This window comes from Mycobacterium sp. SMC-16 (assembly GCF_046250085.1).
Lineage (GTDB): Bacteria > Actinomycetota > Actinomycetes > Mycobacteriales > Mycobacteriaceae > Mycobacterium > Mycobacterium phocaicum.
Window position 1 is genome coordinate 5,494,475 of sequence record NZ_CP176427.1, and the last position, 115,343, is coordinate 5,609,817.

The 115,343-nt window shown below is 68.2% G+C and carries 81 protein-coding genes, 2 tRNA genes, 1 other RNA gene and 2 pseudogenes (2 of these 86 running past the window's edge); 27 read left to right on the plus strand and 59 right to left on the minus strand.

Going from position 1 to position 115,343, the window contains the following annotated elements:
• Positions 1 to 427, minus strand: partial view of an aspartate aminotransferase family protein gene (locus tag ACJEIK_RS26900; RefSeq protein WP_061000249.1) — the 5' portion only. 899 nt of this gene lie to the left of the window's left edge; the window shows 427 of its 1,326 coding nt (coding positions 1-427); the start codon lies at positions 425 to 427; its stop codon lies off the left edge, out of view.
• 51 nt (positions 428 to 478) lie between these two features.
• Positions 479 to 2,059, minus strand: coding sequence for an APC family permease (locus tag ACJEIK_RS26905; protein ID WP_409430618.1), 1,581 nt, complete (start codon positions 2,057 to 2,059; stop codon positions 479 to 481).
• 342 nt (positions 2,060 to 2,401) lie between these two features.
• On the opposite strand from ACJEIK_RS26905, the gene ACJEIK_RS26910 reads away from it, so the two are divergent.
• From ACJEIK_RS26910 to ACJEIK_RS26920, 3 genes are read left to right on the plus strand one after another with little or no spacing between them, the layout of a single operon-like run.
• Positions 2,402 to 3,418 (plus strand): phosphotransferase enzyme family protein, encoded by a 1,017-nt coding sequence (locus ACJEIK_RS26910; RefSeq protein ID WP_409430619.1) that lies wholly within the window; start codon positions 2,402 to 2,404, stop codon positions 3,416 to 3,418.
• A 15-nt stretch (positions 3,419 to 3,433) separates the two neighbouring features.
• Positions 3,434 to 4,210: a 3-oxoacyl-ACP reductase FabG gene (fabG, locus tag ACJEIK_RS26915; RefSeq protein ID WP_409430620.1), complete on the plus strand. Its 777-nt coding sequence runs from the start codon at positions 3,434 to 3,436 to the stop codon at positions 4,208 to 4,210.
• A gap of 24 nt (positions 4,211 to 4,234) precedes the next feature.
• Complete coding sequence (locus ACJEIK_RS26920; RefSeq protein ID WP_061000265.1) at positions 4,235 to 5,020, plus strand: GntR family transcriptional regulator; 786 nt, start codon at positions 4,235 to 4,237, stop codon at positions 5,018 to 5,020.
• Positions 5,021 to 5,071: 51 nt separating this feature from the next.
• Here the strand turns inward: ACJEIK_RS26920 and ACJEIK_RS26925 are convergent, their stop codons facing one another.
• From ACJEIK_RS26925 to ACJEIK_RS26970, 10 genes and pseudogenes are all read right to left on the minus strand, one after another.
• Complete coding sequence (locus ACJEIK_RS26925; protein WP_409430621.1) at positions 5,072 to 6,304, minus strand: hypothetical protein; 1,233 nt, start codon at positions 6,302 to 6,304, stop codon at positions 5,072 to 5,074.
• 125 nt (positions 6,305 to 6,429) lie between these two features.
• Complete coding sequence (locus ACJEIK_RS26930; protein WP_409430622.1) at positions 6,430 to 6,972, minus strand: hypothetical protein; 543 nt, start codon at positions 6,970 to 6,972, stop codon at positions 6,430 to 6,432.
• A 148-nt stretch (positions 6,973 to 7,120) separates the two neighbouring features.
• On the minus strand, positions 7,121 to 7,831 hold the full coding sequence (locus ACJEIK_RS26935) for an MBL fold metallo-hydrolase (protein WP_409430623.1): 711 nt from the start codon (positions 7,829 to 7,831) through the stop codon (positions 7,121 to 7,123).
• Positions 7,832 to 7,840: 9 nt separating this feature from the next.
• Positions 7,841 to 9,928 carry an MMPL family transporter gene (locus ACJEIK_RS26940; RefSeq protein ID WP_409430624.1) on the minus strand — a complete coding sequence of 696 codons (2,088 nt, stop codon included), beginning with the start codon at positions 9,926 to 9,928 and terminating at the stop codon, positions 7,841 to 7,843.
• A gap of 94 nt (positions 9,929 to 10,022) precedes the next feature.
• Positions 10,023 to 10,466, minus strand: a pseudogene (locus tag ACJEIK_RS26945) (MMPL family transporter); the annotation flags it as partial.
• Positions 10,467 to 10,600: 134 nt separating this feature from the next.
• A pseudogene (locus ACJEIK_RS26950) lies at positions 10,601 to 40,011 on the minus strand (amino acid adenylation domain-containing protein); the annotation flags it as partial.
• A 47-nt stretch (positions 40,012 to 40,058) separates the two neighbouring features.
• Entirely contained in the window at positions 40,059 to 40,283 is a 225-nt protein-coding gene (locus ACJEIK_RS26955; RefSeq protein ID WP_406774029.1) for an MbtH family protein, read from the minus strand.
• 326 nt (positions 40,284 to 40,609) lie between these two features.
• The gene (gene recR / locus ACJEIK_RS26960) at positions 40,610 to 41,221 is read right to left on the minus strand and encodes a recombination mediator RecR (protein ID WP_029105128.1); all 612 of its coding nucleotides are present in this window, start codon (positions 41,219 to 41,221) and stop codon (positions 40,610 to 40,612) included.
• Position 41,222: 1 nt separating this feature from the next.
• On the minus strand, positions 41,223 to 41,555 hold the full coding sequence (locus ACJEIK_RS26965) for a YbaB/EbfC family nucleoid-associated protein (protein WP_029105129.1): 333 nt from the start codon (positions 41,553 to 41,555) through the stop codon (positions 41,223 to 41,225).
• Between the two features lie 107 nt (positions 41,556 to 41,662).
• Complete coding sequence (locus ACJEIK_RS26970) at positions 41,663 to 42,100, minus strand: SRPBCC family protein (protein ID WP_020101051.1); 438 nt, start codon at positions 42,098 to 42,100, stop codon at positions 41,663 to 41,665.
• A 71-nt stretch (positions 42,101 to 42,171) separates the two neighbouring features.
• On the opposite strand from ACJEIK_RS26970, the gene ACJEIK_RS26975 reads away from it, so the two are divergent.
• Positions 42,172 to 43,563: an FAD-binding oxidoreductase gene (locus tag ACJEIK_RS26975; protein WP_409430625.1), complete on the plus strand. Its 1,392-nt coding sequence runs from the start codon at positions 42,172 to 42,174 to the stop codon at positions 43,561 to 43,563.
• On the plus strand, positions 43,560 to 44,864 hold the full coding sequence (locus tag ACJEIK_RS26980) for a class I SAM-dependent methyltransferase (protein WP_409430626.1): 1,305 nt from the start codon (positions 43,560 to 43,562) through the stop codon (positions 44,862 to 44,864). Before ACJEIK_RS26975 ends, ACJEIK_RS26980 begins: the two co-directional genes overlap by 4 nt.
• Here ACJEIK_RS26980 and ACJEIK_RS26985 read toward each other — a convergent pair whose 3' ends face one another.
• Complete coding sequence (locus ACJEIK_RS26985; RefSeq protein ID WP_409430627.1) at positions 44,865 to 46,856, minus strand: DNA polymerase III subunits gamma/tau; 1,992 nt, start codon at positions 46,854 to 46,856, stop codon at positions 44,865 to 44,867.
• 73 nt (positions 46,857 to 46,929) lie between these two features.
• On the opposite strand from ACJEIK_RS26985, the gene ACJEIK_RS26990 reads away from it, so the two are divergent.
• Entirely contained in the window at positions 46,930 to 47,208 is a 279-nt protein-coding gene (locus ACJEIK_RS26990) for a ribosomal protein L7/L12 (RefSeq protein ID WP_061005479.1), read from the plus strand.
• A 78-nt stretch (positions 47,209 to 47,286) separates the two neighbouring features.
• On the opposite strand, the gene ACJEIK_RS26995 is transcribed toward ACJEIK_RS26990, so the two are convergent.
• Positions 47,287 to 48,570 carry an aminotransferase class I/II-fold pyridoxal phosphate-dependent enzyme gene (locus ACJEIK_RS26995; protein ID WP_133426107.1) on the minus strand — a complete coding sequence of 428 codons (1,284 nt, stop codon included), beginning with the start codon at positions 48,568 to 48,570 and terminating at the stop codon, positions 47,287 to 47,289.
• A 28-nt stretch (positions 48,571 to 48,598) separates the two neighbouring features.
• An RNA gene (ffs, locus tag ACJEIK_RS27000) (signal recognition particle sRNA small type) lies at positions 48,599 to 48,695 on the minus strand.
• Positions 48,696 to 48,763: 68 nt separating this feature from the next.
• Between ffs and ACJEIK_RS27005 the strand changes: the two genes are divergently transcribed.
• The 4 genes from ACJEIK_RS27005 to ACJEIK_RS27020 all read left to right on the plus strand — a co-directional run bounded on the left by ACJEIK_RS27005 (position 48,764) and on the right by ACJEIK_RS27020 (position 51,280).
• Positions 48,764 to 48,849 (plus strand) — tRNA-Ser (locus tag ACJEIK_RS27005).
• A gap of 81 nt (positions 48,850 to 48,930) precedes the next feature.
• Entirely contained in the window at positions 48,931 to 49,713 is a 783-nt protein-coding gene (locus tag ACJEIK_RS27010) for a hypothetical protein (RefSeq protein WP_135355622.1), read from the plus strand.
• A gap of 45 nt (positions 49,714 to 49,758) precedes the next feature.
• Entirely contained in the window at positions 49,759 to 50,772 is a 1,014-nt protein-coding gene (locus tag ACJEIK_RS27015) for a S1C family serine protease (protein WP_409430628.1), read from the plus strand.
• A gap of 364 nt (positions 50,773 to 51,136) precedes the next feature.
• Positions 51,137 to 51,280 carry a hypothetical protein gene (locus tag ACJEIK_RS27020; protein WP_409430629.1) on the plus strand — a complete coding sequence of 48 codons (144 nt, stop codon included), beginning with the start codon at positions 51,137 to 51,139 and terminating at the stop codon, positions 51,278 to 51,280.
• Between the two features lie 3 nt (positions 51,281 to 51,283).
• On the opposite strand, the gene ACJEIK_RS27025 is transcribed toward ACJEIK_RS27020, so the two are convergent.
• A complete protein-coding gene (locus ACJEIK_RS27025) occupies positions 51,284 to 52,504 on the minus strand; it encodes an oxygenase MpaB family protein (protein WP_409430630.1) in 1,221 nt (406 codons plus the stop codon).
• A 146-nt stretch (positions 52,505 to 52,650) separates the two neighbouring features.
• Between ACJEIK_RS27025 and ACJEIK_RS27030 the strand changes: the two genes are divergently transcribed.
• Complete coding sequence (locus ACJEIK_RS27030; RefSeq protein WP_409430631.1) at positions 52,651 to 53,040, plus strand: DUF3887 domain-containing protein; 390 nt, start codon at positions 52,651 to 52,653, stop codon at positions 53,038 to 53,040.
• Between the two features lie 3 nt (positions 53,041 to 53,043).
• Here the strand turns inward: ACJEIK_RS27030 and ACJEIK_RS27035 are convergent, their stop codons facing one another.
• Genes ACJEIK_RS27035 through ACJEIK_RS27055 form a run of 5 tightly spaced genes read right to left on the minus strand, consistent with a single transcriptional unit; the run spans position 53,044 to position 58,970 of the window.
• Positions 53,044 to 54,087: a zinc-binding dehydrogenase gene (locus ACJEIK_RS27035; RefSeq protein WP_409430632.1), complete on the minus strand. Its 1,044-nt coding sequence runs from the start codon at positions 54,085 to 54,087 to the stop codon at positions 53,044 to 53,046.
• Positions 54,087 to 55,673 (minus strand): ABC transporter ATP-binding protein, encoded by a 1,587-nt coding sequence (locus ACJEIK_RS27040; RefSeq protein WP_061005492.1) that lies wholly within the window; start codon positions 55,671 to 55,673, stop codon positions 54,087 to 54,089. The genes ACJEIK_RS27035 and ACJEIK_RS27040 overlap by 1 nt, the downstream gene beginning before the upstream one ends.
• Complete coding sequence (locus ACJEIK_RS27045) at positions 55,670 to 56,509, minus strand: ABC transporter permease (RefSeq protein ID WP_061005493.1); 840 nt, start codon at positions 56,507 to 56,509, stop codon at positions 55,670 to 55,672. Before ACJEIK_RS27045 ends, ACJEIK_RS27040 begins: the two co-directional genes overlap by 4 nt.
• Positions 56,506 to 57,456, minus strand: coding sequence for an ABC transporter permease (locus tag ACJEIK_RS27050; protein WP_061005495.1), 951 nt, complete (start codon positions 57,454 to 57,456; stop codon positions 56,506 to 56,508). The genes ACJEIK_RS27045 and ACJEIK_RS27050 overlap by 4 nt, the downstream gene beginning before the upstream one ends.
• Complete coding sequence (locus ACJEIK_RS27055) at positions 57,453 to 58,970, minus strand: ABC transporter substrate-binding protein (protein ID WP_061005501.1); 1,518 nt, start codon at positions 58,968 to 58,970, stop codon at positions 57,453 to 57,455. The genes ACJEIK_RS27050 and ACJEIK_RS27055 overlap by 4 nt, the downstream gene beginning before the upstream one ends.
• Positions 58,971 to 59,164: 194 nt before the next feature.
• Between ACJEIK_RS27055 and ACJEIK_RS27060 the strand changes: the two genes are divergently transcribed.
• Complete coding sequence (locus tag ACJEIK_RS27060) at positions 59,165 to 59,368, plus strand: cold-shock protein (protein ID WP_043402873.1); 204 nt, start codon at positions 59,165 to 59,167, stop codon at positions 59,366 to 59,368.
• Between the two features lie 160 nt (positions 59,369 to 59,528).
• Here ACJEIK_RS27060 and ACJEIK_RS27065 read toward each other — a convergent pair whose 3' ends face one another.
• Positions 59,529 to 60,218: a GAP family protein gene (locus ACJEIK_RS27065; RefSeq protein WP_061005497.1), complete on the minus strand. Its 690-nt coding sequence runs from the start codon at positions 60,216 to 60,218 to the stop codon at positions 59,529 to 59,531.
• Between the two features lie 216 nt (positions 60,219 to 60,434).
• Here ACJEIK_RS27065 and ACJEIK_RS27070 point away from each other — a divergent pair, with 216 nt between their 5' ends.
• The gene (locus tag ACJEIK_RS27070) at positions 60,435 to 60,581 is read left to right on the plus strand and encodes a hypothetical protein (protein WP_204158339.1); all 147 of its coding nucleotides are present in this window, start codon (positions 60,435 to 60,437) and stop codon (positions 60,579 to 60,581) included.
• 10 nt (positions 60,582 to 60,591) lie between these two features.
• On the opposite strand, the gene ligD is transcribed toward ACJEIK_RS27070, so the two are convergent.
• Complete coding sequence (ligD, locus tag ACJEIK_RS27075) at positions 60,592 to 61,617, minus strand: non-homologous end-joining DNA ligase (RefSeq protein WP_061002662.1); 1,026 nt, start codon at positions 61,615 to 61,617, stop codon at positions 60,592 to 60,594.
• Positions 61,617 to 62,669, minus strand: coding sequence for an ATP-dependent DNA ligase (locus ACJEIK_RS27080; RefSeq protein WP_061002664.1), 1,053 nt, complete (start codon positions 62,667 to 62,669; stop codon positions 61,617 to 61,619). The genes ligD and ACJEIK_RS27080 overlap by 1 nt, the downstream gene beginning before the upstream one ends.
• Before the next feature lie 58 nt (positions 62,670 to 62,727).
• Between ACJEIK_RS27080 and gluQRS the strand changes: the two genes are divergently transcribed.
• A complete protein-coding gene (gene gluQRS / locus ACJEIK_RS27085) occupies positions 62,728 to 63,606 on the plus strand; it encodes a tRNA glutamyl-Q(34) synthetase GluQRS (protein ID WP_061002667.1) in 879 nt (292 codons plus the stop codon).
• A gap of 4 nt (positions 63,607 to 63,610) precedes the next feature.
• Here the strand turns inward: gluQRS and ACJEIK_RS27090 are convergent, their stop codons facing one another.
• From ACJEIK_RS27090 to ACJEIK_RS27105, 4 genes are all read right to left on the minus strand, one after another.
• Positions 63,611 to 64,882 carry an HNH endonuclease signature motif containing protein gene (locus ACJEIK_RS27090; RefSeq protein ID WP_409430633.1) on the minus strand — a complete coding sequence of 424 codons (1,272 nt, stop codon included), beginning with the start codon at positions 64,880 to 64,882 and terminating at the stop codon, positions 63,611 to 63,613.
• Positions 64,883 to 64,953: 71 nt separating this feature from the next.
• The gene (locus tag ACJEIK_RS27095; protein ID WP_267325909.1) at positions 64,954 to 65,793 is read right to left on the minus strand and encodes an SDR family NAD(P)-dependent oxidoreductase; all 840 of its coding nucleotides are present in this window, start codon (positions 65,791 to 65,793) and stop codon (positions 64,954 to 64,956) included.
• Positions 65,794 to 65,813: 20 nt separating this feature from the next.
• Positions 65,814 to 67,043: a cytochrome P450 gene (locus ACJEIK_RS27100; RefSeq protein ID WP_133426121.1), complete on the minus strand. Its 1,230-nt coding sequence runs from the start codon at positions 67,041 to 67,043 to the stop codon at positions 65,814 to 65,816.
• A 38-nt stretch (positions 67,044 to 67,081) separates the two neighbouring features.
• Positions 67,082 to 68,269, minus strand: a complete 1,188-nt coding sequence (locus ACJEIK_RS27105; RefSeq protein ID WP_138251014.1) for an FAD-binding domain — start codon at positions 68,267 to 68,269, stop codon at positions 67,082 to 67,084.
• 111 nt (positions 68,270 to 68,380) lie between these two features.
• On the opposite strand from ACJEIK_RS27105, the gene ACJEIK_RS27110 reads away from it, so the two are divergent.
• On the plus strand, positions 68,381 to 68,908 hold the full coding sequence (locus ACJEIK_RS27110; protein ID WP_234880811.1) for a TetR/AcrR family transcriptional regulator: 528 nt from the start codon (positions 68,381 to 68,383) through the stop codon (positions 68,906 to 68,908).
• Here ACJEIK_RS27110 and tgt read toward each other — a convergent pair.
• A complete protein-coding gene (gene tgt / locus ACJEIK_RS27115; RefSeq protein ID WP_138251016.1) occupies positions 68,905 to 70,128 on the minus strand; it encodes a tRNA guanosine(34) transglycosylase Tgt in 1,224 nt (407 codons plus the stop codon). The two genes, ACJEIK_RS27110 and tgt, sit on opposite strands and share 4 nt — an antisense overlap.
• A 180-nt stretch (positions 70,129 to 70,308) precedes the next feature.
• Here tgt and ACJEIK_RS27120 point away from each other — a divergent pair, with 180 nt between their 5' ends.
• Together ACJEIK_RS27120 and ACJEIK_RS27125 are read left to right on the plus strand one after the other, a co-directional pair.
• A complete protein-coding gene (locus ACJEIK_RS27120; RefSeq protein ID WP_133426124.1) occupies positions 70,309 to 70,800 on the plus strand; it encodes a lipoprotein LpqH in 492 nt (163 codons plus the stop codon).
• Between the two features lie 142 nt (positions 70,801 to 70,942).
• Entirely contained in the window at positions 70,943 to 72,493 is a 1,551-nt protein-coding gene (locus ACJEIK_RS27125) for a PE-PPE domain-containing protein (RefSeq protein WP_267325910.1), read from the plus strand.
• An 18-nt stretch (positions 72,494 to 72,511) separates the two neighbouring features.
• Here ACJEIK_RS27125 and ACJEIK_RS27130 read toward each other — a convergent pair whose 3' ends face one another.
• The 6 genes from ACJEIK_RS27130 to ACJEIK_RS27155 form a co-directional block, all read right to left on the minus strand.
• Positions 72,512 to 72,925: a helix-turn-helix transcriptional regulator gene (locus tag ACJEIK_RS27130; protein ID WP_323848730.1), complete on the minus strand. Its 414-nt coding sequence runs from the start codon at positions 72,923 to 72,925 to the stop codon at positions 72,512 to 72,514.
• Positions 72,907 to 75,270, minus strand: coding sequence for an AAA family ATPase (locus ACJEIK_RS27135; RefSeq protein WP_409430634.1), 2,364 nt, complete (start codon positions 75,268 to 75,270; stop codon positions 72,907 to 72,909). Before ACJEIK_RS27135 ends, ACJEIK_RS27130 begins: the two co-directional genes overlap by 19 nt.
• A complete protein-coding gene (locus ACJEIK_RS27140) occupies positions 75,267 to 78,035 on the minus strand; it encodes a LuxR C-terminal-related transcriptional regulator (RefSeq protein WP_409430635.1) in 2,769 nt (922 codons plus the stop codon). The genes ACJEIK_RS27135 and ACJEIK_RS27140 overlap by 4 nt, the downstream gene beginning before the upstream one ends.
• Before the next feature lie 62 nt (positions 78,036 to 78,097).
• Positions 78,098 to 78,385 carry a hypothetical protein gene (locus ACJEIK_RS27145; RefSeq protein ID WP_135357628.1) on the minus strand — a complete coding sequence of 96 codons (288 nt, stop codon included), beginning with the start codon at positions 78,383 to 78,385 and terminating at the stop codon, positions 78,098 to 78,100.
• A 69-nt stretch (positions 78,386 to 78,454) separates the two neighbouring features.
• On the minus strand, positions 78,455 to 79,288 hold the full coding sequence (locus ACJEIK_RS27150) for a helix-turn-helix transcriptional regulator (RefSeq protein ID WP_267325912.1): 834 nt from the start codon (positions 79,286 to 79,288) through the stop codon (positions 78,455 to 78,457).
• Between the two features lie 131 nt (positions 79,289 to 79,419).
• The gene (locus ACJEIK_RS27155) at positions 79,420 to 81,210 is read right to left on the minus strand and encodes an AAA family ATPase (RefSeq protein WP_267325913.1); all 1,791 of its coding nucleotides are present in this window, start codon (positions 81,208 to 81,210) and stop codon (positions 79,420 to 79,422) included.
• Between the two features lie 355 nt (positions 81,211 to 81,565).
• On the opposite strand from ACJEIK_RS27155, the gene ACJEIK_RS27160 reads away from it, so the two are divergent.
• Both ACJEIK_RS27160 and ACJEIK_RS27165 read left to right on the plus strand, forming a co-directional pair.
• Positions 81,566 to 82,666: a helix-turn-helix transcriptional regulator gene (locus ACJEIK_RS27160; protein ID WP_162563500.1), complete on the plus strand. Its 1,101-nt coding sequence runs from the start codon at positions 81,566 to 81,568 to the stop codon at positions 82,664 to 82,666.
• A gap of 108 nt (positions 82,667 to 82,774) precedes the next feature.
• Positions 82,775 to 84,247 carry an NAD(P)-binding protein gene (locus ACJEIK_RS27165; RefSeq protein WP_409430636.1) on the plus strand — a complete coding sequence of 491 codons (1,473 nt, stop codon included), beginning with the start codon at positions 82,775 to 82,777 and terminating at the stop codon, positions 84,245 to 84,247.
• On the opposite strand, the gene ACJEIK_RS27170 is transcribed toward ACJEIK_RS27165, so the two are convergent.
• From ACJEIK_RS27170 to ACJEIK_RS27180, 3 genes are all read right to left on the minus strand, one after another.
• Positions 84,233 to 85,579: an APC family permease gene (locus ACJEIK_RS27170; RefSeq protein ID WP_409430637.1), complete on the minus strand. Its 1,347-nt coding sequence runs from the start codon at positions 85,577 to 85,579 to the stop codon at positions 84,233 to 84,235. The genes ACJEIK_RS27165 and ACJEIK_RS27170 overlap by 15 nt on opposite strands.
• Positions 85,576 to 86,466, minus strand: a complete 891-nt coding sequence (locus tag ACJEIK_RS27175; RefSeq protein ID WP_409430638.1) for a carbon-nitrogen hydrolase family protein — start codon at positions 86,464 to 86,466, stop codon at positions 85,576 to 85,578. Before ACJEIK_RS27175 ends, ACJEIK_RS27170 begins: the two co-directional genes overlap by 4 nt.
• A 116-nt stretch (positions 86,467 to 86,582) precedes the next feature.
• Positions 86,583 to 87,524 (minus strand): alpha/beta hydrolase family esterase, encoded by a 942-nt coding sequence (locus ACJEIK_RS27180; RefSeq protein ID WP_409430639.1) that lies wholly within the window; start codon positions 87,522 to 87,524, stop codon positions 86,583 to 86,585.
• A gap of 34 nt (positions 87,525 to 87,558) precedes the next feature.
• Here ACJEIK_RS27180 and ACJEIK_RS27185 point away from each other — a divergent pair, with 34 nt between their 5' ends.
• Positions 87,559 to 88,317: a pirin family protein gene (locus ACJEIK_RS27185; RefSeq protein ID WP_409430640.1), complete on the plus strand. Its 759-nt coding sequence runs from the start codon at positions 87,559 to 87,561 to the stop codon at positions 88,315 to 88,317.
• On the opposite strand, the gene ACJEIK_RS27190 is transcribed toward ACJEIK_RS27185, so the two are convergent.
• Genes ACJEIK_RS27190 through ACJEIK_RS27200 form a run of 3 tightly spaced genes read right to left on the minus strand, consistent with a single transcriptional unit; the run spans position 88,318 to position 93,022 of the window.
• Complete coding sequence (locus ACJEIK_RS27190; RefSeq protein WP_409430641.1) at positions 88,318 to 89,733, minus strand: phytoene desaturase family protein; 1,416 nt, start codon at positions 89,731 to 89,733, stop codon at positions 88,318 to 88,320. It abuts the gene before it with no gap.
• 34 nt (positions 89,734 to 89,767) lie between these two features.
• Positions 89,768 to 91,534 (minus strand): DUF3556 domain-containing protein, encoded by a 1,767-nt coding sequence (locus ACJEIK_RS27195; protein ID WP_409430642.1) that lies wholly within the window; start codon positions 91,532 to 91,534, stop codon positions 89,768 to 89,770.
• 27 nt (positions 91,535 to 91,561) lie between these two features.
• Positions 91,562 to 93,022: a class I adenylate-forming enzyme family protein gene (locus tag ACJEIK_RS27200; protein WP_409430643.1), complete on the minus strand. Its 1,461-nt coding sequence runs from the start codon at positions 93,020 to 93,022 to the stop codon at positions 91,562 to 91,564.
• 105 nt (positions 93,023 to 93,127) lie between these two features.
• Between ACJEIK_RS27200 and ACJEIK_RS27205 the strand changes: the two genes are divergently transcribed.
• The gene (locus ACJEIK_RS27205) at positions 93,128 to 94,393 is read left to right on the plus strand and encodes a PucR family transcriptional regulator (protein WP_064857892.1); all 1,266 of its coding nucleotides are present in this window, start codon (positions 93,128 to 93,130) and stop codon (positions 94,391 to 94,393) included.
• Between the two features lie 245 nt (positions 94,394 to 94,638).
• Positions 94,639 to 95,346 (plus strand): hypothetical protein, encoded by a 708-nt coding sequence (locus ACJEIK_RS27210; protein ID WP_409430644.1) that lies wholly within the window; start codon positions 94,639 to 94,641, stop codon positions 95,344 to 95,346.
• 67 nt (positions 95,347 to 95,413) lie between these two features.
• Here the strand turns inward: ACJEIK_RS27210 and ACJEIK_RS27215 are convergent, their stop codons facing one another.
• From ACJEIK_RS27215 to ACJEIK_RS27230, 4 genes are all read right to left on the minus strand, one after another.
• Entirely contained in the window at positions 95,414 to 96,532 is a 1,119-nt protein-coding gene (locus ACJEIK_RS27215; RefSeq protein WP_409430645.1) for an agmatine/peptidylarginine deiminase, read from the minus strand.
• Between the two features lie 66 nt (positions 96,533 to 96,598).
• Positions 96,599 to 96,689 (minus strand) — tRNA-Ser (locus ACJEIK_RS27220).
• Positions 96,690 to 96,994: 305 nt separating this feature from the next.
• Positions 96,995 to 97,450, minus strand: coding sequence for a nucleoside deaminase (locus ACJEIK_RS27225; RefSeq protein ID WP_409430646.1), 456 nt, complete (start codon positions 97,448 to 97,450; stop codon positions 96,995 to 96,997).
• Positions 97,447 to 97,965, minus strand: coding sequence for a tRNA adenosine deaminase-associated protein (locus ACJEIK_RS27230; protein WP_064857896.1), 519 nt, complete (start codon positions 97,963 to 97,965; stop codon positions 97,447 to 97,449). The genes ACJEIK_RS27225 and ACJEIK_RS27230 overlap by 4 nt, the downstream gene beginning before the upstream one ends.
• Positions 97,966 to 98,059: 94 nt before the next feature.
• On the opposite strand from ACJEIK_RS27230, the gene ACJEIK_RS27235 reads away from it, so the two are divergent.
• A complete protein-coding gene (locus tag ACJEIK_RS27235; protein WP_409431768.1) occupies positions 98,060 to 99,004 on the plus strand; it encodes a prephenate dehydrogenase in 945 nt (314 codons plus the stop codon).
• On the opposite strand, the gene ACJEIK_RS27240 is transcribed toward ACJEIK_RS27235, so the two are convergent.
• The 5 genes from ACJEIK_RS27240 to ACJEIK_RS27260 are packed head-to-tail and all read right to left on the minus strand — an operon-like array spanning position 98,967 to position 102,948.
• Positions 98,967 to 99,581 (minus strand): putative glycolipid-binding domain-containing protein, encoded by a 615-nt coding sequence (locus ACJEIK_RS27240; protein WP_061004974.1) that lies wholly within the window; start codon positions 99,579 to 99,581, stop codon positions 98,967 to 98,969. The two genes, ACJEIK_RS27235 and ACJEIK_RS27240, sit on opposite strands and share 38 nt — an antisense overlap.
• A 4-nt stretch (positions 99,582 to 99,585) precedes the next feature.
• The gene (locus ACJEIK_RS27245) at positions 99,586 to 100,287 is read right to left on the minus strand and encodes an ABC transporter permease (RefSeq protein ID WP_135357493.1); all 702 of its coding nucleotides are present in this window, start codon (positions 100,285 to 100,287) and stop codon (positions 99,586 to 99,588) included.
• Complete coding sequence (locus ACJEIK_RS27250; protein ID WP_135357492.1) at positions 100,284 to 100,928, minus strand: ABC transporter permease; 645 nt, start codon at positions 100,926 to 100,928, stop codon at positions 100,284 to 100,286. Before ACJEIK_RS27250 ends, ACJEIK_RS27245 begins: the two co-directional genes overlap by 4 nt.
• Positions 100,913 to 102,022 carry an ABC transporter ATP-binding protein gene (locus ACJEIK_RS27255; RefSeq protein WP_135357491.1) on the minus strand — a complete coding sequence of 370 codons (1,110 nt, stop codon included), beginning with the start codon at positions 102,020 to 102,022 and terminating at the stop codon, positions 100,913 to 100,915. The genes ACJEIK_RS27250 and ACJEIK_RS27255 overlap by 16 nt, the downstream gene beginning before the upstream one ends.
• Positions 102,019 to 102,948: an ABC transporter substrate-binding protein gene (locus tag ACJEIK_RS27260; protein ID WP_135357490.1), complete on the minus strand. Its 930-nt coding sequence runs from the start codon at positions 102,946 to 102,948 to the stop codon at positions 102,019 to 102,021. Before ACJEIK_RS27260 ends, ACJEIK_RS27255 begins: the two co-directional genes overlap by 4 nt.
• Positions 102,949 to 103,054: 106 nt before the next feature.
• Here ACJEIK_RS27260 and ACJEIK_RS27265 point away from each other — a divergent pair, with 106 nt between their 5' ends.
• Positions 103,055 to 103,456, plus strand: a complete 402-nt coding sequence (locus tag ACJEIK_RS27265; protein WP_135357489.1) for a lipopolysaccharide assembly protein LapA domain-containing protein — start codon at positions 103,055 to 103,057, stop codon at positions 103,454 to 103,456.
• Positions 103,457 to 103,484: 28 nt separating this feature from the next.
• On the opposite strand, the gene ACJEIK_RS27270 is transcribed toward ACJEIK_RS27265, so the two are convergent.
• Together ACJEIK_RS27270 and ACJEIK_RS27275 are read right to left on the minus strand one after the other, a co-directional pair.
• Positions 103,485 to 104,507 (minus strand): phosphotransferase family protein, encoded by a 1,023-nt coding sequence (locus ACJEIK_RS27270; RefSeq protein WP_135357488.1) that lies wholly within the window; start codon positions 104,505 to 104,507, stop codon positions 103,485 to 103,487.
• 9 nt (positions 104,508 to 104,516) lie between these two features.
• Positions 104,517 to 105,125, minus strand: a complete 609-nt coding sequence (locus ACJEIK_RS27275; protein WP_133426143.1) for a histidine phosphatase family protein — start codon at positions 105,123 to 105,125, stop codon at positions 104,517 to 104,519.
• 88 nt (positions 105,126 to 105,213) lie between these two features.
• Here ACJEIK_RS27275 and ACJEIK_RS27280 point away from each other — a divergent pair, with 88 nt between their 5' ends.
• A complete protein-coding gene (locus tag ACJEIK_RS27280; RefSeq protein ID WP_133426144.1) occupies positions 105,214 to 105,945 on the plus strand; it encodes a GntR family transcriptional regulator in 732 nt (243 codons plus the stop codon).
• Between the two features lie 9 nt (positions 105,946 to 105,954).
• Here ACJEIK_RS27280 and ACJEIK_RS27285 read toward each other — a convergent pair whose 3' ends face one another.
• From ACJEIK_RS27285 to ACJEIK_RS27295, 3 genes are all read right to left on the minus strand, one after another.
• The gene (locus ACJEIK_RS27285) at positions 105,955 to 107,289 is read right to left on the minus strand and encodes an MFS transporter (RefSeq protein WP_133426145.1); all 1,335 of its coding nucleotides are present in this window, start codon (positions 107,287 to 107,289) and stop codon (positions 105,955 to 105,957) included.
• A gap of 195 nt (positions 107,290 to 107,484) precedes the next feature.
• The gene (locus ACJEIK_RS27290; RefSeq protein ID WP_409431769.1) at positions 107,485 to 108,138 is read right to left on the minus strand and encodes a phosphonatase-like hydrolase; all 654 of its coding nucleotides are present in this window, start codon (positions 108,136 to 108,138) and stop codon (positions 107,485 to 107,487) included.
• 88 nt (positions 108,139 to 108,226) lie between these two features.
• Positions 108,227 to 109,372, minus strand: coding sequence for a TIGR03364 family FAD-dependent oxidoreductase (locus tag ACJEIK_RS27295; protein ID WP_409430647.1), 1,146 nt, complete (start codon positions 109,370 to 109,372; stop codon positions 108,227 to 108,229).
• Between the two features lie 187 nt (positions 109,373 to 109,559).
• On the opposite strand from ACJEIK_RS27295, the gene ACJEIK_RS27300 reads away from it, so the two are divergent.
• Positions 109,560 to 110,318, plus strand: a complete 759-nt coding sequence (locus tag ACJEIK_RS27300; RefSeq protein WP_409430648.1) for an SDR family NAD(P)-dependent oxidoreductase — start codon at positions 109,560 to 109,562, stop codon at positions 110,316 to 110,318.
• 1 nt (position 110,319) lies between these two features.
• Here the strand turns inward: ACJEIK_RS27300 and ACJEIK_RS27305 are convergent, their stop codons facing one another.
• Positions 110,320 to 110,982: a TetR/AcrR family transcriptional regulator gene (locus ACJEIK_RS27305; RefSeq protein WP_409430649.1), complete on the minus strand. Its 663-nt coding sequence runs from the start codon at positions 110,980 to 110,982 to the stop codon at positions 110,320 to 110,322.
• A gap of 70 nt (positions 110,983 to 111,052) precedes the next feature.
• Between ACJEIK_RS27305 and ACJEIK_RS27310 the strand changes: the two genes are divergently transcribed.
• Positions 111,053 to 112,492: a carotenoid oxygenase family protein gene (locus tag ACJEIK_RS27310; RefSeq protein ID WP_406783996.1), complete on the plus strand. Its 1,440-nt coding sequence runs from the start codon at positions 111,053 to 111,055 to the stop codon at positions 112,490 to 112,492.
• Positions 112,493 to 112,508: 16 nt separating this feature from the next.
• On the opposite strand, the gene ACJEIK_RS27315 is transcribed toward ACJEIK_RS27310, so the two are convergent.
• The 3 genes in view from ACJEIK_RS27315 to ACJEIK_RS27325 are tightly spaced (at most 31 nt apart) and all read right to left on the minus strand, a layout consistent with a single transcriptional unit that may run on beyond the window.
• On the minus strand, positions 112,509 to 114,386 hold the full coding sequence (locus tag ACJEIK_RS27315; protein WP_406783995.1) for an alkyl/aryl-sulfatase: 1,878 nt from the start codon (positions 114,384 to 114,386) through the stop codon (positions 112,509 to 112,511).
• 31 nt (positions 114,387 to 114,417) lie between these two features.
• Complete coding sequence (locus tag ACJEIK_RS27320; RefSeq protein WP_409430650.1) at positions 114,418 to 114,909, minus strand: metallophosphoesterase family protein; 492 nt, start codon at positions 114,907 to 114,909, stop codon at positions 114,418 to 114,420.
• On the minus strand, positions 114,909 to 115,343 hold the final stretch of the coding sequence (locus ACJEIK_RS27325; protein ID WP_061005075.1) for a phosphotriesterase. 534 nt of this gene lie beyond the right edge of the window; 435 of the gene's 969 nt are visible here — the last part of the coding sequence; the start codon falls outside the window, past its right edge; the stop codon is at positions 114,909 to 114,911. The genes ACJEIK_RS27320 and ACJEIK_RS27325 overlap by 1 nt, the downstream gene beginning before the upstream one ends.

Here is a 115,343-nt window from a genome sequence, read left to right on the forward strand (position 1 = left end):
CGCCGCTGTACTGCTCGGCGACCCGGACGGCCAGGTCGTTGGCCTCGGATCCCGTGCAGGTGTACATGATCGAGGAGATCTCCGACGGGAACGTCGCCAGCAGTTGCTCGGAGTAGTCGAGGATGCCGCCGTGCAGATAGCGGGTGTGGGTGTTGAGCTCCGACATCTGCCGGGTGACGGCCTCGATGACCCGTGGGTTGCAGTGCCCCACACTGGCGACGTTGTTGTAGGCGTCGAGGTACTTGTTGCCATCGGCGTCGTAGAGGTGCGCTCCGGAACCTTTGACCAGGTGGACGGGCCGGTTGTAGAAGAGCCGGTACGACGGACCCAGCGTCGATCGCCGCTTCTCGACCATGGCATCGGTGGTGGGGTCGAGTTCTTCCCCGCCGGTGTAGCTGTTGGAGTCCATGATTGTTGAGAAAGCCATGTTCGTTGTCCTTGCGGTAGAAAGCGATCGGCGCTGGGTCGGGTCGTTACGTCAGCGTTCTTCGTCGAGTACGACGCGCCCCAATCGGTCGTAGCGCTGCGGGGACTTGGCCCGGAGCACCAGGGCGACCACGATTCCTGCGATGGCGGTGCCGCCGACAACCCAGGGAATCGACGCGAAGACGATGTCGTCCTTGGCCGTACCGGCCGCGAACGAGGCGTTCTTGATCAGCAGGTAGATGACGTACAGCATGCCGATGCCGCCGAGCCCGGGAGCCACCAAGGTGCGGAACCAGTGCGCAGTCTCCGGATGTTGCTTGCGCACATGGAAGTACGAGACGACCGAGAACGCCGCCATCGCCTGCACGATGAGAATGGCGGAGGTACCCAGCAGCGCGGCAAGGCCGTAGAGCCCGCTGTAGGGATCGCGACCGGACACCGCGAACCACAGCACGATCACCAGGGTGATGGCCGTCTGCACGAAGCCCGCGATGTGCGGGGATCCGTGGCTGTGGTGGGTACGGCCAATGGTTTTCGCGGTTCTGGGCAGGATGTCTTCGCGGCCGAGCGCGTAGATGTAGCGGGCAGCGCAGTTGTGGAAGGCCATGCCGCACGCGTACGAGCCGGTGGTGAGCAGGATCTGGAACATGGTCACGGCCCAGCCGCCGAGGTGCTCGCGCACCGGAGTGAAGAATATTTCCCCGGCGGTGTTCGTATCCTGCGCCAGCGCAATGGATTTGCTGGGTCGGGTGCCCACGATCGCCAGCCACGACACCACGATGTAGAACGCTCCGATGCCGAGCACCGACGACATGATCGCGACGGGGATGATCTTCTTGGGATTCTTGGACTCTTCGCCGTACATGGCACTGGACTCGAATCCGACCCAGGACCAGAAGGCGAAGAACAGGCCGATTCCGGCGGAGCCGACAACGGCCATGGTGCCCGCGCCGTTGACGTTCGGGACGACGGCGTCGAGCCCCTTCAGCCCGTTGAGCGGGTTCAGTGATGACAGCGACCAGCCTTCCGGGCCACCGCCGCTGACGACGACGGAGCCGGCCATCAGCGTCAACATCACGATCTCGGTGATCAGCAGTCCGCCAAGCACTTTCGCGGCCAAGTTGACATCGAAGTAGGTGAGCACCGCATTGGCGACGATCATCACAACGGCGAACAGCAGCCACGGCAGGTGCACGTTGAACAGTGATGCGAACAGATCCCGCGAGAAGAACGAGAAGATGCCGACCAGGGACGCCTCGAAAACCACGTACGCCAGGACCGTCAGGAAGCCGGCCGACAGACCGAGCACCCGCCCGAGTCCGTGCGAGATGTAGCCGTAGAACGCCCCCGTCGCGGTGATGTGCTTCGACATCGCCGCATATCCGACCGCGAAGAGGCCGAGCACGATCGTCGCAATCAGGTACCCGGCGGGGGCTGCCGCACCGTTACCGGACCCGACGGCGATCGGGACGTTACCGACCATCGCGGTGATCGGGGCGGCGGTGGCCACCGCCATGAACAGCACGCCGATCAAGCCGACGGCGTTGGGTTTGAGGCGCTGCACGCCGGGGTCGCTGTCGGGCGGCGCCGATGCCAGCGGGGCAGTTCGTGGGTGGTCGTCGATTTCACTCATGGGTGCTAACCGATCCGATCTGATGGGAGATGAGTCCGGGCCACGCTGGCCGGTTTTGGGTTTATTTGGTCTGCTCCGTCGAGCGGCACTTCAGCTATCCGATGGACCAATGAACCCCCACGCCATCGGCACACGGCTATTGGTACCAGACCACTCCAGCGCGGTCAATACCCGTGCTACCTGCACACTTCCTGTGGGCAGGGTTGAAAGGGCGCCATATTTCCGGCCCGTAAAACCGTCGTTACCAATTTTCAGTTTTGGTTCACTTTCGACCCGAAGTGCGGTAGAACTGACCAGACCAAATAGTGACCGTGCCCACACCGCCAGTTCAGGAGAGCCACAATGAGCGACATGGCCGCCACCGACTACGAACGCTTCGCGCATGCCGCGCTCCCGCACTATGGACTCGATTCGGCGACTGTGACGCTGCTGAGCTACTCGGAGAACGGCACGTTCCTGGTGGAATCGGAGACCGGGCGCCAGGTCCTGCGCGTGCACCGGCCGGGCTACCACTCGCTGGCCGCCATCGAATCCGAACTCGACTGGATGGAAAGCCTCCGCCGCGACTCCGCCATCACGACGCCGCAGGTGATACCCGCTCCCGACGGCCGGCGCGTCGTGGAGGCCCGCATCGGCGATGAGACCTACCTCGTCGACCTGTTCACTTTCGTGGAAGGCACCATCGCCGAGGATGACGCCTCCGACATCAGCTTCAGCGAACTGGGCGCCATCACCGCGACGCTGCACGAGCACGTCCAGAACTGGCAGCGACCCGAGGCCTTCACGCGGTTCCGGTGGGACCTCGACACCATGCTCGGCACGGCCGGGCGCTGGGGTGACTGGCGGGACGCGCCGGCCCTCTCGGCCGCGGACGCCGCCGTCATCGAAGAGGCCGAACGCAAGGTCATCGAACGCCTCACCGACTACGGCATGGGCCCCGAGCGCTTCGGGCTCGTCCACGCCGACCTGCGGATGTCGAACCTGATGGTGCACAACGGCAAGATCACCGTCATCGACTTCGACGACTGCGGCTGGTCGTGGTACCTCGCCGACCTCGGTGCCGTGGTGTCGTTCGTCGAGGACACCCCCGACGCCGCCCGCATCATCGACGAATGGCTCGCGGGCTACCGCAGCGTCCGCGGCATCCCCGCCGCCGACCTCGCCGAAATCCCGACGTTCGTCATGCTGCGTCGCCTGATGCTCACGGCCTGGATCGGCAGCCATCCCGAATCGGGCCCGGCACAGACGCTCGGACCCCGATACGCCTCGGGCACTGCACAATTGGCACAGGCCTACCTCACCGACCCGTCGTGGTTCCGCGTCGATGTTTTCGCGGCCGCGCCCACCCTCGCCCACTGACAGGACACACACATCATGTTCGATCTCGCCAACAAGAACGTCATCGTCACCGGCGCCACCAAGGGCATCGGCTACGGCATCGCCGCGGTGTTCGCCACCGCGGGCGCCAACGTCGCCGTCGCGGCGCGCTCACTGCATGACCTCGACACCGCCGTCGCCGGCCTCGACGGGCTGGGTTCCGGCAAGATCATCGGCGTCGCGGTCGACGTGGCCGATCCCGGGTCGTGTCAGGCCATGGCCCAAGCCGCGGTCGACGCCTTCGGCGGCATCGACGTGCTGTGCGCCAACGCCGGCATCTTCCCCGAGGCACCGCTGGCCACCATGACGCCCGACGATCTCGCCACCGTGCTCGACGTCAACGTCAAGGGCACCGTCTACAGCGTGCAGGCCTGTCTCGACGCGCTGACCCGCAGCGGCGCCGGCCGCGTCATCCTGACCTCGTCGATCACCGGTCCAGTGACGGGTTTCCCCGGCTGGTCGCACTACGGCGCGTCGAAGGCCGCGCAGCTCGGCTTCATGCGCACCGCCGCAATCGAACTCGCACCCAAGCGCATCACCGTCAACGCCATCCTGCCCGGCAACATCCTCACCGAGGGACTGCAGGAGATGGGCGAGGACTACATCGCCGGCATGGCCCGCTCCATCCCCGCCGGAACGCTGGGCACGCCGGAAGACATCGGCCACCTCGCCGCGTTCCTGGCAAGCGACGAGGCGCGCTACCTCACCGGCCAGTCCATCGTCGTCGACGGCGGGCAAATCCTGCCGGAATCGCTGGACGCCGTCGCCGGCTGACAGTAGGTCGGTACGGTGAACGGCATGGACGAGTCCGAGGGTGGCCCGGTAGCCGAGGATGTGCGGCGCCGCATCGTCGCGATGCTCGACGCCGGCACTCTGCGACCGGGTGACCGTCTGGGCTCCGAACGCGAGATGGCCGAGCAGTTCTCCGTCTCCCGCGCGACGCTGCGCAGCGCCCTCGTACCGCTGAGCCGCGCCGGGATCCTGGAGCGGCGCAGTGGCCGCGCGGGCGGCACGTTCATCAAGACGGTGCTCGTGGAACGCAACGTCGCCGAACTTTCGGGCCTGCCGAACCGGCTGAAGCAGGGCGGTCATTCCACGACCCGCAGCCGGGTGTTGTCGACGGCCCTGCGCGGCGCCACGGCCATCGAGGCGCAACGCCTGGGCATCGAACCCGATACCGAACTCGTTGTCGTGCAACGCCTGCGCTACGCCGACGGTTTCCCGCTGTCGGTCGACTGCGCGCACTTCCCCGCCGACCTCGTGCCGGACCTGCTGGAGCAACCGCTCGGCGGGTCGCTCTACGACATCCTGGCCGTCCGCTACGACCTGCGGCCGGTGACGTCGGTCGAGAGCATCGAGGTCGTCAGCGCCAACCCGCGCGAAGCGTCCTGGCTCGAAATCCCCACGCGCACTCCCCTGCTGGCGATGACGCGCGTCGCCTCCGATGCCGGCGGCCGGCCGTTCGAGTACTCCGAAGACCTGTTCCGCGCGGACCGGGTGCGGCTCGTCGCCAAGACCTCCGCGCTCGCCGAGCGCGAGACCCTCGGCACCGACGGCCGCGTCGAGCTCACCGTCACAGCGTAGCTTTCCCACCGAGCGCGCCGAGAATGCCCAGGGATTCCCACTAGCTCCAGCTCATTTGGGCTGCGGCACAAGTGAAAACAAGTCGTCCGCACCGCGGCCCAGCAGCGTGGTGTTGACCCTCCATACTTCCCGCACAGTCACGTCTGGGGAGCTTGTGCCTGGCATGGCCCACGCGGTTTCACATGTCGCCATATCCATGCCATAGGCGACCGGTGACGGCTCGCCCGTCAGGATGGCGATCGCGCCATCAGAGCCGATGTAGCTGGTGGACAGGCCTTCAGCATCACAGGCCTTTCCCTTGGCGCCTGTTCGCAGGTCGAATTGCTGCCAACTTCGAAGCCGCTTGTCGGAGGCGACGTACAGGGTCGTACCGATGAGCCGTGCGTAGAGCCGTAACGTGGGCTTGGGGATTTCGAGCAGTTGCCGCCCACTCATCGTGACGACTCGAAGCTGCGACTCGTCCTCCACGATCGGCACGTCGGGCGAGGTATTCACAAGGCCCCCGGCCATCTGCGCCGATAACCGGCCGTATTCATCAAGCAGCGCAACGCGTTCCGTGCCGTCTTGATCGTGATAGCTGAACCCGAACCCACCGGCGTAGACGATGGCACTTCCGACTGATGCGTCACGCCCCGCTGAAGGCTTCACCGAGACGCCGTCGGCAACCGAGAAAACGATGTCCGGCGCCTTGAAAACACCTTGCGATGCAAACTTCATCGGCTGAAGGTCCGAATTGGGTCCCGCAGAATCCCCGAGCAGACCATCGCCCGGGACAAACCATGTGAGCTCGGCATGCGGGCCAACCCCATGAACACCACTGTCCGGCACCGCGGCAACCACGTAGTCACCTACCTGGCTCAAGCGTGGTTCGGGACCTGATCCGTACGCTCGCAATTCAGTCGGGCCGTCGAACATCACGGCCCCAGTCTCGGTGTTGACGACCCACGCCCGCCGCGGCTGTCCCGAAGCGTCCCATACGCACAACAACATCGCCGGCCCATTCACGAAACAGCGAGTACTGGCCGCGCGTGCGTTGGGGCCTAGCCGAACCGGAGCGAACAGCCGGTGACCATCCGCCACGTTGACCCCGACAACTCGCCACCCATCGCCCGAGGCACCTAGAAAGAATCCACGGTCCCCCACATTGCCGGCCGGATGGATCATCGAATCTGCCGGCAGCCCCAGCTCGGCTGCCGTCACATGCCAGCCGAACACCGGTTGCTTCCGCATCGACTGAGATAGCAACAACTGTTTGGGCAACCCCAACTGCTCTGCGGTAGCCATCGGTGGCGCAGACTGTGGCCTGCCGTCGACCGGTCGCTGGACGACGATCACGGCAGCCACCACCGCAGCAACCAAAGCCAGCGCACCACCCACCAGCCACCACTTGCGAAGCCCGCCTCGACGGATCATTCGACCTCGAAGTCCTGCGCCCGCAGCCGTTCGATCGCCCGGCCATTGGCCAGCTCACCGCGGTTCTCCGGATACAGCCAGTAATGCCGGATAGCCCAGTAGAGCGCAGCTCCATTCGCCTGGTAGGTAGGCAAGCTGTTGATGGTCTGCGCTTCACCATCTGTCATCACCATCACCGCCGGACAGCTCACGGCCTTGCCCTTAGGCGCCTGGTCAATGACATCCATCACGTCGTCCCACGCTCCACTGGCGGTCGTGGTTACGGAGTTTGAGACCTCAAACCCTTCCGGGGACAGTTTCAGATATCCCCAACCGTTCGACCTGCCTCGCAGGAGAAGGTAGGACAACCAACACACCAGTCCGGCAACAATAATGGGGTAATAGATTTGCCTGGCCCCACCGATTCCGATTGCGAGCCGCCCGCTAGGAACGTAGCAAACAAAAGAAATTCCACTAACTATTGCACTGACAATCGATAGCTCCAGGAACCGCGTCTTTTGATCTGCGAACGCCCGCAAAATCTCAGGGTCAACCAGCATTCGAGTCCTCCCCCACCCTCGCGTTCAAAGATAGCGCGCAGATAGCAGGCGAACCGTCAGCAATATCAGAATTGACCGATCTCGACCGAATGCCGCGACTTGACCGATCCGTGGCGCCCGTTGAGTAGATTGCCTGCTAGCCGGGGATTCACCCGAACAGGTCGACGGCCGCGGCGATGTGGGCCGCGGCATCGCCGATGATCGCTTCACCGTGGCCGAATCCCGCGATGCGTGCACCCGTCGCGGCGAGCGTGGTGACCGCCCGGACGGCGGCGGGCCGGTCGGTGTTGAAGACGCCCACCGCCACTTGACCATTCACCTCGGCAACGGCGTCGCCGGTCAGGACGGCATCATCGTCCGGGAGATACAGCGCGATGCTGCCCGGGGTGTGTCCCGGGACGGCGATGACGCGGGCGCCGCCACCGAGGTCGAGGACGTCGCCGTCGGTCACGGTGCGGTCGACGCGACAGGCCGGACCGTGCGGTGCGGCGTCGAAATCCGGCCGCAGCGTTCGCTCGGCGTCGGTCAGCACCGGTATCGGACCGGCGTCGTCACCCGTGATGTACGACGAATCAGGCTCTCCGGCAATGACTTCAGCGCCTGACCAGCCGGCGATCTCGGCGGCGGCTCCGCAGTGGTCCTCGTGAAAGTGCGTCAGCACAATACGTTTCACGTCGGCGGGCCGGCGCTGCAGCGCGGCGAGGGCATCGGCGATCAGCGCGGCACTGTCGGGCCAGCCGGTGTCGATGAGCGTCACGCCGTCGGCGTCGAGGCGCAGGTAGCAGTTGAGCAGATGTGCCCGCTCGCCTGGGATCCGCAGTCGGTACAACGTGGGCGTCAGCGCGAGCAGATCGGCCATGCCCCCACGCTAGCTCAGGGCGGGCGCCGGGTTCCGCTTGGCTCGCGACGGCCACCAGTTGTACTTGCCGACCAGCACGGCCAGCGCCGGCACGGTGACGGTGCGGACGATCAGGGTGTCGATCAGCAGGCCCACGCCGATGATGAAGCCGCCCTGCACCATTGAGCCGATGCTGCTGAACAGCATGGCGAACATGGGCGCGGCGAAGATCATTCCGGCCGAGGTGATCACGCTGCCGGTGCTGCGCACGGTGCGGATGACGCCCGAGCGGATGCCGTTGGGGGATTCGTCGCGGATCCGGGAGATCAGCAGCATGTTGTAGTCGGCGCCAACTGCCACCAGCACGATGAATGCCATGCCCGGGGTGCTCGCCGCCATCGGCTGGCCGCCGAGGATCTGCAGCACGATGACGCCGATGCCGAGCGATGACAGGCACGAGAGGATCACGGTGCCAACGAGATACAGCGGCGCGACGACGGCCCGCAGCAACAGCACCAGGATCAGGAAGACCACGATGACGGTCATGAGCACGATGTACCGCAGGTCCTTGTTGAAGTAGTCGCGCAGTTCCGCGTAGTACGGCGTCATGCCCGACATCGCGATCTTGGCGTCGGCCAGCGACGTATTGGCTTGTGCGCCTTGCGCGGCGGCGAGAATCGCCTTGACCTGGTCCATGGCTTTGGTGTCGTACGGGTTGAGCTTGGACTCGACGAGGTACCGCGCCGAATGTCCGTCGGGCGACATGAAAACCCGCGCCAGGTCCTTGAATTTGTCGTTGCCCAGGATTTCCGGCGAGATGTAGAAGCCCGCGGCGCCCGGCTCGGACGCGTGCAGTTTCATCGCCAGCAGGAATGCCGACGCGTGCGAGAGGCCTTCGCCGAGTTGCTTGGTCTGGTCGTCGAGGACACGCAGTCCCTCGGCGATCTTGCGGCTGCCCTCGGCCAGGGCGTTGGCGCCCTCCTGCAGGGCGGCCATGTTCTGCTTCATGCCGCCCGAACCACCGGCCGCACCACTGCCCCCGGCACCGCCAAGGGAGCGAAGGGCTTTGGCCGCCGAGTCCAGCGAAGGCTGCATCTTGTGCAGCCCGTCCGAGAGCCGCTGCAGCTGGTCACGCTGTCCTGTGCAATCCGGGTCCGCATCACAGCCGGGGTTGTCCTTGCGCTGCTGCAGCAGCGCATCGGCCATGGCGACCATGTCCTGGAAGTTCTGGGTGCCCGACCGCGGCGGGATGTTCGGCACGTCGCCGGAATTGCGTACGGCATCCATCTGCCGCTGTGCGTCCTGGAACTCCTGCGAGCTTTCCAGCTGGTCCTTGATGCTGGCCATGCTCTTGTTCAGGTTGTCGAGCACGCCCATGGTCTTGGTCAGCTGGGTACGTACGGTCGCCAGGCTGTCGGCGAGCTTGCCGGCCCCGCCGACCAGCGCCTGCCGCTGGTCGACGCTGCCATTGATCTTGTTGGTGGCCTCGGCGAGCTTGTCGCCGATCTCGCCGGCCTGGTAACTCAGCGTCGCCTGCTCCAGCGGAGCACCGGTGGGGCGGGTGACGCCGCGGACGGCGGCGATGTCGGGCAGCTGCGCGACGCGCTGCGCCATCTGTTCGAGGTCGGCGAGCCCCTTGGTCGTCCGCAGGTCGTGCGGCGACTGGACGAAAAGGTATTGCGGCGCCGTCACACTCGCCGGGAAGTGCCGTTCGATGGCGGCCATGCCGATGTTGCTCTCGGCCGTCGCGGGCAGTGCGGTGCGGGCGTCGTAGCTGGTGTGCAGCCAGCCGACGCCGGCCGCCAGCGCGATCAGCACGACGAGACTGCCGACCAGGTGGACCACGGGGCGCCGCACGATGTTGATGCCGGACCGGTGCCAGAAGCGGCTGGTCAGTTCCTTGCGGGGCCGGGCCCAGCCGCGCCGCCCGACGAGCGTGAGGATCGCCGGCAACAACGTGATCGACGACAGGAACGCCACCGCGATCGTGACCGCCAGCGCCGGACCCGTCGTCGAGAAGACCTTGAGGCTGGTGAAACTCATGCCCAGGAACGTCACCGCGACGGTGGCCGCCGACGCCGCGATGACCTTGCCGATGGCGGTCAGCGCCCGCGCCACGGCCTCGTCGGAATCGAGTCCCTGCCTGAGGTATTCGCAGCACCATGGCGACCGTGGCGGTCTCGATGACCCGCAGGTCACGCAACCCGAGCTGTTCGCGTTCGGCGACGGTGGCCGTCAGGCCCGTCATGTGATAGTTGAGCGACGAGCCGGCAGTGCCTTGATTCAAGGTGTGGTCGACGATGCCGACAACACGTTTATAGGCCTCGCTGGATTCCGGTGAGCCGAGCTCGCCCCGGATACCGACCGGGATGAACCACGCCTTGTTGTCCTTGCTGGCCAACACCTCTCGCATCGGCGGCTGCGAGATGAAGTCCTGCACCATCACCACGTCGGCGGTGTCGCGGTGCAAGCTGTCGACGAGAGTGCGGTAGACGTCCTCGTCGGCCTTGGTCAGGCCCTTCTCGTCGGTGAGGACCACCAGCGCGATGTTCTGGATCCCGGGTTCGTGGAACGCCGTCGTCATGTCCCGCGTCGCCGCCATCACCGCGGAGTTGGCGGGCAGCAGCTCCTGGTTCCGGTCGCTCGCCAGCTTCATCAGCGGCGGCACGGCCACCGACAGCGCCACGACGAGCAGCAGCCAGGCGCCGATCACCGCCCATGGCCGGCGTAGCAACAATCGCGCCAGCAGCTCGAAAGCCCCGGCGAACACACCCTTGCCCGACCGAGCCTTCACGTTGCCTCACCGCCCAGATACCTGCCGTACTCGGCAAGCGCTTCGACGGCCAGCATCTCATGGTGCCCGCGCCGCACCTCGTGCACCGTGACAGTGCCGGCGACGTGCGGGCGCCAGCTCTGCGCGAGGAACGCGCCGCGACCGTCGTCATCCGCGGCCGCCGCGACCACTACGACGTCACCGTCGAACCGGCCGGCTTCGTGTTCCCGGTACAGCGCGACGTTGGTGTCGAAGTTGCGGACCAGCAGGTCCAGCAGGCCGTCGTCGACGATGCCGGCCAGCTGGTCCCGGTCGACCGCCTGGTTCGTGACGCGCAGGCTCGGCTCGGCGTCGAGCAGCACCAGCCGGGCGACGGCAGCGCCGCGCCGCTGCAGCTCGACCGCGACGGCATGCGCGACGACACCGCCGAACGACCAGCCCAGCAGGTGGTACGGGCCCGACGGCTGCTCGGCCTGAATCCGGCCGGCGTACGTCGCCGCCATCTCGCGCAGCGATCCCGGTGCGTCCGTGGCCGGTTGCTGGATGCCGATGATCGGACCGTCGACGTAGCCGCCGAGCACCTGGTACGGCCAGCTGATACCGCTGACGGCGGGCAGGCAGAACAGTGGGACGCCCGTACCGGTCTTGAGCACCTGGACCGGCGCGATGTCCGGTGTGGCCGCGCCCTCCGCCGTCAGCCGCTCGCCGAGCGCCTGCACCGTCGGCGCCTCGAACACGGTGGCCACCGACAGCTCGATGCCGAGGTCGGCACGAACAGCCGCGACGAGGCGCATCGCCGAGATGCTGTCGCCGCCGAGATCGAAGAACGACTCGTCCACGCCGACGCGTTCGACGCCGAGGACGCGGCCGTAGACGGCGGCCAGCGCCGCCTCGGTGGCGTTACGCGGCGCCAGGTAGGCGCCCGCGCGGTATTCGGGTGCCGGCAGCGCGCGGACGTCGAGCTTGCCGTTGACCGTGACCGGCAGTGCCGGCAGCACGACGATGGCGGCCGGGACCGCGTGGGCCGGCAGCAGGTCGGCGAGCTGTGTACGCACTGTCGCGGGATCGGCGGTGCCGGTGAGGTAGCCGACCAGACGCTTGTCGCCGGTGCGGTCCTCGCGGGCGACCACGGCCGCCTGGTCCACACCGTCGAGGCGCGCCAAAACCGTTTGCACTTCGCCCAGTTCGATGCGGAAGCCACGAATCTTGACCTGCTCGTCGGCCCGGCCGACGTAGTGCAGCCGCCCATCGGCATCCCAGCGCACCAGGTCCCCGGTGCGGTACATACGTTGTCCGGGTGCGCCGAAGGGGCAGGCCACGAACCGGCCGGCGGTCAGCCCCGGGCGACCGGCGTAGCCGACGCTCACGCCGTCACCTGCGACGTACAGCTCACCGACGACACCCGCGGGAACGGGACGCAACCAGCCGTCCAGCACGAACACCGCCGTGCCGGGCACCGGTGTGCCGATCGGCACCGGACCCGTTGCCGCCGTGAGCGGTTCGGTCATGGCGTCGTACACCGTGGTCTCGGTGGGGCCGTAGGCGTTGATCATGGTGTGCCCGCACGACGTCCAGCGGTCGACCAGCTCGGCGGGGCACGCCTCGCCGCCGACCAGCAGGGCCAGCGGCGCCAGCGCATCGGGCGCCAACGCGCCTGCCGCGGAGGGGGTTTGGGTGAGGATGTTGACCTGCTCGGCCGCGAGCAGGCGCTGGAACTCGTCCGGGTTCGCAGTCACCGACTCGGGCACGATCACCAGGCGGTCGCCGTGCAGCAGTGCGGCCCAGATCTCCCACACCGAGAAGTCGAACGCGCACGAATGGCACTGTGTCCAGACCGCGTCGGCGGGCAGGCCCGCGAGTCGTACCCCGAACTGCCGGGCCACGTTCCTGTGCGCCACCGCCACACCCTTGGGCGTTCCGGTGGTGCCGGAGGTGTAGATCAAGTAGGCGACGCTGTCGGCGTCGGGGTTCGGAAGCCTTGTGGCAGGCCAGTTTTCGGTGACGGTGTCGACGATGACCGGGCCGTCGAACGCGCCGAGCCGGCCGGCCAGGTCTGCGGTCGTGACCGCGACGCCCGGTGCCGCGTCCGACAGCAGGAACGCGAGCCGCTCCGCCGGCAACGCCGGATCGATCGGCAGGTACGCCGCCCCGGCCTTGAGGACCGCGAGGATCGCCACCACCGCGTCGATCGACCGGGGGAACAGCAGTGCCACGGTCCGCCCCGGACCGGTGCCGGCGTCGATCAGTTGGTGCGCCAACCGATTCGCGGCCTCATCGAGGTCGCGGTAGGTCAGCGCGCGGTCCGGTCCGGTGAGCGCGACAGCCTCCGGGTTGCGGTCGACCTGCGCGGCGAAGAGTTCCGGAATCGATGCCGGCACCTCGGCTGTGGCGGCCCGGTTGCCGATCCGGTCCAGTTGCGAGCGCTCCTCGGCGGCAAGCAGATTCACCGACGCGAGCCGCCCGGTGGGGGCGGTGGTCATCGCGACGAGCACGCGTTCGAACCGTTCGACCAGCCGGTCGATGTCGGCCGCGCCGAACACCGCGGTGTCGAACTCGAGACGCAGACCGAGTTCTTCGCCCGGCATGGCCTGCACCGTCAACGGATAGTGGTTCTGCTCATGGCTGCTGAACTCGGTGATGGTCAGGTCCCCGGCGCCGCCCGACGAGGCGGGGCCCAGCGGGTAGTTCTCATACGCGAACAGCGTGTCGAAAAGCCGGTCCTGACCGGTGATCCGGTGCATCTCGGCGAGTGACAGGTGCTGGTGGTCGAGTGTCCGGTTGTGCGCATCCTGCATCTGGTCGAGCAGTTCGGCCGCGGTGGTGGCCGCGGTCGCGGTGACCCGCACCGGGACGGTGTTGATCATCAGGCCGACCATCTCGTCCGCGCCGGCCACGTCGGTCGGGCGGCCCGACACCGCGGTTCCGAACACCACGTCGTGGCGGCCGGTCAGCTGCATGAGCAGCTGCGCATAGGCCGCCTGCAGGACGACGTTCACGGTGGTGTGACGGGCCCGCGCCAGCTCACCGACGGCATGCGTGGTTTCGGCCGACAGCGCAACAGATTTCACGCCTCGGGTACCGGAGACGGCCCGTGGTGTGACCAGTGTCGGGGTGTCGACGCCGGCCAGCACCTCGGCCCAGGCGGTACGTGCGGCATCGAGGTCCCGCTCGGCGAGCCACGTGACGAAGCGGCGGTAGGGCACCGCGGCGGGCAGCCGGTAGCCGTGATAGCCGGCGAAGATCTCGCGCAGCAGGACCGGTAGTGACCAGCCGTCCATCACGACGTGGTGGTTGGTGAGCACCAGCCGGTGCCGGTGTTCGCCGGTGCGGATCAGGGCCACCCGGAACGCCGGCCGGTCGCTGAGGTCGCACACCGCAGCACGTTCGGCGGCGCAGATGTGCGCGACCTCGTCGTCGGTTGCCTCCAACACCCGCCACGCGACGTCGGGCGCCGCCGGGATGACCTGCACCTCGAGGCCGGTGTAGAAGCGGGCCGCGATGTTCGGGTGCCGCTGCACCACCACCTGCACGGCGTCCCGCAGCCGCTCCGCGTCGAGCGGACCGGCCAGACTCAGATCCAGTTGCACCGCATACAGATCGGCGTCGGCGCCGGACTGCGCGGCGTGGAAGAGCAGGCCCTGTTGCAGCGGTGTCAGCGGCAGGATGTCGGCGACGGGGTGTGCGCGTTCCAGCTCGTCGATCTGCTGCTGATCCAGGCGCGCCGGTGCGATGTCCGACGGCGTCAGACCGCCGCCGCCGGCGCGGACCAGGGCGCAGATGCCGGTCAGCGCGTCGAACCACAGGCGGCTCAGGCGGGTCACCTGTTCCTGGTCGAGCGCGGACGGTGCCCACATCCAATTGGCGTGCAGCTGCGGGCCGGCGTCGGTGTCGACGGTGCCGGCGTTGAGCTCGACGGTGTGCATCAGCGGCATCGGTACCGCGGTGGCCAGACCGGTGACCTCTGCGGAGCCATCCCGGCCGACCTGCCACAGTTCGTCGGACAGTTCGGAGCCGCCGCCGAGGCGGCCCAGGTAGTTGAATCCGATTGCCGGATCGTCGGTTTCGAGGTCGACGTCGTCGTTCAGGTAGCGCAGCAGGCCGTACGTCAGGCCGTCCGGCAGTGCCCGCAGTTGCTCCTTGGCGTCCTTGAGCACGGCGCCCAGCGCGGCGTCACCGGACGTCACCTGTGTCCAGGAGAGGTCGCCGACCGTGACAGCCACCGGGTACTTGGTGGTGAACCAGCCGACGGTGCGCGACAGATCGAGGTGGTCGGCCAGCTCGTCGTGGCGGCCGTGACCTTCCACGTCGATGCCGATGGTGCGATCACAGTTCGCGAATTCGGCTAGCGCCAAGGCGAATCCGATCAGCAGGACATCGTTGATGCCGGCATGGAATGCCGCCGGCGCCTCGCGCAGCAGTGTCGGCACGGTGTCGACATCGTCCAGCGTGACCGACAGCCGCCCAGCGGCGGCGAAGGTGTCGCGCGCCGGCTGCACGGCGGGCAGCAGTGCCGGCGTCGCCGCCACCTGCTGCCAGGCCGCCGCCTGCGCGACCACCTCGGGCGCCGTAGAGCGTTCGGTGAGGACCTGCGCCCAGCGCTGGAACGACGTACCGCTCGCCGGTAGCTCGACCGGCTGCCCCGCGCGGGACTGCAGCCACGCGACGTTCAAGTCCTCCAACAGGATTCGCCACGACACCCCGTCGACCGCGAGGTGGTGGATGATCAGCACCAGCTGACACGCGGGCGCCACCCACAGCGCGCTCAGCATCACGCCGGCCGCCGGATCCAACCGCGACCGGGCCGCGACCACCGCGTCTTCCGTCAGCTCGTCGACCGTGTGCAGGCAATCCCCGGCGGTCGTGCCGGAGTCGGGCACCTGCAGTGACCAACCCGCATCGACCTGCACGCCCGCGCCACCACCTGCATCGACATGATGCTGTCGCCGCCCAGCTCGAAGAACGAATCGTCGACGCCGACCCGTTCCACGCCGAGGACGTCGGCGTAGACCGCGGCCAGTGTCTCCTCGACCGGGGTGCGCGGCGCCCGATACTCATCGGCGTTGCCGTACGTCGGCGCCGGGAGCGCGCGGCGGTCCAGCTTGCCGTTCGGGGTCAGCGGCAGCGTCGCGAGCGCGACGACGGCGGCCGGAACCATGTACGGCGGAAGGTGTTTGGCCACGGCGTTCCGCGCCTCGGCCGGGTCGGCCGTGCCGGTGATGTAGCCGACGAGTCGCTTGTCGCCGGGGCGGTCCTCGCGCACGATCACCGCGGCCTGCCGGACCCCGTCGAGGCCGGCCAATGCCGTTTGCACGTCGCCCAATTCGATGCGGTAGCCGCGAATCTTGACCTGTTCGTCGGCACGGCCCAGGTACTGCAGCTGGCCATCGGCGCCCCACCGGACGAGGTCACCGGTGCGGTACATGCGTTGCCCCGGCGCGCCGAACGGGCACGCCACGAAGCGTGACGCCGTCAGCGCGCCGCGGCGCACATATCCGGCCGCGACACCCGAGCCCGCGACGTACAGCTCGCCCACCACGCCGACCGGCACAGGGCGCAACCACTCGTCCAGGACGAAGGACGCCGCGCCCGTCACCGGCATGCCGATCGGCACGGCAGGTGAACCCGCGGTGAGCGGTGCGCTGACCGCGGCGTAGATGGTGGCCTCGGTGGGGCCGTACGCGTTGAGCATGACGCGGCCCGCGCCGGTGCTGTCGGTCGCCCAGCGGTCGACGAGCTCGGGCGGGCAGGCCTCGCCCGCCACCACCAGCGACGTCGACTCCAGGCCCTGCGGGGACAACATCATTGCGGCGGAGGGGGTTTGGGTCAGCATCGTGACGCCCTCGGCGACCAGCAGCTCGTGCAGTTCCTCCGGCGCGCGGGCCGCCGTCTCGGACACCACGACCAGGCGCCCGCCGTGCAGCAGGGCCCCGAAGATCTCCCACACCGAGACGTCGAAGGCCAGCGAGTGCCACTGACTCCAGACGCGGGCGGCCGGCAGCTGATCGTCCAGCCGCCCCAGCAGGCCGACGACGTTGCGGTGCGTGATGGCAACCCCCTTGGGCACACCGGTGGTGCCCGAGGTGTAGATCAGGTACGCGACATCACCCTCAGCCGGCACGGGAGGCGTTGTGACGGGCTGGTTTTCGATGTCGGCATCGGCCGCATCGAGGACCGGGCCGCCGAACCCGGCGAGGCGCTCGGCCAGGTCGCCGGTCGTGACCGCCGCGACCGGCGCGGCGTCGCCGAGCATGAACTCGATGCGCGTCGCCGGCAGTGCGGGATCGATCGGCAGGTACGCCGCCCCCGCCTTGAGCACCGCGAGGATCGAGACAATCGCCTCGGCCGAGCGGTGGAACAGCAATGCCACCGTCTGTCCCGGGCCCGCGCCGTGGCCGATCAACCTGGCCTCGAGCGCGTCGTGCAGCCGGCTCGCCGACCACTGCGTCGCATCGACGACGTCCCAGCCGAAATCGGCACGCGCTGCGGGGATCACGACCTGCTGCGGGGTGCCGTCTGGTGCGGTGAGCAACGTGCGCAGGCTCTCGTGCCGGCCGACGACGTCGGCCAGCGCGGCGCCCAGCGCATCGACGTTCAGGGTTCCGGTGATCCGCAGGGCCGTCGCCATGTTGTAGACCGGCGAGGGTCCCTGCACCTGGTCGACGAGCCACAGCCGGTTCTGTGCGAACGACAGCGGCACCACGTCGGGCCGCTCGGCCACGGTCAGCGGTTGCAGGCCGCGCTCGCCCGCGGCGATGCGCGGCGCCAGCTGGGCGACGGTGGGCGCCTCGAAGACCACACGGACCGGGAGGTCGACATCCAGTGCGGAGTTGATCGCGGCGACCAGCCGCATGGTCGACAGCGAGTCGCCGCCGAGATCGAAGAACGAGTCATCGACACCGATGCGCTCGATGCCGAGCACCTGCGCGTAGACACCCGCCAGAATCTCCTCGGTGAGGCTGCCCGGTGCCCGGTACACGCCCGCAACGTATTCCGGCTCCGGTAGCGCGCGGGTGTCGAGCTTGCCGTTGACCGTGACGGGCAGTTCGGGCAGGCCGACGACCGCAGCCGGGACCATGTAGCCGGGCAACTGCTGCGCCAGCGTCGCACGCACCTCAGCCGGATTCACCGCCCCCACGACGTAGCCGACAAGGCGCTTGCCGCCCGCCTCGTCCTCGCGGATGACCACCACCGCCTGCTCGACACCGGCCACGGCGGCCAGCGCAGACCGCACTTCACCCAGTTCGATGCGATGGCCGCGGATCTTGACCTGTTCGTCGGCGCGGCCGAGGTAACGCAGCTGCCCGTCGGGACCCCAACTCGCGAGATCGCCGGTCCGGTACATCCGTGTTCCCGGCGCGCCGAGCGGGCACGCCATGAAACGTGTTGCGGTCAAGGCGGATCGGCCCCAGTAGCCAACTCCGACGCCGCGGCCCGCCACGTAGAGCTCGCCGATCGCACCCGGGCGCACCGGCCGCAGCCAGGCGTCGAGCACGAACAGCGCCGCACCCGGGACCGGCGAACCGATCGGCGGCGCACCGGAACCCGCCACCAGCGGCGTGCTCTTGGACACCCACATGGTCGTCTCGGTCGGGCCGTACACGTTGCGCATCACGCGTCCCGGCGCCCACCGGTCCACCAACTCCGGCGGGCAGGCCTCGGCGCCGATCAGCAGGGCCATCGACTCCAGGCCCTGCGGCGACAGCACACTCACCGCGGACGGGGTCTGCGCGAGCACCGTGACGCCCTCGCGAACGAGCAAGGCGTGGAACTCATCTGGCGAGCGGACTACCGCGTCGGGTACCACCACCAGTCGCCCGCCGTGCAGGAGGGCGGCCCAGATCTCCCACACCGAGAAGTCGAACGAATACGAGTGGAACTGCGCCCAAACGGGAGGCGGACCGAGCACCGGGCTCAATTCGATACCCAGCTCCAGCCCGTCGAACAGCTGCGTGACGTTGCGGTGTGTGACGGCGACGCCCTTGGGCTGCCCGGTGGTTCCGGAGGTGTAGATGACGTGCGCGACGTCGTCGGCACGCGGTCCCGACATCGTTGTCGCATGGCCGTTTTTCTGTTCCGCGACTGTCACCAAATCCAGCACCGGCACGCCCAGCCCCGACATCTCTGCAACGAGTTCCGGGGTCGTGAGCAGCAGCACCGGCGCCGTGTCGGCGACCATGAACGCCACGCGTTCCGCGGGCAGTGCGGGATCGATCGGCAGGTACGCCGCGCCCGACTTGAGCACCGCCAGGATCGCGATCACCGCGTCGGCCGAGCGCGGGAACATCAGCGCCACGGTCCGCCCCGGGCCCGCGCCGCGGGCCGCCAGCGCGCCCGCCAGCCGGGTGGCCGCCGCATCCAGCTCCCGGTAGGTCCAGGCCGAATCCCGGTAGGTCAGCGCCACCGCGTCGGGGGTCCGCGCCACCTGTGCGGCGAACAGTGTCGGAACCGTCTGTCCGGCAACAGGTTCAGCCAGGACGGCGCGCCCACTCCAGCGATCCACCGTGGTCTGCTCGTCCGGACCGAGGGCATCGATCGCCGACAGCGGCCGGTCCGGATCGGTCGCCATGGCCGCCAGTACGGTCTGCAGCCGCTCGATCAGCGCCGCGATATCGGCGGCGCCGAACACCGTCGTGTCGTACTCGACGCGGATGGTCAGCTCGCGGCCGGGCTGCGCCTGCACGGTCAGCGGGTAGTGCGTGGATTCGTGGGTGGCGACGTCGGTGACGGCCAGTTGGGCATCGCTCGACAACGCCGCGGTGTCGACGGGGTAGTTCTCGAACGCGAACAGCGTGTCGAACAGCTGGTCCTGCCCGGTGATGCGGTGAATCTCATTGAGCGCCAGGTATTGATGCTCCAGCGTGTCGTTGTATCCGCCCTGCAGTTGATCGAGCAGTTCCGCCGCCGTCGTGGTGGCGGTGAGGTTGGCGCGGACCGGCACGGTGTTGATGAACAGTCCGACCATGGCTTCGACACCGGAGACCTCTGCGGGCCGGCCAGACACCGTGGTGCCGAACACCACGTCGTGGCTGCCGGTCAGCCAGCACAGCAGCTGGGCGTACGCGGCCTGCAGCACGGTGTTGACGGTGGTGTGCCGGGATCGCGCCAATTCTCCTGCTGCCGTGGCGATTTCCGCGGGCAGCGTGACGGTCTCGACGCGCCGCTGGCCCGATTCGGTGCGGCCGGCGGGGCCGACCAACGTGGGCGTATCGAGGCCGCGGAGCAGTTCGCCCCACGCAGCGGAGGCCGCGTCGCGGTCCCGCTCCGCCAGCCAGCTGACGTAGTTGCGGTACGGCGTGGCCGGAGGCAGCCGGTGTCCGTGGTAGCCGGCGAAGATCTCCGCCAGCAGGATCGGCATCGACCAGCCGTCGAGCACGATGTGGTGGTTCGTCAGCACGAACCGGTACCGGTCGGGCGCGACCCGGATCAGCGCGGCGCGGAAGACCGCCCCGGCACTGAGGTCGCACACCGCGCCGCGCTCGGTCGCGCGGAAGTCAGCCAGCTGCGCGTCGCTGTCGAGTTCCAGGTACTGCCAGGCGATCTCGGGATCGGCCGGGATGACCTGCACGGGTTGGCCGAACCTCGAGTGGAAGCTCGCCACCAGATGCGGATGCCGGGCGACCGCGGCGCGCACGGCGGCGTGCAGCCGGTCGACGTCGAGCTGCCCGCTGACGCCGATGTCGAGCTGTCCGGCGTAGAGGTCGCCACCGCCCGCGGTGGTGGCGTGGAAGAGCAGACCCTCCTGCACCGGGGTCAGCGGTAGCACGTCGGCGACGCCACCGTGCCGTTCCAGGTCGTCGAGCTGCTGCTGGCTGAGGCGAGCCGGCGCAATGTCGGACGGGGTCAGTCCGCCGCCACCGTCGGACACGTGGGCGCAGATACCGGCCAGCGCCTCGAACCACAGTCGGCTCAGGTGGGTCACCTGGTCCGCGTCGAGCGCCGACGGCGCCCACGTCCAATTGGCGTGCAGCCGTGGGCCGTCCGGTGTCTCGACGGCGCCGGCGCCCAGTTCCAGGGTGTGCATCAGCGGCATGGGGATCGCCATGGCCGCGGCGGGTGTGTGGTCACCGATGCGCCAGAGGTCCTCGGACAGTTCGGCGGTACCACCCTGGCGCCCGAGGTAGTTGAAGCCGACGGCCGGCTCGGGTCCGCTCACATCCGCGTCATCATTGAGGTAGCGCAGCAGCCCGTAGTTCAGCGGGTCCGGCAGCGCGCGCAGCTGCTCCTTGGCGTCCTTGATGACGGCACCCAGTGCCGCATCACCCGCGATCACCTGTGCCCAGCTGATGTCCCCGAGCGTGATCGCCACGGGGGACTTCGTGGTGAACCAGCCGACGGTGCGGGTCAGGTCGATGTCGGGGCCGAGGTCTTCATGACGCCCGTGGCCCTCGACATCGATGCCGATCGTCCGGCCGTGCTTGCCGGCGAATTCGGCCAGCGCCAAGGCGAATCCGATGACCAGGATGTCGTTGATCCCGGCGTGGAACGCCGCGGGGACGGCGCTCAGCAGCGCCGCGGTGGTCGCGGTGTCCAGTTCGGCCGCCAGGTTACCAGCGGCGGCGAAGGTGTCGACTGCGGGCTGTACGGCGGGCAACACGGCGGGCGCCTGCGCAACCCGCTGCCAGGCCGCGGCATGACCGGCGACGTCGGCGTCCCGGGCGTGCTCGGTGAGCAGTTCCGCCCACCGCCGGAACGACGTGCCGCCCACCGGCAGTGCCACGGGCTGTCCGTCCCGGTGCTGCATCCATGCGATGTTCAGGTCTTCCAACAGGATTCGCCAGGACACCGCGTCGACAGCCAGGTGGTGGATGATGATCGCGAGTTGCCGGGTGTCCGCCACCCACAGCGCGCTGAGCATGACCCCGGCAGCGGGGTTCAGCTGCGCACGCGCCGCGGCCAGCGCGTCGTCGGACCACGTGTCCACCGTATGGAGGCAGCCGCGCGCATCCACAGCGCCGGGCTCGGCGGTGCTCAACTCACCGTCCGCCGCGACGCGCATGCGCAGCGTGGCGTGGTGATCCAGCAAGGCCTGCAACAGGATTACCGCGTCGGCCGCAGTGGCGTCCGCCGGGGCCTGCACCAGGACCGTCTGGTTGAACTGGTCGGTGGGACCGTCGACGCTGCGCAGCCAGTCGATGATCGGCGTGGCCGGCAGCGGCCCGATACCCGAATCCGCTGCCCCGCCCGGATTCTCGTTCATTTCGACCACGCGGGCCAGCCGGGCGACGGTCTGCTCGACGAACAGGTCCTTGGTCCGGCAGGTCAGGCCTGCCGCCCGCGCCCGGGTCACGACCTGCATCGACGAAATGCTGTCGCCACCGAGGTCGAAGAACGAGTCGTCCACGCCGACGCGCTCGACACCGAGCACCGCGGCGTAGATGCCGGCGAGGATTTCCTCGATCGCGTTCGCGGGTGCGCGGTAGTCGCCCGCGGCGTACTCGGGCGCCGGCAGCGCGCGGATGTCGAGTTTGCCGTTGGCGGTCAGCGGCAGCTCCGGCACCATGATCACCGCGGCCGGAATCATATACGCCGGCAACCGATCTGCCAGTGCGAGACGGACCACAGCCGGGTCGGCGGTCCCGGTGAGGTAGCCGACCAGGCGTTTGTCCCCGGGCCGGTCTTCGCGGGCCACCACCGCGGCCTGCTCCACGCCGTCGAGGTCCGCCAACGCAGCTTGGATGTCGCCGAGTTCGATGCGGTAGCCGCGGATCTTGACCTGATCATCGACGCGGCCGAGGTAATCCAATTGGCCGTCGGCGCGCCACCGCACCAGATCACCGGTGCGGTACATGCGAGCGCCCGGTCCGCCGAAGGGGCAGGCCACGAAGCGCGAGGCAGTCAGCCCGCCGCGGCGCAGATAGCCTGCCGCCACACCCGCGCCGGCCAGGTACAGCTCACCGACGACACCGATCGGAACCGGCCGTAACCGGCTGTCCAGCACGAACGTCGCGCCGTTCGGCACCGCTGAGCCGATCGGCACGGTCGGGTCGCCGGGGGTCAGCGGCGCGCTGATCGCGGCGTAGATGGTGGCTTCTGTCGGGCCGTACGCGTTGATCATGACGCGGCCTGCCCAGCGCTCGACCAGATCGGTGGGGCATGCCTCGCCCGCGACGACCAGCGTGACGCCGTCCAGGCCGGCGGGCGAAAGTGCGCCTGCCGCAGACGGAGTCAGGCTCAGCACCGTGACGCGCTCGGCGACCACGAGGGCGTGGAGGTCCTCCGGCGCCCGCGCCACCGACTCGGGCACGACGACCAGCCGCCCGCCGTTCAGCAACGCACCGAAGATTTCCCACACCGAGACGTCGAAAGCCAACGAGTGCCACTGGCTCCAGACGCCCGCGGTGGGTAGTCCGGAATCCGGGGCGGCGATGAGCTGGGTGACGTTGCGGTGCATGACCGCAACGCCTTTGGGCACACCGGTGGTGCCGGAGGTGTAGATCAGGTAGGCGATGTCATCGGCCGCGGGGCCGGCCGGCGACGCGTCGGGCTGTGCGGCCACGGTCGGGTCGTCGACGTCGATCACCGGGAACTCGAGTCCGCTGACGCGGTCCGCCAGCTCACCCGACGTGATCACCGCGACCGGTGCGGCGTCGGCGAGCACGAATTCGACGCGGGACACCGGCAGCGCCGGATCGAGCGGCAGGTACGCCGCCCCGGTCTTGAGCACCGCCAGGATCGCCACGATGGCTTCCGCGGACCGTGGCAGCAGCAGTGCCACAGTCCGTCCCGGAGCGGCGCCGTGCGTGGCGAGCAGATGCGCGAACTGGGTGGCCCGCCGATCGAGTTCGCGGTAGGTCAGGGTGTCGCCTGCGCAGCTGAGTGCCGGCGCGTCCGGAGTACGCGTGACCACCGCGGCGAACAGTTCCGGGATCGACACGTCCGGCGCGGGCCGGTCCAGCGCCGCGCGGTTGGCAATGTCGTCGAGGCGCGTGTGCTCGGCGTCGTCGAGCAACTCGATGCCGGACACCGGCGCGGTGGGATCGGCACTGACCGCGGCGAGGACGCGCCGCATCCGTTCGATCAGTGTCTCGATGGTCGCGGCGTCGAAGACGTCGGTGCGATATTCGACGGTGCCCGCGATGCCGGCAGGTGCGCCGTCCTCGCTCCAGCGCTCGCCGAGCGAGAACGTCAGATCCATGCGGGCGGTCTGGGTGTCGACGGGGACGGGCGTCACCTCGAGGTCGCCGAGCGTCAGCCCGGCAGCGCCCTGCCCCTGTTGTCCGGGAAGGTTCTGCCACGCCAGCAGCACCTGCACCAGCGGGTGGTGCGTCAAGCTGCGGGTGGGGTTGAGCCGCTCGACCAGCACCTCGAACGGCACGTCCTGGTTCTCGTAGGCCGCGAGACTGCGCTGCTGCACCTGGGCCAGCAGGTCGGTGAACGTGGGATCGCCGGCCAGGTCGACGCGCAGCACCAGCGTGTTGACGAAGAAGCCCACCAGCTCGTCGAGCGCCGGGTCGGTGCGGCCCGCAATCGGGAAGCCCACGGCGACATCGGAACTCGCGCTGAGCGCGGACAGCAACACGGCCAGGGCGGCCTGCACCACCATGAATCCGGTGGCGTGGTGTTCGCGGGCCACCTGCGCGATCTGCTGCTGCAGTTCGGCCGGCCAGTCGATGGTGACGGTGGCGCCGTGCTGATCCGCCACGAGCGGGTACGGCCGATCGGTCGGCAGTTGCAGCCGTTCGGGCAGCCCCGCCAACGCGTCCTGCCAGTAGTCGAGCTGTGCCGCGATCGGGCTGTCGCCGTCGTGCAGATCACCGAATTGCGCCCGCTGCCACAGCGTGTAGTCGACGTACTGCACCGGCAGCTCGGGCCATTGCGGTGGCTGTCCGGCGCACCGGCTCGCATAGGCCACACTCAGGTCTCGCGCCAAAGGTGTGATGGACCAGCCGTCGGCCGCGATGTGATGCACGGCGGCGACCAGGATGTGCTCGTTGTCGGCAACCCGGAACAGGCTGGCCCGCAACGGAATATCGGTGGAGATGTCGAAGGCGTACCGCGCCGCGCTGTCCACGGCGGCGGCCAGCCGGTCCGTGGTCCAGCCGGTCGCATCGGTGCTCTCCCAACCGATGTCGGCGGCCGCGGCCGGCAGCACCACCTGCTGCGGTACGCCGTCCGGCGCGACGAAGACCGTGCGCAGCGCCTCGTGGCGTCCCACGACATCGACCAGTGCGGCCTGCAGGGCGGCAGCATCGAGGTCGCCGGTCAGACGCAGCACCGTGGAGAGGTTGTAGGTCGCGGACGGGCCCTGCAGTTGCTCCAGGAACCACAGGCGATTCTGCGCGAACGACAAGGGGAGCACGGTCGGCCGCGCCGAATCCGGGATCGCCACGAGCGGGTCCCGGCGCGCCGTGGACGCCCCGATCCGCGGTGCCAGTTCCGCGATGGTCGGCGCCTCGAACACCGTCCGCACCGCCAGGTCGGTGCCGAGTGCGGCGTTGATCGCGGCGATCAGGCGCATCGCGGCGATGCTGTCGCCGCCGAGATCGAAGAACGAATCATCCACGCCGACGCGGCTGTGTCCCAACAGGTTCGCGAAGATACCGGCCAGGATTTCCTCGACCGCGGTCGCCGGCGCCCGGTAGTCGCCCACCGCGTAGTCGGGCGCGGGCAGCGCGCGCGTGTCCAGCTTGCCGTTGGCGGTCAACGGCAAGCGGTCCAGCGTCACGATCGCCGCGGGCACCATGTACCCGGGAATCCGTCCGGCCAGTTCGGCCCGGGCCGCCGCCGGGTCGACCGGGCCGGTCACGTACCCGACCAGACGCTTGTCACCCGGCCGGTCTTCACGGGCGATCACCACGGCCTGCTCGACACCGCCCAGCGCGGCCAAAGCTGTTTGCACGTCACCGAGTTCGATGCGGTAGCCGCGAATCTTGACCTGTTCGTCGGCGCGGCCCAGGTACGTCAGCTGTCCGTCGGCACCCCACCGCACCAGGTCTCCGGTGCGATACATCCGCTGCCCCGGCGCCCCGAACGGGCAGGCCACGAAACGCGATGCGCTCAGTCCGGCGCGGCCCAGATAGCCGACGCCCACACCCGCACCGGCGACATAGAGCTCACCGATCACCCCGGGCGGCACCGGCCGCAACGCACTATCGAGCACGAACAGCGCCGCGCCGCCCACCGGCGAACCGATCGGCACCACAGCGGATTCCGCCACCGACTGGGCCGTCAGCGGTGCACTGATCGCGACACACATCGTCGTCTCGGTCGGTCCGTAGGCATTGACCATGACGCGGCCGTCGGTCGCCCAACGCCGCACCACCTCGGGCGGGCAGGCCTCACCCACCGCGACGAGCGCGGCGTGCTCCAGTCCGGCGGGCGACAATACCGCTGCCGCCGTTGGAGTCTGGGTCAGGACCGTGACGCCTTCTGCCACCAGCGTCTGATGCAGGTCCGCCGATGACCGGGCGACATCGTCACCGATCACCACGACGCAGCCGCCGCGCAGCAGTGGCCCGAAGATCTCCCACACCGACACGTCGAATGCCAGCGAGTGAGCGTGGCTCCATACCCCGGCTGCGGGCAGGCCCGCGTCGAGAGTGCCGAGCAGCTGGGTCACATTGGCGTGCGTGAGCCCGACGCCTTTGGGCACACCGGTGGTGCCCGAGGTGTAGATCAGGTAGGCCGGCACATCGGCATCCGGCAGCGGCAGCGCTGAATCAGCTTGTCCGGCAGCATCGCTGACCGTGAGCACGGCACCGCTGAAGCCGGCGACCAGCTCCGGGTCGGCAGTGATCGCCGCCGCCGGCGCCGCGTCACCCAGGACGAACTCGATGCGCGACGACGGCCATGTGATGTCGACCGGCAGGTAGGCCGCCCCGGCCTTGAGCACGCCGAGCATCGCGACGATGGCGTCGGCCGAGCGGGAAAGCAGCAGTGCGACAACCGAACCCGGCCCGACGCCGTGAGCGGTCAGCAGGTGGGCGACCCGGTTCGACGCCGCGTCAAGTTCCGCGTATGTCAGCGCTGCGCCGGCGTCGCTGATCGCCACCGCATCGGGAACGGTACGGACGTGGGTGCCGAACAGTTCGGGGATCGACGGCTGGGCCGATGGCCGCGTCAGGACGTCCCGATGGCCGATCGCCTCGATCCGTTCGCGCTCGTCGGCCGTCAGCAGATCGATGGTGGACAGTGTTCGACCGGTCTCGGCGGTCATGGCCGCCAGTACGCCTTGCATCCGGCGCACGAGCGCCTCGACGCTCGCCGCGTCGAACACGTCGGTGCGGAACTCGACGATGCCGCCGATGCCGGCGGGTTCCCCTGCGGCAGTCCAGCGTTCGGACAGCGAGAACGCGAGATCCATGCGTGCGGCCTGGGTCTCCACGGGCAGCGGCGTGACCGTCAGGTCACCGAGCGCCAATCCGCTCTCGACGTCGATGTGCTGCCATGGCAGGTTCTGCCAGCCCAGCAGCACCTGCACCAGCGGATGGTGCGACAGCGAACGCGCCGGGTTCAGTCGCTCGACCAGCACCTCGAACGGCACGTCCTGGTGCTCGTAGGCCGCCAGGCTGCGGGCCCGCACCTGCGCCAGAAGCTCTTCGACAGTGGGGTTTCCGGCCAGATCGACACGCAGCACCAGGGTGTTGACGAAGAAGCCCACCAGATCGTCGAGGGCGGGGTCCCGCCGCCCGGCGATCGGAAAGCCGATGGCGACATCGGAACTGGCGCTGAGCTTGGCCAGCATGACGGCCAGCGCGGCCTGCACGACCATGAAGCTGGTCGCATTGTGCTCGCGTGCCACCCGGGCGATCTGCTGTTGCAACTCGGCGGGCCAGTCCACTTCGATCGTGGCGCCCTGCAGATCGGCGACGGCCGGGTACGGCCGGTCGGTCGGCAGGTCGATGCGGTCGGGGAGGCCGGCCAGGGCCTCGGTCCAGTAGGTCAGCTGGGCCGAGACCTCGCTGTCGGGCGCATCGAGTTCGCCGAGTTGCTCGCGCTGCCACAGCGTGTAGTCGACGTACTGCACGGCCAGCGGCGCCCAGCCCGGCGCGTGACCGGCACAGCGGCTGACGTATGCCGTGCCCAGATCGGTGACCAGCGGCTGCAACGACCAGCCGTCGGCGGCGATGTGATGCACCACTGCCACCAGCAGGTGCTCGTCAGCGGAGAGCCGGAACAGGCTGGCGCGCACCGGGATTTCGGTGGCCAGGTCGAAAACGTACCGTGCGGCCGCGCGTACCGCGTCGGTGCGCTGCTCGTCGGTCCAGGCAGCGGCATCGACGACATCCCAGCCGAGCTCCACCTGGTCGGCGGGAAGGATCACCTGCCGGGGCGTGCCGCCCGTCGCCGCGAACACGGTGCGCAGGCTCTCGTGCCGGCCGACCACGTCGGCCAGCGCCGCACGCAGCGCCTCGGCATCGAGACGCCCCTGCAGCCGCAGCAGCACCGGCATGTTGTAAAGCGCTGACGCGCCCTGCAATTGGTCGACGAACCACAACCGGTTCTGGGCGAAGGACAGCGGGATGCGGTCGGGACGCTCGACGGCCGCGATGGCCGCCAGGGGCTCGCGTCGCGTCGCTCCGTCGCCGATCCGCGCCGCGAGCTGAGCCACGGTGGGCGCCTCGAAGACCGTGCGCACCGGCAGCTCGACGTCCAGCGCCGCATTGATGCCGGCGATCAACCGCATGGTGGACAACGAATCTCCACCGAGGTCGAAGAACGAATCGTCCACGCCGACGCGCGCGACACCGAGAAGTTCGGCGTAGATGGCCGTCAGGGCCTCCTCGACCGGGCCCGACGGCGCCCGGTACCGCGCGGTGTCCTGGTAGTCCGGCACCGGCAGGGCCCGCGTGTCCAGCTTGCCGTTGACGGTGACCGGAAGGGCCGGCACCGCGATGACGGCGGCCGGAACCATGTAGCCCGGCAGCCGGTGCGCCAGCGCGGTGCGCGCCTCGACCGGGTCCGCCGGGCCGACGATGTAGCCGACCAGTCGCTTGTCGCCGGGACGGTCTTCGCGCGCGATCACCGCCGCGTGTTCCACGCCCGGCAGTTCGGCCAAAGCCGAACGGACATCGCCCAATTCGATGCGGTAGCCGCGCACCTTGACCTGCTCGTCAGCGCGGCCGAAGTAGTCCAGCTGCCCGTCGGGCCGCCACGACACCAGGTCGCCGGTGCGGTACATGCGGGTGCCCGGTTCACCGAACGGGCAGGCCATGAAACGTGTTGCCGTCAGGCCGGATCGGCGCCAGTAGCCGATGCCGACGCCGCGGCCCGCGAGGTACAACTCACCGACCACGCCCGGCGGCACGGGCCGCAGCGACTCGTCGAGGACGAAGAACGCCGCACCCGCCGTGGGCGAGCCGATCGGCGGCGCCCCGGAGCCCGCGGTCAGCGGCAGGCTCTTGCACAGCCACATGGTCGTCTCGGTCGGGCCGTAGACGTTGACCATGGTCCGGCCGGGTGCCCAGCGGTCGACCATTTCGGGCGGGCAGGCCTCGGCGCCGATCACCAGGGCGGCCGCGTCCAGCCCTGTGGTGGACAACACCGCTGCGGCCGAGGGAGTTTGGGTGAGCACGGTGACGCGCTCGCGCACCAGCAGGCCGTGGAAATCGTCGGCGGAGCGGGCCACCGCGTCGGGCACGACCACCAGGCGGCCGCCGTGCAGCAGCGCGCCCCAGATCTCCCACACCGAGAAGTCGAACGCGTAGGAGTGGAACTGCGTCCACACCTGTTCGGGCGACAGCTCGATGCCGATCTCCAGGCCCTGGAAGAGCTGGACGACGTTGTACTGCGTGACCGCAACGCCTTTGGGCATCCCGGTGGTGCCCGAGGTGTAGATCAGGTGCGCCACGTCGTCGGGCGCCGGTCCCGGTGGCGCGGTGTTCGGCTGCGTCGCCAACCGCGGGTCGGCCACGTCGATGACCGTGCCGCCGAATCCGACGAACCGGTCGCCCAGCTCCGCGGTGGTGACGACGGCGATCGGTGCGGCGTCGCCGAGCATGAATTCGATGCGGGCCGCCGGCAGCGCCGGGTCGAACGGCAGGTATGCCGCGCCCGACTTCTGCACCGCGAGGATCGCCACGATCGCCTCGGCCGAGCGCGAGAACAGCAGCGCGACAATCTGTCCCGGGCCGGCACCCTGCTCGATCAGCAGGTTCGCCAGCCGGTTCGACGCCTCATCGAGTTCCCGGTATGTCAGGGATCGGTCGCCGCAGACCACCGCAATCGCGTCGGGGGTGCGGGCCACCTGGGCGGCGAACACCGCCGGCACCGTCGTCACCGCCGACGGCCGGCCGAGCACGGCGCGGTTGCCCCAGCGGTCCAGCCGGGCCTGCTCGACCTCGTCGAGCAGATCGACCGACGACAACCGCTGCTCGGGATCGGTGCTGAACGCCGACACCATGCGCTCGAACCGGCCGACCAGCGCCTGGATGCTCTCCGCGTCGAAGATGTCCGTGCGGAACTCGACCATCACGTCGAGTCCGTCGGGCTCACCGTCGCCGTCCCAGCGCTCGCCCAGCGAGAACGCCAGATCCATGCGGGCGGTCTGAGTGTCGACCGTCAGCGGGGTCACCTGCAGATCGCCGAGGGCCAACCCGGCCGCGTCGCCGGCCTGCCACGAGAAGTTCTGCCAGCCCAGCAGCACCTGGACCACCGGGTGATGGGTGAGGCTGCGGGTGGGATTCAGCCGCTCGACGAGCATCTCGAACGGCACATCCTGGTGCTCGTACGCCGCCAGGCTCCGCCGGCGGACCTGCGCGAGGAGATCCACGAACGTGGGGTCGCCGCCGGGGAACTCACCCAGGTCGACGCGCAGCACCAGGGTGTTGACGAAGAAGCCGACCAGATCGTCGAGTGCGGCGTCGCGCCGGCCGGCAATCGGAAAGCCGACAGCCACATCGGAAGTCGAGCTGATCCGGGCCAGCAGCGCGGCGAACGCCGCCTGGATCACCATGAAGCTGGTCGCGTTGTGCTCACGGGCGACGCGGCGGATCTGCTGCTGCAGCGCGACCGGCCACTGCACGGTGACCCGGGCACCGTGGTGGTCGGCCGTCGGCGGATACGGGCGATCGGTGGGCAGGTCGAGGCGCTCCGGCAGCCCAGCCAGCGTGTCCTGCCAGAAATCGAGCTGTGCGGCGATGGGCCCGTCGGCGTCCTCGATGTCGCCGAATTGCGCACGCTGCCACAGCGTGTAGTCGACGTACTGCACCGGCAGCGGCGACCAGTCGGGAGCCCGGCCCGCGCACCGACTGGCATAGGCCAGCCCGAGATCACGCACCAGCGGCGTGACCGACGAACCGTCGGCCGCGATGTGGTGCACCACGACGACCAGGATGTGGTTGTCGTCGGTGACACGGAAGAGCTTGGCGTGGAACGGAATCTGCGCCGACAGGTCGAACGTGTGCCGGGCTGCCGCACCCACGGCGTCATCGACCCGGTGCGCGGGCCAGCCGGCGGCGTCGATGGTCTCCCACCCGATGTCGGCGCGGTCCGCGGGAATGATGACCTGCTGGGGTGCGCCCTCGGGCGCCACGAACAAGGTCCGCAGGCTTTCGTGGCGGGCCACCACGTCGGCCAGCGCCCGGCCGAGTGCGTCGGTGTCGAGGCGGCCGCGCAGCCGCAGCGCCACCGCCAGGTTGTAGATGGCCGACGGCCCCTGCAACTGGTCGAAGAACCACAACCGGTTCTGGGCGAACGACAGCGGGAGGACCTCGGGCCGCTCCCCCGCCACCAACGGAGCCAGGCGCGTCGCGTCGCCGCCGACTCGCGGCGCCAGCTGCGCCACGGTCGGCGCCTCGAAGAGCGCGCGCACCGAAAGATCCACGGCCAGGCTCGAATTGACCGCGCCGATCAGCCGCATCGCGGACAGCGAATCGCCGCCCAGGTCGAAGAACGAATCATCCACACCGACGCGCTGCACACCCAGCACCTGGGCGTAGATGTCCGCGAGGATCTCTTCCACCACACCGGCCGGGGCGCGGTAGCCGTCGGTGTCGGTGTACTCGGGTGCCGGCAATGCCTTGCGGTCGAGCTTGCCCGACGTGGTCAACGGCATCTCGTCGAGCACCACGATGTGCTGCGGCACCATGTAATCGGGCAGCCACGCGCTCAGCCGGTTCCGGACGGCACTGATCTTCGTGCTGCTGTGCGGTTCGTTGGCGTGAATGCCGTTTTGCGCGACCGGCCGGTACAGGTCGGCCAGTGGCACCTCCGCCGCGCCGGCCTCTCCCGGGATGACGAAGACGGCATCGACACTGCCGGGTGCCGTACCCCACGTGACGGCGACCTGGTATCCCGCCTCTTCACCGACGCGGTGCAGCTCTTCCGTTGTGGTCTCGGCAGTTTCGGTGTCCGCGGCGAGCCCGGCGAGTTCCCGCTCCAGCCGGACGTCGATGCCCACACCCGCGCGGGGAATGTCGGTGATGCGGATCGCCTTGGGCCGCACGTCGGCCAGCCGGCCCTGCAGTCCGGCCAGGTCGGCACAGTCGGCCCACGTCCAGGTCGGGATGTCGGCCACCGACCGGACGGCCGCGGGTGCCTTATGGATGGTGACGTCGTACCGGTAGCGGTTGAGTTCGTTGTCCGCGGTGCCGCGCTTGATCCGAATGGCAAGTCCGACAGCCGATTCCCGCCGCGCGGCCCACGTCGTGAAGTACTCGGGCGCCAGCAGCAGCTCGGCCTCGCCGAGCACGGCATGCTCGACGCGCTGCCGGAGCACCGCGGCGTCGGTTCCGGCCTCCGCACTGCGGGCCAGCACGATGGCGGTCTGGAAGGTGTTCTGCAGACTGTGGTTTCGGATGTCGCCGAGGAACAGGGTGCCACCGGGCGCCAGCAGCTCCACCGCTTTGTCGATGACCTCGGTCAGGTACGCCGCATTGGGGAAGTACTGGACCACCGAGTTCACGATGATGGTGTCGAAGTGCCCACGGGGCAGTCCGGCGGTGACGTGGGCTGCCCGCGCCATGAACTCGACCCGGTCGCGCCACGGAATCTGCAACTCCCGCAACGACCGCGCCAGCTTGTCGACCGCCGCCGATGACACGTCGGTCGCGACGTACTGCTCGCAGTGCGGTGCGATCTGGGACAGGATCAGGCCCGAGCCGGCGCCGATCTCGAGGACCCGCCGCGGGCGCAGCGCCATGATGCGGTCGATCGTGGCAGCCCGCCACTGCTCCATCTCGGCCAGCGGAATCGGCTCGCCGGTGTAGCTGCTGTTCCAGCCCCGGAAGTCCGAACCGAACTCGGGTGCTTGACCGTCCGCGTCGTCGGCGGCGTACAGCTCGTCGTAGATGTCCTGCCACTCCCCGACGATCTCCGCGTCGTGTTCGGCGTCGCGGGTGCCGTCGGTGGCGTGTTCGAACGTGATGTAGCCGACCAGTTGGGCGCCACCGGTGCCGTGATGCACGGTCGCGGCTGCCTGGCTGACCTGCGGGCAGGCCAGCAGCGCGCTCTCGATCTCGCCCAGTTCGATGCGCTGGCCGCGCAGCTTGATCTGGGTGTCGGCCCGCCCCAGGTAGTCGAGTGTGCCGTCGGCGTTCCAGCGCGCCAGGTCGCCCGTCCGGTACATGCGGCTGCCGGAATCACCTTCGCCACCATACGGATTCGCGACGAACCGCTCGGCGCTCAGTGTGGGCCGGCCGACGTATCCCAGCGCCACCGCCGGGCCTGCCAGGTACAGCTCGCCCGTCACGCCCGGTGGCACGGGGTTGAGCTGGGCGTCGAGCACGAGGGTCCGGGTGCCCGCGATGGGCCTACCGATGTTCACCGGCCGGCCCGGCGTCAGCGGGGTACCGGTGGCCCAGATCGTGGATTCGCTGGGGCCATACGCGTTGAACATGCGGCGCCCGGGCGCCCAGGCCTGCACCAGTTCCTCAGGGCAGGCCTCACCGCCGGTGATCAGAGTGGTCAGCCCGTCGAGCCGCGCCCGGTCCAGTGATGCCACGACTGTCGGGGTCAGCAGCGTCGCGCTCACGCGGTGGTGTTGCATCAGATCGACGAGCGCCTCGCCGGCGTACACGTCCCGCGGTGCCACCACCAATGCAGCGGCCGCGCCGGTCGCCGTCAGCATCTCGAACAGCGACGCGTCGAACGTCGGGGCGGCGACCATCAGCACGCGCGCGTCGGAGGTCAGCTCGTACGATTCCCTTTGTGCCGCAGCGGCACCCAGCAACCCGGCGTGGCTGACCGCCACACCCTTGGGCTCACCCGTCGAGCCCGACGTGAAGATGACGTAGGCGGTGTTGTCGACCGCCAATGGCGCCGAACGCTCGCCGTCGGCGATCGGTTCGGCGCGGTAGCCGGACAGATCGACGTCCGCCCGCAACACCGGACGGGAGCCGGCACCGCCCACCTGGTCCGCGTCCCGCGTGAGCACACACGTGGCGGCGACCGAATCCAGCACCGTGGCAATACGTTCGACGGGGTGGGTGCGGTCCACCGGCACGTACACGCCGCCGGCCTTCAGCACGGCCCACCACGCCACCACGAGTTCGGCGCACCGGTCCATCGCGACACCCACGGCGCGTTCGGGACCGACCCCGTTCTCGATCAGCAGGCGCGCCAGCCGGTTCGAGGTTTCGTCGAGCTCGCGATACGTCAGGCTGCGCGCCCCGTCGATGACGGCGACGGCACCGGGATCGGCAGCGACGGCCGCGGCCAGCAGCTCGGGCCCGAGTCCGATCGGCGCCTGCACGGCGGCACCTGACCACCGCCGCAATTCGTCCTGCTCGGCCTCGCCGAGGAGGTTGATGGACAACAGCTTCCGTGCCGGGTCCTCGGTCATCGCCGCCAGCAGCCGGCTCAGCCTGCCGATCAGCGACGTGATCGCGGCTTCGGTGAACACCTCGGTGTCGTATTCGATGTGCAGCCCGAGCTCGTCGCCCGGGAACGCCTCGACCGTCAGCGGGTAGTGGTTGAACTCGCGGTTCGCGAACTCGGCGATGGCAAGATCGTCGACCCCGACGGACATCCCCGCTTCGACCGGATAGTTCTCGTACACGAACAGCGTGTCGAAGAGTTGGTCATGGCCGGCGACGCGGTGAATCTCGCCCAGCGCCAGGTGCTGATGGTCGAGAGTGTCGTTGTGCGCGGCCTGCAGCTGGTCGAGCAGGCCGGTGACGGTGGTGCCCGCCGTCAGGTTGGCGCGGACCGGCACGGTGTTGATCAGCAGGCCGACCATCGATTCGGTGTCGCCGACATCGAGCTGCCCGAGCCGGGACCGCGCGGTACCGAACGCCACGTCGTGCCTGCCCGTCAAGGACGAGAGCAGCGCTGCCCACGCGCCTTGCAGCACGGTGCTGACGGTGGTCTGGCACGAGCGGGCCAGGTCCGACAGGGCGCGCGTGGTCTCCGCCGGAACCTGGAACGCCGCAAAGCCGCGTTGCCCCCGCCCCAACCGGTCCTGGAGCCGGTCCTGCGGGCCCACGAGCGTCGGCGTATCGAAGTCCGCGAGCACCTCACCCCAAGCCGCGCGCGCCGCATCGAGATCGCGTTCGGCGAGCCAGGTGATGAACTTCCGGTACGACGCCGCGGGCGGCAACCTGTGCCCGGCATAGCCGGCGAAGATCTCACGCAGCAGGATCGGCAGCGACCAGCCGTCGAGCACGATGTGGTGATTGGTCAGCACAAACCGGTGCCGGCCCTCGGCGATTCGGATCAGCAGGGCCCGGAACGGCGGCTCACCGGCGAGGTCGCCGACCGCGACGCGTTCGGCGGCGCACAGTCGCTGAATCTCGTCTTCGTCGAGCACACCGGTCGCGCCGAAATCGAGGAATTGCCAGGCGATTTCCGGCTCCGCCAGGATCACCTGCACCGGTTCGTCGAACTGCTGGCTGAACGTGGCCGCGAGGTGCGGATGCCGGTTGACGGTGCGTTGCACGGCATCGCGGAGTCGCTGCGGGTCCAGCGCGCCGGTCAGCGTGAAATCCAGCTGCACCGAGTACATCTCGGCCGCGACGTCGGCCCGCTCGTGCGCGGTGCTGCTGTGGAACAGCAGGCCCTGCTGCAATGGCGTCAGCGGCAGGATGTCGGCAACTCGGTATTGCTGCTGTAACTGGTCGATCTGCTGCTGCCCCAGGCGGGCCGGGGCGATGTCCGATGGCGTCAGGCCGCCGCCGCCCGTCCGCACGTGTGCGCAGATGCCGGCCAGCGCCTCGAACCACAACCGGCTCAACCGGTTCAGCTGGGCGTCGTCGAGAACCGAAGTCGCCCAGGTCCAGTCGGCCTGCAGCTGCGGCCCGGCTTCGGTGTCGACAGTGCCGGCGTTGAGTTCCACAGTGTGGAACAACGGCAGCGGCGCCGCGGCGCCGGCCAGGGACAGCTCTTCGCGGCCCAACCGCCACAGCTCTTCGACGCCGGCGATCTGCGGAAAACCGAGGCGCCCAAGGTAGTTGAACCCGATGCTCGGGTCCGCGCCGTCCAGATCGACGGTGTCGTCGAGGTACCGCAGCAACCCGTAGGTCAGGCCTGCGGGCTGTGCACGCAGCTGTTCCTTGGCCGCCTTGACGACTGCGCCGAGCGCCTCGTCGCCCGACGTGATCTGCGCCCAGGACAGCTCGCGTAGCGCCAGCGAAACCGGGTATTTCGCGGTGAACCAGCCGACGGTCCGCGACAGGTCGACATCACCGGCAATGTCCTCGTCGCGCCCGTGACCTTCGACGTCGATGCCGACGGGCGACCCACCGGTGCCCAGGAACTCGGTGACGGCAAGGGCGAAACCGATCAGCAGGATGTCCTGCACGCCGGCGTGGAACGCCGCAGGCACCTCGCCGAGGAGGGCCCTGGTGTGCTCGGCGTCGAGCGTCACCGACAGCCGGCCCGCGGTGGCGTAGGTGTCCACATCGGGGTCCGCGGCCGGCAGTGCTGCCGGTACCGAGGCCGCCCGTTGCCAGGCTGCCGCCTGCGCCCGCACGTCCGGATGGTGCGCATACTCGCTGAGCAGCGTGGCCCACCGCTGGAACGACGTGCCTGTCGTCGTCAGCTCCACCGGCTGGCCGGCGCGATGCTGCGCCCACGCAATGTTGATGTCTTCCAACAGGATTCGCCACGAAACCCCGTCAACCGCGAGGTGATGGACGATCAGGACCAACTGCCGGCTCGCGCCGACCCACAACGCACTGACCAGCACTCCGGCGCCCGGGTTCAGCCGTCGCCGCGCCGCGGCCACCGTGGCTTCAGACAGCTCGCCGACATCGACGACGCAGTCGCGGGCATCGACCGAGCCGGCCTCGGGTACCGACAGCGCTCCGTCGGCGCCGACCCGCAGCCGCAGCATGGCGTGCCGATTCATCAACGCCTGCAACAACATCACCGCGTCGTCCCCGGTGACGCCGTGCGGCGCCTGCAACACCAGGGTCTGGTTGAACTCGTCGACCGGCCCTTCGATCCCGGCGAACCACCGGATGATCGGGGTGGCCGGCACCGATCCCATGCCCTCGTCGACGACATCTTCCGCGTCGTCGGTCACAGTCACCGTCTGCGCCAGGCGCGCCACCGTCTGTTCGACGAACACGTCACGCGGGCGGCATGCCAGGCCGGCGGCCCGGGCGCGCGCCGCCACCTGCATCGCGAGAATGCTGTCGCCGCCCAGCTCGAAGAACGAGTCGTCGACGCTGACGGCCGCCGGCTCCAGGCCGAGGATCTCGGCATAGATGGCGGCCAGAATCTCTTCGACCGGGCTGTCCGGCGCGCGGTAGTCGTCGCCCGTGTACTCCGGAGCAGGCAGGCCGCGGGTGTCGAGCTTGCCGCTGGTGGTGAGCGGCAGCTCGGCCAGCGCCACGACCGCGGCCGGAACCAAATACGCCGGCAGGCGCTCGACGAGGGCGGCCCGCACCTCGACCGGATCGACGGCGCCGGTGACGTAACCGACGAGGCGCTTGTCGCCGGGACGGTCTTCCCGGACGATCACCGCCGCCTGCGCGACGCCGTCGACTGCGGCCAAAGCTGTTTGGACTTCACCCAATTCGATGCGGTAGCCACGGATCTTGACCTGGGCGTCAGCGCGCCCGACGTACCGCAGTTGTCCGTCCTCGCCCCAGTACACCAGGTCTCCGGTGCGGTACATCCGCTCGCCGGGCCTGCCGAACGGGCATGGCACGAAACGTGATCCGGTCAGGGCAGTCCGGTGCAGATACCCGACACCCACCCCGGCACCGGCCACATACAGTTCGCCGACCACGCCGGGCTGCACCGGCCGCATCCAGCCGTCCAGCACAAACAATGCCGTGCCGCGCGGTGGCGCGCCGATCGGCGCCGCGCCGGCGTCGGCCGTCAGCGGCGCACTGATCGCGGCGTAGATCGTCGTCTCGGTCGGACCGTAGCCGTTGACCATCGTACGGTTCGGCGCCCACTGTTCGACCACCTCGGCCGGGCACGCCTCGCCGCCCATCACCAGCGCGCACGACTCCAGCCCTGCCATGTCCAACATCCCGATGGCAGAGGGCGTTTGGGTGAGAACGGTGACTTTCTCCGCGATCAGGAAGTCATGGAACTCGGCCGGATCGGCGGACACCGACTCGGGCACCACCACCAGCCGGCCGCCGCGCAGCAGCGCCGAGAAGATCTCCCACACCGAGAAATCGAAGGCGTACGAATGCCAATGCGACCAGGCCTGCTCGGACGGCAGGCCGGCATCCTGCGAAGCAATCAGCTGCGTCAGGTTCTGATGGGCGATCGCAACGCCTTTCGGCGTCCCGGTCGTGCCCGAGGTGTAGATGACGTAGGCGACATCGTCGGGCTCCGGGCCGGCTGCGGCCGGCCAGTCGTCGGGCCCGTCGAACGGCTCCCGCACATCGATGACGACGCCGTCGAAGCCGTCGAACCGGTCAGCCAGGGCCGTGGTGGTGACGGCCGCGAACGGTGTGGAATCGTCGAGCATGAAGGCGATTCGGGACGCCGGCAGTGCCGGGTCGATCGGCAGGTAGGCCGCGCCGGTCTTGAGCACGCCCAGGATGGTCACGATGGCCTCGGCGGAACGCGGCAGCATCACCGCGACGCGGCGCCCCGGCCCCGCGCCGCGGTCGACGAGAAGCTGGGCCATCCGGTTCGACGCGCGGTCCAGCTCCCGGTAGGTCAGGGGCCGACCGTCACCGCTGAGCGCCACAGCCTCCGGCACGCGAGCCACCTGAGCGGCGAAAAGCGCCGGGATCGACAGCGGCACGGCCGTTTCGGCGGCGAGCGTCGCCCAGTTTCCGAGCTCCGCCAGCCGGTCCTCGGCCGGTGCACCGAGCACCGGCAACGCCGACAGGCGCTGCGCCGGGTCCGCCGTCATGGCGGTCAGCACGCGGTGCAGCTGGTCCGCCAGTTCCACGACGTCGAGCTGCCGGGTACCGAACGTCGTGACGGCGAGTTCGTCGCCCGTACCCGAGAACGCCAGTCCGGAGCCGCGTCCGAGCCCGGAGATCAGCTGAGCTGCCGCGGTGGCCTCGCCCAGCGGCACGGTGAATCCCGACGGCAGGAAGTCCACCACGATCCGGTCCGCACCCGGCCCGTGAATCTTGCGCTCCAGGGCCTGGACGGGAAATCGCTGATGGCGCACCGCTTCTCGGGTTCGGGTGTGCACATGCGCGCAGAATTCGGCGACGGTGGCGTCGGGGGAAACCTGCAGCACCAGCGGGACCACCCCGGCGACCATGCCGGGCAACGTCTTCGACACCTGCAGCACGCGCCGCGTCACCGGCAGGTCGAGCACGACCTCGTGGCCCTCGGCCGCCCGGCCACGCAGGACCAGTGCGCACGCCGCGATGAGCACCGTGGACCGGCGCACGTCCCAGTCCGCACACAGTCGTTCAACCTGGGACAGCAGCGCGGGGGCGAGCGGGATCGGCTCCGACGAGCCGTCGGCGCCAGCGACGTCATCCGGCGGCAGGTTGCGAGTCGACTGCGCCGGCAGGTTCGCGGTCCAGTAGGCCTCGTCCTCGGCGTAGTCCGCGGAGGCTTCGTACGCGTCTTCGGAGTCGAGCAGATCCCGCAGCGAACTGAAGTAGGACGGCTGAATTGCCACGCCCGCAACAGATTCCGAGTAGACCGCGGCGATGCGCTGCAGGACCAGCGCCAGTCCGATGCCGTCGGCGACGATGTGGTGGCAGCAGGCGAAGAAGTAGGACTCGTCGGCGCCGGCCCGGAAGTAGGCGAACCGCAGCAGCGGGCCGTCGAACGGCATGGGGGTGCGCTGCAGTGCCGAGGCCATCGCGCGCGCCTCGACCATCGGCTGGTCGGCATGGGTCAGATCGTGGAAAGCCACCTCGAAATCGGCGACATCGAGCAACCGCTGGCGCACCTGGCCGCCGGACTCCGAGAACGTCGCCCGGACCGGATCGGCTTCGCCGACGACGTGGCGGATCGACCGCTCGAAGACCTCGAAGTCAACCGGCCCGTCGATCTTCACGAAGATGCCGAGCTGCCACTCCGCAGCCGATTGACCGGTTTCCTGCGCGAGCCAGATGTCCAACTGCCCACGCGTGACAGGCAACGACGAATCGCCGAGATCCATCCCAAACACTGAAATGCCGAACTACCTCTGACTTACCGAGCGAGCGATCAGAGCTGCTGACCCACCGCCAGTCGGTCCCGCAAACTCTTCGGCCGGATGTCCGTCCACTCCCGTTCGATGTACTCCAGGCACGAGGCGCGGTCGGCCTCACCGAAGACCACCCGCCAGCCGGCCGGCACATCAGCAAATGTCGGCCACAGGCTGTGCTGTTCCTCGTCGTTGATCAGCACGAGGAAAGATCCATTGTCGTCATCGAACGGGTTGGTGCTCATGGTGCTCCCAAAAGAATTGACGCTCAAGATAATTGGGCTTTGCGATTTCACTCGACCCGTGGGCGAATGCTACATGCTCTGACTACGTCCACAAATGGGCGTCAATAAACCCGCCCCGGCGCGGCGCGATCGAGCAACCCGTCCGAAAACACCGGTACCGTAACGACTTTCGCAACATTCTTTGCCCAATGCCGACAGCAGTACCGACTTCCCTGGGAACACCGCCAGGTGGCTGTTTCCGATAGTTAGCTGAAGTTGCCGCTAGGTGTTCAGACGGAAAGTCGCGAGTAGCGGCCGGACCGGAGGCGATTTCGGCGAGCCGGGGATCAGACCATGGCGCGGCGGCCGGCCAGGGCCCGGCCCAGCGTCAGCTCGTCGGCGAACTCGAGGTCGCCACCCATCGGCAGACCCGACGCGATGCGCGTCACCGTCAGCCCCGGGATGTCCCGCAGCATGCGCACCAGGTAGGTGGCAGTGGCCTCGCCCTCGGTGTTGGGGTCGGTCGCAATGATCACCTCGACGATGTCCACACCGTCGACCCGCTGCCCAATCCTGTTGAGCAGCTCGCGAATTCGCAGCTGTTCCGGCCCGACGCCGGACAGCGGATCCAGCGCGCCGCCCAGGACGTGATAGCGCCCGCGGAATTCGCGGGTGCGCTCCACCGCCTGGACGTCCTTCGGCTCCTCGACGACGCACACCAGGGAACCGTCGCGGCGCGGGTCACTGCAGATGCGGCAGCGGTCGTCATCGGACACGTTGCCGCACACCGCACAGAACTTGACGCCGTCGCGCACCCGGTTCAGCACCGCGGTCAGCCGGTCGATGTCCGGCGGCTCCACCGACAGCAGGTGGAACGCGATGCGCTGGGCACTCTTCGGCCCGATACCCGGCAGCTTGCCGAGCTCGTCGATCAAATCCTGTACGGGTCCTTCAAACACATCAGAACCCGGGCAGGCCCATGCCCTGCATACCGCCGGCCAGCGGGCCGAGGCGCTGCTGCGCCATCAGCGTCACCTGCTCGGAGGCGTCACCCAAGGCACCCACGATGAGGTCCTGCAGAGTCTCGATGTCATCGGGATCGACGACCTTCGGGTCGATGGTGAGCGCGGTGATCTCACCACTGCCCATCATGGTGACCTTGACCAGACCGCCACCGGCCTGACCGGTCACCGACGAGGTGGCCAGGGACTCCTGCGCCGCCATGAGCTGCTGCTGCATCTGCTGCGCCTGAGCGAGCAGCGCGGACATATCGGGCTGGCCACCGGGTTGCATGACGATCCCCTCAAGGTTCGATGATTGGGTGTGCGCGCCAGCCTAGTCGCCCGACGGATCACCGGGCGACCGACTGGCCGCGAAAAGAATCTCCGTGCGCCGAAGGGCTAGCCTTCGACAACCTTCTTCAGGTTCCCCAGCACCTCGTCCTGGATCTTGCGCAGACCCAGCGGCGCGAAGGTCTTCTCGAAGAAGCCGCCGATACCGCCGGCGCCCTGCCACGCGGTCTTGACGGTGACGGTCGAGCCGGTGCCCGCCGGGGCGACGGTCCACGTGGTCACCATCGACGAGTTGGCGTCCTTCTCGATGACGCTCTTGCCGGCGACGTCGACCGTGGCCTTGACCTCACGCGAGCGCTTCTTGGTGGCCTGCAGCTTCCAGGTGGCGACGGTGCCGGCGCCCTGTCCGCCTTCGAGCACCTGGTAGCCGCTGTAGTTCGACGAGAGGATCTTCGGGCGCACCGTCTGGTAGTCGGCGACTGCTGCCAGCACCTTCTCCGGCTCGGCGAGAATCAACACGGTGCTGGACGCACTGACCTGTCCCATCAGGTAAAACTCCTGTTCATATGGCTTCCCTTGCGGTCGCGAGGACCGCTGTCTCGGTTTAGCGTATATGTGTGACTGCTGTCACGACCGATGCGACGGCCGCCCACGAGGTGGCCGTTCAGCGACTCCTGGACAGCTATCGCGCCATCCCGCAGGGTGCGACGGTGCGGCTGGCGAAACCGACGTCGAACTTGTTCCGGGCGCGCACACGCACCAAGACCAAGGGGCTCGACGTCTCGGGGCTGGACGGCGTGCTGGCCGTCGACACCGAGTCCCGCACCGCGGACGTCCAGGGCATGTGCACCTACGAGACGCTCGTCGCGGCGACACTGCCGTTCGGGTTGGCGCCGCTCGTCGTACCGCAGCTCAAGACCATCACCCTCGGGGGCGCGGTCACCGGACTGGGCATCGAGTCGACGTCGTTCCGCAACGGCCTGCCGCATGAGTCCGTGCTGGAGCTCGACATCCTCACCGGCGCAGGCGAGCTGGTCACCGCCAGCCGCGACCGGCACCCCGACCTGTTCCATGCTTTCCCGAATTCCTATGGCACGCTGGGTTATTCGGTACGGCTGCGCATCGAGCTGGAACCGGTGCGCCCTTTCGTCAAGCTGCGGCACCTGCGTTTTCACCGGCTGACCGACCTGGTCGACGAGCTGCAGCGCATCCTCGACACCGGCGGCCACGACGGCGTGCCGGTGGACTACCTCGACGGCGTCGTGTTCGGGCCCGACGAAAGCTATCTGTGCCTCGGCATGAAGACCGGGACCGACGGCCCGGTCAGCGATTACACCGGTCGGCACATCTTCTACCGCTCCATCCAGCACGACTCCGGCGAGCGCCACGACCGGCTCACCACGCAGGACTATCTCTGGCGCTGGGACACCGACTGGTTCTGGTGTTCGGCGGCCTTCGGGGCGCAGCGCCCGCTGATCCGGCGGTTGTGGCCCCGCCGGTACCGCCGCAGCAGCGTCTACTGGAAGCTCGTCGGCCTCGACCAGCGCTTCCACATCGCCGACCGGATCGAGCGGCGCAGCCTGCTGGCCCCGCGCCAGCCGCTGCGCGAGCGCGTGGTGCAGGACGTCGAGGTGCCGGTCGAGCGCGTCGTCGACTTTCTCGAGTGGTTCCTGACCCGCGTGCCGATCACCCCGATCTGGTTGTGCCCGTTGCGGTTACGCGGCGACACCCGCTGGCCGCTGTATCCGATCCAGCCCCACCGCAACTACGTCAACCTCGGGTTCTGGTCATCGGTCCCGGCCGGACGGGTCCCCGGCGAGACGAACCGGCTGATCGAGCAGAAGGTCGACGAGTGCGGCGGCCACAAATCGCTGTACTCCGAGTCGTTCTACTCGCGCGCGGATTTCGACCGGCGCTACGGCGGTCCGGAGTATCAGAAGGTCAAAGACGTTTACGACCCCGAATCGCGGCTACTAGGTCTCTATGCGAAGGCGGTACAGCGGCAATGACGACAACTGACGACCGGGGCACGGCCGACGGCAAGCTCACCTTGGCCGAGGTCCTGGAGAGCTTCTCGAGTGGTCGGCTCCCCCTGAAATTCGAGGCGTACGACGGCAGTTCGGCCGGCCCCGAAGACGCCGAACTGGGGCTGAGCCTGCTGACTCCGCGCGGCACCACCTACCTGGCGACCGCACCCGGTGACCTGGGCCTCGCGCGCGCTTACGTCGCAGGCGATCTCGCGGCGCTCGGAGTGCATCCGGGCGACCCGTACGAGCTGCTCAAGGCGCTCGCCGACAAGGTGGAGTTCAAGCGTCCGCCGCTCCGGGTGCTGGCGAACATCGTGCGGTCCATCGGATTCGAGCATCTGCTGCCCATCGCCCCACCACCGCAGGAGGCCCTGCCGAAATGGCGCCGAATGGCAGAAGGGTTGCGGCACAGCCGAATCCGGGACGCCGAGGCCATCCACCACCACTACGACGTGTCGAACGCCTTCTACGAACTGGTGCTCGGCCCGTCGATGACCTACACCTGCGCCTGCTATCCACGGCCGGATGCGACGCTCGAGGAGGCCCAGGACAACAAGTACCGGCTGGTGTTCGACAAGCTGCGGTTGCAGCCCGGCGATCGGCTGCTCGACGTCGGCTGCGGCTGGGGCGGCATGGTCCGGTACGCCGCCCGCCGCGGTGTCCGGGCCACCGGTGTGACGCTGTCGGCGGAGCAGGCCGGCTGGGCGCAGCGTGCGATCGCCGACGAGGGCCTGACCGACGTCGCGCGCGTCGTGCACGGCGACTACCGCGATGTGCGGGACGGGCAGTTCGACGCGGTGTCCTCGATCGGCCTGACCGAGCACATCGGCGTCGCCAACTACCCGGCGTACTTCCGGTTCCTGCGCGACCGGCTGCGCCCCGGCGGGCTGCTGCTCAACCACTGCATCACCCGGCCGCACAACCATGCCGGAAACATCGGCGGGTTCATCGACCGCTACGTCTTCCCGGACGGGGAACTGACCGGCTCGGGGCGGATCATCGCCACCGCCCAGGATGTCGGGCTGGAGGTGCTGCACGAGGAGAACCTGCGGCCGCACTACGCCCTGACACTGCGCGACTGGTGCGCCAACCTGGTGCGGAACTGGGACGACGCGGTCGCCGAGGTCGGCGTGGCCACAGCCAAGGTGTGGGGCATGTACATGGCCGGTTCCCGGGTGGGATTCGAGACCAATGTGGTTCAGCTGCACCAGGTTCTGGCCGTCAAACTCGACGAGCACGGGGCCGACGGCGGGCTGCCGCTGCGGCCGTGGTGGACGCCCTGACTACTCCCCGATGGGTCGGGCGCCCAGCTCACTCTTGAGCAGTTCGAGCGCCACCTCTTCCGGGTCGCGCCGGGGGACGTCGGTGCCCCGGTCGTTGGCGGCGTCGGCCAGCATGTCCTCTTCTTCGGCGCGCTCCACGGCGGCCTGCTGCTCGGGCGTCGGCGCCGCCGGGCGCGGGGCGGCCGGCGGCGCACTGGCCGCACCCGCGGGCGCCGCACCGGCGTCGCAGCGCACCCGCCAGTTCACGCCCAGCGCGTCCTTGAGCGCCTCGCGGATGACGTCCGCGTTGTGCTGCTCGGACAGCCGTTTCGCCAACGGCGGCGCGGGGTGAGCCAGGATGAGGGTGTCGCCCTCGATGCCGCGGACCGTCGCCTCCATGAGCATGGCTTCCAGGGAGCGGCTGCGCATGCGGACCTTCTCGCGCACCGTCGTCCACATGGCCCGCACCGCGGCGGCATCGGGCTCACCGGGTGTCGCGGCGGCCGGCTGCACGGGCGCCGGGGCGTCCGGTGCGGGAGCCGGCGGGGCGACTGGTTCAGGTGATGTTTCACGTTGAACCGGCGCAGATTCGGGGGCCGGGCGGGGCTCGGGCCGTGACACCGGGGGTGCGGGCTGCGCGGGTGGCGGCTCGGCCGACGTGGCCGAACCCGACTGCGGCGCTTGACTTCTCCGCGTGAACTGCCGGTTGCCCGCCGCCGACGACGGGGCCGCAGGAGCCGGGGGTGTCTCCGCGTACGACTCGGCGACCGGTGCCGATGAGGCTGCGACCGGGGCCGCCACCGGAGCCGGACGCGGTGCGCTGACGGCACTCACGGCGCTCTCGGAGGCCGGAATCGAGACGTTCATCCGGGTCTCGATGCGCTCGATGCGTTGCAGCAGAGCGGCTTCGGTGTCACTGGCCGACGGCAGCAGTAGCCGGGCACACACCACTTCGAGCAACAGTCGCGGTGCGGTCGCGCCGCGCATCTCCCCCAGCCCGGCGTGCATCACCTCGGCGTAGCGGGTCAGCGTCGCGGTGCCGATCTGGGCGGCCTGGTCCCGCATGCGCTCCATGACGTCGTCCGGCGCGTCGACCACACCACGGGCCGCGGCGTCCGGAACCACTTGCAGGACAATCAGATCCCGGAACCGCTCCAGCAGGTCGGTGCCGAAGCGGCGCGGGTCGTGCCCGGCGTCGATCACCGACTCCACGGCGCCGAAGAGCGCCGCGCCGTCGCCGGCGGCCAGCGCGTCGACGGCCCGGTCGATCAGTGCGAGGTCGGTGGCGCCCAGCAGCGACAGCGCCCGCTGGTAGACGACGCGGTTCTGCTCGGCGCCGGCCAGCAGCTGGTCGAGCACCGACAACGTGTCACGTGGCGAACCACCGCCGGCGCGGATGACCAAGGGGTACACCGCGTCGTCGACGCCGACGTCCTCCTGGGCGCAGATCTTCTCCAGCAGGCCACGCATGGTCTTCGGCGGCAGCAGCCGGAACGGGTAGTGGTGGGTACGCGACCGGATGGTCGGCAGCACCTTCTCGGGCTCGGTGGTGGCGAACACGAAGATCAGGTGCTCCGGCGGCTCCTCGACGATCTTGAGCAACGCGTTGAAACCGGCATTGGTCACCATGTGCGCTTCGTCGATGATGAAGATGCGGTACCGCGACTGTGCCGGTGCGTAGAACGCGCGGTCCCGGAGCTCACGGGTGTCGTCGACACCACCATGGCTGGCGGCGTCGAGTTCGACGACGTCGATGTTGCCCGGCCCGTTCGGCGCCAGCGCCACGCACGAATGGCACTCGCCGCACGGATTGGCCGTCGGCCCCTGCTCACAGTTCAGCGAGCGGGCCAGGATGCGCGCCGACGACGTCTTGCCACAACCGCGCGGCCCGGAGAACAGGTAGGCGTGGTTGATGCGGCCCGATTCCAGCGCGTTGCACAGCGGCTCGGTGACATGCTCCTGCCCGACAACCTCAGCGAAACTTGCCGGTCGGTACTTGCGGTAGAGAGCCACGGGAGAAGGCTACCGAGCGGGTCCGACTCGTGCTCTGGTGCCCGTTGACTGCGAATCCACCACACTGGCACGCATGGCACTGTTCGGACGCTCAGGCGACCTCTCGTACGACGATCTGCTGAACCGGCTCACCGAACTGGAACGCCGCGTGGCAGTTCTGGAACGGGCGGCCTACAGCGACAACGCCGCGTCGGCGCCCCAGCCGCAACGGCAGTCGTACGGCGGCACCGGCGTCAGCCCCGAAGTCATGCGACTGGCGGCGGCCGGCCAGAAGATCCAGGCCATCAAGCGGCTGCGCGAGGAAACGGGCCTTGGCCTGAAAGAAGCGAAGGACGTCGTCGACCGGCTGTAACCCGTTGATCCTGACGCCACGGCGCACCGCACTCGCACAACTGCGCCCTGGGTACAGGGTCAACGCACAGACCCCGGCTCAGTCCTCGAGCAGCACCTCGGTCGCGGCCAGCAGCGCGCACGTCGCCAGGCCGTCGATGGCCAGGCGGAGGTCCGGCAGCGGCGGGAAGGAAGGCGCGATCCTGATGTTCTTGTCGTCCGGGTCCTTCTTGTACGGGAAGGACGCGCCGGCCGCGGTCACCGCGATGCCGGCATCCTTGGCCAGCGCAACGGTCCGCTTCGCGGTGCCCGGCCACACATCCAGGCTGACGAAGTAGCCGCCCTTGGGGTCGGTCCACGACGCGATCTTCGACTCGCTGAGCCGGTCGTCGAGAATCTCCGCGACGGCCGCGAACTTGGGCGCCATCAGCGCCTGGTGCCGCTGCATGTGCAGCCGCACGCCGTCGGCGTCACCGAAGAACCGCAGGTGCCGCAGCTGGTTGACCTTGTCCGGGCCGATGGTCTTCTTCTCGGCATGCTGCAGGTACCACGCGATGTTGCCCAGCGAGCCGCCGAAGAAGCTGACCCCGGCCCCCGCGAACGTGATCTTGGACGTCGACGCGAACACGTACGGCCGGTTCGGGTTGCCCGCGGTGGCGGCCAGGCCGACGACGTCGACGTTCTGCACCGACTCGTGCGTCAGCGTGTGCACGGCGTAGGCGTTGTCCCAGAACAGCCGGAAATCCGGTGCGGCCGTTCGCATCTGCACCAGCCGCCGGGTGGCCTCCCACGAGTAGGTGACGCCGGTCGGGTTACCGAAGACCGGCACGCACCACATGCCCTTGATCGCCGGGTCGGCGGCGACGAGTTCCTCGATGAGGTCGACGTCGGGGCCGTCCTCGAGCATCGGGACCGGGATCATCTCGATGCCGAAGCTCTCGGTGATCGCGAAGTGCCGGTCGTAGCCGGGCGACGGGCACAGGAATTTCAGGACGGGTTCCTGCACCCAGGGGCGCGGCGAATCGACGCCGCCGTGCAGCAGTGAGAACACGACGACGTCGTGCATCAACTCCAGGCTGGCGTTGTTGCCGGCGATCAGGTTCTGCACGGGCAGGCCGAGCAGTTCACCGAAGATGGCCCGCAGCTCGGGCAGACCGTGCAGGCCGCCATAGTTGCGGGTGTCGGTGCCGTTGCCGTCCAGGTACGAGCCCGGGGTGTCGCCCGGCAGGCCCAGCATGGCGTTCGACAGGTCGAGCTGCTCTGCCGACGGCTTGCCGCGGGTCAGGTCGAGCGTCAGGTTGCGGGCCTGCAGTTCGGCGTAATTGCGCTGTTGCAGATCGTGCTGGGCCTGCAATTCGTCACGGCCGAGGGACAGAAACGACACGGCGCGCCTTTCGCATCAGATAGCGAAAACATAGGGGACCCCGCGCACCCGCCAGAGCCCGTTGACCCTTGCTGCCTTCCGGCCCTGGGGGAGTTCACAGGATGGACGCCGCGCGGGGTCCGGCCATGAGTGTAGTACCCACCCAGTGGCACACGAGTAGGGCGTCGGATCCGGGTCGGGTACCCTTGTCGACGGAGGATTCGCCTAGTGGCCTATGGCGCTCGCCTGGAACGCGGGTTGGGTTAACAGCCCTCAGGGGTTCAAATCCCCTATCCTCCGCACTCGGTCCGGGGTGCGACCAGCTGATCAGCCGGTCGCACCCCGGAACCACATCGAAGCCAAAAACCCTCGAGGAGCAGTATGCGGCGGCCGGTAGCGATCCTTTGGCACGCGTCGTTCCTGGTGGTCGCAGCCCTGCTGTACTTCTTCTTCACGCTGCCGCGCTGGAATGAGCTGACCGGCGACTGGTCGCACACCCTCGGCACCGCGATGCGCATCGTCTGCGGCCTGGTCATCGCATTGTCGGCGCTGCCGGTGCTGTTCACCCGCCAGCGCACCGCGCTGCCGGAGTACGGCACCCCGCAGCTGGCGCTGACCCTGCGCACCTGGTCGATCGTTCTCCACATCGTGGCCGGCGTCCTGATCATCGGCGCCGCGATCAGCGAGATCTGGCTGACCCTGGATCAGGCCGGCACCTGGCTGTTCGGCATCTACGGCGGCGCGGCCGGCCTGGCCCTGCTCGCCGCCCTGGCGTTCTACCTGGCCTTCGTGGCCGAACTGCCGCCCCCGCCGCCGGCGCCGCTGAAGGTCAAGGACGGCAAGAGCCGTGGCCGCCGCAAGGGCGCCGAGGCCGACGCGGAGTCCGCAGCGGTCACCGCTGAAGCCGACGACGAGAGCGCGCCCGAGGCCGAAGAAACGGCCGAAGAAGAGGCCGGCGACGACGCGGCCGAGACCACCGAGGCCGACGACGCCGGTAACGCTGACGCCGCCGACACCGATGAAGCGGCCAAGACGTCCGGCGAAGAGACCGCCGACACCAACGAGGACGAGGCTGAAGAAACGGCCACTGACGACGCCCCCGCCGGTAAGCTGCGCAACCGCCGCTCCGGCAAAGGTTCCGGCTTGTTCGGGCGCGGAGCCTAAGGGCCTACTCGCAGGGCCATCACCTCGCAGTCCGGAGGACAGCACATGGGCGGGTTCCGCTTCTGCCGTCGGCTCGGCACCGCGGTCACCGCGGCAGCCGTTGTCGTGGCCACCGTCAGCGTCGCCCCGATCGCCCACGCTGACCCGTCCACGGCCGCAGCCGCTGTCGAACCCGCGACCGCGCGCGTCGACACCGTCATCAACTACCAGCACGCCATCGGCGCCGGCACCGGCTTCGTCCTGGACGCCGGCGGCGCGCTGCTGACGAACTTCCACGTCGTGCAGGGCGCCGACAAGGTCACCGCGACCGTCTCTGGCCGGCCGTATCGCGCGGACCTGGTCGGCTATGACCGACACCGCGACATCGCCGTACTGCAGCTGCGCGGCGCGGCCGATCTGCCGGTCGCCCCGCTGGGCGACTCGGCGGCGCTGGCCGTCGGCGACGAGGTCGTGGCACTGGGCAACGCCGACGGCAGTGTCAACTCACTGACCCACGAGGCCGGCAACGTCATCGGGCTGAACCGCACCATCACCGCCAAGGACGAGTTGACGGGCAGTTCCGAGCAGGTGACGGGCCTGATCCAGTTCGCGGCTCCGGTCCGCGCCGGTGATTCGGGCGGCCCGCTGGTCTCGTCGGACGGCCGGGTGGTCGGGATGACGGTCGCGGCGACACTGAACTTCCACATGGGTCCGGGCGGCGAGGGCTTCGCGATCCCGATCAACGAGGCGCTGGCGACGGCCGCACAGATCCGGGCCGGTGCGGCGTCGAACAACATCCACATCGGGCAGCCCACGCTGCTCGGCGTCGGTGTCGGCGGCACCGACGAGCACTCGCAGCTGCCCGGCGTGCTGATCCGCGACGTGATCAGCGGCGGCCCCGCGCAAATCGCCGGGATGGTCCCGGGCGACGTCCTGGTGAGCATCGACGCCGTCACCGTGAGCTCGGCGAGTGCGCTCACCAGCGTGCTGGACCGGCACTACCCCGGCGACGTCGTGGAGCTGTTCTGGATCGACCGCGCGGGCCAGCAGCACACCGCCAAGACCGCGCTGACGTCCTGACACGTCGCTTTCTGGCAAAAAAATCTACTAGCCCGTCAAAGTAGCTGGCCACCGGCACTAACCGGGTACCGGGCGTTATGACAATTTGCCACCGCACTCCGACGTGCCGTAATGGGGTTTTGCTGGGTGCCGAAGGCCTTGGCGGGGGCATTTTCCCGAGTTAGATTGACGACACATTCAGTTGCAAATGAGCCTTCGGTCACAGCTGTTCACGCGGCGGTTACCCGGTCAAAGGGAGTAGCCCAGTGGTCCACCTCTACGTGGAGGCGTACACAGCGATCTGGGCTGTGGTGACCCTGGCGACCTATCTCCTCGGCCGCAGGTTCAGTGACGACGAGCAACCCGACCACCAGGTCTCACCAGCGTGCTGGCCGGAGCCATGTGGCCCGTCGTCGTGGTCGGGCTGCTGGAGGCTTTCACCGTCGCGCTGATGTCCGGCAGTCACGCGTGGCGCGACCCGGCGCCGGTGGAACCGGCCTGCGTCGCCCCCGTCGCGCCGTTGCCGTAAAACTCAGGCCACGCCACGCAAGTGGGACGCCGACGCCCCGATGGTGGCCCGGTCCTCCCCGATCATGGTGTGCAGCAGGGCTTTCTGCTCGCGCAGCCCACGGTCTGCGGCGCGGTCCGAACCGCCCGGAAGCACCAGCGCCGCGATGCTGCGGACACCGTTGACGGGGATGCGGAGCACCGGATACCACGGCGGCATGTAGGCCGGCAGCCCCAGCGTGCGCATCACCCGCGGGCCCAGGAACGCCGTCGTGACCGACAGGTGCTGCGCCCACGCCAGCCGCCGGCGAAGGCCTGCCGCGCCGCGGTAGTGCCAGCTCAGCGGATCACGCGCCATCGGCACGGAAAGCTGCCTGGTGGTCTCGTCGGAGACCGCCAGCGCGGTGGACGTGTGATAGAGGATGCGGACGCTGTCCCGGAAGGACCGCGGCAGCCATTCGTCCTGCACGCCCATCAACCAGCCCACGTAGCGCGTGAGGTGCGCGATGCCGCTCAACTCGGTGGGGGTGGCCACGATGCCCATGGCCAGGCCACCGAGAACCGGCGCGATCAGGGCGCCGACCAGCGTGGCCGCCATGTCCGTCTGATTGACCGGCACACCCCACTGCTCGGTTCGCCAGTCCGGCATCGCCTGCACGTGTCTGCGCACCATCGCGTGCACGAAGCGGACCCGGACCGTGGACCGGTAGCCGGAACCGAACTTGTCGAGCCCGCCGGCCTCGATCACGTCGAGCGCCCACTGCATGGTCTCGGCGAACCGCTGGTTGGACCCCTTTTCCAGGGCTCCGGTGCGCAGCAGGGTCTGGTTGAACCCGGAGAACTGGTAGCCGCCCAGCAGGGCCACGTCCCTGGCGATGTACATGCCGTCGGCCCCGCCGCGTCGCAGGGTCCGCGCGCCGATCCGCAGCGCCTCGGGGTCGACCCAGTCGGGCGTGGCCTCGACGGATTCGAAAAACCTGCGCAGTGGCTCCGGCGCCTCCGGAACGGCGGCGATGCCGTCGGCGAGCGCGCGGTCGAACAGCGGCCGCAGCTGCTTGGTTCCCGTCTCCGACATCCAGCCGACCAGGGCGTCCATGGGCTCGTCCCCGACGCCGAGACGCTCGCCGAGCCGCTGCCACTGCGCCGCATCGGGCTTCCCGATGGCCAGCATGGTGGCGAACGAACCGATCGCCGCGGGCACCGGTTGCGGCCGGTCGGGATGACGTGCCGGGATCGGCAGGGACATCGTGCGCACTCCTTGTCACCGTTGACAACGTATGTAGTCAAAACTAGGCGGTACCCGGGGTCTCGTCAATGGCAATCGGGACGCGAGCGCATAGGCTGGCCCTCATGTGGCGGGGACAACATTCCAGGCATCAGCGTCGGAGCACAGTGGCGGCCGCGATCGCGGCACTCGGGATCGGCGTCGCACTCGGCGCGGCACCAGCCGCGACGGCGGCCGACGCCCCCGACCAGGTCGCGATGACGACCATCGACGACATCGCGGCGGGCAACTACGCCGCCGTCACCGCCCGGTTCGATCCGGAGTTGCAGAAGCGGTTGTCCCCCAAGGCATTACAGCAGGTATGGGACGGCTACCAGCGCACGTTCGGGGCGTACCAGTCGCACGGCGGCCCCGAGGACACCCTGCGCGGCGACCTCACCGTGCTGAACGTCCCGCTGCAGATGGACCGCATGCCAGGCCAGTTCCGGGTGAAGATTCACCCCGATGGCACCATCGCGGGCGTGTATTTCCTGCGCGAAGGCGTGCCGGTCCCCTGACCGTCACGCCAGGCGGGGGTCGATCAGCGTGACCCCCACCGGGCTGGCGACACCGAACTCCGGCAGCAGCCGCGCCCCTTCGGCCAACCCCACCACCCGCTCGACGAGCGCCTGCGGACGCAGCTCGCCCGCCGCGACCTGGTCCAGCATCTCGGGGTAGTCCGCGCTGGCCATGCCGTGCGAGCCCAAAACGTCCAATTCCCAGGCGATTACGCGATCCATGGGCACCTGCGGATGCCCGTCGACGTTGGGCAGCAAGCCCACCTGCACGTGCCGCCCCTGCCTGCGGAGGCTGTGGATCGCGTCGGCGCACGTCCCGGCGGTGCCCACCGCGTCGACCGCGACATGGCTTCCGCCACCGGTGATCTCGTGCACCGCGGCCGCCACACCGCCGCCGTTGGCGAGGACGGTCTCGGTGGCGCCGAGGCTGTGTGCGAGTTCCAGTGCCGCCGGTGTGCGGTCGACGGCGATGACGTTGGCGCCGGCAGCCGCCGCCACCTGGACGGCGCTCAGGCCCACGCCCCCGACGCCGATCACCGTGACCCACTCGCCGGGTTTGACGTCGGCACGGGCCCGCAGCGCGCGGTAGGCGGTGGCGAACCGGCAGCCCAGCGCGGCCGCCGCGGCGTCGTCGATATCTTCCACCACCGCAACGAGATTCGTGTCCGCCGCGTGCAGCGCCACGTACTCACCGAACGAGCCCCAGTGGGTGAACCCCGGCTGGGTCTGGTCCGGGCACACCTGCGCCTGGCCATTGGCACACCATTCGCAGGCGCCGCAGCCACACACGAACGGTGTGGTCACCCGGTCACCGACATGCCAGCGCCGGACGTCGGCGCCGACCGCGACCACTTCCCCCACCAGTTCATGCCCGGGCACGTGCGGGAGGGCGACGCCGTCGTCGTGCCCGGCCCAGGCGTGCCAGTCGCTGCGGCACAACCCGGTCGCGTGCACCTGCACCACGACCCCGCCGGGCGACGGCGTCGGGTCCGCGACCGACCGAACATCCACCGGCCCACCGAACTGCTCGAAGATCACCGCGCGCATCAGGTCATCGTTGCACGCCCCGGACGGGCCGGAGGTACAGCTGCGAGCAACGCGCGCGTGTACTCATGCTCCGGGTGCGCGAACAGCTCGGCGGCAGAGCGGTATTCCACCGATTCGCCGCCGCGCAGCACCAGGACGTCGTGGCTCATCCGCTCGATCACGGCCAGGTCGTGGCCGATGAAGAGATAGGTCAGGCCGCGTTCCTGCTGCAGCCGGGTCAGCAGGTCGAGCACCTTGGCCTGCACCGAGACATCGAGTGACGCCGTGGCTTCGTCGAGGATCAACAGCTCGGGCTCCACGGCCAGCGCCCGCGCGATGTTGACGCGCTGCCGCTCGCCACCCGACAGTTCGTGCGGATACCGTGCCGCGTAGTCCGCCGGCAGCTCGACGGAGTCCAACAGCTCGCGTACCCGTGCCCGCCGGTCCCTGGCGTTGGCCGTCAGGGGCTCGGCGATCGAAAGCCCCACCGGGATACGGGGATTCAGCGAGGAGAACGAATCCTGGAACACCAGACCGATCCGGCGGCGTACGGCCTTGCGGTCGCGGCGTTTGACCGTCAGTACGTCGGTGCCGTCCAGCAGCGCGCGACCGCCGTCGGGTGCGACCAGACCGGTCAGCGCGGCCGCCACGGTTGATTTACCCGAGCCCGACTCCCCCACGAGCCCGAGCGTCGTCCCCCGACGGATGCGGAACGACACGTTCTTCACCGCGTGGACCTCCATCCGGCCCGTCGGCGTGCTCACGGGAAACCTGACATCCAGACCGGACACGTCCAGCAGGGTCGGGGTGTCGGGGACGTCGCGGGCGGGGTGCCCCAAAACCGGCCTGGCATCGAGCAATTCGCGGGTGTAGGCCTGCTGCGGTGCGTCGAAGATCGCGTCGACCGGCGCCTGTTCGACGGCCTCGCCGCCGCGCAGCACGGTTACGGTGTCGGCGACCTCGCCGATGACCCCGAGGTCGTGACTGATCCACACCACTGCGGTGCCGAACCCGCGCTGCAATTCCCGCACCAGGGCGATGATCTGGGCCTGGGTCGTGACGTCGAGGGCCGTCGTCGGCTCATCGGCGATCAGCAGCTCGGGGTCACAGGCGAGGGCGATCGCGATCATCACGCGCTGGCGCTGCCCTCCGGAGAGCTGATGCGGATAGCTGCGCAGCCGCCGTTGCGGATCGGGCAGGCCCACGGCCTCGAGGAGTTCCAGCGCCCGCACGGCGGCGTGCCGCCGGGTCAGATGCTTGTGCGTCTCAAGCGATTCGGTGATCTGCCGTTCGATGGTCAGCAGCGGATTCAGCGAGGTCCCCGGATCCTGGAAGACGAAGCCGATCCGGCCGCCGTGCACGCGCCGCAACGTCCGCGCCGGGGCGCCGACGAGTTCCTGTTGTCCGCCAAGGAGACTCGATCCGGTCACGATCGCACCGGGCGCGTCGAGCAGTCCGGTCGCGGCGAGCACCGTCGTCGACTTCCCCGAGCCGGACTCGCCGACGATGCCGAGCGTCTGCTCGGGCTCGACGGCCAATGACACACCGCGCACGATGTCGCGGCGCCCGATCCGGACGGTGAGATCGTCGACCGACAGCACGCTCATGACTGCCGCCGCGCTTCGATCATGGTGCGCTGCTTGGGATCCAGAACATCACGCAGACCGTCACCGAGCAGGTTGCAGGCCAGCACGATGACGACGATCGCCGCGCCGGGGAACACCGCCATCCACCAGGCCAGTGTGACGAAGCCCTGCGAATCGAAGATCATCCGGCCCAGCGACGGCTGCGGCGGCTGGATGCCCAGCCCCAGGAAGGACAGCGCGGCCTCGGACAGGATGGCGAACGCCAGTGACAGCGACGTCTGGACGATGAGCGGCCCGGTGATGTTCGGCAGGACGTGCCGGGCCAGGATGTAGGCCGTCCCGGTGCCCATGGTGCGCGACACCGCCACGTACGGCTCCTCCCGCACCGCCAGGGTGCTGGCCCGGGCCACGCGCGCGAAGATCGGCACGTAGACGACGCTGATCGCGGCGATCGTCGTCGCCAGCCCGGGCCCGAGCACCGCGACGATCGCCATGGCCAACAGCAGCACCGGGAACGCGAACATCACGTCGACGACCCGCATCACCACGGTGTCCAGCCAGCCGCCGCGGTACCCGGCCATGACACCCAGCGCGGTGCCGACCACCGCGGCGCACGCCACGCTGACCACCGCCACCGTCATCGACGCCTGCAGCCCCGTCAGCACGCGGGACAACACATCGCGGCCGAGCTCGTCGGTGCCGAACCAGTGCGCACCGCTGGGCGGCCGCAGTGCCTGCGGTACGTCGACGTCGTTGATGCCGTACGGCGCCAGCCACCCGGCGCCCACGGCAATGACCACAGCGGCCGCGACGACGGCGGCGCTGAGCACCGTGACGGGGTTCGTGCGCAGTCTCATGACAGCCGGATCCGCGGGTCGACAAGGGCGTACAGCACATCCACCACCAGGTTGACCGTCAGGAACAGGACCGCGATGAGCAGCACCGCGCCCTGGATCACGGGGTAGTCGCGCGCGGCCACCGAGAGGTAGACCAGCCGGCCCAGGCCCGGCCAGGCGAACACCACCTCGACCACGATGACACCGCCGAGAATCGTCGCCAGCTGGATACCGGTGATGGTGAGGATGGGCACCAGGGCGTTGCGCACGACGTGTCGCAGCGTGATCACCCGTGGCGGTAGGCCTTTCGAGCGTGCGGTCCGGACGTACCCCATCGCGGACACCTCGAGCACCGCGGCGCGGACGTAGCGCGTCATGATCGCCGCGGCCACCAGGCCCACGGTCAGGCCCGGCAGGATCACGTGGCGCAGCCAGCCCGCCGGATCGTCGAGCAGCGGCCGGTAGCCCGATGTCGGCAACCAGCCCAGCACCGTGGAGAACAGCGAGATGAGCAGGATGCCCAGCCAGAAGTCCGGGACGGATACCCCGAATTGGCTTGTGACGCGGACGATCACGTCGCTGAGCCGGCCCTCGTGCGCGGCCGCGTAGATACCGGCCGGCAGCGCGATCACGAGCGCCAGGACGATGCCGACCACGGCCAGGGAGACGGTGGCGGGCAACCGTTCGGCCAGCACCTGGGCCACCGGGTCACCGCTGCGAAAGCTGACGCCGAGATTCCCCGTCGCGGCATGGCCGAGGTAGCTGACGAACTGGGCGGCCAATGGCCGGTCCAGACCGCTCGCGTGCCGCAGGGCGTCGTACGCCTCGGGCGTGTACCGCGTGCCCAGGGCGATGCGCACCGGATCACCGGGCACCAGATGGACCAACGCGAACACCACGATGAGAACACCCACCAGAACCACCAGCGAGTAGACGAGCCGGCGGGCCAGGAATCGCAGGATGGTCATGGCCGGTCACCCCCGAGTACCGCGCTCCGGAACCGAATTGCCTTGTCGCGCCTGGCCTCATAGCCCGTCAGCCGCGGCGACCAGGCCTGCACCACGGCGGGGTTGTACAGGTAGAGGTAGCTCACCTGGTCCGCGATGAGCGTCGCCGCCTGCGTGTAATCCTGGTGCCGCGCTTGCTGATCGGTCTCGGTACGGCCAGCGTCCAGCAGCGCGTCGACGCGCGGATCCGAGAATTTCTGGGCATTGCTCGCACCGCCGGTGTGGTGCTGCGCGTAGTAGAAGTCGTCGGGGTCGATGTTTCCCAGCCAGCCCATCATCAGCATGTCGAAGTGGCCGCTGTGCTGTTCGTCGAGCCACGTCCCGAAATCGACGGTGCGGATGGTGACGCGGATACCCAGCGGCGCAAGGTTGTCGGCGATCACCTGGGCGGCGGTCACCGTCTGCGGGTACTCGCTGGTGACCAGCAGGTCCATGGCGGTCGGCGCCGAGCCGGCCTGCCGCAGCAGCGCTTTGGCGTGGTCGATGTCGTACCGGTACTTGTCATAGGGCGTGTACCACGGATTGCCCTGCGGGATCGCCAGCTGATTGGCCTGCGCCGCACCGTAACTGGTGGCCTGCACGATCGAGGCCCGGTCGATGGCGTAGGCGACGGCCTGCCGCACCCGGACGTCCTGCCACGGCGGCCGGGCCTCGTTGAGCGCCAGGTACCAGTAGTCGTTGCTCGGCGTCACCGCGAGGTGGATCGAATCATCGCCCCGCAGCTGGGCGATCCGCTGCGGCGGCACGGCGTCGGTCCAGTCGATCTCACCGGCCTGCAGCGCCGACAGCGCCGTCGACGGCTCACTGATGAAGCGGAACGTCACGCCCGGAATCCGCGGGGCCCCGGCCCAGTAGCCCGGATTTGCGCGCAGCGTGATCGCATCTCCGCTGCGCTGGCCGGCGAAAGCGAACGGCCCGGTGCCGATGGGGTGGCTCGCGATCTGCCCGTCCTCGACGTTGCGGCGCTGCACGATCGCCACGCCCTTGAACCCGCCGAGATTGGTCAGCAGATTCGGCGTCGGATGGGCCACGGTGATCCGGACCGTGTGGTCGTCGGTCGCGGTGACGTCGGTGACGGCACTGAGCTTGTCGGCGTTCGCCAGCTTGCCGTCGATGATCCGGCGGTAGGAGTAGACGACGTCCGACGCGGTGAGCGGGCTGCCGTCGTGGAACGTCACGCCGGGCCGCAGGTGGAACGTCCATGCGAGTTGATCAGGGGAGACGTCCCACGACTGCGCGAGGGCAGGCCGCATGATCAGATCGGTGTCCGGTTCCACCAGGGTGTCGAAGACGTTCTCCAGAACCTCGAAGGAGAAGTACGCGCTGGTTTTCTGCGGGTCGAGTTGGTCGGGCTCGCCGGAGATGGCGGCGATCAGGTATCCCGCATCCCGACCCAGATCAACGCGCTGCGCGGGCGCGCACGACGTCGCGAGGAGGACGGAAACGACAGCGAGCACGGCCGCAACCAGTCGCATGTCCGTCACTTCCGGGCCGGGGCCGGCAGACAGCGGAGGCCGGCGCTCTCCTGCCGTCCGCATACCCCGCGGAGGGCCGGTTCACACCTGGTATCGATATGTGCAGTTCAGGGTGCGCACGGGCATCGAACTGAGCTAAGATGCCGAGCGGACGTTTCTTCCTAACGTCCGCTCTACATGAGAGAAGTTGGTATATGCCACAGGGAACTGTGAAATGGTTCAACAGTGAGAAGGGCTTCGGCTTCATCACTCCCGACGACGGCTCCAAGGATCTGTTCGTCCATTACTCGGAGATCAAGAGCAACGGTTTCCGCACCCTCGACGAGGGCCAGCGGGTCGAGTTCGAGGTCGGTCAGGGCAGCAAGGGCCCGGCTGCGACCGGAGTCACCGCGGTCTAACTGAGCCCGAAAGCTCAGTCGGCTGGTGCGGAGCGCTTCGCACCAGCCACAATTCTTTTCACACTGTCGCGCGGATGCGCAGGTCTGTGGCCTGGGCATCCGCGCGACGGCGTCTCTACCGGAATTTTCCGGTCAGGAACAGCTGTCGCTTAGGGCTGTCCTAGAGCCACCCGAGTGCACGTGCGCCGTTGTGCAGCACCATCGCGCCGATGACGACCATCACCACCGCCATCAGTGCGGCGTTGTTCTTCTCCATCCAATCTTTGAGCCGCCGCATCGTGTCGTCGAGCCGGGCGCCGGCGATGGCGTAGGCCACAGTCGGGATCGCCACCGTCGACGCGGCGACGATCACGAAGAAGGCCGCGGCCAGCCAGTCACCCTCGAGGCCGAGCCCCGCGGTGCCGATCGCCAATCCGGCTGGCACACAGATCAATACGACGTCGGGGCGCACCGCGACCAGCGCCCCGCCCATCGCCGCCGCGCGGGCCGGGGTGAGGGTCGCGATCTTCTTCATCCAGCCCGGCGAATCGGTGCTGTCGTGCCGGGTGAACCAGCGATAGATGCCGAAGACGATGAGCGCAGCGCCCAGCACCACCCGCAGCCACGACGCCCACTCGGGCGGCGACTTGTGGTCATGGTGCGCGCCACCGAGCAGATGTGAGGCCTGGACGCAGACGGCCGTCACCACCGCCAGGCCGACGGCCCAGCCGGCGAGGAAAGCCAGTCCCGTCGGCCGGGGGCGCGGCGCCTGCAGGACCAACACCGCCGGGATGACGGTGATGGGCGACAGCGCCACCACCAGTCCGAGCGGAACGAGCCCGGTCAACACGGTGCCCCAACTTCCAGTCATGGGCAGCAATCTACCCAGTGGATCGGCCCGGAGCCGCCGCGATCGTCAATATGCGCCAATGTACGATCTCAGCGAACTTGTTCGGCGATTTCTGGCTACCAAATGGTACCTGCCGGTAGGTTGCCAGTAACTAGGCGATATTCACACTGAGGAGGTGGCATCGTGCGAAACCAGCAAAATATTTCACCTGGCGTCAGCGACTCATCGGGACACCAGGTGAATACCCGTTCGTGGCGTGGAAAGCCCCTCCGGTACCTCGCCGTGCTGGGACTGCTGGTCTCGGCAACGGCGCTCGGCTGCGGCACCGATGATCTCCGGGCACTGCCCAGCCCGCAGGGCGCGGCGCACACGTGTTCCCCGTGATCACCCGGTCCTAGGAGTCCTTGAGGTCCCGGTCCTTGCTCGGCTGCACCCGCTTCGGTTCGCCAGGCATCTTGGGATAGTTCGGCGGATACGGCAGATCACCCAGCCCCCGGTCCTCGTCCGCCCGCACCATGTCGAGCAACGGCTCCAGCGAATGCGCCACGTCGTCGATACCGGCCCACGGATCATCGCGCTGCGCAAGCAGTTTCGGCACGGTGGCCATGGTGTAGTCGTCGGGGTCGGCGTCGGCGAGCTCCGCCCACGACAGTGGCGTCGACACCGTTGCGATCGGCGTCTTGCGCACCGAGTACGCCGAGGCGAAGGTCCGGTCCCGGGCATTCTGGTTGTAGTCGATGAACAGCCGCTCGCCGCGCTCTTCCTTCCACCACGACGTCGTCACCGCATCGGGCGCGCGCCGCTCCACCTCGCGGGCCAGCGCGATGCCGGCCCGCCGCACGGCGATGAAGTCCCACTCCGGCTTGATCCGGACGAAGACGTGGACGCCCCGGCCGCCCGACGTCTTGGGATATCCGGTCAGGCCGAGTTCGTCGAGGATCGGTTTGAGCACCCCGGTCGCGATCTCCCGGGCCTCGTTGAACCCGGTTCCCGGCTGCGGATCGAGGTCTATGCGCAGCTCGTCGGGGTGTTCGACGTCCGGACAGCGCACCTGCCAGGGGTGCAGCGTGATGGTGCCCATCTGCGCGGCCCAGATGATGGCCGACGGATGCGTCACCTTGAGTGCATCGGCGGTGCGGCCCGACGGGAAGGTCACCGTGCAGGTCTTCAGATAGTCGGGATGCTTCACCGGCACCCGCTTCTGGTAGATCTCCTCACCCTCGATGCCGTCCGGGAAGCGCTGCAGATGGGTGGGCCGGTCCCGCAGCAGTGTCACCATCCGGTCGGCGACCGCCAGGTAGTAGTCGACCATGGTGCGCTTGGTGCCCTTGCTCCCGAGCTTCGGGAAGTACACCTTGTCCGGGTTGGTGAACCGGACGGCGACGCCGTCGACGTCGAGTTCTTCTGCGGCGCTTGCCATCACGAACTCTCCAGGACGTCATAGAGGTCATAGTTGAGCGGCACGTCGAGCTGGTCGAAGGTACAGCTCTCCGGATCCCGGTCCGGGCGCCAGCGCCGGAACTTCACCGTGTGCCGGAACCGTCTGCCATGCACGCTGTTGCCCTCCATCTGGTCGTACGCCACTTCGCATACCCGCTCCGGGCGAATCGGAATCCAGGTCTTGTCGGCGGCCGAGTTCCAGCGGCTCGGTTCACCGTCTTGCGCGTCACCGGTGCGCAGCGGCTCGAGTTCCGCCAGCAGCGCGATGCGGTCCTTGACGGTGAAAGACGCTGCGCCACCGACCATATGGAGATCGCCACCGTCGGTGTAGAGCCCGAGCAGGATGGAACCGATGCCCTCACCACTCTTGTGGATGCGATAGCCGATGGCCACGCAATCGGCGTCGCGGGCGTGCTTGACCTTGATCATCTCCCGCTTGCCCGGCAGGTAGGCGCCGTCGAGACGCTTGGCGATCACGCCGTCCAGTCCCGCGCCCTCGAACGTCGTCAGCCAGTGCGCGCCCAGTTCGGGATCCTCGGTGGTCCGCGTGACGTGACACCACTGCTTCTCACTCACCAGGTCCTGCAAGGCGGTGCGGCGGACGCGGAACGGCTCGGCCAGCAGACTGCGGTCGCCGTCGGCCAGTGCGTCGAAGCCGATGAAGTGCGCCGGCGTCTGCTCGGCCAGCATCCGCACCCGGCTGGCCGCGGGATGGATGCGCTGGCTCAGCGATTCCCAATCGAGCCGGATGCGGCCGTTGATCTCACGCGGCACCACCACCTCGCCGTCTAGCACACACCGCGGCGCGATCTCTTCCCGCAGCGCCGCGAGCAGTTCCGGAAAGTACCGGCCCAGCTCTTTGCCGTTGCGCGACTGCAGCACCACCTCGTCACCGTCGCGGAACACCAGGGCGCGGAACCCGTCCCATTTCGGTTCGTAGGACCACAGCCCGGCCTCGTCCGGCACCTTCGCTGCGGCCTTGGCCAGCATGGGGTCTATCGGTGGCTGCACGGGTAGGTCCACACTCTTCATACTCACGTAGACCGGCGCGGGTGGGCAATCTCATCGCACGGCGCGTTACATTGCGGTCGTGTCCCATTCCCCCGCCGGCCGGTTCGCGCCGAGCCCGTCTGCCGACCTGCACATCGGCAACGTGCGGACCGCGGTGCTGGCGTGGTTGTTCGCGCGGTCGACAGGCCGGCGGTTCCTGGTCCGGGTCGAGGATCTGGACGACCGCACGTTCCCCGATGTGGCGCAGCGCCAACTGGACGACCTGGCGGCCGTCGGGCTGACGTGGGACGAGCCGCCCGAATACCAGGCCACGCATGAGGGCCGGTATCTCGCCGTCGTCGATGACCTCACCGAGCGCGGCCTGACGTTCGAATGTTTCTGCAGCAGAAAGGACATCCTGCAGGCGCCGCGGGCCCCGCATGCGCCGGAAGGCGCGTATCCGGGCACCTGCCGGAACCTCAGCGCCGACGAGCGTGCCCGACGCCGGGCCACCGGCCGGGCGCCGGCCATCCGATTACGTTCGGACACAGACGAATACACCGTCACCGACCTGCTGCACGGCAGCTATACCGGCGTCGTCGACGACTTCGTGCTGCGCCGCGGCGACAACGTCCCGGCCTACAACCTCGCCGTCGTGGTGGACGACGCCGCGCAGGGTATCGACCAGGTGGTCCGCGGCGACGATCTGCTCTCGTCCTCGCCGAGGCAGGCGTATCTGGCTGCGCTGCTGGGCTATTCGCCGCCCATCTATGCGCACGTCCCCCTGGTTCTCAATGCCGACGGCAAGCGGCTCGCCAAACGCGATGGCGCGGTGACGGTTTCGGAGATCGGCGCGGGGGCAGCGGTGACGCAGATCGCTGCGTCACTGGGCTACACCGCGACCACACTCGACGGCATGCTCACCGAGTTCGACCCGGCCAGGCTGCCGCGCGAGCCGTGGATCTTCCGCCCCGAGTAGGCGTCTAGTTGGTCGACGGTGTTGGTGGTGGTTCGAAGGGTTGGTACCACCACCATTGAGCGCGCTCCCCGGTCGGTCCGGGGCACGGCGGCACATCAGGAAAGGGTGTCGTCGGTGGCCTTGCCAGGGACCCGCCGTCGAGTTGACGGCCCGCGGCGTCGGTGACGACGAGGCGGTCAGCCGGGCCGGTGATGGTGATGACCCGCTGGTGGTGCAACCGGTGGTGATACGGGCAGACCAGCACCAGGTTGTGCAGTTCGGTTTCCCCGCCGTTCTCCCAATGAATGATGTGATGCGCATGCAGGCCGCGGGTGGCCCCGCAACCCGGTACCCGGCAGCAGCGGTCGCGGTGTTCCAGAGCGCGGCGCAGGCGGCGGCTGATGGTGCGGGTGCTGCGCCCGGCGCCAATCGGCTGACCATGGCGCTCCAGCCACACCTCGCACGTCGCATCGCACAACAACAGCCGGCGCTCGTCGTCGGTGAGCAGCGACCCCACATGCAATGCAGCCGTGCACTTTTCGAGGTCAAAGTGCACCACCACGGCGGTGTGCTGCCCATGCGGACGACGTTCCACATCGCTGTCCCAGCCGGCCTCCACCAGGCTCATGAACCCATCGACCTGGTTCGGGAACGGCGGCACCACATCCGACACCGGGTCACCGGTTTCTGAATTCTCGTGGTCGCGTTTCCAGTCCGCCACCAACGCATCCTGATGCGACGCCACCGCGGCATCGAACTTCGCCGCCTCCAACTTCGGCAGCCGGATCTTGTACGTGGTCGACCCGTCCTCGTGGCTGGTCTTGCGGATCGACCGCTCCGGCTCCGGCGCCGACTCCGGCTCGGGCTCGGGGCGCGGCTCCAACTTCACCGCAGTCCGCAACTGCGTGACCGTGGCGCTCTCGGCGAACTGGGCGTAATGCTCATCCGAACCGTCGGCCGCGTGTTCGGCGACCACCCCAACCTGATCCAACGACAACCGGCCCGCCCGCATCGCCTCCGCGCACCGCGGGAACTCCTCGATCCGGTGCGCCACCGCCACCATCACTTCCGCATTACGCGGCGACACCCCGGTCTTCCACGCCACCAACGACGGCAATGACCGGGCGCCCGTCGCGCCCCACAGCCCGTCGCGGTCGATCTCGGCCACGATCTCCACCAGACGGCCGTCAATTGCGTTGCGCTGACCGATCAGCGCCGACACCTCAGCCGACAACGCATCGAAACGCTCACACGGCGACGGCGCCTCAACCTCGAAAGCCGTTGCCGTGCTGGACATGACACCATCAAAGCAGAAGGGTCCGACAAATTTCTGACCCTAAAACGCTGCCGGCGAGAAGCCCGGAGTCGTCACACCCGCCGCGGCACCCCGAAGACCTTGGCCAGCAAGAACCCGCGTACGGATGCCGGGATGTTCGTCATGAGCGCCGCCTGTAGCTTGGGCCCCAGCCCGACGATGTAGCGCGCCTTGGGTCGCCGCGCGGTGAGCGCTTCCTCCACCACCGCAACGACTTTCGCCGGATCGACGGCCATCTTCTGCGACAGCGGCACCATCTTCTTCATGCCGGCGATATGTCGGCCGTACAGCGCGTGGTGCGTCGGCGAGACGCCGGCCTCGAGGTCGGTGACCATGTCGTCGGCCTTGCGCCACATGTCCGTATCGGTCTGCGCGGGTTCGACGACCACGACAGGAATCCCCCAGGGCCGCAATTCGATTCGCAGCGCTTCGGCACCGGCTTCCAGCGCGAACTTCGATGCCGCGTAAGCGCCGATCATCGGCGTCGACAGCTGCCCGTTGACGCTGGAGATGAACACCACGCGGCCCCGGGACTCCCGCAACTTGGGCAGCACGGCCGCCGTCACGGCGAACTGGCCGACCACGTTGACGTCCAACTGCTTCCGCCAGTCCGCCGGAGTCAGCGTCTCGACGGGACCGGCGACCACGATGCCGGCATTGTTCACCACGGCGTCGAGCCGGCTCGGCAATGCCTCCGACAGTGCCTCGACATCGTCTTCTGAGGTGACATCGAGGATCACCGCCGAAATCCGTTGCGGGGCCAGCGCCACGACCGCGGCGGCGTCGGCCTCCGAGCGCACCCCGGCGATGACGTCCCAGCCGGTCGCGGCGAGGTGCTGCGTGATGGCCAGCCCGATGCCGCGACCGGCACCGGTGACGAGAACTGAAGGCATACGCGCGAGAGTAGCGGGGATCAGACGGTCACCGGCAGGGTGGCCAGACCGCGCAGCGTCAGGTTGGGCTTGTACACGGGCTCACCGGCCAGCTGCGCGTTCGGGAACCGCTCAGCCAGCGCCGACAGCGCGACCGACGCCTCCAACCGGGCCAGCGGCGCGCCGAGACAGAAGTGCGGGCCCTTGCCGAACGCCAGATGCTTGATCACGCCGCGGTCCGGGTCGAATTCGCCGGGCCGGTCATACATGCGCGGATCCCGTTGCGCGGCAGCCAGAAGCAACATCATGATGTCACCCTTGGGCACCGCCACACCGCCGATCTGGATGTCCTCGACGGCGACGCGGCTGGTCAGCTGCACGGGTGGGTCGAACCGCAGTGTCTCCTCGACGATCGCCGACGCCCGCGCGGGGTCTGCCGCCAGCGCCGCCCAGTGCTGCGGGTGCCGCAGCATGGCCAGCGCCGCGTTGGCGATGAGGTTGACCGTGGTCTCGTGCCCGGCGATCAGCAGCAGATTGCAGGTGGCGACGATCTCCTCGGAGGTCAGCTGGTCGCCGTCCTCTTCAGCGGCGATCAGCGCGGAGATCAGGTCCTCCCCCGGCGAGCTACGCCGCTCCTCGATGAGGTCCCGCAGATACCCGCGCAGCCAGAGTCCGGCCTCCATCAGGTCGGTGGTGTCATCGGCCGTCTCGTCGTTGACCGCGACAAACGGGTCCAGCCCGCCTGCCAGCAACGCCGACGCCCGGCTGAACAGCGGCTCGTCCGCCATCGGCACCCCGAGCAGCCGGCAGATCACCGCAACCGGCAACGGATAGGCCAGGTCGGCCACCACATCCATCGTGCCCGTCACGCCCTCGAGCAGCCCGTCCACCATGGTCACGATGTCGGCCTCGAGCGCCTTGATCACCTTGGGCGCGAACGCCTTTTGCGCCAGCCCGCGCAGCCGGGTGTGGTCGGGCGGATCGAGGAACAGGAACCCCGGTTCGCCGAAGGGCCGGGCCTGCCGCTGGCCGGCGGCGATCTGTTTCTGCGTCAGCGTCGACTTCAACCGGTCGTTGGCCGATGCCGGGTGCCGCAGCGCCTCGTCGCACTCGGCGAAGCCGGGAAACACCACCAGATTCGCGTCGGGCAGCGCCAGCGGTCCGGTGTCCAGGAATCGCTCGTACAGCGGGTACGGATCGGCCCGGTTGCCCGGATCCATCAACCCGAGAAGCAAGGTTTGCGGGTCGATCACTCCAGGTGCACCAGTCATACAAGCAATTGTGCACAGCGCCGGATCGCCGCAGGTGGCTAGCTCGGGGCGTAGTCGGGCAGGCGGAAATCGTCGTGCAATTGGCGGCGGAGCATCCAGTCCCCGACGCCCGGATACGACAGCAGCTTGCTCAACTGGTTACGGACCCATACCCCCGGTGCGGTGCGCGGGGCGAAAGACGAGGCGAAACGCTCCGCGGCCCGCTGTTTCCCCGCGATGAACGGACGCAGCGACTGTTGGTACCGGTCGAAGGCGGTCACGAATTCAGCGCCGGCACGCTCGATTTCGCCGGCCAGCACGTAGGCCTCCAGCATGGCCAGTCCGGTGCCTTCACCGGCCAGCAGCGATACCGCGGCGGCCGCATCACCGATCACCGCGACCCGCCCGTCGTACCACTTCGCCATCCGGATCTGGCAGACCCGGTCGTAGTACACGTCGTCGGCCGCATCCAGCGCCATGAGGATCTGGCGACTCTCCCAGCCAGAGTCGGCGAACACCTCCCGCAGAAGCGCTTTCACCTCGCCGATTCCGGCCGGCTCTGGCCCTCGCACCTGGTCGGCCGTGAACACCAGCAGGAACATCGTGCGGTCGTCGCGCATCGTGAACCGACTGACCATTCGCCGCGGCAACCCGTGCGAGACGTAGACGAGTTCATCCCTGGGCCGATATCCACGTGCTTCGAAGGCGGCCACCCGATAGCCGAGATCGTGCTCGAACCTCGAGTCAGGCCCGAACACCAAGCGCCGCACCGGCGAGTGCAAGCCGTCGGCGCCGACGAGCACATCGAATTCACGGCCGCCACCGTGTTCCAGTTCGAGCCGCACACCCGCGACGTCCTGGCTGACCTCGGTAATGGTGTCGCCGAAGACCGTCTCCACGTCGTCGTCGATGGCACCGTGGATCAAGGCCGCCAAGTCGCCGCGCGGCACGCTCGTGAACCTGCCGCCCAACGCCCGCCGGAGACCGGCGGTCGGGAAACCGCCGACGCGGTCTCCGCGACGGTCGACGAGTCGCACGTCCTCGACCTGGTATCCGGCGGCCTCGAGTTGCGGGCACAGGCCCATGCGTTCGGCGATGTCGTATCCCAGGCCCCAGAAGTCGACGACATAGCCGCCGGTGCGCCGCTGCGGAGACTTCTCGATCAGGGTTGTGTCATGCCCGCCGCGGCGCAGCCAATAGGCGAGGGTCGGACCGGCGATCCCGGCACCGCTGATTGCGATTCTCATGTCGAGGCCCCTCCCTCTACTTTATGGGATCATTGTCCCATGATGGGCACTCAAATACCATATGAGTCCACCGGCAGGCGCAGCCAGAAATCGCGCACCCGCGCTGCGCTCGTGGATGCCACGCGTGGCCTACTCGCGCGGGGTCTCCTACCCACCGTCGAGGAAGCCGCCCACGCCGCCGACATTTCCCGCACCACGGCGTATCGGTATTTCCCGAACCAACGATCACTGTTGGCGGCAGTACACCCGGAACTCGACGCGCCGTCGTTGCTTCCCGAGTCCGCACCCGAGTCCCCCAGCCACCGACTGGAACTCGTGATGCGCGAGTGCCTCCGGATCACCATCGAGTGGGAGCCGGAACTCCGTGCCGCACTGCGGCTTTCCCTCGAACCAGACAGCGCCGAGCTGCCGGAGCTGCGCCGCGGACACGCCGTCCCCTGGATCGAGGACGCCTTGAGCCCCCTCCGTGACAGCAACCCCGGGCTCGATCTACACCGACTCGCTCTCACCATCCGCGCGGCAACCGGTATCGAAGCGTACGTCTGGCTGGTTGACGTGGCCGGCATCAGTCCGGAGCAGGCCACCGAGATGCTCTGCCGGACAGCACAAGCCATTCTGGCCGACGCGCTGTCGGACTAGCTGCGGTAGTAGCGCCCCAGCACGTGGTCCCGCAGCTCGTCGAACTCACCGGCGCCGATCGCGGCGCGGATCTGGTCGACGAGCCGGATGATGAACCGCTCGTTGTGGATCGTCCCCAGCGTGGACGCCAGAATCTCCTTGGCCTTGAACAGGTGGTGCATGTACGCCCGGGTGTAGTTGGCGCAGGTGTAGCAATCGCATTCGGCGTCAATGGGATTGAAGTCGCGCTTGAACCGGGCGTTGGTGACGTTGAAACGGCCGGTCGCCGAGTACATCGCGGCGTTACGGGCGACCCGCGATGGCGACACGCAGTCGAAGGTGTCGGCGCCGGCCTCGATGGCGGCGAACAGGTCATCGGGCTCGCTGATACCGAGCAGATGCCGCGGTTTGTCGTCGGGCAGTTCGTCGGTGACCCAGCCGACGATGGTCGCCAGGTTCTGCTTCTCGAGCGCGCCCCCGATACCGTATCCGTCGAAGCCGTGCCCGTCGTCGTCGACGATGCCGACGAGCCCCTTGGTGGCCTGGCGGCGCAGGTCTTCGTACTGCGCGCCCTGCACCACCCCGAACAGCGCCTGCGCCGGCTTGCCCTCGCGTTCGATGCTCAGTCGGCGGTGTTCGGCCAGGCACCGCACCGCCCACCGGTGGGTCCGTTCCACCGAACGTTCTTGATAGGCACGGGTGTTCACCAGGGTGGTCAGCTCGTCGAAGGCGAAGATGATGTCCGCGCCCAGCTGGTGCTGGATGCCGATGGACACCTCGGGTGTGAAGCGGTGTTTGTCGCCGTTGAGGTGCGAGCGGAACGTCACGCCGTCTTCGTCGACATGGGCCAGCCGCTCTTTTCCCTCGGCAATGATGTCGTCGGCCTGCAAGCGGGCCGTGTCCATGGCCAGCACCTTCTTGAAGCCCACCCCGAGCGACATCACCTGAAAGCCGCCGCTGTCGGTGAACGTCGGCCCGGGCCAGTTCATGAAGGCGCCCAGCCCGCCCGCCTCGTCCACCACATCGGGCCCGGGCTGCAGGTACAGGTGGTAGGCGTTGGACAGAAGCGCCTGCGCCCCAAGCGATTTCATGGTCTCCGGCAGGACGCCCTTGACCGTCGCCGCGGTACCGACGGCGATGAACGCCGGGGTCTGGATGTCACCGTGCGGAGTGTGGATCACGCCGGCCCGGCCGCGCCGGTCCGGCAGCTGCGCGGTGACTCCGAAGAACTGCTGACTCACCGCTGTATTCAATCAATTGTCCGCCCCGACTCCCGAATGCCGGCTAACTACGCGGAAACAAACAGGTCAGGACGGTTACAGGGATTTTCTGTGAATTTGGTGAAAGGGCGGTTGGCGGACCCCATAATGCACTGGATGACCCGCCGTCCGGACGGTTCGCACAAATTAGGAGCACAAGTTATGAAGCGTGGTTTGGTTGTCGCGGTCGCTGGTGCCGCGGTTCTGGCCGCCGGTCTGACCGGCTGTTCCAAGGATGACAAGAAGTCGTCCGGCTCGTCGGCCACCGCGTCGGCCTCGGCGTCGTCGGCTGCGGGTAACTCCACCGCAGGCTCCGGCACCGCGAAGGTCAGCATCGACGGCAAGGCCCAGGACGTTCAGGGCCAGATCGGCTGCACCACGGCGGCCGGCAACCTGGTCATCGCCATCGGCAACGCCTCGGGCGGCCTGGGCGTCACCCTGACCGACGCCGACCCGCCGGTCGTCAAGACCGTCGGCCTGGGCGCCGTCAACGGCGTCACCCTGGGTTACACCGACGGTGTCCCGGGCGGCGAAGCCAAGGCCACCAAGGACGGCAAGACCTACAAGATCAGCGGCACCGCAACCGGGGTCGACATGGCCAACCCGATGGAGCCCACCAAGAAGCCCTTCGAGATCGAGGTGACCTGCCCCTAGCAGGCACTCACGAGAGACACGGGTGGTGTTCCGGATTATCGGAACACCACCCGTTTTCTGTTCCGGGGGAAGTTGCAAATTCCCATCTAAAGGCCTGGTCGCGGGAGTAGCGTCCGGTTCACGCCTAGTCGGGGGAGCGTCGATGTCAGTGCAGATGTTGCCGGCCACCAGTCCTGCCGTTCGCGGAATGCCACGCGTCTTCCTGTTGGTCGCACTGTGCTGTGCACTGCTCGTGAGTCCGGCCACCAACATCACGTCGAGCTTCGTCGTCGGCCTGATGAACACGGTGATCGGCATCGGCGGCCGGGGCGACCCGACGTCGGCCAACATTCCGGCCAAGCTCAATCACACCGTGGTGCCGCCCGGCTACACATACCTGCCCATCGACTACCCGGCGTCGATCCAGCTGTCGGCGAGCACGACCGTCTCCGGACCGAAGGTGTACAACGCCATCACATCCCGGCCGGGTGAGCAGCTGATCGTCGCCGGCTATTCGGAAGGCAGTCTGGGCGCCGAGTGGGCCAAACGCCGACTGCTGGCCAATGGCACCGGCCCCGCACCGTCGCAACTGTCGTTCGTGATGATCGGCTCGCCCTTCGCCGGCAACGGTGGCATCTTCGAGCGGTTCCCCGGCATGAACGTGCCCTTCATCGTCAACAACCAGGGCCCGTCCGCGCCGTCGCCGTATGACACCACGTTCTACACCCGTGAATACGACCCCTACGCCGACTTCCCGGCGTATTTCAACCCGCTGTCGTTGGCCAACAGCCTGCTCGGCGTGATGTACGCCCACCCCGACGCGTACTACGACTCGTACATCCCCGGCACCACGCCCGCGATCGTCACGGTCGTGCCCGACAACGGCGCAGGCGGGACGGACACCTACGTGTTCATCAAGACGCCCGATCTGCCGCTGCTGGTGCCACTGCGCATCGGTGCCGGCGCCATCGGCTTGACGCCGTTGGTCAAACCGCTGCTGGACGCCGTCGAGCCGCTGCTGCGGGTGCTGGTCGACATGGGCTACACCGACCGCGACAACCTGCATCCGGAAAAGAAGACGCCGTTCTCGTTGTTCACTCCGCTGTCGAAGATCATCGAGACGCTCAATGCGATCCCGGGCGCGCTGCAGGAAGGCGCCGACAACTTCGTCGACGACATCCGGTCCGAACTGCATCTGCCGGCCCTGGCGGCGACACCGGCCGCCTCACCGCCCGTGACGACCCTGGCTGCCTCGGACAAGAAGACCGCCGCCCCGTCGCCGGTGGCGGCGACCGTCGAGGACAAGCCGGCGGCGAACACCAAGGTCGACGAGACGGATACCAAGACCGACGTGAAGACCGACACCAAGACCGACGTGCAGAACGAGCCGAAGTCCGACGCCAAGGGCGAACCGGCGCAAGCGCCCGCCGCGACGCCGACCACCGATGCCGAGCAGAAGCCGGTCTCGGGCGAGCCGGAGCCGAAATCGGCCAAGCCCCAGGCAGATCCGGATGCCCCGCCGGTCAAGGCGACCAAACCCAAGACCGACCCCGACGCACCGCCGGTGAAGGTCACCAAGCCGAAGAAAAAGAAGAACACGCCCACGCCCGACGCCGGCGCCCCCAAGGACGGCCCGAAGGCCGGGTCTGAGACGGGCCCCAAGGCGGGACCCAAGGACACCGCCAAGAACGAGTCCAGCCACGCCGTGGCCTGAGTCGCGATCAGGACATCATCAGGGCGCTGGACGGGTGATGCGCCAGCCCAGTTCCGCCCGCGAACGGATACCCAGCTTCCGGTAGATCCGGGACAGGTGGACCTCCACCGTCTTGGCGCTGACGAACAACTTCGCGGCCACTTCACGGTTGCTCATCCCCGAGGCCACCAGCTCGGCGATGCGGCGCTCCGACGCCGTCAGCACCGCACCTCGATCGGAACGCTCGTCGATGCGCCCCAGCGCACGACGCGCCTGCTCGGCCCACAGCGGCGTGCCGAGCGCCTCGAACGCCGCCAGCGCCTCCTGCAGCGTGGCCACCGCGACGGCCCGTCGGCGTTGGCGACGCTGCAATTGCCCCAACACCAGCACGGTGCGCGCCCGCTCGAAAGGCATTGGCAGCCGGTCGTGTTCGATCAGTGCTTGCTCGGCCACTCGACCGCTTGGTCGACGTGACCCTGGGCGCCCAGCAGCAGAGCCCGGGACCGACAGCCGACCGCCAGCATCCACGCCCGGTCCAGCCGGCGACCGTTGGCCTCCAGGGCCTCGACCAAGGGCTCCGCCTCGGGCAGCCGGTTCAGCCCGATCAACGCCTCAATCGCATCCGGTAACCACGCCGCGACGTAGATCTCGGTCGCCAGAGGTTGCGCACCGAAAGTGGCCAGCGCCGGGGCGAGCGCCTCCAGCGCCGCGCCGTAATTTCCTGCGGAGACCTCGAGGAAGCCGAGAGCCGTAGTCGCCCAATCGATCAGGATGCGGCACTCCGATCGTGGCACAGCCGCCAAGACCTCGCCGAGTTCACGACGTGTCACATCGTCGCTGCCGGCGTACGCGGCGCAGTAGCCGCGCATGATCTGCGCCGCGGCGCGGTCGAGGAGCCCGCCGTGCTTGCCCTGCTCTACGGCGTCCTCCGCCAACAGGGTCGCCCGGGTGACATCACCCCGCCAGAGGTCGTTGAGCACCGTGTGGAACGCGACGAAATTGTGATCGCTCTCCGCACCGCTTTCGAGAACAGTTCTTCTGAGACGAAGGAATTCATCGCGGGCAGCGTCCAACTGCCCAGTGCACGACAGCAGCATGGCGGCGTGCATGGCCGGCTCGTACACGACCGAGACAGCGCACCCGTCATCCAGTTCGGTTGCCCGCCGCCGACTTTCGTCATCGACACCACCCCCGAGCCAGAACTGCACCATGCTGTGCATGCTCAGCGCCTGACTCGACAGGCCTGGGCGCCCCAGCTCCGCAGCGCACGCCACAGCCTCTGCACTCCGGCGTGCCGCGGCCGGAAGATCGCCGGTGTTGTAGAGCGCGAACGACATCGGCACCAGGATCTGTACCCGTAACGCCAGATCATCGGCAGCAGCATCGAGACCACGCTCGAGGTAATGAGCCGCGCCGCTGTGACTTCGATCGAGTATTTCGATGGCGCCGAGCAGACTGAGTGCCTGCGCTCGAATCGAACCAGGTGATTCTTCGGCGACCGTGCGGATGAGCAGCGTTCTGGCCCGCTCGGCATCACCGGCGCTGAAAAGATGGCCCGCCTGACGTATCCGGCGCTCCGGGGTGTCGCCGCCGAGTCCGGCTGCCAAATCCAGCAATTCGGCCGCGGCGGCCGGCGCACCACGGACCAGTGCTCTCCCCGCGGCGATGTCCAGAGCCTGCAGCGTGTGCCGATCACCCTGGGTCACCGAGAGCGCAAGATGACGAGCGTGCAACTCGGGATCGTCGATGGCCCCGGCCAGCCGGCGATGCGTCGTGCGCCGTTGCGCCGGAGTTGCGGCGGCGTAGACCCCTGCCGCCAACAGCGGGTGCGCGAAGTGAATCCACTGCCCGTCGATCCCGACGATCCCATTGCTCTCGGCATCCTCCAACAGCGCCACGACGCTGTCCGTTGTCGAATCCGTCACGCGGGCCACGAGTTCGATCGTCGGAGTGGCGGCGCACGCCACCACCAACAGCGCTTCGCGCGCGTCGGCGCCGAATCTGCCGATCCTGTCCTGGACCAACTCGGCCAGTGTGCCCGGCCATGACATCTCACCGGGCGGTGCCGCGCCACCGGTCGTCCGGGCCAGCTCCAGGGCATAGAACGGGTTGCCGCCCGAAATCTCGTGAATCCGGACCATGGTGGGCCGCGGCAGACTCAGCCCGAGCCGGTCGACGAGCACGCCGTGCAACTTTCCAAGACTCAAGGGCTGCAACCGGATTCGGTCAACTGCATCGACTCTCGGCAACTGGAGCCACGACACCGCGGCAGTGTGCTGCGGTTCGGTGCGCACGGTGCCGAGCAGGGCGACCCGCCCCACTAGCCGCCGCGCGGCGAACGCCACCACCTGCCGGCTCGAGGTATCGAGCCATTGCAGATCGTCGATCGCGATGATCACGGGCGACTCGTCAGCCAGCCGCTCGACAACCGACACGAAGCCGGCCGCGACAGCCCGGGGATCCGTTGCCTCGTCATCGTCGCCTGTCCCACGCAGCAGCACCCGATCCATCGCCGTCCGCTGCGGGACGGGCAGATCCGCCAACACCGCCGCCTCGACGTCACCCAGCAGATCGGCAAGCGACGCGTACGCCAACACCGATTCCGTCGCAGCCGTACGCGCCGCCAGCACCCGAATCCCCAGGGCTCGTGCCTGATCGATCACCGACAACCACTGCGTCGTTTTTCCGATGCCGGCCTCACCCTCCAGAACCAGGGCGGCAGGCCAACGTGACGCGGTCAGGAACTCGGCGATGGCACCGGACTCCTCGGCGCGGCCGACGACGCCGGCGGGCTTCACCGGATTTCCTCGACGCCGGCTCGTCCTCGGCTCACCCCGGGCCGGGCAATACGCCAGCCCAGTTCTGACCGCGAACGGATGCCGAGCTTCTGATAGATCCGGGACAGGTGCACCTCCACGGTCTTGGCGCTGACGAACAGTTTGGCGCCCACTTCCCTGTTGCTCATCCCCGACGCCACCAGCTCGGCGATCCGGCGTTCCGCGTCCGTCAGGGTGTCGCCACTGTCCGCGCGTCGATCCACCCGGCCGGCGGCACGGCGAGCCTGCTCGGCCCACAATGGCGTGCCGAGCTTCTCGAACTCGCCCAACGACTTCTGCAGCGTGGCCGCCGCTACGGAGCGGTGTCGTTGACGACGCTGTAACTGCCCCAACACCAGCAGCGTGCGTGCCCGTTCGAAAGGCATTGGTAGCCGATCATGTTCGGCGAGCGCACGCTGAGCCATCTCGACAGCCCGATCGAGATCGCCCTGGGCACCCAGCACCAGCGCACGACACCGGCCGCCCACCGCCAACATCCACGCGCGATCCAACCGTCGCCCATTGGCCTCGACCGCGTCGACCAACGGCACCGCTTCGGCCCATCGACCCAACCCGACCAACGCCTCGACCGCGTCAGGCAGCCACGCCGCGACGTGGATCTCCGTCGCCTGGCTCACCTTGCCGAAGCTCGACAACAGTGGGGCGAGCGTCTGCAGGGCGGCTTCGTAGTTGCCCAGCGACACCTCGAGGAAGCCCCGCACCGTGAGTGCCCAGGCGGTCAAGAAGCTGGACTCGCATCGCGAAACCGTCACCATGGCCTCGCCCGAATCGGTACGGGCCTCGAGCTCGTTACCGGAGTACGCGGCGCAGTGGGACCGCATGATCAGGGCCACGACGCCATGGGTACCGCCGAGTTGCGGCGCCCTCTCCACGATGTCGTCGGCCAGGAGGGTCGCAGCGGTGAAGTCGCCACGCCAGATGTCGTTGAGCACGCAATGGAATGCGACAAAGGTGTGGTCGCTCTCGGCGCCGCGCTCGAGACATTGTCGCCGGAGGGCACCGAACTCATCGCGTGCGGCTTCGACCTGTCCGGTGCAGGCCAACAGCATCGCATTGTGCATCCGCGGCTGATACACCACCGAGACCGCCGGGTTCTGGTCGTCCAAATCCATTGCGCGCCGGAGGCTCTCCTCGTCGACACCGCTGCCCAGCCAGAACTTGACCAGCGTCCGCATGCTCAGCGCCTGGCTCAGGAGATCACCCCGTCCCAGCTGTGCCGCGCAGTCGACGGCAGCATCGAAACCCGCCGCCGCTGCCGAGTGATCGTCCGAGTGGTACAGCGCAAACGACAGCGGGACCAGGATCTGCGCCCGCAACGCGAGGTCGTCGCCGGCCTCGTCCAGCGCGCGCCGCAACAGCGCGGCGGCGCCGCGATGGCTTCGATCGAGAATCTCGATGGCGCCCAGCAAGCGCAATGCTTGCGCGCGGACAGGTCCGGCGGCGCCCTCCTCGAGGGTCCGATTCAGCAGGACGCGTGCCCGCTCGACGTCGCCGGCGTTGAACAGCTGACTTGCCTGGCGTATCCGGCGCTCGGGGGTATCGCCACCGAGTCCGCTTGCCAGTTCGAGCAATTCGGCCGCGGCAGCCGGAGCACCCCGCATGCGCGCGCTCTCCGCGGCGATGTCGAGCGCCTGCAACGTCTTCGCATCGCCCCGAGTCACCGAGAGCGCGAGGTGGCGGGCCTGCAGTTCGGGTTCCTCGACAACCTCTGCCAACCGACGGTGCATCGCGCGCCGCTGCGCCGGAGTCGCGGCAGCATAGACACCCGCAGCCAGCAGCGGGTGTGTGAACCGAAGGCGCTCACCGTCGAATCCGACGATCTCCTCACCTTCGGCATCCCGCAGCAGCTCGACGACGCTGTCTGCGTCCGAATTCGTCACCCGCGCAATGAGTTCCACCGTCGATGACGCAATGCACGCCATCGCGAGCAATATCTCGCGCGCGCCGGCGCCGGTATTGCCGATGCGCGCCTGGACCAGTTCGGCGAGTGTGCCCGGCAACGGCATCTCGACGGCCGCGGCGCGCACGTCGATCGTTCGGGCCAATTCCAGCGCGTAGAAAGGGTTGCCGCCCGAAATCTCGTGGATCCGCACCATCGTCGGCCACGGCAGCGTCCGCCCCAGCCGCTCGGCTATCACGGCGGCCAGTTTGCCGATGCTCAAGGGCGCCAACGCGATGCGCTCCACCGCGCCGGCCCTGGACAGCTCCAGCCACGAGGCGGCAGCCTTGCTTTCCTGGTCCGTGCGGACCGTACCGAGTAGCGCGACCCGGCCGGTGAGGCGCCGCGCGGCAAGGGCCACCACCTGCCGGCTCGAGCTGTCCAGCCACTGCAGGTCGTCGATCGCGATCAACACCAACGACTCGTCGGCCAGCCGTTCGACAACAGACAGAAAAGCCGCGGCCACCGCCCGCGGATCCGTCGCCTCGCCCGCGCCGCCGACGCCGCGCAACAGCACCTGGTCCATGGCGATCCGCTGGGGCTCTGGCAAATCGGCGAGCACCCCCGCGTCGACACCGCTCAGCAGATCCGCGAGCGACGCATACGCCAGTGCCGACTCGGCTGCGGCTGTGCGCGCCGGCAACACCCGGACGCCGAGGGTTCGCGCCTGATCGATCACCGACAACCACTGCGTCGTTTTTCCGATGCCGGCCTCACCCTCGAAAAGCAGGGCCGCGGGCCACCGCGCCGAGGTCAGGAATTCGCTGATGACCCGCGACTCATCCACGCGTTTTCCCAGCACACCGCGATTATGCGCTGTGTATTTCCTTGGGGATACCCGAACGGAGACTATGCGCGGGCCGGGAACTCGATGTCGCTCGCGGCACTGACACGCTGCACCGGAAACCCGGCTTGGTCGCACGTTCGAGTGACGATGTCGGCCGAGTCGGCCACGAAGATGCCGAAGGCCACCTCGTCGTTGGGGACCGAGATCACGCTGGCCACCCGCACGGTGGCCGCACCGGTCGACAGCGACGCGGCGACCGCGTCGAGCATCGCGGCCGCTTCAGCAAGCGTCGAGCCGAAGAATTTCGGGTGGTACCACTCGACGAGGTAGCACGGTTCCACCGGAAGCATGAACGCAACGTATGGCATCGGCGGCACCAGCGATATAAGGGTTCTCCCTATCGCTTTCTCGGAGCGCGATCAGGTCTGCGGGCGCGCGATGCGCCAGCCCAGTTCCGACCGCGAGCGGATACCCAACTTGCGGTAGATGCGCGACAAGTGGACCTCCACCGTCTTGGCACTCACGAACAGTGCGGCGCCCACCTCGCGGTTGCTCATCCCCGAGGCCACCAATTCGGCGATCTCATATTCCGACGCCGTCAGAAGATCATCGGGATGCGCATGCGGATCGATACGGCCCGCGGCACGACGGGACTGCTCGGCCCACAACGCGGCACCGATCGTCTCGAATTCCGCCGCGGCCCGCTGCACAGTCTCCAGGGCCGATGTCCGGTGCCGCTGGCGCCGCTGCAACTGCCCCAGAACGAGCAGGGTCCGGGCGCGCTCGAACGGCATCGGCAGCCGGTCATGTTCGGCGAGCGCCCGCTCGACCGCCTCGGTCGCGCCTGCCAGATCGCCCCGCTCGGCCAACAACAACGCCCGGCACCGCCCGCCGCAGGCCAGCATCCACGGTCGGTCCAGCCTGCGCCCGTTGCTCTCCAACGCCTCGATCAGCGGCTCGGCCTCGCGGTGCCGACCCAGTTGGATCAACGCCTCGACGGCATCCGGCAGGAACGGCGTCACATAGATTTCCGTGGCCTGCGGCGCGGCCGCCACCGATGCCAGCAGCGGTTCGAGGGCGGCAACCGCGTTCTCGTGGTTACCCAGCGAGACCTCCAGGAAGCCCAGAGTGGTCCGTGGCCACACCGCGACCAGGGCAGAGTCACAGCCCAATGCGAGGTCGAGCGCCGCCGCGGCGTCGTCTCGAGCGTGATGCTCCTTGCCGGTGTACGCGGCGACTGCCGCGCGCAACATCAGCCCGACGGCGTGCGGCACGTCGCGGTCGAGTTCGTGGGCACGTTGCGTCGCCTCATCGGCGATCTGGGCCGCCTCGGCGAAGCGGCCCTGCCAGATGGCGGTGAGTCCGCGGTGGAAGTCGACGAATGTCAGCCTGCCCTCCTGCCCTCCTGTCCACGGTCGAGGTACTCGCGCCGGATGTCGGAGAGCTGTTCCCCGGCCGCATGCAGCCGGCCGGACCCGGCCAGCAGCTGGGCCTGCAACACATCGGGATTCATCAACGAGGTGAGCGCCAGCTCCCGGTCCGCCAGCTCCACCGCCCGACCGATCGCCGCGTCGTCGATGCCATGTCCCGACAGGAAACCCACCAGGACCTTCATGGCCAGCGCGATGCTGCGCAACGGCGAGCCGTCCAGCCGATCGGCAGCGGCAACCGCCTCCGTAGCCCACGCCGCGGCCACCTCGACCCGGCCGAGATTGAGTTCGGCGAACGCCAGTGGCACCAGTATCTCGACGCGCAGCGCCTGATCGTTCTCGATCGTTTCGAGCGCCTGCCGGAGAAAGTCCGCGGCGCACCGTGTGCTGCCGTCCTGCAGCGTGAACAGCCCCAGCAGGAACAAGACTCGAGCGCCGACATCGCCCGGCGGCTCCGAAGCCATGACCGCACTCAGCACATTCCGCGCCCGTTCTGCATCACCGGCACTGAAATGCAAGGCCCCCAGCATGATTCGCCGCTGCAGGGTGTCGCCGCCGAGGCTGAGTGCCAACTCGACGAACTCTGCCGCGGCTGCCGGCGCGCCTCGCCGGTGCGCTGTTGCCGCGGCCACGTCCAGCGCTCTCAGCATGTCGGCGTCGCCATGCGTGGCGGACAGCGCCAGGTGCTTGGCCTTGAGTTCATCGTGCTCGACGAGAGTCGCCAGGCGACAATGCATCTCGCGCCGCGCCGCGGGGGCGGCGGTGCTGTAGACCCCGTGGGCCAGCAGCGGATGACTGAATCGAACGCGATCGCCGTCGACCCCGATGATGCCGCGATCCTCGGCATCGGCAAGCCTGGTGAAGACGTCGTCGGCGTCGAGTCCGAGGGCCCGGCCCACCAGATCCGCGGTCGGGGCGCCCAGGCACGAGACCGCCAGGAGCGCCTCACGAACGTCGCCCGCGAACCCGTCGATCCGCTGCCGCACCAACTCGGCCAAGGTGGGCGGGAGTGCACCGGACTTCAGGTTGTCGGCGGGGCCGCGGGCGAATTCGATGGCATAGAACGGATTACCGCCGGACACTTCGTGAATCCGCATCATCGTCGGCCGGGAGAACGAGCGCCGCAGCCGATGCGACAGCACCGCGTGCAGGGCACCGACGCTCAAGGGCCCCAGCCGAATCCGTTGCAGCGCTTCGGGCCGGCTCAGCTGCAGCCACAGTGCCTGGTCCTCGCCGATGCCAGTCCGCACGGTGCCGATCACCTTGACGGGCCCGCTGAGTCGGCGCGCGGCGAATGCGATCGCGTGGACGCTCGAGGTGTCCAGCCACTGCGCATCGTCCAGCGCGACCAGTACCGGCGTCCGTTCGGACAACCGCGTGATGACCGCGAGCAAGGCGGCCGCCACGGCACGCGGATCGGTGCAGGCACCGTCGTCGGGCGCGCGGAGCAGGATGCGATCGAGCGCGCGGCGCTGCGGGGCCGGCAGGAAGTCCAGGGCGGCCGGCTCGATACCGGCGAGCAGATCGGCCAGCGCCGCATACCCCAGGGCCGATTCGGTGACCGCGGCACGGGCGAACAGCACGGTGAATCCCCGTTCGCGGGCCCGGTCGATCGCCGACAACAGCACCGTCGTCTTGCCGATGCCGGCTTCACCGTCCAGCAGCAGTGCCGCGGGCTCCGTGCCACCGAGAACACTGCCGACGAGTTCGGCCTCGGCCGAACGACCCAACACCTCGGACGGCATCGGATCGGCCTATCCACCAGCAGTCAGGTGGCAAACCCGACAAACGCCATGACCATTGATTTCATCAATCACAGTAACGCCACCCGTAGGTTTTCCGGCACACCGGAGATTATGCGCTGTGAAGTCGCTTGGGGATAGCCCTGAAAATGCGGTACGTACAGATCGCGATCCCCCGCTAATCGCGATCTGCCCGCACCGCCGGCGCCGCTGATCCAACTCTCAGCAATCACCAAGCCAACACTTTACATACCTTTGGTCTTGAATTACGATTTCGGCAGCACCTGTCCATTCGTGGGGGGATCACGTCGCGAAAGGCGCCAGACGTGAACGCAACACATCGCAGGGAGTGTCGGCCGTGGTCACGGTCGAAGACTTCTCTCGCGTAGTCTCCTCGATCTACGATTCCGCGGTCCAGCCCGAGCAGTGGACCGCGACCATGGCCGAACTCCACACCATGTTCGAGGCGACCGGCGGAGCGGCACTGGTGCTGGCCGATGGCGTGAGCCGAGCACCCCAGAGCGTCACCATCCCGACCGACGCCCTGGCCGAGTACGCGGAGTACTACCGCCACATCGACTACCTCCTCGAGGCGGTCGAGAACGGGCCCGTCGGGTATGTGCACAGCTGTCAGGGACTCGCCGAGCTGCAGCCGAAGGCAGAGTTCCGCATGGACTGGATGCGGCCGCACCGACTCGACGACGGCCTGTTCGTCCGGCTGACGGACGGACCTGAGCCCGCCACCTGGCTGGTGGCCACCGAGAAACGTTCCGACCCGTTCGACACCGCCGAACGGGTGCAGCTGGCCACGGCGCTGGTCCCGCACTTCCAGCGCGCACTGCGCATCCAGCACGACCTCAGCGCGGCCAGCCACCAGATCCGCAACATCTCGTCGGCGATGGACAATGTCACCCGCATCGGGATGGCCGTCGTGGACTGCGCGCTGTCGGTGCGATACCTGAACACCGCGGCGGAGAACATCGTCCGCCGCCACGACGGCTTGACCATCCGCGAGGGCTCTTTCGAGTTCGCGCACCCGCCGGCCGACGCGACGCTGCGCCACGGCATCAACGCCGCACTCGGACAGACCGGATCGGTTCGGGGCGGCACCTCCCTGTTGTGCCCGCGCCCATCGGGGTTGCGCCCCTACGTCATTCACGTCCTGCCGTTCCAACACGTGACGGCTCCGCTCGCCGAATCACGGGCGCTGGTGCTCATCCTGGATCCCGAACAGCACCCGCAGCCGGACACCGAGATGCTGCGCCGCCTGTACGGGCTGACGACGGCCGAAGCGGCGGTGGCCATCAGGCTGATACAAGGCGACGGCATCAAACCCATCGCCGAGAGCATGTGCCTGTCCGCCGGGACCGTGAGGACCCACGTTCAACACATCTTCGACAAGACGGGCACCCACCGCCAGGCCGAGCTCGTGCGGACGCTGCTCGCCATATCGCTGTAGCGGCACCAACCAAATACGCCAATCGGCCGATGTACAGCCCGCGTCCGATGCCGGATCGTTTTCAAAGGGCAAGGAGGGCGCCATGTTCGACACCACAGGGCTGAACCCGTGAGCGCCGCGGTCGAACGCTGTGACGTCTGCATCGTCGGGGCGGGGATCGCGGGCCTGAATGCCCTTTTCACGACGTCGCAGTACCTGTCGCCCGGCCAGCGGGTCATCCTGCTGGATCGTCGGCAGCGCGTGGGCGGCATGTGGGTCGACACCTACGAATACGTGCGACTGCACCAGCCACACCCGTTCTTCACCGCAGGGAACATCGGCTGGACGCTGGGCGCCGAGCCCTCGCACCTGGCCACCAAACACGAAGTGCTGGCACATTTCGACCACTGTCTGGACGTGCTGCGGCGGCGCGTCACGGTGGACGAATACTACGGCTGGACAATGCAATCCGACGAAGAGGCCGACGGCGTCGTCCGCGTGCAGTGCCGGTCGGACGACGGCCGCACCATGGTGGTCGAGGCCAAGCGCCTGAGCAAGGCCATCGCTTCCGACGTCGAGCCGAACGATCCGCTGCCACTGTCCAGCACCAGCGTCCGCTCGGTGTCGCCGAACTACTGCGACATGCGCAACGGCGACATCGACGCCAGCGACGCTCCGGTGTGGGTGATCGGCAGCGGCAAGACCGCGATGGACACCGCGCACGCGCTGATCAACCGCCACCCTGGACGAGAAGTGAACCTGCTGGCGGGTTCGGGAACCTACTTCGCGCACCGCGACCGGCTGTTCCCCACCGGCGGCAGGCGGTGGTGGGGTGGCTTGACGTTCAACGCCTTCGCCGACGAAGTGACCCGGATGTTCGACGGCACCAACGAAGAGGAAGTGGCTCGCCACTGGCGTGAGCGGTGTGGCGTCTGGGTGACGCCCAGCACCGGGAACTTCTTGCTCGGCGTGCTGTCGACGGCGGAACGGGACGCCATCGCGGCCGGCTTGCGCGACATCGTGATGGACCATCTGGTCGATGTCGTCGATCGCGACGGCCGGGCCGAGATGCAGCTCCGCAGCGGCGCGGTCCGGGCGATCGACCCGGACAGCTGGATCGTCAACTGCACCGGGTATCTGCTGAAGCACTCACCACCGTATGAGCCCTACACCTCCCCCAGCGGCCGGGTGTTGTCGTTGAACGCACGCGGGGCAACCCTGCATCTGACGACGTACATGGGCTACTTCCTGCCGCATCTGATGTTCACCGGCCAGCTCACCGAGGTGCCGCTCTACGAGCTCGACATGATCGACCTGCGCCGCAAATGCAACGCGGTGTTCCCCCACGCCTTGATGACGCTGGCCGTGCACAACCTCAGCCTCATCGCAGACGCCTTGCCCCTCAGTGTTTTTCGGGACTGCGGACTGGACGTGGCGCGCTGGTATCCCGTCCCGCGACAAGCCGTCGGGATGGCCCAGTTCCTGGCCACCCACCGCCGTCGCCGTCCGCACCTGCAGCGCACGCTGGACACCGTCGCCAAGCGCTTCGACGTCCACTGCGCCCCGCTCGCCCGCAGCAGCGCACCCCTACTCAGCCAGTGACAACTCCGGCGGCGGCACGCGCAGACCACGGGTGAGAACCAGCAGGTACACCACGCCGATCGACATCCAGATCACCCCGAGAGTCAGTGCGGCACTGCCGAGTTGGGTGAGCAGGTAGACGTCCACGACCGCACCGATCAGCGGAATCGCCACGTACGTCAGCGGATTCAGCCGTTGCTCGTGGCGATGCCGGACGAAGTAGCCGATCACCGACAGGTTCACCAACGTGAAGGCCGTGAACGCGCCGAAGTTGATGAACGACGTCGACGTGGCGACGCTGAGGAACACCGCGCCGAGCCCGATGAGCCCGCACAGCACGATGTTGAAGACGGGCGTGAAGAACCGCGGCGACAGCGTGCCGAAGAATTTCTTGGGCAGCACCGAGTCTCGGCCCATCGCATACAGCAACCGGGACACACTGGCCTGCGCCGCCAGGCCGGAGGTGAACTGACCGATGATCAGCCCGGTCACGAAGAACGCGGCGAACAGCGCGCCACCGATGGTCCGGGCCGTGTCGGCGGCCAGCGAGTCGGCGTTCGGGAACGAACCTCCGGGCTGTACCAGCGTCAGGATGTACGCGACCGTCACGAAGACCACGCCGCCGATGAGGGCGACCAGCATGATCGCGCGCGGGATGTTGCGCTGCGGATTCTTGGTGTCCTCGGTGAGCGTGCTGACGGCGTCGAAGCCGAGAAACGAGTATGCCGCGATGGCCGCGCCCGCGGCGATGGCCGGGAAGCCACCGGTGCCGCTGAACGGGGTGACGGACAGCAGCGAGCCACCGCCGTGGCGGGACACCATGTGCGCCACCGCGAAACCGATGAACAGCGCGATCACCAGGAACTGCAGCGCCATCAGGACCAGGTTGGCCTTGTCCGCCACCTTGAGTCCGATGATGTTCAGCGCGGTCGTCACGACGATGAACGCCACGATCCACACCCACGCCGGCACCGACGGGAACTCACCGGTCAGGTACGCGGCGCCGATCAACCAGATCACCAGCGGCAGGAACAGGTAGTCGAGCAGGATCGTCCAGCCCACCAGAAAGCCGAGCCGCGAATCCAGCGCCTTGCGGACGTACGTGTACGACGAGCCCGCGACCGGATAGTGCACCGACATCTTCGCGTAGCTCGCGGCCGTGAACAGCATGGCCACGGTGGCCAGCAGATACGAACCCGCGCTGGCTCCCGCCGACGCCTCGGCGATCACGCCGAAGATGCCCAGGACGATGATCGGCGCCATGTAGGCGAGGCCGAACAGCGTCACGCCACCCAGGCCGAGGGTCGCGTTGAGGTGGCCGGCCTCGCCGGGCCGCTGGGCAGTTTCGGTCATGAGCGTCCTTCAGGGTTGACGGGCTGCGGCTGCCACCGCTGGTGCACCAGCTGACCGGCGTAGGCGGGCAGCTCGATGGGGTCGTCGTCGGCGTGCAACTGCTCCCACACCCGGTTGACCCCGGCGGTGCCGCGGGTCCGCACGGCGGTCACCTGATCGAGGTCGATCGTCAGATGCGTGACCTCCGGCTCGGCGTGTGCCGCCTGCGCGAGCACCTCACCCTCCGGACCGACGTAGATGCTCTGCCCTCGCCCGAGTGGCCCGGCGGCGTTGACGCTGAGGTAGTAGATCTGGTTCGTGATGGCGTTGGCGCGGGCGAGGACGAGCTCCTGCGCACGGTCGTCGGACGTCGTCTTGACGATGTTGAACACGACTTCCGCGCCGAGCCAGGCGATCTGCCGAGTCGCCTCGGGGAACCAGCTGTCGTAGCAGATGTTGACGCCCATCCGGCCGACGCCGGGTACGTCGAAGGCCGTGAAACCGGCACCGGACGCCCACGGCTCGTGCGGGCGCCACGGGAACACCTTGCGGTACGACGAGACCAGACGGCCGTCGGGATCGAAGACCAGAGCAGTGTTGTACACCCGGCCGTCTTCGCCACGCTCGGCGATCGAGCCGGGCAGCAGCCAGACGCCGGCGTCGACGGCCACGGCGCCGAGTGCCCGCACGAGTGGTCCGGTGAGTGGCTCGGCGACCGCATCGAAATAGGACCCGGTATCGGCAGCGCCGTCGCTGGCACCGAGCAGGTGAATCTCGGGGAACACCACCATCTGGGTGTCCGGGCGCTCGGCGAGGATCGCCGCGAGCTCAGCAGCCAGCTCGGCCACGGGGTCCTCACCCTGCAGGGGGCTGGCCTGGACGAGCGCAACCCGCCACTGTCGACTCATCTCACCTCACCGCCGGCCGTCACGGCCCCAGTGTGCGCCAGGACACAGCCGCCCCGCTCGGACAATGTGGGGATTTTGCGGGTAGCTATTCGACATTCCGTCTATTCGCGCGGTTCTCAGCGATGGTGCGCGGCGAAGAACTGCCAGATGGTGTCGGTCGCATTCACGGCGGTCGACGGTGGCGGCAGGTCCCCGAGCCGCTGCGCCAGCGGGCTCGGGACCCCGCCCGGCCACTGATGGCCGGCACCGGCGACGCTGATCAATTCGACGGTGCGGCCACCGGGACAGTCGGCCGTCTGTGTCGTGACGGTGCCGGTGGTTGCCGTCACCGGGGCTGCGCACGCGTCGATACCGCGCCACGTCGCGTTCACCGCGGGTACCGACGGCCCATCGACATTGGGTGCGCCGGTGACCGTTCTGGCCTTGCCCGGCCCGCCGTCGAACGGGACGCGATCGTCGGCGGTGCCGTGGATCTGCAGCACCGAGGCCGGCGCGGCCCGCGAACAGTCGGTCAGCAGCGTTCCCGCGACCGGGGCGACGGCGGCGAACAGGTCCGTCTGGCACACGAGGCGCAGCGCCATCATGGCTCCGTTGGACATCCCTGTGACGTACACCCGGGCCGGATCGATGGGTAGCTGCGCTTCGATCGCGCCCACCATCGCGGTGATGAACCCGACGTCGTCGATGTTGCGGTTCTTCGGTATCCCGCAACAGGTTCCGGCGTTCCACGCACGATCCATCCCGTCGGGATAAGCGACGACGAGCCGGCCCGTGTCGGCCTGGGCGTCCCAGTTGTAGGCGCGCTCGGCCTGCGCGCCGTCGCCGTAGCCACCGTGCAGCATGACGACCAGTGGACTCACGGCGTTGAGCCCGGCCGGGCGGTACACGCGGAATGTCCGTGTCAGCCCTCCCGCCTGCAGCGAGTTGCTCGAGGTGCCGACGGGTATGCCATTGCCCGGAGCACCCATCGCAGAGTGCCGGCCGAGGCAGCCGCCGACCGCGAGCAGCGCCACAACCACCAGCACGGCGGCGAATACGCGCTGTAGCGAACGGGTCATGCCTCCATGGTGCACGTCCTGCCAGAATTGACCGGTGACTCACCCGACCGCCCTGCCTGTTCGCGTCATCCGTGCTGCCGAACGGTGGCACTGGCGCAACGAATGGCTGGAATCGTGGCAGTCGTTCCCGGCGACCGGCAACTTCGATCTGGCGGCCAACGCGCACGGCCTGCTGATGATCAACAACGAGGACACCGTCGACCCCGGGGAAGGCTTTGACGCGCATGACCACCGGGACATGGAGATCATCACCTGGGTCCTGGAAGGCACACTGGTGCACAAGGATTCGCTGGGCAACGAGAGCACCATCTACCCCGGTCTGGCGCAGCGGATGAGTGCGGGCACCGGCCTCCGGCACTCGGAGCGCAACGGCGCCGGGCGGCAGGACCGTCAGCCCCTGCGGGTCGTCCAGATGTGGATCCCGCCGGAAGATCTCGGCGGCGCGCCCAGTTATCAGGAAGCCGACATCAGCACCGAGCTCGCCGGAAACACGTTGATTCCCATGGCATCCGGCATGCGCAAGTACCGGGACGACGCCGCCATCACCTTCGGCAACAGCTATGCCACTTTGCACGTCGCGCGGCTGGATGCCGGTAGCACCGTACAGGTGCCGGACGCACCGTACGGCCACGTCTTCGTCACCCGCGGAGCGGCCGAGTTCGAAGGCTCCGGTCCGCTGGGCACCGGTGATGCCGTGCGACTCACCGCGACCGGCGGGCAGCGCATCACCGCGGGCGCCGACGGCACAGAAGTGCTCATCTGGGAGATGCACACCATCGCGGTGAACGTGTAGCTAGCGCCCCAACCGAGCCAGTGCGACGGCGGCGGCGTTGGCCCCGCACATACCGTGCCCGCCAGGACCCGGCGGCGTGGCCGCCGAGCAGATGTACATGCCGGGAACCCCGATGGTGTACGGCGACAACGTCGTTCGCGGCCCGAAGGCCAGCTGCCGGATGTCCTTCGCACCGGTGTTGATGTCGCCACCCACGTAATTCGGGTTGTACACCGACATCTCGGTGGTGGACCGCACGGCCTGCCCGACGATGCGCTCACGGAATCCGGGAGCGAAGCGCTCGATCTGCGCGATGATCGCCTCGGTGGCGTCGCCACTGAAGCCGTTGGGCACATGGGCATACGTGGAGACGGGGTTGACGGTCCCGACGGAACGGCCGGGGTCGGCCAGGTACTGCTGGAATGCCAGCACGAAGGGACGCTGCGGCATCCGGCCCGCGTGGATGTCCCGTTCCGTCGAGGCGATCTCGGCGAAATCGCCACCGAGGTGGACGGTGCCGGCGCGGCGGGCCGCCGCGTTGGTCCACGGCACATCACCCTCCACCGCGAAGTCGACCTTGAAAGCGCCAGGGCCGTAACGGAACCGGTCGAAGGCCCGGCGCACCCGCTCGGGTAACCGGTCCCCCAGAATCCCGGCGATGGCGGTGGGCGACAGATCGAAGACCGTGATGTCGGCCGGCGGCAACTGCGACACCGCGGTGATCCGCACGCCCGTCTCGATCTTGCCGCCCAGTTCGGTCAGCACCGCTTCGAACGCGTTGGTGATCGCCTGCGATCCCCCGGCGGCCACCGGCCAGCCGTTGGCATGCCCGGCAGTGATGATGCCCAACCCGATCGCCGACGTGAGCGGGTGGTGCAGCGGCTGAAAGGTATGTGCGGCAACACCCCCGAACAGTGCCCGGGCCTGCGGGGTGCGGAAGATCCGGGCCAGCGCTGCCGCGGGCAGCACAGTCGGCGCCCCGAATCGGGCCAGCCCCAATGGATGTCGCGGCACCCGGAGCAGCGGCCCCATGATGTCGTCGGACAGCTTGTCGAACCGGCGCGACGGTCCACCGAACAGCAGCTGCCAGCGGGCTCCGTCCAACCCGAGCCCGGCCGCCGTCGTCTCGACCGAGCGATAGAGGGCGCCGGCCGTGCCGTCGTCGAGCGGGTGGACGCAGTCGATCTCGGTCCACTTCCACTGCAGGCCATAGCGATCCAGGCCGAGATCATTGATGAACCTGGAGCCCGCCGGCATCACGTGGATGGCCGCGCAGTCGTCGAACACCAGGCCCGGCAGGACGTACTCACTCGAACGGATGCCGCCGCCGATCCGGTCGGTGGCCTCCAGCACCGTGACGTCGATGCCCTTGGCAGCCAAGGTGATGGCGGCGGCGAGCCCGTTGGGCCCGGCACCGACCACAACCGCATTACTCATGCGCGATCCGCCTTCGCTACTCGCTGGCCCCTCATCAGTGCAGGACTCCGGCCCGCTGCCAGGTGACGTTGAGCGGGATCGGCCCGTTGGGCAGCCACGGCTGCTCGTCGACCAGGTCTTTCACGTTCCACGTGCCACGCTCGATGACGCCCAGCGCCGCATCGATCACCTTGTACTCCTGCGTCATCTTGTGGATAGGCTGCGACTCCACCCAGGCGATGACGAACTCGCCCGACTCGAACTGCGCCTCTGACTGGATGGCCCGGATCAGATCCTCATTGTGCAGGTGCCCGTCGCCGAAGTTGAAGCCGATGATGGTGTTGCAGGACATCTCGCCTTCCCGCACGACACGGGTGTCGATGTCGGGTAGGCAGTTCAGCAGCACCGAGTACAGACCGCGGCCCTGACTGTGCATGGCCCGCCACGCCGTCACCTGCTGGGTGAACACCTCGGCGGTGAGTGGGTCCCAGCCGAAGGCGACGTACTGGTCGGCCGAGTTCGGCGACGACCGGGTGACGCGGTTCAGCTTCTCCTCGGCACCGGGCGTGAAGGTCCACACCGCCGAGGCCCAGTTGCCGGCGTACTGCCGCATGGCCGGCAGGAACGAGACGAGGTCGGGGCGCAGGTTGCCGAGGATCGGGAAGAACGACAGCGCCGCGGCGAGCACGATGGCCAGCCAACCCGGGTTCATGTCCCACACCGCGTACCCGTCCTGGTTCGGGAAGCCCAGGAACAGGAAGATCGTGGCGTACGCGAACAGCACGTTCCATTCCACCGGCACCGCGAGCGGGAACGTCGAGATGATGAACAAGTGGAAGCTGACCATGATGGCGGCGGCCGCGATGGACAGCCACGGCCACGGTGAGAACAGAAGGGCCAGCGGCGCTGCGATTTCCACGATGCTGCCGGGCCCGTGGGCCATGAAGGTGGCCAGGTGCGACGGGCGCAGATCCTCGGGGAAGTTGCGGTAGTGGGCCCGCTTGAGCCACTTGAACGGGATCGCGGGGCTGTTGCTCACCATCGGCGGGATGACGTTGGTGAAGTGCAGACCGAACTTCGAGACGCCGGCCCAGAACCACACCGTGCCGATCAGCAGCTTGCCGGCGATGATCATGTTCACGAACGGCAGCGTGGCGAAGAAGATCAGCGCGGGCAGGTACTGCTCACCGCGGCCGGCCAGGAAGATCGTCTTGTCGCGCAGCCCGATCAGCACGAACAGGATGATCGGCGCGACGAACAGCGCCGGATTGACGAGTCCGGAAATGTTGTCCGGCAATGCTTTCGCCAGTGATTCGCTGGGCACGCCGGGCAGCACCAGGGCGACGAACACGGTCGCCATCAAAGCCAGATACACGACGATGTCGAACCAGGTACGCCGGTCGCCGTTCGTGAACGGCACCGCCTTCCACGGCCGCAGCCGAATGGTGTTGGGCTTGGCCCAGAATCGGAACCCGCCCGTCATCGGCTTGGTCTTACCGGCCAGCGGGCCCCACGAACCCGCGAACCCGATGAGCTCGAGCAGCACCGTCCACAGGATCACCTTCTGGTACACGATCGGCTGGTCCCACCACTGCGAGACGTGCCAGAACGCCGGCAAGTGCGACGTCGCGTTGGCGATCGTGACCCCGCCGATGGCGTAGAAGATCGTGAGCTTGAGGATGTAAAGGACGTGGATCATGCGCGGTGCGCCGTACCCCTCGTCCACCCATTTGAGGCACATGATGCGGAGCCGCTCCTGCAGCGGCATCCGGAGAAACTCTTCCAGGTCGACCTTCGGCAAGGTCGGTTTGATGAATCCCATGATGTGAGCTCCTTTGCTGGTATCAGGCTAGATTCGCGGATCGGTGGCGGTGAGGGTTTTGCGCAGGGACGGCTTGTCGATCTTGCCGACGGGGTTCTTCGGCAGCGTCTCGAGAACCGTGATATCCACGGGCAGTTTGTATTTCGATAGCGACGCCTGCAGATGCGCGGCGATGTTGTCGACGTCGAGCTCGGCGCCGGGGTGTGCGGAGACGAACAGCACCGGCTCTTCGCCGTAGAGCCCGCTCGCGCGTCCGACCACCGCGGCCTCGGCGACCCCGGCGAGCTGATGCACGACGGTCTCGATCTCCTTGGGATAGATGTTCTCGCCGCCGCGGATGATCATGTCCTTGGCCCGGTCGACCAGGACCAGATAGCCGTCCTCGTCGAACCGGCCGACGTCGCCGGTGTGCAGCCAGCCGTCCTTCAGCGTCTTCTCGGTCTCCTCAGGACGGTTCAGGTAGCCGCGCATCACGTTGGGGCCCTTGATCACCACCTCGCCGAGCTCGCCCTGCGGGACCTCGGCACCAGCCACGTCGACGATGCGAATCTCCTGTCCCGGCAACGGGATTCCCACGGTGCCGACCTTGCGCGGCCCGTTCAGTGGGTTGCCGGTGCTGGCGCACGAGCCCTCGGACAGCCCGTAGCCCTCGACCAGGCCGATGCCGTAACGCTTTTCGAAGCCCTCCAGCAGCTCGATGCTGGCCGGCGCGGCGCCACAGACCGCGAACCGCACCGCGGAGGTGTCGGGCCGTACCTCGGCCGGCAGGCCCAGCAACATGGTGTAAATGGTTGGCACCGCAGAGAAATAGGTGGCGCGGCTGGATTCCAGGCGATCGAAGAAAGTCGCCGGATTGAACCGGCCGGCGATGGTGGTCCGGCCGCCCGCGAGCAGCGGCGACAACACGCTGACGACGATGCCGTTGACATGGAACAGCGGCAGGATGAGCAGGCTGTGGTCGGCGGCGGTCAACTCGAAGCCCTCGATCACCATGGCGCACATGGCGTTCAGGTTCGCGTTGTCGAGCATGACGCCCTTCGGCCTGCCGGTCGTGCCGCTGGTGTAGATCAGCAGGGCCAGGTCGTCATCGTTGCCGGCCATCGGGTCGGCCGTGCGGGGCTCGCCACCCATGTCGTCGACGTGCAGCACCGTGACGTCGGCGTCGACGTCACGGTCGACGACGAGCACGACGGCACCGGCGTCGGCCACCTGGTAGGCGACTTCGGCAGGCACCAGGGTCGGGCTGATGGGGGTCGCGACGGCACCGAGCCGCCAGGTGGCGAACAGCGCGACGACGAATGCCGCGCGGTTGGGAAGCATGATGCCGACGACGTCGCCGGCGCGCACACCGCGCTGGTGCAGCGCCGCGGCGGCGCGCTTGACGGCATCGAGGAAAGCGGCGTTGTCGAGGTCGGTGTGGTCATCGGCGACGGCCGGTGCGTGCGGCGCCGCGGCAGCGCGGCGGTCGGGCAGGGTGGCGAGGTTCATGTCATAAAGCTAGAAGTTTGTGGCATGCGCCACTCCGTCGTGCGCCGATCAACTTTGTCCGCCGATTTGTACGCTCGGCACAAAGTCCGGCTCTACAGTCGGCACATGGATCCGGCGGTCAGCGAGGCCAACACCACGATCATGACCCGCCTCATCGCCCGCCAGGCTGAGGTGGCCCGCTCCGTTGGGCACCGCCTGGCCAGCGATATCACCGAACTGCGGGGCGACCCCGAGATCATCGAGCTGCTGCGCGCCAGCGTCGGCGGGAACGTCGAGACCATATTCCACGCGCTGCGCTACGACATATCTCTGGAGAACATCGAAGCGCCGACCGCGGCCCTCGAGTACGCGCGCCGGCTCGCGCAGCGCGGCGTGCCGATGAACGCCCTCACGCGCGCGTACCGCATCGGTCATGCGCTGGTGCTCGACGTCGCGGGCGAAGAGATCAACCGCGCCGGCTTCGCGCCGCAGACCAGCCTGGCGTTCTTCGAGCGGCTGACGTCGGTGACGTTCCGGTACATCGACTGGATCTCGCAACAGGTCGTCGGTGTGTACGAGGACGAGCGCGACCGCTGGCTCGCCAACCGCAACAGCACCCGAACCCTGCGGGTGCGGGAAGTCTTGTCCGGCAATGACTCCGACCCCGAGGCCGTCACCGCCGCGATCCGCTATCCGATGCGCCGTCACCATCTGGGCGTCGTGTTGTGGTGGCCGACCGGTAGCGGGCACGTCACCGGGCACGACGACGCGTTGGCCAAGCTCGAACAGTTCCTGCGCGCGGCCGCCGAACATGTTGGCACGCAAGGCAGTCCACTGTTCACGGCGGCCGACCAGCGGACCGGCTGGGGCTGGCTGCCGTTGTCCGGCGCGACCGCGTCCGACGCGTCGGCACAGCTGCGGCAGTTCACGGACTCCCATCCCAGCGCCCCCGCCGTCGCCGTCGGCACCCCACTGCCGGGCGTCGACGGCTTTCGCCGGTCGCACCGGCAGGCTCTGCGCGCGCACAGCGTCGCGGTGACGGCCGACCTGACCGGCGTCACCGCGGCCGACGCGCCGGGATTCGCCGCGGCCGCACTCATGGGCGAGAACCAGGACGACGCGCGGGAGTTCGTCCACACCGTTCTCGGGCCGCTGGCCGGCGCCGGCGCCAATGACGGCCGGCTACGGGAGACGTTGCAGGTGTTCCTTCGGCACGGCGGTAGCTACACCGCGGCGGCCGACGAGTTGGTGGTGCATTTCAACACCGTCAAGTACCGCGTCGGGAGGGCGCTGGAACGTCGTGGACGGCCCCTCGGCGACGACCGACTGGACGTCGAGATGGCGCTGCTGCTGTGCCAGTGGTACGAAGCCGCGGTGCTTGCCGCCGAATAGCGGCTCGCTCGCCAGCAAGCTAGACACGAGCAGCCACTGCCAGCGTATTCACAGCATCAGTGATCGAATCGATACTGATAGCAAATAGTGGTGTGTTAACCAGCTGGTTCACTGCTGTAACGGATGCGCCGTGGCCGGCGATACCAGGGTAGTGGTCGGAGGAACCGAGTACGACCTTGTAGGTTCACCTGGCCATACGCGAGAGAACCACGATTGGAGTATCACTAATGCGCAACTCAGGACGTTTGATCGGATTTGCTGCGGCATCGGCCCTCGCGCTGGTCCCGCTCGCCGTCGCGGCCCCCGCATGGGCGGACGACGAGGTTTCCGGTGAAACCGGCGCCGCGGTCGCTACCCAGATCGGCAACGGCAACGCCGGTGGCGGCGCCGGCTTCGGCGTGGAGAACCCCTTCTGGCAGCCCTTCGACGCGTCCAGCAACGCGGGCGGCGGCGCCGGTGTGAACACCCCGCTCGGCGGCGGTGAGTTCAACACCGCCACGGGCACCGACGCCGGCTTCGGCGGCGCGGGCTTCGACACCAACACCGGCGCGGCGATCAACACCCCGCTGGGCGGCAGCAACTTCAACACCGGCGCGTCCACCGACTTCAACGTGCCCAATCCGGCTGACTTCATCCCGAACTTGGGCGGCGACTTCAACGCCGGCGGCGGCGCGGGCGTGAACACGCCGGTCGGTGGCAGCGGCTTCAACGCCGGCGCCTCCAACGAGTTCGCCGCGCCCGCCCCGGCCGACTTCATCCCGACGTTCGGCGCCGGTACCGGCGGCGGCGCGGCCGTCAACACCCCGGTCGGCGGCAGCGGCTTCAACACCGGCACCTCCGGCGAGATCGGCCCCGACGGCGTCCAGGCCGGCACCAACTCCGGTGCCGGCGTCGCGACCCCGGTCGGCGGCTCCAACTTCGGCGGCGGATCGGCCTTCACCTTCGGTCGCTAGTTCCTGATCACAACGGCCAGGCACCCGCATGGGTGTCTGGCCTTTGTGTATCAGCGGGCGGGGTGTATCAGCGGGCGGGCTCCTGCTGCGTGGTGCAGTGGATGCCGCCCCCGCCCGCGGCGATGGCATCGATGTTGATCTGCACGATCTGACGGCCCGCGAAGAGTCGTTCGAGGGTGGCCTTGGCAGCGGCGTCGGACTCGGGGTCGCCGAACTCCGGCGCGACGACCGCGCCGTTGCAGACGTAGAAGTTGATGTAGCCGGCCGCGAAATCGTCGTTCTCGAACTTTTCGCGCACCGTCGCCGGGCCTTCGATCACCTCGACGTGTAGCGGTCGGTCGTGGATATCGGTCGCCGCATGCAGGATGTCCAGGTGCCGCCGGGTGACGTCGTAATCGAATGACTTCGGGTCGGTGTCGAGGCCGGCGACAACGACGCCGGGACTCGCGAAGCGGGCATAGAAATCGGTGTGGCCGTCGGTGATGTCGTGCCCGGCGATACCCGGCAGCCAGATCACCTTCCCCACCCCGAGCACACGGCCGAGTTCGGCTTCGACATCCTGCTTCGACCGGCCGCGGTTGCGGTTGTCGTTCAGCACGCAGCTTTCGGTGATGACGGCGGTGCCCTGACCGTCGACCTCGATGCCGCCACCTTCGAGCACGAGATCGGTGCGCACGGTCTGCACTCCCGCGTGCCCCGCCACAAACTCCGCGACCTCGCCGTCGCGGCGATGTTCCTGCTTGCCGCCCCAACCGTTGAAGTTGAAGTCCACGCCGCCCCAGCCCCCGGCGCCCTTCACGAACACCGGCCCGGTGTCGCGGATCCACAAGTCGTCGATCGGGGCCGCGATCAGCTCGACGTTCGACGTCCCGATCAGGTCGCGCGCCATGTCCATCTCTTCGGCGCGCGTCAGCATCGACACTGGCTCGAACCGCGCGATCGTCGTCGCGATGGTGGCCAGGTCACGGCGCACCTGCGGCAGCAGCCGTCGTCCCCAAATCCGTTCACTGGCCCCGAAGGCCATCCACGTCCGCTTGTGCGGGTCGCCTTCGTCCGGCATGACCCACGGACCACTCGAGTCTTTCCGTGGCGCGGTTCCTGGCTCCGAGTCACTGTCATCGCACCCCGCGAGCACGGCCACGCCGATCGCGGCCATCCCCGCCTGCAGAAGCCGTCGCCGCATCATGCGGTGAACGCTATCTCAGGCGGTGCAAAAAAGCCCCTCACCTGCGGTGACAGGTGAGGGGCTCTATGGCGGTGGCGGAGGGATTTGAACCCTCGGTGGGGGGTTACCCCACACACGCTTTCGAGGCGTGCTCCTTAGGCCGCTCGGACACGCCACCGTGTGGCAGCTTACCGAACCCGGGCCCTAGTCCCTAATCGCTGGTCGCGTGACGCCTAAACCAGCCTTGCGTCCGGGACCTGAGCTCTACTTGGGAGTCTTTGGGACCAACTCGCACGGGCCTCGGGCCGGAAAGTCCGTAGCTTCACTCACTGGACGCTCGAAGCCGCTTTGACTGAAACCAGGCACCTTTTCCCGCTGCGACAGGTCCCTCAGTTCAGTCACAACAGGCTGATCGCCCACTCGACTGAGCTCATGTACTTTTCGGCCGAAACTCGCTGATGTGGCAGCGAGGAATCCAGGAAATCAGCGCTGGCGCGCGAAGAACCCCTCCATCAGCGCCGCGCACTCGGCCTCGAGTATCCCGCCACGGACCTCCGGGCGGTGCGTCAGCCGCCGGTCGCGGACCACGTCCCACAGTGAGCCGACGGCGCCGGTCTTGGGTTCCCACGCCCCGAAGACGACGCGGGCCACCCGCGACATCACGAGCGCGCCGGCGCACATGGTGCACGGCTCGACGGTGACGGCGAGCGTCGCGCCTTCCAGCCGCCAGCCGTCGCCGTGCACCGCGGCGGCCGCGCGCAGTGCGAGGATTTCCGCGTGTGCGGTCGGGTCGCCCAGGGATTCGCGAGCATTGGCCGCGCGGGCCAGCTCGACGCCGTCGGCAGAGACGACCACGGCACCGATGGGGACATCGTCGGTGCCGGCGAGTGCAGCGGCCTCCAGCGCCAGCCGGATCAGGCGTTCGTCAGCGGAGCTCACCGCCCCAGCTTGTCCAATACCGCCACGAGTTCGTCGTTGAAGCCCATCTCCTGGGCAATGCGGCTGAGTTGTTCGTCGGCGTACTCGTCGTCGGCGAGGATCACGCCGAGCACCGCCTCGGGCAGACCCAGGTCGGCCAGCAGCCCGAGGTCGCCTTCCTCGAACGGGTCGTCTTCCTCGAGCTCTTCCAGGCTGAGGTCCGCGTCAAGCTTCTCCAGCACGTCGGCGGCGATGTCGTAGTCCAGCGCCGCGGTGGCGTCCGACAGCAGCAGCCGGGCGCCCGAGGGGGCCGGGCGGACGATCACGAAGAACTCGTCATCGACGTTCAGGAGGCCGAAAACCGCACCGGCGGAACGTAGTTCACGGAGTTCGGTCTCGGCGGCGGTCAGGTCGACCAACGCGGCCCGTTTCAGTGGAACGCAACGCCATGCGCCGTCCTCCCGGACGACCGCGACTCCGAAGCCGTCGGGGAGATCGGCAACCTGCTGCTGTGCCTGCGCGCGCTGTACTCCCATGCGGATAACGCTAGTCCGCACTCTGCCACTTGACCAGCGGTCCCATATGTACCCGACCGGGGCTGTGTGCAAACCTTGGAAGGTGACAACTCCGGTGTGTGTGCTCGGTATGGGACTCATCGGCGGATCGCTGATGCGAGCCGGACAGGCCGCGGGCCGAGAGGTGTTCGGATACAACCGCTCGATCGATGCGGTCCGGGCGGCGACGGCCGACGGCTTCGACGTGACCGAGGATCTCACCGCCGCGCTCGAGCGCGCCGCGGTGAGCGAGGCGCTGATCGTCCTGGCGGTGCCGGTGCCCGCGCTGCCGATCATGCTCGAGCGCATCCGTGACACCGCCCCAGATTGCCCGCTGACCGACGTGGTGAGCGTCAAAGGCAATGTGCTGCAACAGGTTCAGGAGTGCGGCCTGCTCGGCCGATTCGTCGGCGGACACCCGATGGCCGGCACCGCACATTCCGGCTGGACGGCCGGCACCGCAGACCTGTTCGCCGGGGCGCCGTGGGTGGTGAGCGTGGACGACCACGTCGACCCCGAGGTGTGGGCCCAGGTGATGCATCTGGCGCTGGACTGCCGCGCGGTGATCGTGCCCGCGCGCTCCGACGAACACGACGCCGCGGCGGCCGCGATCTCGCATCTGCCGCACCTGCTGGCCGAGGCCCTGGCCGCGACCGCCGGCGAGGTGCCGCTGGCATTCGCGCTGGCGGCGGGGTCGTTCCGGGACGGCACCCGCGTCGCGGCCACCGCGCCCGACTTGGTCCGGGCGATGTGCGAAGCCAACGCGACGGAGCTGACGGTGATGCTCGACCGGGCCATGGAACTGCTGAGCCAGGCCCGCTCGTCGCTGGTGGAGGCGCAATCGGTGGCCGAGCTGGTGGAGGGCGGCCATGCCGCGCGGGTCCGCTACGACAACTTCAGCCGCCCACAGATTCTCGCGACGACCATCGGGGCCGAGGGCTGGCGCGAAGAGCTGGCCGCCCAGGGCCGCGCGGGCGGGGTGATCAGATCCGCTCTGCCAGTCCGGGGTAGTCGAGGATGAAGCCGTCGTCGTCGACGGTGATCGCGGTGTCGGCGACCGGTGAGTCCAGCTTGATGGGCTTGCCCGGCCCGTCGCTGCTGTAGCCGATGGTGACGGATTCGACCGTCAGATCCGGCACCCGGACGTAGACGACAGGCAGCGACACCGACGCCGTGCGGTTGTGCAGGCCGGTACGCCGGATGGGCAGCGCGTTGAAGAACGGGCTGAAGACCACGTCGACGTCCAGGGCGCCGTTGTAGGCCGCCCGCCGGGCCTGGTTCTGGTGGTCCTGCACCAGCCACATGTTCTCTTCGTCACGCGCGATGGACAGCTGCCGCTCGCGCTGTGCGAGGGTGACGGTGAGCGACAGGCGCTTGGTCGCGCCGCTCTCGTCGGTCACCAGGTCATAGGACGCGCTGAACGCCGGATGTATGTCCGTGGCTGCGGCCACGATGCGGCCGTAAGCCTTGATTCGGTTGCCGGACAACTGGACCCGAACCGACTCCATGCGCGATACGTCCTGCGCGCGCCAGGTCAGGATCGCCGGCCAGGCGGGTTCTGCAGCTTCGGGGCTGGCATCGGACTGCGGTGCGCTCACCCGTCTACCGTAGGCGACGGAGGCCCGCCTTCGTAGTCACGATTGAAACTCCGGACGGACCGGGCCGCGACGCCCGCACAGCCAACGCCAAGGCGGCGTCCAGAGCCAGCGCGAGCGCCGCCACGAGTAGCGCGCCGACCAACGCGAGATAGAACTGGCGCACTTTGATGCCGTCGATGAGGAACCGGCCCAGCCCGCCCAGGCTGGCGTACGCCGCGACGGTCGCGGTGGCGACCACCTGGAGCGTCGCGGTCCGCAGCCCGCCGACGATCAGCGGCATGGCGTTGGGCACCTCGGCGCGCAACAGCACCTGGCGCCCGGTCATACCCATGGCGCGGGCGGCGTCGACCACCACCGGATCGACGTTGGCGATCCCGGCATACGTCCCGGCCAGCAGGGGCGGAATACCCAGCAGCATCAGCGCGACGGTCGGCGGCACCAGTCCCAGGCCCCACAGCAGGACGCCGAGCAGCAGGACGCCGAGCGTGGGCAGGGCGCGCAGGGCGTTGACGCCGCCGACCACCAGGGCCGTGCCGCGACCGGTGTGCCCAACGTACATGCCCAAGGGAACGGCGACGAGCGCACTGCACAGCACCGCGATGCCGGTGTACTCCAGGTGCTCCAGCATCCGCATGCCGAGGCCCGCCGGGCCGGTCCAGTTGGCGGCGGAGAAGATGTAGGCGAGGGCCTGGTGCAGAAAGTTCATGCCGGCGCCTTCGCCCGGGTCCACGGGGTGGCCAGGCGGCCCGCGCTCAGGATGACGAGGTCGACTATCACCGCCAGCACGAAGATCGCGATGATGCCGGCGATGATCTGGTCACTCTTGTCGGCCTGGTACCCCTCGGTGAACCAGGTGCCCAGCCCGCCGATGCCGATCACCGAACCCACCGACACCATCGAGATGTTCGTGACGGCGACCACGCGCATGCCTGCCGTGAGGACCGGAATCGACAGCGGCAGTTCGACTCTCAAGAACCGGGTACGCGGCCGGTAGCCCATGGCCGTGGCCGCTTCCCGGGTGTCCGCGGGCACCGCGTCGAGCGCCTCGGGCACCGTCCGCATCAGCAGGGCGACGGTGTAGAGCGTCAGGGCGACCAGGACGTTGGCCTCGTCGAGAATCCGCGTCGGGATGATCAACGGCAGCACCACGAACAGCGCCAGCGACGGGATGGTGAAGACGATGCTGGCGGTGATGGTGCTGAACCGGCGCAGCCGCGGCCGCTGCCGCACATAGGCGCCCAGCGGCACGGCGATCAGCACGCCGATCAGCAGCGGCAGCAGCGCCAGCCGCAGGTGTATCTGCGTGAGCAGCCACGCGCCTTCCAGGTGATTCAGCAGGTATCGCACTGCTCGCCCTTGCGGCTCTTGATGATTGCCAGCACGTCATCGAGGCTCACACCGCCGATCACCTGGCCGCGCTCGTCGACCGCGACACCCAGACCCGACGGGGATGACAGGGCCGAGTCGAGCGCCAGCCGCAGCGTGCCGTCCGGCCGGAACAGCGAGCCACCGGCGATGGTGCTGTCGTACAAGGACTTTCCGTGCCGGTGCAGACCCACGCCGTTGGCGTTGATCCACGCGTACGGAGTGCCGTCGGCGTTGACCACCAGGGCCCATTGGCCGTCGGTGAGATCGAGCGCGTCGACCGCCGGTTCGGCGACGGTGCGGATGTCGCGGAGCTTGAGTCCGTCGGCATCCCGGAACTGCAGGCCGCGATAGCCACGGTCGGCACCGACGAAACCCGCGACGAATGCGTTGGCCGGGTTGGACAGCAGCCGCTGCGGTGCGTCGTACTGCTGCAGGGTGCCACCGGGCCCGAACACCGCGACGCGGTCGCCGAGTTTGACGGCCTCGTCGATGTCGTGGGTGACGAAGACGATGGTCTTGCGCAGATCGCTTTGCAACCGCAGGATTTCGGCCTGCAGGTCTTCGCGGACGACGGGGTCCACCGCGCTGAACGGTTCGTCCATCAGCAGGATGGGCGGATCGGCGGCCAGTGCCCGGGCCACCCCGACGCGCTGTTGCTGCCCGCCCGACAACTGGGCCGGATAACGGTCGGCGAGCTTGACGTCGAGTCCGACCCGCTCCAACACGCCCAGCGCCTTCTTCCGTGCACTGCGCCGGGATTCGCCTTTGAGGACCGGCACGGTGGCGACGTTGTCCACCACTTTGAGGTGTGGCATGAGCCCGGCGCTCTGCAGCACGTACCCGATGCCGAGGCGCAGCCGCACCGGGTCGACGGTGGCGACGTTGGCACCGTCGACGGTCAGGGTTCCGGAGGTCGGGTCGATCATCCGGTTGATCATCCGCATGGACGTGGTCTTGCCGCACCCCGATGGCCCGACGAACACCGACAGCGTCCCCTCGGCGATCTCGAGGGTCAGTTCATCGACAGCGACGGCGCTGCCGTAGCTCTTGGTGACCTTGTCGAACGTGATCATCGGCTCACCGGCTTGTCGAATCCGTTGTCCTGGACCCACTTTTTCGCAGCCTGGTCGGCGTCGACGCCGCTGTTGCCGGAGACCGCGGTGTTCATCTCGATGAGCGCTTTCGCCGTGAGTTTCGCACTGACGCCGTCGAGCACCGTCTTGAGCAGATCGGACTTCTTCTGCGACGCCACCAGCGGCACCACGTTGGCGGCCAGGAAGTTGTGTTTCGGATCCTCGAGCACGACCAGGTTGTTCTGGACGATGGCCGGCGAGGTGCTGAAAATGTCTGCCGCGGTGACGGTTCCGTCGACCAGCGCCCGCACGGTGGCCGGTCCCCCGCCGTCGCTGATGGCGATGAAGTTGGCCGGCGCGATATCGAGGCCGTACTTGGCTTTCAAACCGGGCAGGCCCTCGGTCCGCTGCAGAAACTCCGACGGCGCACCGAATTTCACCTGGGGCGAATGCTGGGCCAGATCACCGATGGTCTTGAGGTTCCACTTCTTCGCGGTCTCGGCCGATACGGCCACGGTGTCGGTGTCCTCGGCCGGCGAGGGAGTCAGGATGGACAGATCACCCGGAAGCACTCGCGCGAGCGCCAATTCGACATCGTCGGCGGCGGTGGCTTTGGTCTTCGGGTCGAAGTACTGCAGCAGATTGCCGGTGTATTCCGGGATCAGGTCGATCGAATGATCCTTCACCGCAGGGACGTACGTCTCGCGGCTGCCGATGCCGAACTGCCGGCCCACGGTAAAGCCGTTGGCCGCCAACGCCAGCGCATATATCTCGGCGATGATCTTCGACTCGGGAAAGTCGGCGGACCCCACCACGATCGACTTGAGATCGCCGGAGATGCTGCCCCCACCGAGGGGATTGGCACTGCCGCAGCCCGTCAACAGGGCAGCCAGCAGTACCGCCAGAGCGGTCAGAATTCGCGCCACCCGAACGTCCTTTCGGCGTCGTGCACTCAGGCCGACCCTAGCGTCATTCGAAAATTGGTGCCGCAGTTCCCGGCATCCGGCCACTAGAACCGTCAAGATGGTGCGTATGAGTAGCGATCACGCGACTTCCCCAGACCCATCGGAGTCGACGTCCAGCCCGGCAGCTGTGCCCGCCGAACCTCCGGCACCCAAGTCCCCCAAGCCGGACTCGGCCCCGGCCAAGAAACCCAAGACACCCGAATCCGCGGTGAAGTTCACCCGCACCGCGGCACTGTGGTCGGCGCTGGTCCTCGGTTTCCTGATCCTGATCCTGCTGCTGGTGTTCGTCATCCAGAACGACACCCCGGTGGACATCGTGCTGCTCGGCTGGAAGCTGCACCAGGTGCAACTGGGCGTGACCATCCTGCTCGCGGCCATCGCCGGCGGTCTCCTGACCTTCGCCGTGGCCACCACCCGAATCCTGCAACTGCGACTGGCCGCGAAGAAGAACCTCAAGGCCGGGCTCTAGCTTCCCTCCCGCGAGCGGTGAAGGGGTTCTAAGTGAGAACAGCCAATCCGGCGGCGATGAGCGGCGCGACGGCCTCGCCGACGGGGTCGTCGTGGCCGGCTTCGCCGGCGGCCATCCGGGCGCGGAAGTCGATGCCGGCGGCGATGATCGCGAGCTTGAAGTAGGCCAGCGCCAGGTAAAAATCCCAATGATCCAAGGGCTGCCCGGATGCGACCGAGTATTTCTGGGCCAGCTGGTCCATCGGCGGAATCTTGTCCGACGACCAGGCCGCGTCGGAATGCACCATCGAGAACATCGGGTGCCGGTAGACGCACATCAGCGCGGCGTCGGACAACGGATCGCCAAGCGTCGACATCTCCCAGTCCAGCACGGCCCGCACCTTGGTCGCGTCGACGGCGTCGAGCATGGTGTTGTCGATGCGGTAGTCGCCGTGCACGATGGCGCTGCGGCTCTGCGGCGGCAGCTTTTCCGTCAACAGTCCGTGGAGCCGGCGCACATCCGCGTCGCGGCCGTCGTCCGGTAACCGCACCAGATCCCACTGCGAACCCCAGCGCCGCACCTGCCGCTCCAGGTACCCGTTGGCCTTCCCGAAGTCCCCGAGCCCGACGGCCTCGGGATCGAGGGCATGCAGGTCGGCCAGCACCTTGATCAGCGCGTCCACACACGCGTCGATGGCCTGCTGATCGCCCAGCGCGTCGAGCTCCGCCGAGTGCCGCACCACCCGGCCGGGCACGAATTCGACCATCTGAAACGGTGCACCCAGCACCGAGTCGTCGTTACGCATCGTCACCGGATGAGCCACCGGTACCGTCGTACCTTCAAGCGCCGCAACGACTTTGTACTCGCGGGCCATGTCGTGCGCCGACGGCGTCAGGCCGTGCAACGGCGGCCGGCGCAACACCCACTTTGCCGCGTCGTCGAACACCAGGAATGTCAGATTCGACCGGCCACCGGCGATCAGCTCGGCGCGCAGCTCACCGCTGCGGGCCACCCCGATCTCCCGGAGGTGCGCGTCGAGGGCGGTCAGGTCCAAGCCGTCGAGAGATGCCACCCGATCTGTCTACCACCGCTGATTTCGCGGCAGTAGGTCCCACACGTGTTCGACGCTGTTGACGCCGGCGACGGCGAGCCGGCCGCTGCGCGAGGCCAGCAGCCGGGTGATGCCGGTGTAGTCGACCTGGAACGACAGGATGCGCTCGGTCGGCACGATGTCGTGCAGCAGTCCGTTGATCACGCCGCCATGGCTGAAGATGACGACGGTGTCGTCGGCTTCGGCCTCGCTCGCGATGTCCATGACGGCCTCGGTGATCCGGGCGAGGAACGCCTCTTCGTCGACGCTGCTTGGCAGGTGGCCGGTCATGAGCCGGGCCATCTCCTCGGGGTGCTCAGCCGCGATCTGCTCGATCGGGATGTACTGCGCCATGTCCCGGTCGTACTCGGCGAGCCGGTCGTCGATCTCGATGTTGAGCCCGAGCGCGGCCGCCACCGGCTGGCCGGTCTGGATGGCGCGCTTCTGCGGGCTGCTGATCAGCCGGGTGATCGGGAACCGCTTGAGCGCGTCGGGCAGCCGGTTGGCCTGTGCGATGCCTTCCTCGGACAGGTCGGGGTCGGCGCCCTCACCGGGCTCGTTACGCAGCGGCAGGGCGTGACGGATCAAGAGCAGTTGCATGTGCGGCTTCCTCCACAGCGGTTGTGCGCTGACGGGCAATACTATGCAGCTAAGTTGTCATGACAAGACACCGAGAGGCGGTACGGGAATGAGCAGCCCCCGATCGCGGCATGAGCACGTCGCGTCGGTGCTGCGGCAACGGATCACCCGCCAGGAGTATCGGATCGGTGAATCACTGCCCGCCGAGAGCGCGCTGTGCGCGGAGTTCGACGTATCCCGGGGCCCGGTCCGTCAGGCCCTCGCGACACTGAAAAGTGAAGGCCTGATCCGCATTTCGCGGGGGAAGCCGGCCACCGTCCGCAGCCACGACGTCCGCCAGACGCTCGACACGTTCACGCCGTTCACGCAGTGGGCCGAACGCAACGGCCGCACCGCAGGGAGCCGGACCCTGGAAATCTCGCGCAGACGCGCCAGTGAGACCGCGGCCACCGCGCTCAGCCTGACCACCGACGACTTCGTCGTCGACGTGCTGCGCGTGCGACTGCTCGACGGTGAACCGGTGATGATCGAGCGGAGCAGTTTCACCGACGCGGTGGGTTCGCTGCTGTTCGAGTTCGACACCGACTCCGGATCGATCACCGACTACCTGACCGACCGTGGTGTGCAGTGGGACGCCATGGAGCACGTGCTGGACGCTGTCGCTGCGGACGACATCGACGCCGCAAACATGCACATCGAGCGGGGTAGTCCCCTGCTGCGTGAGCGTCGTACCTCACGCGACCAGTCCGGGGTGGCGTTCGAATATTCCGACGACCGCTACCGTCCCGACGTGGTGGCCTTCAGCATCGTCAACGCCCGCACCATCGACGTCCGCGCCTGACGCAGGTGGTTAGTCGGCCACAGGCATCCGATTCCAGTAGGGAATCAACAGCAGCATGGCGATGAACGCGGCCCCGGCGAAGCCATAGAACAGTGCCGAGGTACCGAGGTAGCCCGGCAGCAGACCGCCGAGGATGGCACCGACCGAGCCGCAGCCGTTGATGATTCCCGTCGCCGTACCCGCGTGCTTGGACGTACCGAAGTCGACGGCCGCGATACACGAGATCATGGCATCGGCGCCGTAGACGGTCAGGCCGATCAGGCCGAGGACGCCGACCATGATCCACACATTGCCTGTCGCGGTCAGCGGCCCAAACAGCATGAGCACCACAACCAGCACGGCCAGGCTGATCACGCTCGCCGGCACCCGGCGTGCCTTGAACACCTTGTCCGAGACGCGGCCAAGCAGGATCGGCGCGATGACGCCGGCGATGCCGAACGCGACCGGGACGGTCACCGCGGTGAACTTGTCACTGTCGTGCAGCTGTTCGGCGACGATCACCGGGCCCCACAGGAGGATGGCATAGCGGGCCGGCTTGAGCAGAAAATACGCTGCCCCAAGGGTTCTCACCATCTGATCCTTCAGCACGACGGCCAGGGACTCGCGCCACGACGAAGTGGGCTCGGCGATGGCCTCGTCCGTGGCGGCGGCGTCGAGCTCGACGCCCTCCACGGAGTCCTGCGCCGCCCGGTACTCCTCGATCGGCGGCAGGCCGACGTCCGCGGGGCTGTTGCGCTGGAAGATGAAGAACAGCACGAACACAACGGCGACGATGGCCGCACCGCTGAAGAACGCCGCGCGCCAACTGCCGAACAGGTCGTAGGCGAACCACCCGACCACCGGTGCGGCGACGAGGCCACCGAAGGCGTAGTTGGTGCTCCACAGCCCCAGGACGTGGCCACGTTCCCCCACGGAGAAGAACTGCGACATGTTGCTCAACGTGCCCGACCAGCCCGTCGATTGAGCCAGGCCTTGCACGATCATCAAGGGCAGCAGGAAGACCACTGCCGGCAGTAGACCCATGAACAGGGTCGCGATCGCCGAGATGGCCAGGCCGCCGAGCACGACGACTCGTGGGCCGAACCGGTCGGAGACCTGGCCCCAGACGAATTGGCCGACGGCGTAAGCGGTGAGATACGCGGCGTCGAGGTTGGCCAGGACGCTCTTGGTCAAATGCAGGTGCAGGATGGGGTCTTCGAGAATCCCGAGCTTGGCGACTGAGAACGTCTGACGGGTGAAATAGAAACCGGCATAAGCGATCCAGGTGATAGCGAAGATGCGGATACGCCAGCGTTCATATTTCGGATTGGTGGTGCGCGACTTGGACAGCAGGGTGTGCGACATGGCTGTTCACTTCCACTGGGTGCGGGGTAAGGGAGCGCGGAGCGAAGATGGGCCGACCAGAGGCGCGGAAACGCCATCGAGATCGTCGGCAAGGCAAGGGTTTTGGCGCGAGGCCGCGAGAGGTTAGAGTGAGAAGCGCGGGGGTGGTCGGGGCCGAGGGTGCGGCACCCGACCGCCGCGGAGTGTGTCGTCGAATCAGCCCAGGGTTGCCACCAAACCGGGCAGGTCGGCCACGCTGTCCAGGATGTGGGTGGCGCCGGCAGCGGAAAGCTGCGCAGCGTTGTGCGCGCCGGTCAGCACGCCGACCGAAGCGCGCGCTCCGGCGCGCAGGCCGGTGATGACGTCGGATGAGGTGTCACCGACGACGAGCATCGACTGCACTGCATCGGTCTCGGTTTGCATGAGAGCTGCGAGCGCCAGGTCGGGGTAGGGCCGGCCGCGCACGCCCGGGCCGGGGCAGAGCACCGCATCGGCGATGTCCCGCCAGCCCAGGGCTTCGATGATGGCGTTCTGCGTCTCCCGGGCGAAGCCGGTGGTCAGCGCGACCTTGACGCCACGGGATCGCAAGGAAGACACGACATCTGCGGCCTGCGGGATGGGGCTGCACTGCCCGTCGGCGACCAGCTGGGCATAACACCGCTCGAACTCCTTGTTCGCAGCCTGGGCCTGCTCTTCGTTGCCGCGGCTGAGGTGGCGGAACACGACGATCTTGGACTGCCCCATGGTGTCGGCGACATAGTGCAGCATCGCTTCGCGGTCGGCTTCGGTCTTCGACAGCCCGGCATGGCTGTCTGCGGCCAGGAACGATTGCTGCACGAGGCCGGTGTCCTCGACTGTTGTCCCGGCCATGTCGAACACGACCAGGCTGATTCCGGTTGTTGATTCGCTGCCCACTTCTGGGTCCTTTCCCTTGGGATGGTTGGGTTTTCGGATAGCTCTAGACGGTGGCCGGGACACCCGCGGCCGACAGTGCGCGCTCGACGCTGTCGGCTGCCAGGCCCATACTCGTGGTCATGCCGATCCCGGTGGTGACCGTCACGACGTGGGTGCGTTCCATCGGTTCCTCGATGAGAAATTCCTGCTCCGGCGCCGAGCAGTAGACGCCCTGCCAACGTTCTGTGACGTCGATGTCGTTGATGCCGAGCAGCTTTCGGGTTTGGTCGAGCAGGATGTCGAAGCCCTGCTCAGACTGGAACGGCGCAGCCGTGACTTCCCGGATGTGGGTGTCGCCGATCAGCACCGAACCGTCGGGCTGCGGCGTGAACATCAGGTGCAGGTCGATGTCCACCGCGTCGGGGTGCTCGTCCCGCAGTCGCCGCGCCACGGCATCGACGCTGGGCAAGTCCTCGAAACCCGCGTACCGCAGCAACGACCAACCGGTGAAAAGCGGCGCCGGGAGCGTGAACGCCAACGGCAGCCTGGCCCGGATCATGTGCAGCCGGCACCGGAGCAACCCGTCGCGTTCAGCAAGTTCGGGGAACAGCCGGTCGATGTCGTAGTTGACGGCGATGAACGTGGTCTCGGTGCGTATAGACCCGCGAGAGGTATGCACGACGCCCGGCTCGAAGCCGGAAGCCGCTGTGCGCCAATAAAAGTCGACGCCTTGCGATTCCAGCCACCGTGCGATGGACGGCACCGCGGTCCGCGGGTCGACCTGAAGGTCATTCGGCAGGTACATGCCCCCGACGACGCGGGGATCGCGCACAGGTACGCGGTCGACCATCTGCTGACGGTTGAGCAGGAGCACGTCACCACCGGGCCGGACGGCGACGAATTCCCGCATGACGGCCAGTTCGTCCTCGTGGCGGGCCACACAGTAGGTGCCCGCCTGCTTCGACCAGAACCCGGCTTGCCGGGACAGGTCCAGCCAGTGCGCCCGGCCGGCCCGGGCGTAGTCCAGCGCGACACCGTTCTGCGCGGTGATGCACGCGTGGCCGAAGTTCTGCACCGACGCACCGGCCACACCGGCGGCGTGATCGACGACGGCGACCGCCAGTCCGCGCCGGCGAGCGTGATAGGCGTGCGCAAGGCCGACGATTCCAGCTCCTACGACCACGACGTCGTAGCTCAGTTGATTTGGCATGGCATAACAGTGCGGCACGTCGCCATAGTTGTCAATACAAGTTATGGGCTAATTCAATACCCGTATATATAAGTGTAACGACGTGTGAACGTGCGGGAAACAATGCCGCTGGCACACTACGCACCACGGGACGGTCGCCATGACAACATGGGCACCAGCACGCCACCCCAGCATCGAAGGAGCCGCCATGGGGTACGCCGACGAACTGTTCGACCTCACTGACCGGGTGGTTCTGATCACCGGGGGCAGCCGCGGCCTCGGCCGGGAGATGGCTTTCGCGGCAGCACGTTGCGGCGCCGACGTCATCATCGCGAGCCGCAACCTGGAGTCATGCCAGGCCACGGCGTCCGAGATCATCGCCGAGACCGGCCGCGCCGCGTTGGCATATCAGGTGCACGTCGGACGCTGGGACGAGTTGGACGGGCTCGTCGACGCCGCTTATGACGAATTCGGCAAGGTCGACGTGCTGGTGAACAACGCCGGGATGTCGCCGTTGTACGAATCGCTGGGCTCGGTGCCGGAGAAGCTGTTCGATGCGGTGGTGAACCTGAACTTCAAGGGGCCGTTCCGATTGTCGGCGCTGGTCGGTGAGCGCATGGTGACCGGCGGCGGCGGTTCCATCATCAACATCAGCTCGTCAGGCTCACTGCGACCGGACGCCTACATGCTCCCCTACGCTGCCGCCAAGGCCGGATTGAACACGCTCACAGAGGGATTCGCGAAAGCGTTCGGCCCGACAGTGCGGGTCAACACCCTGATGGCCGGCCCGTTCCTCACCGACATCAGCAAGGCCTGGGGCGCGGATACGTCGAACGCCTTCCGCTCACTGCCGCTGCAGCGCGCGGGTGTGCCGCGCGAAATCGTCGGCGCCGCACTCTTTTTGATGTCCGACGCGTCCAGCTTCACGACGGGGTCGATCCTGCGCGCCGACGGCGGGTTCGCCTAGTTCACAGGTGACCGCCGGCTACCAGCACGGCGGCTGCGGCGGCGAGTGATGCATTGGTGCGCTCGCGCTCGTCACCCATGCCGACGAGGAAATCGACGGCGAGCGGACTGAGGATGTCCCGCAGGCCATGGCCTTCGGCGCCGAAGAATCCTGCCATCTCGAGCATCACCGCCCCGTGGCACATACTCCAGATGCGGCCTGCGACAGCGGCTTCGCCGTCGTCGCGGATGCGGCCGGCCGCGGTCATCCGGCGCACCGACGTACAGAGCGTCTGGAACGACGCGTCGCGCGACGTCGCATGTCCGGTCACCGTCAGGTCTCTACGGACGCTCGACAACGATGCCGGAACCGAGGTGCCGAACATCAGTTGGTAGTGCTGCGGATTCTTCAGCGCGAACCGGCGGTAGGCGGCGCCCATCGAGAAGAAGTCCGCCACCGGGTCATCGGTGTCCGGGATGGCGGCCAGGGCTGCGCCGAACCGCGCGAAGATCTCATCCGACAGCGCATCGACAACACCCGTCATCGAGCCGAAGTGCGTGTACACGACCATGGTCGACGTGCCGACCTCGGCGGCGAGCTTGCGCACCGTCAGCGCCTGGAGACCGTCCCGTTCGAGGATCACGATGCCGGCCTCGATCAATTGCCGACGGATTTCTTCGCTCACCCTTGCACACCTCTCATAACAGTGTTATACCAGTAACCACGGCCAATAACGGCGTTATGGAGGTTCTGGGATGACCAACCGCTACCTGGAAGGCGCGTTCGCGCCACTGCACGACGAGTACACCCTGACCGACCTGTCCGTCACCGGCACGATCCCGGACTACCTGGACGGCCGCTATCTACGCAACGGCCCCAACCCGATCGGCGAAATCGATCCTGAGCTCTACAACTGGTTCCTCGGTGACGGCATGGTGCACGGCATCCGCCTCCGCGACGGCAAGGCGGAGTGGTACCGCAATCGCTGGGTGCGTGGGCCGTCCACGGTGGCCGCGCTCGGTGAGGGCGCGGGCCACGGCGGTCCATTCGGCATCGGCGCCAACACCAACGTGCTCGGGCACGCCGGCAAGACGCTGGCGCTCGTCGAGGGCGGCGGGGCGAGCTACGAGCTGACCGACGAGTTGGACACCGTCGGCGTCTGCGATTTCGACGGCACGCTCAGCGGCGGCTACACCGCGCACCCCAAGCGCGATCCGGAAACCGGTGAACTGCATGCGGTTTCGTACAGCTTCACGCGCGGCAACACCGTGCAGTACTCGGTGATCGGCGCCGATGGCCGGGCCAAACGCACCGTCGACATCGAAGTGCACGGCAGCCCGATGATGCACGATTTCTCGCTCACCGAGCGGCATGTCATCTTCTACGACCTGCCCGTGAGCTTCGATACGAAAACCATCGCGGAAATGGCAGTACCGAAGGCACTGCGGCTGCCGGCGCGACTCTTGTTGTCCTCGGTGATCGGCCGGGTCAAGATTCCCGATCCGGTCACCGCGCGGCAGCCGAACCTCAACCCACGTGATCGGCGCTTCCCGTATTCGTGGAACCCCAAGTACCCGGCGCGCATCGGCGTGATGCCCCGCGACGGCGGGAACGCCGACGTGCGGTGGTTCGACGTCGAGCCGTGCTACGTCTTCCACCCGATGAACGCCTACGACTCCCCCGACGACAACACGATCGTCCTGGACGTGGTGCGGCACCCGAAGATGTTCGCCACGGACCGCATCGGCCCCAACGAGGGGCCGCCCACGCTGGACCGGTGGACCATCGACCTGAGTGCCGGCAAGGTACTGGAGGACCGCGTGGACGACCACCCGCAGGAATTCCCGCGCGTCGACGAGCGTCTGGTCGGCAAGCGCCACCGTTACGGATACGCACCGATGATCGCCGAGGGCGTCAGCGGCAGTGACACGCTGCTCAAGCACGACTTCGTCGGCGGCAACACCGCAACCCGCCACTTCGGGGCCGGGAAAGAGCTGGGCGAGTTCGTCTTTCACCCGTCTTCGGCGGCGGCCGCCGAAGACGACGGCGTGCTGATGGGCTTCGTCTACGACGCCCCGACAGACCGCAGCGAGCTGGCGATCCTCGACGCCCAGACCCTGCAGGACGTCGCGAGCATCAAGCTGCCGCACCGCGTGCCGGCCGGGTTCCACGGCAACTGGGTGCCGACCGCCTAGCAGGCGACCGGTCCGGCTACGGCGTGATGATGTTGAACGCCGGGTCGGGCCGGTCGACCACGCTCAGCAGTGTCGGGAGCGCGGTGGCGTCACCGGTCACCTCGACGCCCGGCGAGCTGGTGTCGCCCGCGGCAAAAGCCAAGAGCCGCAACTTGTTCGCCAGTGTGACGGTGGCCTGCGCGCTGCCCGGGTCAGCGGCGACCTTGCGATACACCAGCACGCCGTTGCGCAGGCTCAACCGGTAGTTGGTCGCGACATCCTGGAACGTCACGTCGATGGCCAGGTTCAGGTCCCACGCCCGCGGGCCGTTGATGTTGATCGCGAAGGTGTCGAACATCTGCTCCGGGCTGAGCTGCGCCAGCAAGGTCGGTGAGCTGGCCTGCGTCGGGGTACCGAAGTTGCCGACGCGCAGCTCGGTGGCGCCCGACAGGAAGAAGTTGCGCCACACGGCGTTCTCGGCGCCGTAGGCCAGCTGCTCCAGGGTGTCCGCATACAGCGTCCGGGCCGCGGCATGGTGCTCGTCGGTGAAGATCGCGTGGTCCAACAGGGTTACCGCCCAACGGAAGTCACCCTCGTCGAACGCGGCCTGCGCCAACTCGACGACGCGGTCGATGCCGCCCATGGCCGCCACATAGCGGGGCGCCAACGCGGCCGGCGGGTGCTGCCAGAGCCGACCCGGATTGCCGTCGAACCAGCCCATGTAGCGCTGGTAGACCGCCTTGACGTTGTGGCTGACCGAGCCGTAGTAACCATGCGTGTGCCAGGCCTTCTCCAACGCCGGTGGCATCTGGAAGGTCTCGGCGATCTCGATGCCGGTGTAGCCCTGGTTGAGCTGGCGCAACGTCTGGTCGTGCAGATAGGCGTAGAGATCGCGTTGCAGCGACAGGTATTCGACGATGTTGTCCTGCCCCCACGTCGGCCAGTGGTGCGACGCGAAGACCACGTCGGCGCGCCCGGAGAAGGTGTCGATCGCCTCGGTCAGATAGCCGGCCCAGCCGTGCGGGTCGCGGACCAGCGCGCCGCGCAGCGTCAGCAGGTTGTGCAGGTTGTGGGTGGCGTTCTCGGCCATGCACAGCGCGCGGAATTGCGGGAAATAGAAATGCATCTCGGCGGGCGCCTCGGTGCCGGGCGCCATCTGGAACTCGATCTCGACGCCGTCGATGGTGTGCGTCTCGCCCGTCACCTTGATGTCGAGGGTCGGCACGATCAATGCCACCTCACCCGTCGACCCGACCTGGCCCAACCCGCAGCCCACCTGACCCTGCGGACCACGGTCGAGCGCCGCGCCGTACATGTAGCCCGCGCGGCGCGCCATTGCCGTTCCGGCATAGACGTTTTCCTGCACGGCGTGCTCGGTGAAGCCTTCCGGTGCGATGATCGCGACCTTTCCGGCGTCGACCTCGGCCTGCGACGTCACGCCCAGCACCCCGCCGAAGTGGTCGACGTGACTGTGCGTGTAGATGACGGCCCGCACCTCGCGGTCGCCGCGGTGCGCGCGATACAGCGCAAGTGCCGCGGCCGCGGTCTCCGTGGAGATCAGCGGGTCGATGACGATGACCCCCGTGTCGCCCTCGATGAAGCTGATGTTCGACAGGTCCAGACCGCGGACTTGATAGATGCCGGGCACCACCTCGTACAGGCCCTGCTTGGCACACAGTTGCGACTGCCGCCACAAGCTCGGGTGCGCGCTGTCGGGCGCGTCGCCGTTCAGGAAGTTGTAGGAGTCGTTGTCCCACACCACTCTTCCGTCGGCCGCGGTGACGACGCACGGTTCCATCGCGGCGATGAAGCCGCGGTCGGCGTCCTCGAAGTCCCGGGTGTCCGCGAACGGGAGCGTCGCGGTGTGTGCGCGGTTGGCGGCGGCAATGGCATCGGTGGGCGGCTTCTGCTCCATGCCGACCAACCTAGCGTCAATTTCCCGCGGGTCAGAGCTTATGCAGCACTACGTCCGACAACATGCCATCACCGACCGTGGCCGTCATGTAGGTGCAGTGCGGCTGACGCCGCCGGTCGGTCGGTGACCCGGGGTTGAGCAGACGCAGGCCCGTGGCCGCGGTGCTGTCCCACGGAATGTGGCTGTGCCCGAACACCAATACGTCGGTGTCGGGATACAGCCGGGCCATGCGGGCATCGCGCCCGGCCGAGGCGCCGGTCTCGTGCGTGACGGTGAACCGGACGCCCTCGAGCGTGACGTCGGCCCGCTCGGGCAGCCGGGCGCGCAGGTCCGGGCCGTCGTTGTTGCCCCAGCACGCGACGAGGCGCTTGGCCCGCTGCTCGAGTTCGTCGAGCAAGGCGACGTCCACCCAGTCGCCGGCGTGCAGCACGACATCGACGCGGCCCACCTCGTCCCAGACCCGCCTCGGCATGTCCCGGGCCCGCTTGGGCACGTGGGTGTCGGAGATCAGGAGCAGCCGCATCAGCTGAAGTAACGTCGCGGGTTGTCGACCAACATGGTGGTGAGCTGTTCTTCGGTGACACCGCGCTCGCGCAACGCGGGTAGCACGTCGTCGCTGATGTGGGTCAGCTTCCAGTTCGGTTGCGCGGCAACCTTGCCCTCGTGGGAGAACCAGTCGATGAAACACGACGTGTCGTGTGCCAGCACCATCTTCTCGGCGTAGCCGCGTTTGGCCAGCGCCGCCACGGTATCGACCCGCTGCTCGAACGGCAGCAGCATGTCCAGCCCGAACCGGTCCATGCCGAGATACGACCCGGCGTCGGCGAGCGCGCACAGATAGTCGAGATCGGTGCTGTCGCCGGAATGGCCGATCACCACCTTGGTGGGGTCCACACCTTCCTCCGCGAACACCTGCTGCGCGATCAGCCCGGACTGGCTGTGCGCGTGGGTGTGCAC

Bases quoted from the DNA above. Each gene is read 5' to 3' on its own strand.
- ACJEIK_RS26905 (WP_409430618.1), bottom strand. From the start codon at position 2,059: ATGAGTGAAATCGACGACCACCCACGAACTGCCCCGCTGGCATCGGCG.
- ACJEIK_RS26910 (WP_409430619.1), top strand. From the start codon at position 2,402: ATGAGCGACATGGCCGCCACCGACTACGAACGCTTCGCGCATGCCGCG.
- fabG (WP_409430620.1), top strand. From the start codon at position 3,434: ATGTTCGATCTCGCCAACAAGAACGTCATCGTCACCGGCGCCACCAAG.
- ACJEIK_RS26920 (WP_061000265.1), top strand. From the start codon at position 4,235: ATGGACGAGTCCGAGGGTGGCCCGGTAGCCGAGGATGTGCGGCGCCGC.
- ACJEIK_RS26925 (WP_409430621.1), bottom strand. From the start codon at position 6,304: ATGGCTACCGCAGAGCAGTTGGGGTTGCCCAAACAGTTGTTGCTATCT.
- ACJEIK_RS26930 (WP_409430622.1), bottom strand. From the start codon at position 6,972: ATGCTGGTTGACCCTGAGATTTTGCGGGCGTTCGCAGATCAAAAGACG.
- ACJEIK_RS26935 (WP_409430623.1), bottom strand. From the start codon at position 7,831: ATGGCCGATCTGCTCGCGCTGACGCCCACGTTGTACCGACTGCGGATC.
- ACJEIK_RS26955 (WP_406774029.1), bottom strand. From the start codon at position 40,283: ATGAGCACCAACCCGTTCGATGACGACAATGGATCTTTCCTCGTGCTG.
- ACJEIK_RS26965 (WP_029105129.1), bottom strand. From the start codon at position 41,555: ATGCAACCCGGTGGCCAGCCCGATATGTCCGCGCTGCTCGCTCAGGCG.
- ACJEIK_RS26970 (WP_020101051.1), bottom strand. From the start codon at position 42,100: ATGGGACAGGTCAGTGCGTCCAGCACCGTGTTGATTCTCGCCGAGCCG.
- ACJEIK_RS26980 (WP_409430626.1), top strand. From the start codon at position 43,560: ATGACGACAACTGACGACCGGGGCACGGCCGACGGCAAGCTCACCTTG.
- ACJEIK_RS26990 (WP_061005479.1), top strand. From the start codon at position 46,930: ATGGCACTGTTCGGACGCTCAGGCGACCTCTCGTACGACGATCTGCTG.
- ACJEIK_RS27010 (WP_135355622.1), top strand. From the start codon at position 48,931: ATGCGGCGGCCGGTAGCGATCCTTTGGCACGCGTCGTTCCTGGTGGTC.
- ACJEIK_RS27015 (WP_409430628.1), top strand. From the start codon at position 49,759: ATGGGCGGGTTCCGCTTCTGCCGTCGGCTCGGCACCGCGGTCACCGCG.
- ACJEIK_RS27025 (WP_409430630.1), bottom strand. From the start codon at position 52,504: ATGTCCCTGCCGATCCCGGCACGTCATCCCGACCGGCCGCAACCGGTG.
- ACJEIK_RS27035 (WP_409430632.1), bottom strand. From the start codon at position 54,087: ATGCGCGCGGTGATCTTCGAGCAGTTCGGTGGGCCGGTGGATGTTCGG.
- ACJEIK_RS27040 (WP_061005492.1), bottom strand. From the start codon at position 55,673: ATGAGCGTGCTGTCGGTCGACGATCTCACCGTCCGGATCGGGCGCCGC.
- ACJEIK_RS27045 (WP_061005493.1), bottom strand. From the start codon at position 56,509: ATGAGACTGCGCACGAACCCCGTCACGGTGCTCAGCGCCGCCGTCGTC.
- ACJEIK_RS27050 (WP_061005495.1), bottom strand. From the start codon at position 57,456: ATGACCATCCTGCGATTCCTGGCCCGCCGGCTCGTCTACTCGCTGGTG.
- ACJEIK_RS27055 (WP_061005501.1), bottom strand. From the start codon at position 58,970: ATGCGACTGGTTGCGGCCGTGCTCGCTGTCGTTTCCGTCCTCCTCGCG.
- ACJEIK_RS27060 (WP_043402873.1), top strand. From the start codon at position 59,165: ATGCCACAGGGAACTGTGAAATGGTTCAACAGTGAGAAGGGCTTCGGC.
- ACJEIK_RS27065 (WP_061005497.1), bottom strand. From the start codon at position 60,218: ATGACTGGAAGTTGGGGCACCGTGTTGACCGGGCTCGTTCCGCTCGGA.
- ligD (WP_061002662.1), bottom strand. From the start codon at position 61,617: ATGGCAAGCGCCGCAGAAGAACTCGACGTCGACGGCGTCGCCGTCCGG.
- ACJEIK_RS27080 (WP_061002664.1), bottom strand. From the start codon at position 62,669: ATGAAGAGTGTGGACCTACCCGTGCAGCCACCGATAGACCCCATGCTG.
- ACJEIK_RS27090 (WP_409430633.1), bottom strand. From the start codon at position 64,882: ATGTCCAGCACGGCAACGGCTTTCGAGGTTGAGGCGCCGTCGCCGTGT.
- ACJEIK_RS27095 (WP_267325909.1), bottom strand. From the start codon at position 65,793: ATGCCTTCAGTTCTCGTCACCGGTGCCGGTCGCGGCATCGGGCTGGCC.
- ACJEIK_RS27100 (WP_133426121.1), bottom strand. From the start codon at position 67,043: ATGACTGGTGCACCTGGAGTGATCGACCCGCAAACCTTGCTTCTCGGG.
- ACJEIK_RS27105 (WP_138251014.1), bottom strand. From the start codon at position 68,269: ATGAGAATCGCAATCAGCGGTGCCGGGATCGCCGGTCCGACCCTCGCC.
- ACJEIK_RS27120 (WP_133426124.1), top strand. From the start codon at position 70,309: ATGAAGCGTGGTTTGGTTGTCGCGGTCGCTGGTGCCGCGGTTCTGGCC.
- ACJEIK_RS27125 (WP_267325910.1), top strand. From the start codon at position 70,943: ATGTCAGTGCAGATGTTGCCGGCCACCAGTCCTGCCGTTCGCGGAATG.
- ACJEIK_RS27145 (WP_135357628.1), bottom strand. From the start codon at position 78,385: ATGCTTCCGGTGGAACCGTGCTACCTCGTCGAGTGGTACCACCCGAAA.
- ACJEIK_RS27150 (WP_267325912.1), bottom strand. From the start codon at position 79,288: ATGTTGCGCGCGGCAGTCGCCGCGTACACCGGCAAGGAGCATCACGCT.
- ACJEIK_RS27155 (WP_267325913.1), bottom strand. From the start codon at position 81,210: ATGCCGTCCGAGGTGTTGGGTCGTTCGGCCGAGGCCGAACTCGTCGGC.
- ACJEIK_RS27170 (WP_409430637.1), bottom strand. From the start codon at position 85,579: ATGACCGAAACTGCCCAGCGGCCCGGCGAGGCCGGCCACCTCAACGCG.
- ACJEIK_RS27175 (WP_409430638.1), bottom strand. From the start codon at position 86,466: ATGAGTCGACAGTGGCGGGTTGCGCTCGTCCAGGCCAGCCCCCTGCAG.
- ACJEIK_RS27180 (WP_409430639.1), bottom strand. From the start codon at position 87,524: ATGACCCGTTCGCTACAGCGCGTATTCGCCGCCGTGCTGGTGGTTGTG.
- ACJEIK_RS27190 (WP_409430641.1), bottom strand. From the start codon at position 89,733: ATGAGTAATGCGGTTGTGGTCGGTGCCGGGCCCAACGGGCTCGCCGCC.
- ACJEIK_RS27195 (WP_409430642.1), bottom strand. From the start codon at position 91,534: ATGGGATTCATCAAACCGACCTTGCCGAAGGTCGACCTGGAAGAGTTT.
- ACJEIK_RS27200 (WP_409430643.1), bottom strand. From the start codon at position 93,022: ATGAACCTCGCCACCCTGCCCGACCGCCGCGCTGCCGCGGCGCCGCAC.
- ACJEIK_RS27205 (WP_064857892.1), top strand. From the start codon at position 93,128: ATGGATCCGGCGGTCAGCGAGGCCAACACCACGATCATGACCCGCCTC.
- ACJEIK_RS27215 (WP_409430645.1), bottom strand. From the start codon at position 96,532: ATGATGCGGCGACGGCTTCTGCAGGCGGGGATGGCCGCGATCGGCGTG.
- ACJEIK_RS27230 (WP_064857896.1), bottom strand. From the start codon at position 97,965: ATGGGAGTACAGCGCGCGCAGGCACAGCAGCAGGTTGCCGATCTCCCC.
- ACJEIK_RS27245 (WP_135357493.1), bottom strand. From the start codon at position 100,287: ATGAACTTTCTGCACCAGGCCCTCGCCTACATCTTCTCCGCCGCCAAC.
- ACJEIK_RS27255 (WP_135357491.1), bottom strand. From the start codon at position 102,022: ATGATCACGTTCGACAAGGTCACCAAGAGCTACGGCAGCGCCGTCGCT.
- ACJEIK_RS27265 (WP_135357489.1), top strand. From the start codon at position 103,055: ATGAGTAGCGATCACGCGACTTCCCCAGACCCATCGGAGTCGACGTCC.
- ACJEIK_RS27275 (WP_133426143.1), bottom strand. From the start codon at position 105,125: ATGCAACTGCTCTTGATCCGTCACGCCCTGCCGCTGCGTAACGAGCCC.
- ACJEIK_RS27280 (WP_133426144.1), top strand. From the start codon at position 105,214: ATGAGCAGCCCCCGATCGCGGCATGAGCACGTCGCGTCGGTGCTGCGG.
- ACJEIK_RS27285 (WP_133426145.1), bottom strand. From the start codon at position 107,289: ATGTCGCACACCCTGCTGTCCAAGTCGCGCACCACCAATCCGAAATAT.
- ACJEIK_RS27290 (WP_409431769.1), bottom strand. From the start codon at position 108,138: ATGGCCGGGACAACAGTCGAGGACACCGGCCTCGTGCAGCAATCGTTC.
- ACJEIK_RS27295 (WP_409430647.1), bottom strand. From the start codon at position 109,372: ATGCCAAATCAACTGAGCTACGACGTCGTGGTCGTAGGAGCTGGAATC.
- ACJEIK_RS27300 (WP_409430648.1), top strand. From the start codon at position 109,560: ATGGGGTACGCCGACGAACTGTTCGACCTCACTGACCGGGTGGTTCTG.
- ACJEIK_RS27310 (WP_406783996.1), top strand. From the start codon at position 111,053: ATGACCAACCGCTACCTGGAAGGCGCGTTCGCGCCACTGCACGACGAG.
- ACJEIK_RS27315 (WP_406783995.1), bottom strand. From the start codon at position 114,386: ATGGAGCAGAAGCCGCCCACCGATGCCATTGCCGCCGCCAACCGCGCA.
- ACJEIK_RS27320 (WP_409430650.1), bottom strand. From the start codon at position 114,909: ATGCGGCTGCTCCTGATCTCCGACACCCACGTGCCCAAGCGGGCCCGG.